At 66.7% G+C, this 110564-nt stretch carries 117 protein-coding genes, 2 tRNA genes, 1 other RNA gene and 2 pseudogenes (1 of these 122 running past the window's edge); 59 read left to right on the plus strand and 63 right to left on the minus strand.

Annotation, left to right across the window (positions count from 1 at the left end; all coding sequences use genetic code 11):
* From F9288_RS00005 to F9288_RS00015, 3 genes are all read left to right on the plus strand, one after another.
* Complete coding sequence (locus tag F9288_RS00005) at window positions 1-873, plus strand: UDP-2,3-diacylglucosamine diphosphatase (RefSeq protein ID WP_174834738.1); 873 nt, start codon at window positions 1-3, stop codon at window positions 871-873.
* A 1-nt stretch (window position 874) separates the two neighbouring features.
* Window positions 875-1891, plus strand: a complete 1017-nt coding sequence (locus F9288_RS00010) for a glycosyltransferase family 1 protein (protein ID WP_174834739.1) — start codon at window positions 875-877, stop codon at window positions 1889-1891.
* 94 nt (window positions 1892-1985) lie between these two features.
* Window positions 1986-2660, plus strand: coding sequence for a DUF1013 domain-containing protein (locus F9288_RS00015; RefSeq protein ID WP_174834740.1), 675 nt, complete (start codon window positions 1986-1988; stop codon window positions 2658-2660).
* Window positions 2661-2690: 30 nt separating this feature from the next.
* Here F9288_RS00015 and F9288_RS00020 read toward each other — a convergent pair whose 3' ends face one another.
* Window positions 2691-3692, minus strand: a complete 1002-nt coding sequence (locus tag F9288_RS00020; RefSeq protein WP_174834741.1) for an NAD(P)H-quinone oxidoreductase — start codon at window positions 3690-3692, stop codon at window positions 2691-2693.
* 71 nt (window positions 3693-3763) lie between these two features.
* On the opposite strand from F9288_RS00020, the gene F9288_RS00025 reads away from it, so the two are divergent.
* From F9288_RS00025 to queA, 10 genes are all read left to right on the plus strand, one after another.
* A complete protein-coding gene (locus F9288_RS00025; protein ID WP_174834742.1) occupies window positions 3764-3961 on the plus strand; it encodes a DUF1192 domain-containing protein in 198 nt (65 codons plus the stop codon).
* Between the two features lie 127 nt (window positions 3962-4088).
* A complete protein-coding gene (gene clpA, locus F9288_RS00030) occupies window positions 4089-6407 on the plus strand; it encodes an ATP-dependent Clp protease ATP-binding subunit ClpA (RefSeq protein WP_174834743.1) in 2319 nt (772 codons plus the stop codon).
* 127 nt (window positions 6408-6534) lie between these two features.
* On the plus strand, window positions 6535-7518 hold the full coding sequence (locus F9288_RS00035) for a GGDEF domain-containing protein (RefSeq protein ID WP_174834744.1): 984 nt from the start codon (window positions 6535-6537) through the stop codon (window positions 7516-7518).
* A gap of 100 nt (window positions 7519-7618) precedes the next feature.
* The gene (locus F9288_RS00040; RefSeq protein ID WP_174834745.1) at window positions 7619-9298 is read left to right on the plus strand and encodes a diguanylate cyclase; all 1680 of its coding nucleotides are present in this window, start codon (window positions 7619-7621) and stop codon (window positions 9296-9298) included.
* A gap of 39 nt (window positions 9299-9337) precedes the next feature.
* Window positions 9338-9535 carry a hypothetical protein gene (locus F9288_RS00045; RefSeq protein WP_174834746.1) on the plus strand — a complete coding sequence of 66 codons (198 nt, stop codon included), beginning with the start codon at window positions 9338-9340 and terminating at the stop codon, window positions 9533-9535.
* 51 nt (window positions 9536-9586) lie between these two features.
* A complete protein-coding gene (locus F9288_RS00050) occupies window positions 9587-9838 on the plus strand; it encodes an exodeoxyribonuclease VII small subunit (protein ID WP_174834747.1) in 252 nt (83 codons plus the stop codon).
* On the plus strand, window positions 9835-10731 hold the full coding sequence (locus tag F9288_RS00055; protein WP_174834748.1) for a polyprenyl synthetase family protein: 897 nt from the start codon (window positions 9835-9837) through the stop codon (window positions 10729-10731). Before F9288_RS00050 ends, F9288_RS00055 begins: the two co-directional genes overlap by 4 nt.
* Window positions 10732-10734: 3 nt before the next feature.
* Window positions 10735-11241 (plus strand): pantetheine-phosphate adenylyltransferase, encoded by a 507-nt coding sequence (coaD, locus tag F9288_RS00060; protein ID WP_174834749.1) that lies wholly within the window; start codon window positions 10735-10737, stop codon window positions 11239-11241.
* Window positions 11242-11328: 87 nt separating this feature from the next.
* Window positions 11329-12048, plus strand: coding sequence for a peptidylprolyl isomerase (locus F9288_RS00065; RefSeq protein WP_174834750.1), 720 nt, complete (start codon window positions 11329-11331; stop codon window positions 12046-12048).
* A gap of 25 nt (window positions 12049-12073) precedes the next feature.
* Window positions 12074-13099, plus strand: coding sequence for a tRNA preQ1(34) S-adenosylmethionine ribosyltransferase-isomerase QueA (gene queA, locus F9288_RS00070; protein ID WP_174834751.1), 1026 nt, complete (start codon window positions 12074-12076; stop codon window positions 13097-13099).
* A gap of 47 nt (window positions 13100-13146) precedes the next feature.
* On the opposite strand, the gene F9288_RS00075 is transcribed toward queA, so the two are convergent.
* Complete coding sequence (locus tag F9288_RS00075; protein ID WP_174834752.1) at window positions 13147-13362, minus strand: DUF2945 domain-containing protein; 216 nt, start codon at window positions 13360-13362, stop codon at window positions 13147-13149.
* Between the two features lie 272 nt (window positions 13363-13634).
* Here F9288_RS00075 and F9288_RS00080 point away from each other — a divergent pair, with 272 nt between their 5' ends.
* Window positions 13635-14132 (plus strand): DUF488 domain-containing protein, encoded by a 498-nt coding sequence (locus F9288_RS00080; protein ID WP_254620999.1) that lies wholly within the window; start codon window positions 13635-13637, stop codon window positions 14130-14132.
* 81 nt (window positions 14133-14213) lie between these two features.
* Here the strand turns inward: F9288_RS00080 and F9288_RS00085 are convergent.
* Window positions 14214-14303: transfer RNA gene (locus tag F9288_RS00085), tRNA-Ser, on the minus strand.
* Window positions 14304-14479: 176 nt separating this feature from the next.
* Between F9288_RS00085 and F9288_RS00090 the strand changes: the two genes are divergently transcribed.
* On the plus strand, window positions 14480-15241 hold the full coding sequence (locus F9288_RS00090) for a DUF1134 domain-containing protein (protein ID WP_174834753.1): 762 nt from the start codon (window positions 14480-14482) through the stop codon (window positions 15239-15241).
* Window positions 15242-15269: 28 nt separating this feature from the next.
* Here F9288_RS00090 and F9288_RS00095 read toward each other — a convergent pair whose 3' ends face one another.
* Entirely contained in the window at window positions 15270-16052 is a 783-nt protein-coding gene (locus tag F9288_RS00095) for a crotonase/enoyl-CoA hydratase family protein (RefSeq protein ID WP_174834754.1), read from the minus strand.
* Between the two features lie 102 nt (window positions 16053-16154).
* Between F9288_RS00095 and F9288_RS00100 the strand changes: the two genes are divergently transcribed.
* Entirely contained in the window at window positions 16155-16607 is a 453-nt protein-coding gene (locus F9288_RS00100) for a PaaI family thioesterase (protein WP_254621000.1), read from the plus strand.
* Window positions 16604-16987, plus strand: a complete 384-nt coding sequence (locus F9288_RS00105; protein WP_174834755.1) for a PaaI family thioesterase — start codon at window positions 16604-16606, stop codon at window positions 16985-16987. Before F9288_RS00100 ends, F9288_RS00105 begins: the two co-directional genes overlap by 4 nt.
* A gap of 43 nt (window positions 16988-17030) precedes the next feature.
* Here the strand turns inward: F9288_RS00105 and F9288_RS00110 are convergent, their stop codons facing one another.
* The 4 genes from F9288_RS00110 to F9288_RS00125 form a co-directional block, all read right to left on the minus strand.
* Complete coding sequence (locus F9288_RS00110; protein WP_254621001.1) at window positions 17031-17678, minus strand: hypothetical protein; 648 nt, start codon at window positions 17676-17678, stop codon at window positions 17031-17033.
* Window positions 17679-17796: 118 nt separating this feature from the next.
* The gene (locus F9288_RS00115; RefSeq protein WP_254621002.1) at window positions 17797-18384 is read right to left on the minus strand and encodes a CHAP domain-containing protein; all 588 of its coding nucleotides are present in this window, start codon (window positions 18382-18384) and stop codon (window positions 17797-17799) included.
* Window positions 18385-18525: 141 nt separating this feature from the next.
* Window positions 18526-20019, minus strand: coding sequence for an MFS transporter (locus F9288_RS00120; RefSeq protein ID WP_368076185.1), 1494 nt, complete (start codon window positions 20017-20019; stop codon window positions 18526-18528).
* Window positions 20016-20843: an SDR family NAD(P)-dependent oxidoreductase gene (locus tag F9288_RS00125; RefSeq protein WP_174834756.1), complete on the minus strand. Its 828-nt coding sequence runs from the start codon at window positions 20841-20843 to the stop codon at window positions 20016-20018. Before F9288_RS00125 ends, F9288_RS00120 begins: the two co-directional genes overlap by 4 nt.
* A gap of 145 nt (window positions 20844-20988) precedes the next feature.
* Here F9288_RS00125 and F9288_RS00130 point away from each other — a divergent pair, with 145 nt between their 5' ends.
* Together F9288_RS00130 and F9288_RS00135 are read left to right on the plus strand one after the other, a co-directional pair.
* Entirely contained in the window at window positions 20989-21777 is a 789-nt protein-coding gene (locus tag F9288_RS00130; protein WP_174834757.1) for an SDR family oxidoreductase, read from the plus strand.
* Window positions 21778-21902: 125 nt separating this feature from the next.
* On the plus strand, window positions 21903-22298 hold the full coding sequence (locus tag F9288_RS00135) for a DUF3597 domain-containing protein (RefSeq protein WP_174834758.1): 396 nt from the start codon (window positions 21903-21905) through the stop codon (window positions 22296-22298).
* 216 nt (window positions 22299-22514) lie between these two features.
* Here the strand turns inward: F9288_RS00135 and ruvB are convergent, their stop codons facing one another.
* From ruvB to ruvA, 3 genes are all read right to left on the minus strand, one after another.
* Window positions 22515-23537 (minus strand): Holliday junction branch migration DNA helicase RuvB, encoded by a 1023-nt coding sequence (gene ruvB / locus F9288_RS00140; RefSeq protein ID WP_174834759.1) that lies wholly within the window; start codon window positions 23535-23537, stop codon window positions 22515-22517.
* A 195-nt stretch (window positions 23538-23732) separates the two neighbouring features.
* Window positions 23733-24155 (minus strand): MAPEG family protein, encoded by a 423-nt coding sequence (locus F9288_RS00145; RefSeq protein WP_174834760.1) that lies wholly within the window; start codon window positions 24153-24155, stop codon window positions 23733-23735.
* 10 nt (window positions 24156-24165) lie between these two features.
* Window positions 24166-24768, minus strand: coding sequence for a Holliday junction branch migration protein RuvA (ruvA, locus tag F9288_RS00150; RefSeq protein ID WP_174834761.1), 603 nt, complete (start codon window positions 24766-24768; stop codon window positions 24166-24168).
* A 172-nt stretch (window positions 24769-24940) separates the two neighbouring features.
* Here ruvA and F9288_RS00155 point away from each other — a divergent pair, with 172 nt between their 5' ends.
* Window positions 24941-25747: a hypothetical protein gene (locus F9288_RS00155; RefSeq protein WP_174834762.1), complete on the plus strand. Its 807-nt coding sequence runs from the start codon at window positions 24941-24943 to the stop codon at window positions 25745-25747.
* A gap of 31 nt (window positions 25748-25778) precedes the next feature.
* Here F9288_RS00155 and ruvC read toward each other — a convergent pair whose 3' ends face one another.
* Both ruvC and F9288_RS00165 read right to left on the minus strand, forming a co-directional pair.
* A complete protein-coding gene (gene ruvC, locus F9288_RS00160) occupies window positions 25779-26273 on the minus strand; it encodes a crossover junction endodeoxyribonuclease RuvC (RefSeq protein ID WP_174834763.1) in 495 nt (164 codons plus the stop codon).
* Between the two features lie 25 nt (window positions 26274-26298).
* Window positions 26299-27042, minus strand: coding sequence for a YebC/PmpR family DNA-binding transcriptional regulator (locus tag F9288_RS00165; RefSeq protein ID WP_174834764.1), 744 nt, complete (start codon window positions 27040-27042; stop codon window positions 26299-26301).
* Window positions 27043-27143: 101 nt separating this feature from the next.
* Here F9288_RS00165 and pdxH point away from each other — a divergent pair, with 101 nt between their 5' ends.
* Genes pdxH through F9288_RS00180 form a run of 3 tightly spaced genes read left to right on the plus strand, consistent with a single transcriptional unit; the run spans window position 27144 to window position 29483 of the window.
* A complete protein-coding gene (gene pdxH / locus F9288_RS00170; RefSeq protein WP_254621003.1) occupies window positions 27144-27725 on the plus strand; it encodes a pyridoxamine 5'-phosphate oxidase in 582 nt (193 codons plus the stop codon).
* Window positions 27722-28669 (plus strand): cation diffusion facilitator family transporter, encoded by a 948-nt coding sequence (locus F9288_RS00175; protein ID WP_174834766.1) that lies wholly within the window; start codon window positions 27722-27724, stop codon window positions 28667-28669. The genes pdxH and F9288_RS00175 overlap by 4 nt, the downstream gene beginning before the upstream one ends.
* Window positions 28670-28685: 16 nt before the next feature.
* On the plus strand, window positions 28686-29483 hold the full coding sequence (locus F9288_RS00180) for a PhzF family phenazine biosynthesis protein (protein ID WP_174834767.1): 798 nt from the start codon (window positions 28686-28688) through the stop codon (window positions 29481-29483).
* Window positions 29484-29517: 34 nt separating this feature from the next.
* Here F9288_RS00180 and F9288_RS00185 read toward each other — a convergent pair whose 3' ends face one another.
* Window positions 29518-29892, minus strand: a complete 375-nt coding sequence (locus F9288_RS00185) for a hypothetical protein (protein WP_174834768.1) — start codon at window positions 29890-29892, stop codon at window positions 29518-29520.
* Complete coding sequence (locus F9288_RS00190) at window positions 29889-30557, minus strand: EI24 domain-containing protein (protein ID WP_174834769.1); 669 nt, start codon at window positions 30555-30557, stop codon at window positions 29889-29891. Before F9288_RS00190 ends, F9288_RS00185 begins: the two co-directional genes overlap by 4 nt.
* 92 nt (window positions 30558-30649) lie before the next feature.
* Here F9288_RS00190 and F9288_RS00195 point away from each other — a divergent pair, with 92 nt between their 5' ends.
* The 3 genes from F9288_RS00195 (at window position 30650) to F9288_RS00205 (ending at window position 34606) form a co-directional block, all read left to right on the plus strand.
* Window positions 30650-31633, plus strand: coding sequence for an adenosine kinase (locus F9288_RS00195; protein WP_174834770.1), 984 nt, complete (start codon window positions 30650-30652; stop codon window positions 31631-31633).
* A 233-nt stretch (window positions 31634-31866) separates the two neighbouring features.
* Window positions 31867-34314, plus strand: coding sequence for an ATP-dependent helicase HrpB (hrpB, locus tag F9288_RS00200; protein ID WP_174834771.1), 2448 nt, complete (start codon window positions 31867-31869; stop codon window positions 34312-34314).
* Between the two features lie 10 nt (window positions 34315-34324).
* On the plus strand, window positions 34325-34606 hold the full coding sequence (locus tag F9288_RS00205; protein ID WP_174834772.1) for an ETC complex I subunit: 282 nt from the start codon (window positions 34325-34327) through the stop codon (window positions 34604-34606).
* Here F9288_RS00205 and F9288_RS00210 read toward each other — a convergent pair.
* The 4 genes from F9288_RS00210 to F9288_RS00225 are packed head-to-tail and all read right to left on the minus strand — an operon-like array spanning window position 34585 to window position 37269.
* Complete coding sequence (locus tag F9288_RS00210; RefSeq protein WP_174834773.1) at window positions 34585-35124, minus strand: NUDIX hydrolase; 540 nt, start codon at window positions 35122-35124, stop codon at window positions 34585-34587. The two genes, F9288_RS00205 and F9288_RS00210, sit on opposite strands and share 22 nt — an antisense overlap.
* Window positions 35121-35792, minus strand: a complete 672-nt coding sequence (locus tag F9288_RS00215; RefSeq protein WP_174834774.1) for a TPM domain-containing protein — start codon at window positions 35790-35792, stop codon at window positions 35121-35123. The genes F9288_RS00210 and F9288_RS00215 overlap by 4 nt, the downstream gene beginning before the upstream one ends.
* On the minus strand, window positions 35792-36685 hold the full coding sequence (locus tag F9288_RS00220) for a YgcG family protein (RefSeq protein ID WP_217482622.1): 894 nt from the start codon (window positions 36683-36685) through the stop codon (window positions 35792-35794). The genes F9288_RS00215 and F9288_RS00220 overlap by 1 nt, the downstream gene beginning before the upstream one ends.
* Window positions 36686-36693: 8 nt before the next feature.
* On the minus strand, window positions 36694-37269 hold the full coding sequence (locus F9288_RS00225; RefSeq protein ID WP_254621004.1) for a LemA family protein: 576 nt from the start codon (window positions 37267-37269) through the stop codon (window positions 36694-36696).
* A 108-nt stretch (window positions 37270-37377) separates the two neighbouring features.
* Here F9288_RS00225 and mscL point away from each other — a divergent pair, with 108 nt between their 5' ends.
* Window positions 37378-37809 (plus strand): large conductance mechanosensitive channel protein MscL, encoded by a 432-nt coding sequence (gene mscL, locus F9288_RS00230; RefSeq protein WP_174834776.1) that lies wholly within the window; start codon window positions 37378-37380, stop codon window positions 37807-37809.
* A gap of 46 nt (window positions 37810-37855) precedes the next feature.
* Here mscL and F9288_RS00235 read toward each other — a convergent pair whose 3' ends face one another.
* Window positions 37856-38287 (minus strand): Rrf2 family transcriptional regulator, encoded by a 432-nt coding sequence (locus F9288_RS00235; RefSeq protein WP_174834777.1) that lies wholly within the window; start codon window positions 38285-38287, stop codon window positions 37856-37858.
* 42 nt (window positions 38288-38329) lie between these two features.
* Here F9288_RS00235 and ssrA point away from each other — a divergent pair.
* Window positions 38330-38678: a transfer-messenger RNA gene (gene ssrA / locus F9288_RS00240) on the plus strand.
* An 83-nt stretch (window positions 38679-38761) separates the two neighbouring features.
* On the opposite strand, the gene F9288_RS00245 is transcribed toward ssrA, so the two are convergent.
* The gene (locus F9288_RS00245) at window positions 38762-39412 is read right to left on the minus strand and encodes a Crp/Fnr family transcriptional regulator (RefSeq protein ID WP_174834778.1); all 651 of its coding nucleotides are present in this window, start codon (window positions 39410-39412) and stop codon (window positions 38762-38764) included.
* A gap of 74 nt (window positions 39413-39486) precedes the next feature.
* Here F9288_RS00245 and F9288_RS00250 point away from each other — a divergent pair, with 74 nt between their 5' ends.
* Window positions 39487-40320: a TauD/TfdA family dioxygenase gene (locus tag F9288_RS00250; RefSeq protein WP_174834779.1), complete on the plus strand. Its 834-nt coding sequence runs from the start codon at window positions 39487-39489 to the stop codon at window positions 40318-40320.
* Between the two features lie 42 nt (window positions 40321-40362).
* Here F9288_RS00250 and F9288_RS00255 read toward each other — a convergent pair whose 3' ends face one another.
* From F9288_RS00255 to ald, 4 genes are read right to left on the minus strand one after another with little or no spacing between them, the layout of a single operon-like run.
* Entirely contained in the window at window positions 40363-41586 is a 1224-nt protein-coding gene (locus tag F9288_RS00255; protein ID WP_174834780.1) for a threonine synthase, read from the minus strand.
* A 4-nt stretch (window positions 41587-41590) separates the two neighbouring features.
* Window positions 41591-42130, minus strand: a complete 540-nt coding sequence (gene grpE / locus F9288_RS00260; RefSeq protein WP_174838730.1) for a nucleotide exchange factor GrpE — start codon at window positions 42128-42130, stop codon at window positions 41591-41593.
* A 22-nt stretch (window positions 42131-42152) separates the two neighbouring features.
* On the minus strand, window positions 42153-43196 hold the full coding sequence (hrcA, locus tag F9288_RS00265; RefSeq protein WP_174834781.1) for a heat-inducible transcriptional repressor HrcA: 1044 nt from the start codon (window positions 43194-43196) through the stop codon (window positions 42153-42155).
* A 45-nt stretch (window positions 43197-43241) separates the two neighbouring features.
* The gene (gene ald, locus F9288_RS00270; RefSeq protein ID WP_174834782.1) at window positions 43242-44324 is read right to left on the minus strand and encodes an alanine dehydrogenase; all 1083 of its coding nucleotides are present in this window, start codon (window positions 44322-44324) and stop codon (window positions 43242-43244) included.
* A 126-nt stretch (window positions 44325-44450) separates the two neighbouring features.
* On the opposite strand from ald, the gene ppc reads away from it, so the two are divergent.
* Together ppc and F9288_RS00280 are read left to right on the plus strand one after the other, a co-directional pair.
* Window positions 44451-47120: a phosphoenolpyruvate carboxylase gene (ppc, locus tag F9288_RS00275; protein WP_174834783.1), complete on the plus strand. Its 2670-nt coding sequence runs from the start codon at window positions 44451-44453 to the stop codon at window positions 47118-47120.
* A gap of 83 nt (window positions 47121-47203) precedes the next feature.
* On the plus strand, window positions 47204-47509 hold the full coding sequence (locus F9288_RS00280) for a hypothetical protein (RefSeq protein ID WP_174834784.1): 306 nt from the start codon (window positions 47204-47206) through the stop codon (window positions 47507-47509).
* Between the two features lie 21 nt (window positions 47510-47530).
* Here F9288_RS00280 and F9288_RS00285 read toward each other — a convergent pair whose 3' ends face one another.
* Genes F9288_RS00285 through F9288_RS00295 form a run of 3 tightly spaced genes read right to left on the minus strand, consistent with a single transcriptional unit; the run spans window position 47531 to window position 50546 of the window.
* The gene (locus F9288_RS00285) at window positions 47531-47932 is read right to left on the minus strand and encodes a thioesterase family protein (protein ID WP_174834785.1); all 402 of its coding nucleotides are present in this window, start codon (window positions 47930-47932) and stop codon (window positions 47531-47533) included.
* Window positions 47929-48489 (minus strand): DedA family protein, encoded by a 561-nt coding sequence (locus tag F9288_RS00290; protein ID WP_174834786.1) that lies wholly within the window; start codon window positions 48487-48489, stop codon window positions 47929-47931. Before F9288_RS00290 ends, F9288_RS00285 begins: the two co-directional genes overlap by 4 nt.
* A complete protein-coding gene (locus F9288_RS00295) occupies window positions 48486-50546 on the minus strand; it encodes a S9 family peptidase (RefSeq protein ID WP_174834787.1) in 2061 nt (686 codons plus the stop codon). The genes F9288_RS00290 and F9288_RS00295 overlap by 4 nt, the downstream gene beginning before the upstream one ends.
* A gap of 418 nt (window positions 50547-50964) precedes the next feature.
* Here F9288_RS00295 and F9288_RS00300 point away from each other — a divergent pair, with 418 nt between their 5' ends.
* The 16 genes from F9288_RS00300 to F9288_RS00375 all read left to right on the plus strand — a co-directional run bounded on the left by F9288_RS00300 (window position 50965) and on the right by F9288_RS00375 (window position 63720).
* Window positions 50965-51885 carry a DUF808 domain-containing protein gene (locus F9288_RS00300; protein WP_174834788.1) on the plus strand — a complete coding sequence of 307 codons (921 nt, stop codon included), beginning with the start codon at window positions 50965-50967 and terminating at the stop codon, window positions 51883-51885.
* A 19-nt stretch (window positions 51886-51904) separates the two neighbouring features.
* Entirely contained in the window at window positions 51905-53704 is a 1800-nt protein-coding gene (locus tag F9288_RS00305) for an aminopeptidase P family protein (protein ID WP_174834789.1), read from the plus strand.
* A gap of 263 nt (window positions 53705-53967) precedes the next feature.
* Window positions 53968-54042, plus strand: a tRNA-Thr gene (locus F9288_RS00310).
* Window positions 54043-54747: 705 nt separating this feature from the next.
* A complete protein-coding gene (locus tag F9288_RS00315) occupies window positions 54748-55416 on the plus strand; it encodes a DNA methyltransferase (RefSeq protein ID WP_174834790.1) in 669 nt (222 codons plus the stop codon).
* Window positions 55417-55669: 253 nt separating this feature from the next.
* Window positions 55670-56071: a hypothetical protein gene (locus tag F9288_RS00320; RefSeq protein WP_174834791.1), complete on the plus strand. Its 402-nt coding sequence runs from the start codon at window positions 55670-55672 to the stop codon at window positions 56069-56071.
* A 412-nt stretch (window positions 56072-56483) separates the two neighbouring features.
* A complete protein-coding gene (locus F9288_RS00325) occupies window positions 56484-56810 on the plus strand; it encodes a DUF736 family protein (RefSeq protein ID WP_174834792.1) in 327 nt (108 codons plus the stop codon).
* A 139-nt stretch (window positions 56811-56949) separates the two neighbouring features.
* Window positions 56950-57207: a DUF6499 domain-containing protein gene (locus F9288_RS00330; protein WP_174834793.1), complete on the plus strand. Its 258-nt coding sequence runs from the start codon at window positions 56950-56952 to the stop codon at window positions 57205-57207.
* A gap of 142 nt (window positions 57208-57349) precedes the next feature.
* Entirely contained in the window at window positions 57350-57781 is a 432-nt protein-coding gene (locus F9288_RS00335; RefSeq protein WP_174834794.1) for a DUF2285 domain-containing protein, read from the plus strand.
* 157 nt (window positions 57782-57938) lie between these two features.
* Window positions 57939-58193: an AlpA family transcriptional regulator gene (locus tag F9288_RS00340; RefSeq protein WP_174834795.1), complete on the plus strand. Its 255-nt coding sequence runs from the start codon at window positions 57939-57941 to the stop codon at window positions 58191-58193.
* Window positions 58190-58831 carry a hypothetical protein gene (locus tag F9288_RS00345; protein WP_217482560.1) on the plus strand — a complete coding sequence of 214 codons (642 nt, stop codon included), beginning with the start codon at window positions 58190-58192 and terminating at the stop codon, window positions 58829-58831. The genes F9288_RS00340 and F9288_RS00345 overlap by 4 nt, the downstream gene beginning before the upstream one ends.
* A gap of 2 nt (window positions 58832-58833) precedes the next feature.
* On the plus strand, window positions 58834-60132 hold the full coding sequence (locus F9288_RS00350) for a DNA cytosine methyltransferase (protein WP_174834797.1): 1299 nt from the start codon (window positions 58834-58836) through the stop codon (window positions 60130-60132).
* Window positions 60133-60143: 11 nt separating this feature from the next.
* Window positions 60144-60635: a S26 family signal peptidase gene (locus tag F9288_RS00355; RefSeq protein ID WP_254621005.1), complete on the plus strand. Its 492-nt coding sequence runs from the start codon at window positions 60144-60146 to the stop codon at window positions 60633-60635.
* Window positions 60632-61327 (plus strand): lytic transglycosylase domain-containing protein, encoded by a 696-nt coding sequence (locus tag F9288_RS00360; RefSeq protein WP_174834798.1) that lies wholly within the window; start codon window positions 60632-60634, stop codon window positions 61325-61327. Before F9288_RS00355 ends, F9288_RS00360 begins: the two co-directional genes overlap by 4 nt.
* A 386-nt stretch (window positions 61328-61713) precedes the next feature.
* The gene (locus F9288_RS00365) at window positions 61714-62100 is read left to right on the plus strand and encodes a hypothetical protein (protein ID WP_174834799.1); all 387 of its coding nucleotides are present in this window, start codon (window positions 61714-61716) and stop codon (window positions 62098-62100) included.
* A gap of 62 nt (window positions 62101-62162) precedes the next feature.
* Entirely contained in the window at window positions 62163-62576 is a 414-nt protein-coding gene (locus F9288_RS00370) for an ImmA/IrrE family metallo-endopeptidase (RefSeq protein ID WP_217482561.1), read from the plus strand.
* Between the two features lie 28 nt (window positions 62577-62604).
* Window positions 62605-63720 carry a hypothetical protein gene (locus tag F9288_RS00375; protein WP_174834801.1) on the plus strand — a complete coding sequence of 372 codons (1116 nt, stop codon included), beginning with the start codon at window positions 62605-62607 and terminating at the stop codon, window positions 63718-63720.
* Here F9288_RS00375 and F9288_RS00380 read toward each other — a convergent pair.
* Window positions 63717-64502 (minus strand): sce7726 family protein, encoded by a 786-nt coding sequence (locus F9288_RS00380; protein WP_174834802.1) that lies wholly within the window; start codon window positions 64500-64502, stop codon window positions 63717-63719. The two genes, F9288_RS00375 and F9288_RS00380, sit on opposite strands and share 4 nt — an antisense overlap.
* Window positions 64503-64949: 447 nt before the next feature.
* Between F9288_RS00380 and F9288_RS00385 the strand changes: the two genes are divergently transcribed.
* Window positions 64950-65528, plus strand: coding sequence for a tyrosine-type recombinase/integrase (locus tag F9288_RS00385; RefSeq protein WP_174838733.1), 579 nt, complete (start codon window positions 64950-64952; stop codon window positions 65526-65528).
* A gap of 250 nt (window positions 65529-65778) precedes the next feature.
* Here the strand turns inward: F9288_RS00385 and F9288_RS00390 are convergent, their stop codons facing one another.
* The 6 genes from F9288_RS00390 to traD all read right to left on the minus strand — a co-directional run bounded on the left by F9288_RS00390 (window position 65779) and on the right by traD (window position 71823).
* Entirely contained in the window at window positions 65779-67446 is a 1668-nt protein-coding gene (locus F9288_RS00390) for a hypothetical protein (protein ID WP_174834803.1), read from the minus strand.
* Window positions 67447-67450: 4 nt separating this feature from the next.
* The gene (locus tag F9288_RS00395; protein WP_174834804.1) at window positions 67451-69061 is read right to left on the minus strand and encodes a hypothetical protein; all 1611 of its coding nucleotides are present in this window, start codon (window positions 69059-69061) and stop codon (window positions 67451-67453) included.
* 37 nt (window positions 69062-69098) lie between these two features.
* The gene (locus F9288_RS00400; protein ID WP_174834805.1) at window positions 69099-70070 is read right to left on the minus strand and encodes a reverse transcriptase family protein; all 972 of its coding nucleotides are present in this window, start codon (window positions 70068-70070) and stop codon (window positions 69099-69101) included.
* Window positions 70027-70356: a helix-turn-helix domain-containing protein gene (locus tag F9288_RS00405; protein ID WP_174834806.1), complete on the minus strand. Its 330-nt coding sequence runs from the start codon at window positions 70354-70356 to the stop codon at window positions 70027-70029. Before F9288_RS00405 ends, F9288_RS00400 begins: the two co-directional genes overlap by 44 nt.
* Before the next feature lie 872 nt (window positions 70357-71228).
* A complete protein-coding gene (locus tag F9288_RS00410) occupies window positions 71229-71480 on the minus strand; it encodes a conjugal transfer protein TraD (RefSeq protein WP_174834807.1) in 252 nt (83 codons plus the stop codon).
* 37 nt (window positions 71481-71517) lie between these two features.
* Window positions 71518-71823: a conjugal transfer protein TraD gene (gene traD, locus F9288_RS00415; RefSeq protein WP_174834808.1), complete on the minus strand. Its 306-nt coding sequence runs from the start codon at window positions 71821-71823 to the stop codon at window positions 71518-71520.
* Window positions 71824-71976: 153 nt separating this feature from the next.
* On the opposite strand from traD, the gene traA reads away from it, so the two are divergent.
* On the plus strand, window positions 71977-74559 hold the full coding sequence (gene traA, locus F9288_RS00420) for a Ti-type conjugative transfer relaxase TraA (RefSeq protein WP_174834809.1): 2583 nt from the start codon (window positions 71977-71979) through the stop codon (window positions 74557-74559).
* On the plus strand, window positions 74559-76298 hold the full coding sequence (locus tag F9288_RS00425) for a type IV secretion system DNA-binding domain-containing protein (RefSeq protein ID WP_174838734.1): 1740 nt from the start codon (window positions 74559-74561) through the stop codon (window positions 76296-76298). Before traA ends, F9288_RS00425 begins: the two co-directional genes overlap by 1 nt.
* On the opposite strand, the gene F9288_RS00430 is transcribed toward F9288_RS00425, so the two are convergent.
* Window positions 76257-76655, minus strand: a complete 399-nt coding sequence (locus F9288_RS00430; RefSeq protein ID WP_174834810.1) for a hypothetical protein — start codon at window positions 76653-76655, stop codon at window positions 76257-76259. The genes F9288_RS00425 and F9288_RS00430 overlap by 42 nt on opposite strands.
* Window positions 76656-76664: 9 nt before the next feature.
* On the opposite strand from F9288_RS00430, the pseudogene F9288_RS21970 reads away from it, so the two are divergent.
* A pseudogene (locus tag F9288_RS21970) lies at window positions 76665-77461 on the plus strand (IS5 family transposase); the annotation flags it as partial.
* Window positions 77462-78436: 975 nt separating this feature from the next.
* On the opposite strand, the gene F9288_RS00445 reads toward F9288_RS21970, so the two are convergent.
* Both F9288_RS00445 and F9288_RS00450 read right to left on the minus strand, forming a co-directional pair.
* A complete protein-coding gene (locus tag F9288_RS00445) occupies window positions 78437-78745 on the minus strand; it encodes a hypothetical protein (RefSeq protein ID WP_174834813.1) in 309 nt (102 codons plus the stop codon).
* A gap of 129 nt (window positions 78746-78874) precedes the next feature.
* Window positions 78875-79774, minus strand: coding sequence for a LysR family transcriptional regulator (locus tag F9288_RS00450; protein ID WP_174834814.1), 900 nt, complete (start codon window positions 79772-79774; stop codon window positions 78875-78877).
* A gap of 88 nt (window positions 79775-79862) precedes the next feature.
* Here F9288_RS00450 and F9288_RS00455 point away from each other — a divergent pair, with 88 nt between their 5' ends.
* The 6 genes from F9288_RS00455 to F9288_RS00480 all read left to right on the plus strand — a co-directional run bounded on the left by F9288_RS00455 (window position 79863) and on the right by F9288_RS00480 (window position 88439).
* Window positions 79863-80207: a carboxymuconolactone decarboxylase family protein gene (locus tag F9288_RS00455; protein WP_174834815.1), complete on the plus strand. Its 345-nt coding sequence runs from the start codon at window positions 79863-79865 to the stop codon at window positions 80205-80207.
* 26 nt (window positions 80208-80233) lie between these two features.
* Window positions 80234-81238 (plus strand): aldo/keto reductase, encoded by a 1005-nt coding sequence (locus tag F9288_RS00460; RefSeq protein ID WP_174834816.1) that lies wholly within the window; start codon window positions 80234-80236, stop codon window positions 81236-81238.
* Between the two features lie 450 nt (window positions 81239-81688).
* On the plus strand, window positions 81689-82321 hold the full coding sequence (locus tag F9288_RS00465) for an RNA polymerase sigma factor (RefSeq protein WP_174834817.1): 633 nt from the start codon (window positions 81689-81691) through the stop codon (window positions 82319-82321).
* Window positions 82321-83337, plus strand: a complete 1017-nt coding sequence (locus F9288_RS00470) for a FecR family protein (protein WP_174834818.1) — start codon at window positions 82321-82323, stop codon at window positions 83335-83337. Before F9288_RS00465 ends, F9288_RS00470 begins: the two co-directional genes overlap by 1 nt.
* Before the next feature lie 78 nt (window positions 83338-83415).
* Window positions 83416-86358 (plus strand): TonB-dependent receptor, encoded by a 2943-nt coding sequence (locus tag F9288_RS00475; protein WP_174834819.1) that lies wholly within the window; start codon window positions 83416-83418, stop codon window positions 86356-86358.
* Window positions 86352-88439 (plus strand): Atxe2 family lasso peptide isopeptidase, encoded by a 2088-nt coding sequence (locus tag F9288_RS00480; protein WP_174834820.1) that lies wholly within the window; start codon window positions 86352-86354, stop codon window positions 88437-88439. The genes F9288_RS00475 and F9288_RS00480 overlap by 7 nt, the downstream gene beginning before the upstream one ends.
* Here the strand turns inward: F9288_RS00480 and F9288_RS00485 are convergent.
* The 9 genes from F9288_RS00485 to F9288_RS00525 form a co-directional block, all read right to left on the minus strand.
* The gene (locus F9288_RS00485) at window positions 88416-90152 is read right to left on the minus strand and encodes an asparagine synthetase B family protein (RefSeq protein WP_174834821.1); all 1737 of its coding nucleotides are present in this window, start codon (window positions 90150-90152) and stop codon (window positions 88416-88418) included. The two genes, F9288_RS00480 and F9288_RS00485, sit on opposite strands and share 24 nt — an antisense overlap.
* On the minus strand, window positions 90149-90799 hold the full coding sequence (locus F9288_RS00490) for a lasso peptide biosynthesis B2 protein (RefSeq protein WP_174834822.1): 651 nt from the start codon (window positions 90797-90799) through the stop codon (window positions 90149-90151). Before F9288_RS00490 ends, F9288_RS00485 begins: the two co-directional genes overlap by 4 nt.
* A gap of 50 nt (window positions 90800-90849) precedes the next feature.
* Complete coding sequence (locus F9288_RS00495; protein ID WP_174834823.1) at window positions 90850-90987, minus strand: benenodin family lasso peptide; 138 nt, start codon at window positions 90985-90987, stop codon at window positions 90850-90852.
* A 187-nt stretch (window positions 90988-91174) separates the two neighbouring features.
* Window positions 91175-91600 (minus strand): type II toxin-antitoxin system VapC family toxin, encoded by a 426-nt coding sequence (locus F9288_RS00500; protein WP_174834824.1) that lies wholly within the window; start codon window positions 91598-91600, stop codon window positions 91175-91177.
* Window positions 91597-91869, minus strand: coding sequence for a type II toxin-antitoxin system Phd/YefM family antitoxin (locus tag F9288_RS00505; protein WP_368076187.1), 273 nt, complete (start codon window positions 91867-91869; stop codon window positions 91597-91599). The genes F9288_RS00500 and F9288_RS00505 overlap by 4 nt, the downstream gene beginning before the upstream one ends.
* 35 nt (window positions 91870-91904) lie before the next feature.
* Window positions 91905-92513: a GntR family transcriptional regulator gene (locus tag F9288_RS00510; protein WP_174834826.1), complete on the minus strand. Its 609-nt coding sequence runs from the start codon at window positions 92511-92513 to the stop codon at window positions 91905-91907.
* A complete protein-coding gene (locus F9288_RS00515; protein WP_174834827.1) occupies window positions 92510-93433 on the minus strand; it encodes a phytanoyl-CoA dioxygenase family protein in 924 nt (307 codons plus the stop codon). The genes F9288_RS00510 and F9288_RS00515 overlap by 4 nt, the downstream gene beginning before the upstream one ends.
* Before the next feature lies 1 nt (window position 93434).
* The gene (locus tag F9288_RS00520; protein ID WP_174834828.1) at window positions 93435-94055 is read right to left on the minus strand and encodes an acyl-homoserine-lactone synthase; all 621 of its coding nucleotides are present in this window, start codon (window positions 94053-94055) and stop codon (window positions 93435-93437) included.
* Window positions 94056-94231: 176 nt separating this feature from the next.
* The gene (locus F9288_RS00525) at window positions 94232-95008 is read right to left on the minus strand and encodes a LuxR family transcriptional regulator (RefSeq protein WP_174834829.1); all 777 of its coding nucleotides are present in this window, start codon (window positions 95006-95008) and stop codon (window positions 94232-94234) included.
* 375 nt (window positions 95009-95383) lie between these two features.
* Here F9288_RS00525 and F9288_RS00530 point away from each other — a divergent pair, with 375 nt between their 5' ends.
* Window positions 95384-96337: a LysR family transcriptional regulator gene (locus F9288_RS00530; RefSeq protein WP_174834830.1), complete on the plus strand. Its 954-nt coding sequence runs from the start codon at window positions 95384-95386 to the stop codon at window positions 96335-96337.
* A 5-nt stretch (window positions 96338-96342) separates the two neighbouring features.
* Here the strand turns inward: F9288_RS00530 and F9288_RS00535 are convergent, their stop codons facing one another.
* The 13 genes from F9288_RS00535 to F9288_RS00595 form a co-directional block, all read right to left on the minus strand.
* A complete protein-coding gene (locus F9288_RS00535) occupies window positions 96343-96678 on the minus strand; it encodes a type II toxin-antitoxin system RelE/ParE family toxin (RefSeq protein ID WP_174834831.1) in 336 nt (111 codons plus the stop codon).
* On the minus strand, window positions 96678-96953 hold the full coding sequence (locus tag F9288_RS00540) for a type II toxin-antitoxin system Phd/YefM family antitoxin (protein ID WP_174834832.1): 276 nt from the start codon (window positions 96951-96953) through the stop codon (window positions 96678-96680). The genes F9288_RS00535 and F9288_RS00540 overlap by 1 nt, the downstream gene beginning before the upstream one ends.
* Window positions 96954-97048: 95 nt before the next feature.
* On the minus strand, window positions 97049-98242 hold the full coding sequence (locus tag F9288_RS00545) for a TrbI/VirB10 family protein (RefSeq protein ID WP_174834833.1): 1194 nt from the start codon (window positions 98240-98242) through the stop codon (window positions 97049-97051).
* Window positions 98239-99078, minus strand: a complete 840-nt coding sequence (trbG, locus tag F9288_RS00550; protein WP_174834834.1) for a P-type conjugative transfer protein TrbG — start codon at window positions 99076-99078, stop codon at window positions 98239-98241. Before trbG ends, F9288_RS00545 begins: the two co-directional genes overlap by 4 nt.
* Before the next feature lie 2 nt (window positions 99079-99080).
* Window positions 99081-99770 carry a conjugal transfer protein TrbF gene (gene trbF, locus F9288_RS00555; protein ID WP_174834835.1) on the minus strand — a complete coding sequence of 230 codons (690 nt, stop codon included), beginning with the start codon at window positions 99768-99770 and terminating at the stop codon, window positions 99081-99083.
* Window positions 99767-101167 (minus strand): P-type conjugative transfer protein TrbL, encoded by a 1401-nt coding sequence (trbL, locus tag F9288_RS00560; RefSeq protein WP_174834836.1) that lies wholly within the window; start codon window positions 101165-101167, stop codon window positions 99767-99769. Before trbL ends, trbF begins: the two co-directional genes overlap by 4 nt.
* Window positions 101168-101170: 3 nt before the next feature.
* Window positions 101171-101512 carry a putative entry exclusion protein TrbK-alt gene (gene trbK-alt, locus F9288_RS00565; RefSeq protein WP_302675310.1) on the minus strand — a complete coding sequence of 114 codons (342 nt, stop codon included), beginning with the start codon at window positions 101510-101512 and terminating at the stop codon, window positions 101171-101173.
* Window positions 101505-102251: a P-type conjugative transfer protein TrbJ gene (gene trbJ, locus F9288_RS00570; RefSeq protein WP_174834838.1), complete on the minus strand. Its 747-nt coding sequence runs from the start codon at window positions 102249-102251 to the stop codon at window positions 101505-101507. The genes trbK-alt and trbJ overlap by 8 nt, the downstream gene beginning before the upstream one ends.
* Window positions 102248-104824, minus strand: coding sequence for a conjugal transfer protein TrbE (gene trbE / locus F9288_RS00575; RefSeq protein ID WP_174834839.1), 2577 nt, complete (start codon window positions 104822-104824; stop codon window positions 102248-102250). Before trbE ends, trbJ begins: the two co-directional genes overlap by 4 nt.
* 4 nt (window positions 104825-104828) lie before the next feature.
* Complete coding sequence (locus F9288_RS00580; RefSeq protein WP_254621007.1) at window positions 104829-105107, minus strand: VirB3 family type IV secretion system protein; 279 nt, start codon at window positions 105105-105107, stop codon at window positions 104829-104831.
* Window positions 105107-105451 (minus strand): TrbC/VirB2 family protein, encoded by a 345-nt coding sequence (locus tag F9288_RS00585; RefSeq protein WP_254621008.1) that lies wholly within the window; start codon window positions 105449-105451, stop codon window positions 105107-105109. The genes F9288_RS00580 and F9288_RS00585 overlap by 1 nt, the downstream gene beginning before the upstream one ends.
* On the minus strand, window positions 105448-106383 hold the full coding sequence (trbB, locus tag F9288_RS00590) for a P-type conjugative transfer ATPase TrbB (protein ID WP_174838739.1): 936 nt from the start codon (window positions 106381-106383) through the stop codon (window positions 105448-105450). Before trbB ends, F9288_RS00585 begins: the two co-directional genes overlap by 4 nt.
* Before the next feature lie 526 nt (window positions 106384-106909).
* Window positions 106910-107164, minus strand: a complete 255-nt coding sequence (locus tag F9288_RS00595; RefSeq protein ID WP_174834840.1) for a hypothetical protein — start codon at window positions 107162-107164, stop codon at window positions 106910-106912.
* A 42-nt stretch (window positions 107165-107206) separates the two neighbouring features.
* Between F9288_RS00595 and F9288_RS00600 the strand changes: the two genes are divergently transcribed.
* Window positions 107207-108378, plus strand: a protein-coding gene (locus F9288_RS00600) for an IS3 family transposase (RefSeq protein ID WP_174834841.1) whose coding sequence is annotated in 2 segments (ribosomal slippage) — window positions 107207-107474 and window positions 107474-108378 — 1173 coding nt in all. Because the reading frame shifts where the segments join, the coding sequence is not laid out codon by codon here.
* Between the two features lie 54 nt (window positions 108379-108432).
* Here the strand turns inward: F9288_RS00600 and F9288_RS00605 are convergent.
* From F9288_RS00605 to F9288_RS00615, 3 genes and pseudogenes are all read right to left on the minus strand, one after another.
* On the minus strand, window positions 108433-108948 hold the full coding sequence (locus tag F9288_RS00605; RefSeq protein ID WP_174834842.1) for a nuclear transport factor 2 family protein: 516 nt from the start codon (window positions 108946-108948) through the stop codon (window positions 108433-108435).
* Between the two features lie 15 nt (window positions 108949-108963).
* Window positions 108964-109725, minus strand: coding sequence for an SDR family NAD(P)-dependent oxidoreductase (locus F9288_RS00610; protein ID WP_174838741.1), 762 nt, complete (start codon window positions 109723-109725; stop codon window positions 108964-108966).
* A 9-nt stretch (window positions 109726-109734) separates the two neighbouring features.
* Window positions 109735-110564: pseudogene (locus F9288_RS00615) on the minus strand (acetyl-CoA C-acyltransferase) (it continues 329 nt past the right edge of the window).

Genomic DNA, 110564 nt, shown 5'->3' on the forward strand with positions numbered 1-110564 from the left:
ATGCCGACGACCGTTCTGCCGATCGCCGCGATTGCCGGGGATATCGCCGATTTCGCCAACAGCCGACCGCATCATCCCGAGCGCATGGTGACCGAACGGCGGCGCTATCGCACGATCTGGATCAGCGACGTCCACCTCGGCACGCGCGGCTGCAATGCCGATATGCTGATCGACTTCCTCGATCACGTCGACAGCGAGACGATGTACCTCGTCGGCGACATGATCGACGGCTGGCGGCTCAAGAAGAGATTCTACTGGCCGGCGGCGCACAACGACGTGGTGTGGCGGCTGCTCAAGCGCGCGCGGCGCGGCACGCGGATGATCTACATCCCCGGCAACCACGACGAGGTGTTCCGCCAGTTCTCCGGCCTCGATTTCGGCGGCATCGCGATCCGCCGCAAGGCGATCCACGAGACGGCGGACGGCAAGCGCCTGCTCGTCCTGCACGGCGACGAGTTCGATGCGATCACGCTGGCGCACCGCTGGCTCGCCCATGCCGGGGACATGGCCTATACCGTGCTGATGGCGCTGAACCGCTGGGTCAACGCCGTGCGCCGCCGTTGCGACCTGCCTTACTGGTCGCTGTCGAAACATGCCAAGGCGAAGGTGAAGAACGCCGTCGCCTTCATCTCGCATTTCGAGGAGGTGGTGGCGCACGCCGCCGGATCGCGCGGGGTGGACGGCGTGGTGTGCGGCCATATCCACACCGCCGAGATCCGGGAGATCGCAGGCGTCCTTTATTATAACGACGGCGACTGGGTGGAGGGCTGCACCGCCCTTGTCGAACATGTCGACGGGCGGATGGAGGTGCTGCACTGGGCCGACGAGATGGCGGCGCGGTCCCGCGACACAATCGTGCCGCTGGCCGCCTGACATGCGCATCGCGATCGTCACCGACGCCTGGGCGCCGCAGGTCAACGGCGTGGTCCGCTCGCTGGAGGCGGTGATCGGCGAGCTTCGCGCGATGGGCCATCAGGTGCTGGTGATCGCGCCGGATACGTTCCGATCGGTGCCCTGCCCGACCTATCCCGAAATCCGCCTCGCCCTCGCCGGGGTGCGCGCGGTGGGGGAGAGGATCGCGGCCTTCGCGGCGGAGGCGGTGCATATCGCCACCGAAGGGCCATTGGGCGTCGCGGCGCGGCGCTGGTGCGTGGCGCGCGGCCGCCCCTTCACCACCGCCTACCACACCCAATTCCCCGATTATATCGCGGCGCGGATCGGGATGAACCCGGAATGGGTGTGGCGCTATATCCGCTGGTTCCACGCACCCGCGCAGGGCATCCTCGCCTCCACCCCGACGATCGAGGCGACGCTGGCGGCGCATGGCCTGCCACATGCGCGGCGCTGGGGCCGGGGCGTGGCGGCGGAGTTCCGCCCGCACGGCGTGCTCGATGCGGCGATCGCCGTGCTGCCGCGCCCGATCATGCTCTATGTCGGGCGGGTGGCGGTGGAGAAGAACGTCGCCGCCTTCCTCTCCGTCGATCATCCCGGCAGCAAGCTGGTGGTCGGCGACGGCCCGGCGCGTGCCGCGCTGGAAGCGCGCTTCCCCGAGGCGCATTTCCTCGGGCCACGCTTCGGCGAGGTGCTGGCAGCGGCCTATCGCACGGCGGACGTGCTGGTGTTCCCGAGCCGCACCGACACGTTCGGGCTGGTGATGATCGAGGCGTTGGCGTGCGGCACCCCGGTCGCCGCCTTCCCGGTCACCGGCCCGCTCGACGTGCTGACGCCGGAGGGCGGGGCGATGGACGAGAAGCTCTCCGCCGCGATCGATCGCGCGCTGGCGCTCGACCCACGCCGCTGCGCCGAGCTGGGCGCGCGCCACACCTGGCGGGCGAGCGCGGAGCAGTTCCTCGCCGCGCTCGCGCCTGTTCCGGCGAGTCTTGCCGCTTGACGCTTGCCCTATCGGGCGGGGCGCACTAAGTCGTCCGGCGTGACACGGCCGCTCCGGTAAGGGGCGGCCCTATTTGTTTCCGACGGAGTTTCCCGTGGCCCAGCCGCTCATGCCCCATGCGACCGCCTCCTGGCTGGTCGACAATACCGCGCTCAGCTTCGAGCAGATCGCCGATTTCTGCGGCCTCCACATCCTCGAGGTGCAGGCGATCGCCGACGACACCGCCGGCAGCAAGCTGACCGGCCGCGATCCCGTCCGCGCGCACGAACTGACGATGGAGCAGATCGAGAAGGGGCAGGCCGACCCCGACTATCGCCTCCAGATGACCAAGGGGCCGGAGCAGGTCCGCCGCACCAAGGGGCCGCGCTACACGCCGGTCTCCAAGCGGCAGGACAAACCCGATGGCATCGCCTGGATCATCCGCAACCACCCGGAAATCTCGGACGGCACGATCTCGAACCTGATTGGCACGACGCGCACCACGATCGCCGCGATCCGCGACCGCACGCACTGGAACATCGCCAATATCGTGCCGAAGGACCCGGTGACGCTGGGCCTCACCACGCAGCGCGAGCTTGACGCGGCGGTGGCGAAGGCGGCCAAGGCGTCGGGAGTCGAGCAGGCGCCGACCGATCACCGGCTGGAGGGCGACCGCGAGGCGCTGATCGAGCAGCTCCGCGCCGAGCGTGAACAGGCGGCGCGCGATGCCGAGACGGCCGGCGACGATGGCGCCGGCGAGCATCGCTTCGAGGACCCGTTCCGCCGCTGACCCGACCCGCCGGGGCCGGTTGCCCCGGCGTCACCCCATCGTCAGCACGATCTTGCCGACATGATCGCCCGCCTCCATCCGGCGATGCGCCTCGGCCGCCTCGGCGAGCGGATAGGTGCGGTCGATCACCGGACGCAGCCGACCGGCCTCGACATAGGGCCATACCGTCCGCTTCAATTCCTCCGCCACCAACGTCTTGAAGCCGGTGTCGCGCGGACGCAGCGTCGATCCGGTCAGCGTCAGCCGGCGGCGCATGATGTCGAAGATCGGGATCGTCGCGCTCGCCCCGCCCTGCACCGCGATCGAGACGTGCCGGCCGTCCTCCGCCAGGCATTTGAGGTTGCGCGGCACGTAATCGCCGCCGACCATGTCCAGCACCGCCGCGACACCCTTGCCGCCGGTGATCTCCTTCACCCGCTCCACGAAATCCTCGGTGCGGTAATTGATCGCATGGTCCGCGCCGAGCTTCCTCGCCGCCGCGACCTTCTCGTCCGAGCCGGCGGTGACGATGATCTCCAGCCCGAAGATATTGGCGAGCGCGATCGCCATCGTCCCGATCCCGCTGGTGCCGCCATGGACCAGCACCGTATCGCCCTCCACGGCGAACGCACGCTCGAACAGGTTGGTCCAGACGGTGAACAGCGTTTCGGGGATCGCCGCCGCCTCGATCATCGTCAGGACCTCGGGCACCGGCAGGCACAGGCCGGCGGGCACGACGGCATATTCGGCATAGGCCCCGCCCGCGACCAGCGCGCAGACCCGCGCGCCCTCCAGCGCCGGATCGAGCCCCGCGCCGACCGCCGCGACCGTGCCCGACAATTCCAGCCCGAGGATCGAGGGCGCGCCGGGCGGCGGCGGATAAGCGCCGAGCCGCTGCACCACGTCCGGCCGGTTGACCCCGGCGGCGGCGACGCGGATCAGCACCTCGCCCGCGCCGGGCCGCGGCACCGGCCGCTCGACCGGCCCCAGCACTTCCGGTCCGCCGGGCGACTCGGGATCGATCGCCAGCATTGTCGTCGGAATCTCGGCCATCCGTCTTGCGCCCCACCCAGATTATGCAGCCGCTTATTGACTTCGCACCTGCGGCGGTCAACGCTCTCGACATGGATCTGGACGATATCCTCGGCCCCCGGCCCGACGATCCGCTGACCGCGCTGCTGCGCGAGGATCTCGATCGTCTTTCCGTGGCGGAGCTGGAGGCGCGGATCACCGCGCTGGAGGGCGAGGTCGCGCGCTGCCGCCGCAAGATCGAAGGCGCCGTTAACCACCGCGCAAGCGCCGACGCGCTATTCAAGCGATGAGTGCTGGCGCATCGGGTCGGCACGTTGCTCCCGATGCGGAGGCCCCGGCGCTTGATGCGAGGCCCTTCCCTCCCGACATAGTGGAAAAGGGGCCGCGCATGTGTCGTGGCCCGTCAGGAGTATCGTAATGCCATCCTTTGCCAGCGCTCTGGAAACCACGCTGCACAAGGCGCTCGAGGCCGCATCCTCCCGCCGCCACGAATATGCGACGCTCGAGCACCTGCTGCTCGCGCTGATCGACGACGAACATGCCAGCCAGGTGATGGCGGCCTGCGGCGTCGATCTCGGCGAACTCAAGACCACCGTCGCGCACTATCTCGATACCGAGCTGGGCGCGCTGAAGGTCGAGGCCGCGACCGACCCCTCGCCCACCAGCGGCTTCCAGCGCGTCGTCCAGCGCGCGATCCTGCACGTACAGTCCTCTGGCCGCGACGAGGTGACCGGCGCGAACGTGCTCGTCGCCCTGTTCTCCGAGCGCGAGAGCTACGCGGTCTATTTCCTCCAGCAGCAAGACATGAGCCGGCTGGATGCGGTGAGCTACATCAGCCACGGCGTCGGCAAGGGCAACGCCGCCGGCGACGCGCCGCCCCCCAAGGGGGTCGAGGAGGAGAAGAAGGAGAAGCCCGAGGCGAAGCAGAAGGGCGAAAGCGCGCTCAAGCAGTTCACTGTCGACCTCAACGAGAAGGCGAAGGCCGGCAAGGTCGATCCGCTGATCGGGCGCGGGCCGGAGGTGGACCGCACCGTGCAGATCCTCTGCCGTCGCTCGAAGAACAACCCGCTCTACGTGGGCGATCCCGGCGTCGGCAAGACCGCCATCGCCGAGGGGCTGGCGCGCAAGATCGTCGAGGGCGACGTGCCCGACGTGCTGAAGCCCGCCGTGATCTACTCGCTCGACATGGGCGCGCTGCTCGCCGGCACCCGCTATCGCGGCGATTTCGAGGAGCGGCTCAAGCAGGTCGTCAACGAGCTGGAGAAGCTGCCCCACGCGGTGCTGTTCATCGACGAGATCCATACCGTGATCGGCGCGGGCGCGACCAGCGGCGGGGCGATGGACGCCTCGAACCTGCTCAAGCCCGCACTCTCCGGCGGGACGATCCGCTGCATCGGCTCCACGACGTACAAGGAGTTTCGCAACCATTTCGAGAAGGATCGCGCATTGCTGCGCCGGTTCCAGAAAATCGACGTCAACGAGCCGACGATCGAGGACACGATCAAGATCCTCGCCGGCCTGCGCTCCGCCTTCGAGAGCCATCACAGCGTGAAATACACGCCCGATGCGATCAAGTCGGCGGTCGAGCTGTCGGCGCGCTACATCAACGATCGCAAGCTGCCCGACAAGGCGATCGACGTGATCGACGAGGTCGGCGCGATGCAGATGCTGGTGGCGCCGTCGAAGCGCAAGAAGACGATCACGCCGAAGGAGATCGAGGCGGTGATCGCCACTATGGCGCGCATCCCGCCGAAGACGGTCAGCAGCGACGACAAGAAGGTGCTCGAGACGCTGGAGACGGACCTGAAGCGCGTCGTGTTCGGCCAGAACAAGGCGATCGAGAACCTGTCGTCGGCGATCAAGCTCAGCCGCGCGGGGCTGCGTGATCCGGAAAAGCCGATCGGCTGCTATCTGTTCACCGGCCCCACCGGCGTCGGCAAGACGGAGGTGGCGAAGCAGCTCGCCTCGATCATGGGCATCCCGCTCCAGCGGTTCGACATGTCCGAATATATGGAGCGCCATTCGGTCAGCCGGCTGATCGGCGCGCCTCCGGGCTATGTCGGCTACGATCAGGGCGGCCTGCTCACCGACGCGGTGGACCAGAATCCGCACAGCGTACTGCTGCTCGACGAGATCGAGAAAGCCCACCCTGACCTCTACAACATCCTGTTGCAGGTGATGGACAACGGCAAGCTCACCGACCACCACGGCAAGACGGTCGATTTCCGCAACGTCATCCTCATCATGACGACCAACGCGGGCGCGTCCGACATGGCGCGCGAGACGGTCGGCTTCGGCAACCTCACCCGCGAGGGCGAGGACGAGCAGGCGGTGCAGCGCATGTTCACGCCGGAGTTCCGCAACCGGCTCGATGCGATCGTGCCGTTCAGCTACCTGCCGCCGGAAGTGGTCGCGCGGGTGGTGGACAAGTTCATCCTCCAGCTCGAGCTCCAGCTCGCCGACCGCGACGTGCATATCAAGCTGACCGACGATGCGCGCCAGTGGCTGACCGACAAGGGCTATGACAAGCTCTATGGCGCGCGGCCGATGAGCCGGCTGATCCAGGAGAAGATCAAGCAGCCGCTCGCGGAGGAACTGCTGTTCGGCAAGCTCGTCCACGGCGGCGAGGTGACGGTGAAGCTGAAGGACGGCGCGCTGGCCTTCGAGATCGTCGCCGCCGCGCCGAAGAAGCCGCGCAAGAAAGGCGGCGGCCGCGTGGAGAAGGTCAAGGCCTGAGCCGGGACAGGGGCGGCGCGGACGACGAACCGCGCCGCCCCCCGTTTTCCTTCGCTACCCGGCAGATGCCACGGTTTCGGAGGAATGCTTTACCCGTCCTTTAACCATCCTGCGCTAGGCAGATGGCATGAAGGCGACCAAAGACCTTTGCGAACGAACGCTCGCGTTTCTTGAGCAGCAGCGGCTGCCGGCGACCCCGCGCAACTATGCGCTCGGATTCTTCCATTGCTGGGGAACGCTGCCCGCGCTCAGCCAGGCGATCGCCGCGATTATCGACGGCGGCGTGCGGGTGACGCAGCAGGAGGCGGATTCGCTCTACGCCGGCTTCCTCGGCGGAGTCATGGGCGAATCCCCTGTCGCGCCGGAGGAACCGGCGGCCCCCGGCACGGACGTGCTGCGCCACCAGGCGCTGCGCCTCGTCGATCTTGCCGCCTCCGCGCAGGCGGTCACCGGCGAGTTCAGCCGCGAACTGGCGTTCCGGCTGGAGGATTTCAGCGAGGACGATCTGGCGCCGCTGCGCGAGTTGCTGATCGCCACGCTCGCCCGCTCGCAGCGTTCGGAACGCGAGCTTGCCGCGACCACCGCGCAGCTCGAACAGATGCGCAGCAAGCTGGAGATCGCGCAGGGCGATGCGGAGCGCGATGCGCTCACCGGGCTGCCCAACCGTCGCGGAATCGAGGCGCATCTCACCCGCGCCTGCGCCGACAGCGAACCGCGCGTGATCGCGATGTGCGACATCGACCGTTTCAAATCCTATAACGATCGCTACGGCCACGCCGTCGGCGATCGCGTGCTGCGCACCGTCGCCGCAAGCCTGAAATCCTCGCTCGACGACGAATTCGTCGGGCGCTGGGGCGGCGAGGAGTTCCTGCTCGTGCTGCGCGGCGATCTCGCCACGGCACAGCGGATGGTGGAGGAAGCGCGCCGCGCGCTCGGCGATCGCCATTTCCGCCTGCGCGAAACCGACGAGCCGATGGGGCGAATCACCTTCTCCGCCGGCATCACCATGCTGCCCGCCGACGAGGCCGCGATCGCCGCCGCGATGGAGCGCGCCGATGCCTTGCTCTACCAGGCGAAGGAACAGGGCCGGGATCGCGTGATCGCCGGCTGAGCACGGTCTATCCCGCTGTAATCGCAAAAAATGCTGTTATCGCAATAATCCTTTCCCCGCATTTACGATCTGTTCGCATGCTCGCCGCTAGAGCGCTCTCATGCCGGGTCGCACCGCTTTGAAATGGATATACGCGGCGCTCGCCGCGCTCGCCGCGCTGCTGGCGACCGTGCCGGCGGAGGCTGCGGGCGCCGGGCTGGTCGGCACGCCGATCGCGACATGCGTGTCGCCGGTACGTCCCGGCGACACGGCGACGGCGATGCTCCGCGCCGACGCGCGCTATGATTGCGTGCGCGATCAGGAATCGTTCGGCGCCGGGGATTATTGGGTCCGCTCCGCCCCGCTCTCGACCCGCGCGGCGACCGTCCGCACCGCGAGCGTGTGGCAGGACGACGCGACGCTCTACATCGCCTATGCCGACGGCGTGGTGCTGCGCCAGCGCATGGACGGGCATGACGCGACCCATGCGATCCGGCTCGGCGCGATCTTCGAACGGACATTGCCGCAGCGCGCCGCGCCGGTGACGCGATTGCTGTGGCATGTGCGCGGCTCGATGAACCTGCGCGGCATCGTCATCGCCCCGCGCCTCGCGACCGAAGCGCAGAGCGCGGCGTCGGACCTGCTGCTCGGCGCGCTCTACAGCGCGTTCGGCGGGCTGAGCCTGTCGCTGCTCGTCTATAATTTCGCCTTGTGGGGCGCGCTGCGCCATCGCTTCCAGCTTGCCTATTGCGTGCTGGTGGCGGGGATGATGCTCTATGCCTTCTCCTCGTCAGGCGCGATGGCATGGGTGTTTTCGGGGCTGGAGAACAACGAACGGCTGCGCATCAACTATGTGATGGTGTCCGTCTCGACGATCAGCGTGCTGGCGTTCGCGCGCAGCTTCTTCGAGCCGGCGGTGTTCCGGGGCTGGGTCGCATGGGCGACCGATCTCGCGATGGCGGCGCTGGGCATCGCCGCGACCGCCTTCGCGGTGCTGGCGCCGTGGCATTTCCACCTGCTCGACCGCATCCACGCGATCAGCTTCGTCATCGCGATCGCGGTGGTGCCGGTGATCCTGTGGTCGGCGTGGCGGGAGCGCAGCAACTATCTGTGGCTGTTCGTCGTCTCCTGGGCCGCGCCGATAGTGCTGGCCGGCATGAGGGTGGCGGAGAACTTCCATGTCATCGCCTGGAGCTTCCTGCTCGACAATTCCACCCTGCTGTCGATGACGGCGGAGGCGCTGCTCTCCAGCCTCGCCATCGCCTATCGCTTCCGCCTGATTGCGATCGAGCGCGACGACGCGCGCGCGAGGGCGAGCGCGGCCTGGCAACTCGCCGACGCCGATCCGCTGACCGGGCTGCTCAACCGGCGCGGCTTCCTTCGCGCGGCGGTGGGGCGGGCGCAGCCGCACCTGCTGGTGCTGGCCGATATCGACCATTTCAAGTTGGTCAACGACGCGCTCGGCCATGACGGCGGCGACGAGGTGCTGCGCATCATCGCCCGCGCGCTGCGCGCCGCCGCGCCGCCCGACGCGCTGGTCGCCCGGCTCGGCGGCGAGGAATTCGCGGTGCTGGTGCCGGAACGGCGCGGCGATGTCGCCGCCGAGGTGCTCGCCCGCGTGCGGCGCGAGCGGATGCCGTTCGACCTCACCGTCACCGTCTCGCTCGGCACCTGCGCCGGGCCGATCGCCAGCGAGCAGGACTGGAAGGCGCTCTACCGCAACGCCGATCAGGCGCTCTACGCCGCCAAGGCCGCCGGGCGCGACCGCGTGCGCCACGCCGCCGGCCCGCTCGCCGCGTGACGCTTTCGCGCCGCCGCTGAATAAGGTAAAGCGCTGCGCATGGAACGTCGCCGCCGCGCCTTTTTGCTGATCGCCGCCGCGCTGATCGTCGTTGCGATCGGGGAGCGCCGCCCGCTGATCTCCCTCGACGCGCCGTCGGCCGATTCGATGGTCGACGCCCGGCCGGTCGCGCGGGCCACCGTCAATCTCGGCGTGTTCGGCCTGTCGCTGCTGGTGCGGCTGAACGACGCGCGCTGAGCATCGCCTGCGTCCTTGACCCCCGGCCAACCCCTGCCGCATAGCCAATCCATGGCCTCGACCCCCGATGAAGATGCGATCGCCGCGATGACGTTCGAGGCGGCGCTGCGCGAGCTGGAAGCGATCGTCCACAAGCTCGAATCCGGCGAGACGCCGCTCGCCGAGGCGATCGACCTCTACGAGCGCGGCAATGCGCTGCGCGCGCGCTGCGCCGAACGGCTGGACGCGGCGCAGGCGCGGATCGAGGCGATCCGGCTCGATGCGGAAGGTCGCGCGACCACCACGCCGTTCAGCGCGGGATGAAGCCATCCCCCGCGCTTCAGGCGGCGCTGGCCGAAACCGCGCGCGCGATCGATGCACGCTTCGACGCGCTGCTGGCGATTCCGGACGATCCCCGCGCCGACCTGTATCGCGCGATGCGTCACGCCGCGATCGGCGGCGGCAAGCGGCTGCGCCCGCTGCTCGTCCTCGCCACCGCGCAGATCTTCGGCTGCGACCACGACAGCGTGACGCGGGTCGGCACCGCGATTGAGGCGATCCACGTCTATTCGCTGATCCACGACGACCTGCCGGCGATGGACGACGACGACATGCGGCGCGGCAAGCCGACCGTGCACAAGGCGTTCGACGAGGCGACCGCGATCCTCGCCGGCGACAGCCTGCAGACGCTGGCATTCGAGATATTGTCCGATCCCGCGACCCACCCCGATCCGTTCGTCCGCGCCGAGCTGGTACTGGAAGTGGCGCGCGCCTCCGGGCCGGCTGGAATGGCCGGCGGGCAGGCGATGGACCTGGAGGCGGAGCGCGCGCAGTTCGATCTCGCCACCGTCAGCCGGTTGCAGGCGCTCAAGACCGGTGCGCTGATCGCCGTCGCGGTGGAGGCCGGCGCGATCCTGGGCCGCGTGCAGCCGGAGGGGCGCACCGGCCTGCGCGGCTATGCCCGCGACATCGGCCTCGCCTTCCAGATCGTCGACGACCTGATCGACGTGGAGGGCGACGAGGCGGCGGCGGGCAAGAAGCTGCGCAAGGATGCCGAGGCGGGCAAGGAGACGTTCGTCTCGCTGCTCGGCGTCGAGCAGGCGCGCGAGCGCTGCCGGCTGCTGGTCGATCAGTCGATCGCGCATCTGCGCCACTACGGGCGCGAGGCCGATCTGCTGCGCGATATCGCTCATTACGTGCTGGAAAGGGATCGTTGAGCCATGACCACCCGCATCGGCGTCTATCCCGGCACGTTCGATCCGATCACGCTCGGGCATATGGATATCATCCGGCGCGGCGCGAAGCTGGTCGATCGGCTGGTGATCGGGGTGACGACCAACCCCTCCAAGTCGCCGATGTTCTCGCTGCCCGAGCGGATGGCGATCGTCGAGCGCGAGGTCGCGACGATCGACGCCGACATCCGCGTCGTCAGCTTCGATTCGCTGCTGATGGACTTCGCCGAGCGCGAGGGCGCCGGGGTCATCGTGCGCGGGCTGCGCGCGGTGGCCGATTTCGAATATGAATATCAGATGGCCGGCATGAACCAGCAGCTCAACGACCGGATCGAGACGGTCTTCCTGATGGCCGACGTCGCGCTTCAGCCGATCGCCTCGCGACTCGTGAAGGAGATCGCGATCTTCGGCGGGGAGATCGGCAAGTTCGTCACTCCCAATGTGCGGGAGGAAGTGGTCGCGCGCGTCCAGGTGCTAGGCCGGCGCGGCGCGTGAAGGTTCAGATTGGCGCAAGCGGCGCTATGCTTTAGGGCGCAACGCCTGCGCGGCGGCGCGCGGCAGCGAGTTTGGAAAGTCGGATTGATGCGTTTCATCGGTGTAGTGGCGATCATTGGCGCGCTGGTGGCGACCCCGGCGCTCGCCAAGAAGGAAAAGAAGGACACGGTCGTCCAGACCGAGGCGCCGGCCGTGCGCGCCGCGCCGCCGGCGCTGGACGACAAGACCAACCAATGGCTGCTCGACCTGTCGGACGGCGGGCGGGTGACGATCCTGCTCCGCCCGGACGCCGCGCCGCTGATGGTCAACCGCATCAAGACGCTGACCCGCCAGCATTTCTACGACGGCCTCACCTTCCATCGCGTGATCGACGGCTTCATGGCGCAGGGCGGCGATCCGAAGGGCGACGGCACCGGCGGCTCGACGCTGCCGGACATCAAGGCCGAGTTCAATTACCTGCCCCACGTCCGCGGCGCGGTGGCGGCGGCGCGCGCGCAATCCGATGACAGCGCGAACAGCCAGTTCTACATCGTCTTCCAGCCCAGGCTGTCGCTCGATCACAAATATACGGTGTTCGGCCGGGTGATCGACGGGATGCAATATGTCGACGGGATCGAGCGCGGCGAGCCGCCCGCCAATCCGACGCGCATCATCCACGCCTATATCGCCAGCGACAACCCGCCGGCTTATCAGGCCGCGCCGCCGCCGGCGGTGAATGCCGGCGCGGTGCTCGGGCCGGTCACATTGCCGGGCGCGGGCAAGCCCGCGGCCCCGGCCAAGGCGCCGCCCAAACCCAAGAAGCCCTGACGCGCCCACCGGGGCCAGCGCGCCGATGGACGTCGACCTGTTCGATTTCACGCTGCCGCCGGAGCGGATCGCGCTGCGGCCGGCCAGCCCACGCGAATCCGCGCGGCTGCTCGTAGTGGAGGGCGACGGGATGCGCGATCGCACGGTCGCCGATCTGCCGCGCGAACTGCGCGCCGGCGACCTGCTCGTCTTCAACGACACGCGCGTCATCCCCGCGCAGCTTGAGGGGACGCGCGGCGGGGCGAGGATCGGCGCGACGCTCCACAAGCGCGAAGGCCCCCGCCGCTGGCGCGCCTTCGTGCGCAACGCGAAGCGGGTGCGCGACGGCGACACGATCGATTTCGGCGCGGGCGTCCGCGCGGTCGCGAGCGATCGCGGCGCGGACGGCAGCATCGCGCTGGACTTCGCGGGCGACGAACCGGTCGAGCTGCTGCTGGAGCGTGCCGGGCGGATGCCGTTGCCGCCCTATATCGCCGGCAAGCGCCCCGCCGACGCACGCGACGCGGACGATTACCAGACGATGTTCGCGCGCGAGGCCGGCGCCGTCGCCGCCCCCACCGCCGCGTTGCATTTCACGCCTGCGCTGGTCGCCGCGCTCGATGCCGCCGGGATCGGGCACACCATGCTGACGCTACACGTCGGCGCCGGCACCTTCCTGCCGGTGAAGGCGGACGACACCGACGATCATGTGATGCACGCCGAATGGGGCCGGATCGACCAGCCGACCGCCGACCGCCTCAACGCCACCCGCGCGGCGGGCGGCCGGGTCATCGCGGTCGGCACCACCTCGCTGCGGCTGATCGAGAGCGCGGCCGGCGTGGACGGCGTGATCCGCCCGTTCGAGGGCGACACCGCGATCTTCATCACCCCCGGCTATCGCTTCCGGGGGATCGACGGCCTCGTCACCAACTTCCATCTGCCGCGCTCGACGCTGTTCATGCTCGTGTCGGCGCTGATGGGGCTGGATCGGATGCAGGCCGCCTACGCCCATGCGATCGCGGCGGGCTATCGTTTCTATTCCTATGGGGACGCCTCGTTGCTGCTGCCATGAGGCTTTGGCGGCTGGCCGAGGCGAGCGCCGGGTGCGGGAACGGAGTCTCAGTCCGCGATCCGCCTCAATGCTGATCCCTTGTGCATAGCGATATGATCGGTCCTGTCGCTCTTGATCTCATATTGCGGATCGTCAGCGCTGGCGTGATGCGTATAGCCTTTGTAGTCCACGTCCTGCGTGTGGACCTTGATGATCCTGCCGCTGACATGACCGGCCTCTGAATTCCAGGCGACGTGATCGCCGACTTCAAAGCGTTGGCTCATCCCGCGCTCCCATGATCATTGCGGATTCCTCAATATCAACTCGCCGACGCCTGCGCGATATTGAGTTGACCGCGTCGTTTTGCGATTATCCGCGCTCGGACCGATCATCATGACCGCCAGGGCGCCACCGGCAAAGCCACCCCGCACCGCGCGGCCGCTCGACGGAACGCACAGGGAGAGCGGCGATACGCCCTGGAATCGACACCAATCCCGGCATCGCGGGCGAGCCGGATGAGCCGGTACATTCGACATGCGCATTCTGCTCCAACCAGTTGAAGTCATCCCCGGTCACGGTGCAGCGGCTGACCTTAGGAAAGCCGCAACCGTGGCTGCTCGGCCGGCTGGCGGAAATCGACGGCGGAAATGTCGAGCCGTTTTGCTGCGCGGACGTTCGCATGACCAGTTCACCCATCCCGGTCGGGCATATCCAGCTCAAGCGCGCATATGAACCGGCCGAACCGGGCGACGGCGTGCGAATCCTCGTCGACCGGCTGTGGCCGCGCGGGGTGAGCAAGGCCAAGGCCGCGCTCGACGACTGGATGAAGGACATCGCCCCCAGCACCGAGTTGCGGCAATGGTTCGGCCACGATCCCGCGCGCTGGGCGGAATTTCAACGCCGCTATCGCGCCGAGCTTCGCGGAAGAACCGAAGCCCTCGATCGAATCCGCGCTCTCGCCAGGGACGGCATGGTCACGCTCGTCTATAGCGCACACGACGAGCGGCATAACGATGCCGTCGTCCTGAGAAATGTGCTGTACGACGAAGCCTGAGCGAGGATCGCGCATTCGGCGGGCTGACGATTGCCGCTCAACGATAGCTTCGATGCAGTCACCTGCATTGCATGGAGATAATGGCGGAGACGGAGGGATTCGAACCCTCGATACGGTTTCCCGTATGACGCTTTAGCAAAGCGTTGGTTTCAGCCACTCACCCACGTCTCCGGCTGCGGCGCGAGGGCGGGCTATAGCGGCGGGAATCGCGGCGATCAACCGATGCGTTGCGGATTCGCCTCGGCGCGAAATCGACTCGGGTCGTCGTCAGGTTCATTGCCGCGAAAGCGGCTTGGTGGTTACGCTTCCTCGCGGGGATCATTCCGTTTCCCGGGGGAAGGTTGAAGATGCGCAAGGTGATGCTGGCCCTCGGGCTGACGGCGATGGCGATAGCCAGCACGGCGACAGCGCAAGTGCGGACGATCGACCCCAACAAGGCGATCGACAATGATATATCGCCCGCATCCAGCCATGCGCCCGCCGCGCAGCAGACGCAGACCTATCCCGACGAGCCGGTGCCGGCCGAGGCCCCTCCCCCGCCCGCGCAGTCCGCGCCGCTGGCGCTGCCGCCCGCGAACGGCGCCGCGACGCCGGACAACCGCGCGCAGGCGACCAGCAACGCCGCCGACACCTTTCACCGCGACGACCTGATCAGCGCCGGCGAAGGCGTGTTCGGCAAGGGCGCCGAGGGCCTCGCCTCGATCATCGAGAAGATCCTGAAGGATCAGGGCGAGCCGAACGCCTATATCGCCGGGCGCGAGGCGTCTGGCGCGGTGGTCGTCGGCCTGCGCTACGGCTCGGGCATCATGACGCATAAGGTGGAGGGGCAGATGCCGGTCTATTGGACCGGCCCGTCGCTCGGCTTCGATCTCGGCGGCGACGCCAACAAGGTGTTCGTGCTGGTGTACAACCTCTACGACACCGAGGAGCTTTACCGCCGCTTCCCCGCAGCCGAGGGGCGGCTGTATTTCGTCGGCGGGTTCGCCGCGACCTATCTGCGGCGCGGCAATATCGTGCTGATCCCGGTGCGGCTGGGGGTCGGCTGGCGCGCCGGGGTGAACGTCGGCTACATGAAGTTCAGCCACAAGTCGAAGTGGCTGCCGTTCTGATCTAACGGCAGCCGGCCGTCCGCAGCGACTAGTCCCTGAACACCGGCCCGCGCTTTTCCATGTTCGCGCGCACCGCCTCGACCTGATTGGGCGAGCGCAGCAGCCGAATCTGTTCCGCGCTTTCGGCGCGCAGCACCGTTGCCGCATCGCCATCCGCCGCGAGATTGTAGAGCCGCTTGGACGCGCGCACCGCATCGGGATTGCGCCCCGCGATCTCGCGCGCCAGCGCCATCGCCGCCGCATGGGGATCGTCGGCCAGCCGCGTCGCGAAGCCATAGGCCAGCGCATCCGCGCCGGAGAACTCGCGCGCGGTATAGGTCAGCTCGCGCAGCACGTCGTCGCGGGCCAGCGTGCGCCACAGCGCGACCCCGGCCATATCCGGCACCAGCCCCCAAAATGTCTCGCGGATCGACATGCGCGTCGCGGGGTGGACGATGCGGATGTCCGCGCCGGACATCACCTGGAAGCCGCCACCCATCGCCACGCCATGCACCGCGGCGATCACCGGCATCGGCAGCTCGCGCCAGCCCCAGGCGACATGCTGCGCGGCGTTGGCGAGACCGTGGCTACGCGCGGCGAGGTCGGTGCCCGATCCGCCGTCCGCCATCGAGGCCATGTCCAGCCCCGCGCAGAACGCCCTGCCCTCGCCGGACAGCACGGCGACGCGCACGCCCTTCATCTCCGCCAGTCGCGCGATCGCGTCGTTGATGCCGGCGAACATCGCGGGATCGAGCGCGTTCATCTTCTCCGCGCGGGCCAGCCGGATATCGGCGATCCCATCCGCCACGTTGATCGTCACCCGCTGTTCCATCGCTCTCTCTCCTGTGCTTCGCGGCAAAGCGCTACCCTGCGCCGCGCGCCGCATCAACGTCCGGGCGTTGCGCCGCGCGTGCGAGCGTGTAGGACGAGGCGCATGAACTTCGACCCCGCAAAGATGGCGCTCGAGATGATCGAGAACCGTGAGTTCAACGGTCACGCCGGGCGGCTCGGCGTCCGCTTCCACGCGATGGGCGAGAACTGGCTGGAACTCGCGCTGCCCTATTCGGAGGAGCTGATCGGCAACGAGGAGAGCGGCGTGATCGCCTCCGGCCCGATCATCGCGATGATGGACGTGGCGACCAGCATCGCCGTGTGGCAGCGCATCGGCGGCTTCGCGCCCCACGCGACGCTCGACCTGCGCATCGACTATCTGCGGCCGGCACGGCCGGGCCGCACCGTGATCGGCCGCGCGGAATGCCTGCGCGTCGCGCGCTCGATCTCCTTCACGCGCGGCATCGCGCACGACGGCGATATCGACGATCCGATCGCGCATGTCGCGGCAACCTTCATGGTGCCGAGCGGCACTTATCCGAGGATCGGCAAATGAAGCTCCCGCCCTATGCCGCCCTGCTCGAAGCGACGCTGGAACGCGCCGGGGACGGGACGCCCGTGATGGTGATGCCGTTCCACCAGGGCGTGCTCGGCCGCCCCGGCTTCCTGCAAGGCGGCGCGATCTCCGGCCTGCTGGAAGTGGCGGCGATCGCCTCGCTGCATCACGCGCTGGAGGGCGAAGGCGGCGGGCGGATCAAGCCGATCAATGTCACGGTAGATTTCATGCGCGGCGGCCGCGACCGCGAGACGCGCGCGACCGGGCGGATCACACGGCTCGGCAACCGCGTCGCCAATGTCGTCGCCTTCGCGTGGCAAGACGACCGCGACCGCCCGATCGCGGCAGCGCGGATGAACTATCTGATCGAGCGGGATTGAGGGCGGCCGGCCAGGCGCCTGACCGGGGCCGCCTGCTCGGCCCTTACCGCTGGGCGTTATACTTGAGCTGATCCTCGGTGAGCTGGAAGCCCACCAGCGCCTCGAAGCTGGCCGAGAGCACCGCCTGCCGGATATCCGGCGCGCTGAGCGGATCGATGGCCGCATCCTCCTGCCCCGCCTTGCGCTTGCGGTTGAGCTTGGCGCGCACCTCCGGCGAGAGCGTGGCGGCGGCGCGGGTGATGCTCGTCGACGCCTGCCCGCTGGTGGACGCGAGCGTCTGGCCCGCGTCGAAATGCAGCCCGACCCGCCCGACGCGCTTGGCGACCACGGCATTGCCGGCGCGGACGATGGTGATGAAATAAGGCAAGGTCACGTCGCGCGGGCCGTCCGCGCGCGTCCGCCGCGCACGCACGTCGAAGGTGACGTTGGTCAGCACCTGCTCGCCGCTGTCGTCGCATGTCGAACGGACGTTGGTGATATCCGCCACCACGTCGATCGCGCTGGAATCGCGGCTCGTCGCCGGATCGAACAGGGTGATGTCCCCCGTCCCCGCCGGAACGCCCACCACCGGGCAGGCCGAGCGGACGGCGGTGATGCCGACGCCGGAGGTGAGATCGATGTCTCCGGTCTTGGCGCAACCCCCCAGCGCGGCGAGAAGGACGATCGGGGCGGCTGCTTGGCGAAAGGTCACTGGCACTACCTTGGCTCGAACACGAAATGGGGCCGCGCTTGCGATCGAAGGCGGCCCCGTTGCGTCTGCACCATAATCGTTCCGCGCGCGCTGGCAATGCCGCGCGCGCGCCGGAAAATCACTGTTCGAGCGAAAGCCCGCCCGTCACCGGCGCCTTGGCGGCGGCGGCGATCGCCATATTCGCCAGCGCGGTCGTGCTGCGCGTGTCGGTGACGATCGCGGGCTGCGCGGCGGCGGGCGCCCCGGCGGCATCGGCGTCGGCGTAGATGAAGCCGCTGGTCGGATAGCTGGAGGTGCCGAGATCGCCCTGCGGCGCGTACCACACCTTCACCTCGCTCCAGTCGTTGTTGGGGGACACGTCGACGGCGCGCACATCGGTCTCGACGCGGCCGGGGCGCGACCAGTTGGCGTGGGTCAGCCGCACCTCGCGGTCGCTGACGACGCGCGACACCATCGCGACATGGCCGACGCGCATCCGGTGCGTCGCCTTGAACGCCAGCACCGCGCCGACACGCGGCGCGTTGCCGCGCTCGTAGCGACCGGCGGCCTGGCCCCACCAGGTGTTGGCGTTGCCGTGGATGTCGATGCCGGAAATCTCGCGGGCATAGGGCGCGCACTGCCAGAACTGCGCAGCCGCCGGGCCGGTGGCCATCAGGCCGCACGTTACCACCAGCGCGAATCGCGCCGCCAAAACCTTCAAATTCACTTGCGACCCCCCGGTCAACAGGACGTTCGTTGGACCTGTCGCTACGGGCAGAGGTTAAAGAAACCAAGCACCGCGGGAACCTTTTCCGATGAGTCGTTTCGACGTGCCGATGACTCGATCCGGACGCGCTTCATCCGCCGGTCATGCGAAGGGTTCGCGCGGTTCCGAATCGAGCACGCCGGCCGCCGCGAGCTGCGCCAGCCGCGCCTCATGCTCCCCGCGCCCGAACGGGAAGCGCGCGTAGAAGAAGGCGCCGACACCATAGAATAGCAGATAGCAGCAGGAATAGATGACGGTCAGCCGGTCGAGCGTCGCCTCCGGCACCTGCCCCGGCACCGCTTTCGCGGGGAAGCTCGCGGCGGCGAGGATCAGCCCGCAGACGAAGATGCCGATGCCGCTGGTGCATTTCTGGACGAAGAAGCCGCCGGCGAAGAACAGCCCCTCGGAACGTCGCCCGGTGCGCGATTCCGATTCCTCCACCACGTCCGCCAGCATCGACGCGCCAAGCACATAGGCGGTGACGCTGCACGCCGTGGAGACCCCGGCGAAAAGGAACACCAGCGGCAGCAGCCACGGATCGCCGACCGCCGGGAACATGCCGAAATGACGCAGCCAGAAAGGCGTGGTGCCGATCACCGCCGCCAGCACCGAGGCGGTCGCGCCGACCTTCGGCTTGCTGCCGTGCCGCCCGACGATCGGCGCGACGACGAACGCGACCAGCACGCCCGCGAACAGCGCGATGCTGTACCAGACGAACGTCATCCCCTTGAAACCCCAGACGAAGCTGGCGATGTAATTGGAGATCGCGTAGATGATCCCCTGCCCCGTATAGGCGCACACCCCCGCCAGCATCAGCACGGCGAAGGCGCGGTTCTTCAGCGTCTCGGCGATGTCGCGCATGTTCTGCGCCAGCGACTGTTTCGCGATCTCCGGCCTGGGCAGGCGCGGGATCTCGCGATGCGTGCCGATCGCCGAGACGAAGATCGCCGTCCCCATGAACAGCGCCCCGGCCAGCGCGAAGCCGCGATAGCCCGCCGGGTTGAGCAGCCCGTTGGAATAGCCGGGCGCGGGCGCGAGGAACCAGACGTAGGCGGAGATCAGCATCAGCAGCCCGCCGGCCCAGCCGAACAGGTAGCGATAGGACATGATCCGCGTGCGCTCGTCATAATCGGCGCTCAGCTCGGCGGCCATCGCCTGGCTCGGCACCTCATAGGCGCTGACCGCGCTGCGCACGATCACCGCGACCGCGAACAGCCACAGCAGGATCACCGGCTCCGGCCGGCCGATCGGCGGATTCCACAGCGCGATCCAGCCGAGCATGATCGGCAGCGCAGCGCCGTACAGCCACGGATGCCGCCGCCCCCAGCGGCTGCGCGTGCGATCGGACAGCGAGCCGACCGTGGGATCGACGAAGGCGTCGACGATCAGCGCGATCATCACGACGAAGCCGACCGTCGCCGCCGGCACGCCGACCACCTGATTGTAGAACAGCAGCAGGAAGGTGCCGAAGCCGGCGTCCTTCACGCCATAGGCGGCGGCGCCGAAACCGTAGCATCCCATCACGCCCCTGGAGAGGCGGCGAGCCGGCGGAGTGGTCACCGGCGTCGCCGCTTCCGGCGTGACGGGAGCGTTCACGCCATCGACTCCAATGCCTCGAACATGCCCGGCATCGTCGGATCCCAGCTCTGCCGCGTGCCGATCGTCAGGCCGCCGTCGACCAGGATGTGCGTGCCGGTGACGAAGGCCGCGTCGTCGCTCGCGAGATAGGCCACCGCCGCCGCGATATCCTCCGGCCGGCCGGCGCGCTTCACCGGCTGGGCGTGCGCGGCGATGCCGCCGATCATCTGGTTCGCCGCCGCGCGCTTGTCCGCCGGCAGATCGAGCGCGCTGACGAAGATGTTGGTGGTGATGAAGCCCGGCACGACCGCATTCACCCGGATCGAATCCTTCGCCAGCTCGGCGGCGGCGACCTTGGTGAGATGGAGTACGCCGGCCTTCGCGGTCGAATAGGCGATCGGGGCGTAGCCGCTGCCGAGCGCGGAGACGCTCGACGTGTTGACGATCGCGCCGCCGCCACGCTTCGCCATCAGCGGCGCCGCATAGCGGATGCCGAGCGCGACCGAGCGCAGCAGCAGCGTCTGCGTGCGGTCCCAATCGTCGGGCGCGATCTCGTCGATATGCTCGCGCGCGCCGCCCGCGCCGGCATTGTTGAACAGCACGTCGAGGCCGCCCGCCGCGTCCGCCGCCTCGACCAGCGCGCGGATATCCTCCGCCTTCGTCACGTCGCAGCGCTGGAAGCGGATGCGGCCGTTGGAGGTTTCCGCCACCTCGCGCCCGCCCGCCTCGTCCACGTCGCCGATCCATACATCGGCGCCCTCCTCCGCCAACCGGATCGCGGTCGCGCGACCGATCCCGGAGGCGCCGCCGGTCACGACGGCGCGCTTGTTGGTGAAGCGCATATCTCTCTCCTGTGCGTGTTTTCGGCAGCATAGTATGGGGTTGAACCACGTCAATCGAGCATCGTTCGAATTTTCGGTTTGCCGCACTTGCCCGTCGCGCGGCCGTCCGTTAGCGCGCGGTGAAAGCATTTCGAGGGAGAGTCGAATGAGCCTGAACAATCTTTTCAGCCTGGAGGGGCGCATCGCGCTGGTCACCGGCGGGTCGCGCGGGATCGGCAAGATCATCGCCAGGGCGTTCATCGAGCAGGGCGCGAAGGTCTATATCTCCTCGCGCAAGGCGGCGGCCTGCGAAGAGACCGCCGCCGAGCTTGGCCCGAACTGCATCCCGCTGCCGCAGGACGTCTCCACCGTCGCCGGCTGCAAGGCGCTCGCCGAGGCGCTGGCGGCGCGCGAGGAGCGGCTCGACATCCTCGTCAACAATGCCGGCGCGGCCTGGGGCACCCCGTTCGAGGATTTCCCCGAGAGCGGCTGGGACAAGGTGATGGACCTCAACGTCAAGTCGCCCTTCTTCCTGACGCAGGCGCTGCACAACATGCTGAAGCGCGAGGCCAGCCATGACCGCCCCTCCAAGGTGATCAACATCACCTCGATCGACGGCCTGCGGCTCAATCCGTGGGAGACGTACAGCTATCATGCGTCCAAGTCGGCGCTGATCTATCTCACCAAGCGGATGGCGGCGCGGCTGGTGAACGACGGGATCATCGTCACCAGCCTCGCCCCCGGCGCCTTCGCCAGCGAGATGAACCGCGCCGCGCGCGACCACGGCGACGAGGTGGCGAAAGGCATCCCGATGCGGCGCGTCGGCAATTTCGACGACATGGCCGGCGCGGCGATCTTCCTCGCCAGCCGCGCGTCGGATTATGTGGTGGGCGACACGTTGGTGGTGGACGGCGGGCTGGTCAACGCGGCCCTGGGCACCAGCATCGATCCGTGAGCTTCAACGCGGGGGGCGCCCCGCCGGCTCGCGCTCCCCTCGCCCCGGCGCAACCATGTTGCCCGCCCCCGATCGCGTGATATTCCTTGCGGCTCCCCTGAACGACTCAAGTGATGGAGGATTGCGTGGGTATCTTTTCGACGATCATGAACAAGATTTTCCACCATGACGCGCCGGCGCCCGAAGCGAGCGCGCCGGCCGACACCGGTGGAGCGACGGCGGACGCAGCCGTCGCGGCAGCGCCCCCGCCGCCAAGCGAGCCGGTCGATGTCGAGGCGGTGCTCACGCAACTCGCCGCCGGCAAGGGCGGCGGCGGCAACTGGCAGGTATCGATCGTCGACCTGCTCAAGCTGCTCGACATGGATTCGAGCCTAGACGCCCGCAAGGAACTGGCGAACGAGCTGGACGTCCATGCCGGCGCGGACGGCTCCGCCGAGGAGAATATCGCGCTCCACAAGGCGGTGATGCAGAAGCTCGCTGAAAACGGCGGCAAGGTGCCGGACAGCCTGCTTCATCACTGAGCGGCCCGCACCGGCCGGAAACCACCAGCGCCACCCCGCATCGGGGTGGCGTTTTGGTTTGAGGGCGAGAGCCTAGGGCGGATCGACATTCAGGAGATGGCGCGGCGAAAATGGTGGTTTCGCGTGACCCGGCGCGCAGCGGACTAAAGGTCCGTGAGCACCGGAAGCACGCGAAAGCGCCATTTGCAGCCCGCCAGAACTGAATGTCGATCCGCCCTAGTCGAACAGCCCGTCCTGACCGCCCACCGGCGGGTTGAGGCCGAGGTGCTTCCAGCCGCCGGGGTTGAGGATGCGCCCCCGCGCGGTGCGGGCGACGAGGCCGAGCTGGATCAGATACGGCTCGATCACCTCCTCGATCGTGTCGCGCGGCTCGGAGAGGCCGGCGGCAAGCGTCTCCACCCCCACCGGCCCGCCGCGATAGATGTCGGCGATCATCATGAGGTAACGCCGGTCCATCGCGTCGAGGCCGAGCTTGTCGACCTCCAGCCGGTTGAGCGCTCGGTCGGCGGCCAGCGCATCCACCTCGGCGACCCCGGCGACATTGGCGAAGTCGCGCACGCGGCGCAGCAGCCGGCCGGCGATGCGCGGGGTGCCCCGCGCGCGGCGCGCGATCTCCGCCGCGCCGTCGCGCGCGATGTGCAGGTCGAGCAGCCGCGCGGCGCGCGACACGACATGCTCAAGCTCGTCCACCGTATAGAATTGCAGCCGCACCGGGATGCCGAAGCGATCGCGCAGCGGCGTGGTGAGCAGCCCCTGCCGCGTCGTGGCGCCGACGAGGGTGAAGCGCGGCAGGTCGATGCGCACCGACCGCGCCGACGGCCCCTCGCCGATCATCAGGTCGAGCGCGCGATCCTCCATCGCCGGATAGAGCACTTCCTCCACCGCCGGCTGAAGGCGATGAATCTCGTCGATGAACAGCACGTCGCCATCCTCGAGATTGGTGAGCAGCGCCGCGAGATCGCCCGACTTGGCGATCACCGGACCGGAGGTGGCGCGGAAGCCCACGCCCATCTCGCGCGCGACGATCTGCGCCAGCGTCGTCTTGCCGAGGCCGGGCGGGCCGAACAGCAGGACGTGATCGAGCGCGTCGCCGCGTGCCCGCGCCGCCTGGATGAACACACGCAGATTCTCGCGCGCCGCCTTCTGCCCGACGAACTCGTCGAGCGTCCTGGGGCGCAGCGCCGCATCGACATCCTCCGGCCGGCGGGCGGGGGTCAGCAGGCGATCGGCATCGGTCATCGCCGGGACATAAACGGAACGCACGGGCGGGGGGAAGCGAAAATCGGACGGCTGAGGAAAGCGGAAGCGACCGGCGACGCTCGCGTCACGCGGATGCCGGAGGAACGCGCCGTGGATGACGCCCGCGCATGCCATCGGGACGCGGCGGCCGCCGCAACGCCTCGAAACGAACAACCGCCAGCGGCGGGCGCGGCCTCACCGGATCGCGAGGTTCGCGAAGAATACCGCCCACATCGCCATCAGCACGACATTGCCGAGCGCGAAGGGGACGAGGCGATGGGCCACATTGTTCCACGTCATATGGATCAGCGTGTGGACATAGCGCAGGCCGACATAGGCCCAGGCGAGCCACAGCAGCAGCGGCGTCACCCCGCCCGAAACGAACGCCATCAGGCACAGGACATAGAAAAGGATCGGCAGTTCCAGCAGGTTCATCATCGCCCTGTTGGGGATGGCGACACGGCTGCCGACCCGAGCGGATTCGCCGAACCGGAAATCGTCCGGCGTCACTTCCTTCTTCCGCACCGCGGCGAAGCGCCGCAGCGGTATCTGGCCCAGCACGATGAAGGTGAGCAACGCCAGCGCGCCCATCGGCCAGAATATCGCGGTGCCGGTCATCGCGCGCGCCTCACCTCGCCGCCTTGCGCAGCGCGAGCCGCACCAGCGCGTCGAGCGTCGCGCTGCCGCCCAGTTCCTCCTCCGCCGCCGCCACCGCCCCGCTCGCCTCCGCCGGGCGGAAGCCGAGGTTGAGCAGCGCCGACACGGCGTCCGCGCCCGCGCCGCCCGCCACCGGCGCCGCCGCGCCCGACCCGCCGGGGCCGAGCGCGATGCCGCCCGCCTTGTCCTTCAGCTCGCGCACGATGCGCTCGGCGAGCTTGGGGCCGACGCCGTTGGCGCGCGCGACCATCGCCTTGTCCTGCGCGGCGATCGCGCGCGACAGATCGGCCGGCTCCAGCGCGGAGAGGATCGCCAGCGCCACCCGCGCGCCGACGCCCTGCACGCCGGTCAGCAGGCGGAACCAGTCGCGCTCGTCGGCGCGGGCGAAGCCGACGAGGCGGATGAATTCCTCCCCCACCAGCATCTCGGTGAACAGCACGCACGCCTCGCCCACCGGCCCGATCGCGGCGAGCGTGCGGGAGGAGGCGCCGACGAGATAGCCGACGCCGCCGACGTCGATCACGGCATGATCCACGCCGGTCGATTCCAGCCGGCCCTTGAGGTGCGCGATCATCGGGCGGCGCGGAACGGAAGGTATCGCATGGACGGTACGTAACCGGAACGGCGGGGCGGCGGAAGCGGCTTTGCGCACAGGCGGGATGAAGCGCGGCAAACGGGTTCGTCAGCGGCGGTTAACAGTGATATCGATAGGAGGCTTTCCGCAAGCATCGATAAGGTCCACCCATATGATGACCGTGAACTGGCGTGCGTTGACGTTGCGGGCGACGGCGGGCGCCGTCGCCGTGGCGGTTCCTCTTGTCGCCGTATCCGCCCAGGATTATCCGCCCCCGCCGCCGCCGCCGCCGGGGAACTATCCGCCTCCGCCGCCAGCCTCGGGCTACCCGTCGCAGCCCTATGGCGGCCAATACGACCAGTACAACCAGTCCGCTCCGGCCTATCCCGATACGCCGCCGCCGTCGGACGCTTATGCCAACACGCCGCCGCCAGGCTATGACGGCACGCAACCGCCGCCCCCGCCACCGGGCTATCAGGCGGACCCGGCCTATACGCAGCAGCAGGACCAGGACCGCCGCTACGAAGCCTATGCCGAGGATTGGGCGCAGCGTTATTGCGTGCGCTCCGGCAACAACGCCGGCACCGGCGCGGTGATCGGCGGCCTGCTCGGCGCGCTGCTCGGATCGAGCGTCGCCGGGCGGCACGATCGCGGCGCCGGCCTCGCGGTCGGGGGCGTGATGGGCGCGGTCGGCGGCGCGGCGGTGGGCAGCGCGAGCAGCGGCGCGACCAGCCCCGGCTGCCCGCCGGGCTATGTCGTGCGCGGCGGCGCGCCGGCGTTCTATTACGAGGGCTATGGCGAACCCTATTATTATGCGGCGCCCGCCTGGTATCGGCCGTGGGTGTTCATCGACAACCGCTGGACCTATCGCCCCTATCCGTATCGCAACTGGTATTACCGGCATTACGGCTACGGCCGGCCGGGCTATGGCCGTCCCGGTTACGGCTGGCGCGGCGGATACCGGCACCGCCGCTATTGAGCGACGCCGCGCCCGAGGTCGCCCGGCGGCCTCAGGCGCGGACGATCCCCGCGCGCCGGCTGGCGAGATGGTGCGCGTGGGTGATCGCCACCGCCAGCGCGTCGGCCGCGTCGGGGCCGGCGATCTTCGTGCCGGGCAGCAGCCGCGCGACCATCGCGTGGACCTGCGCCTTCTCGGCATTGCCGACGCCGACCACCGCCTTCTTGACCAGCCGCGCGGCATATTCGCCCGGCTCGATCCCCGCGCGCGCCACGCCGAGCAGGATCACCCCGCGCGCCTGACCGAGCTTCAGCGTCGACTGCGGATTGACGTTGACGAACACCTCCTCGACCGCCGCGGCGGCGGGCTGATAATCCGCGATGATCGCCGCCAGCATCGTATCGAGATGCGCCAGCCGCCGCGCGAGCGGCTCGGCGGTGTCGGTGACGAGCCGGCCGTTGGCGATATGCGACAGCCGGTTCCCCTCCGCCCGGATCACCCCCCAGCCGGTCGTGCCGAGGCCGGGATCGAGGCCGAGGATGATCATCGCGCCGCGCCGCAGGCCAATGCGATCAGCCCAGCTTTTCCATCACTTCGTCGGAAACCTCGTAATTGCCCCATACCTGCTGCACGTCGTCGTCGTCGTCGAGCGTGTCGATCAGCTTGAACAGGGTCGCGGCGTCGCTTTCGTCGACCTGCACCACCGTTTGCGGTCGCCACGCGAGCTTCGCGCCCTCATATTCGCCCAGCACCGGCTCCAGCGCGCGGGCGACTTCGTGGAGATCGGCCTGCGCCGTCCATATCTCGTGTCCGTCCTCGCTCGACTGCACGTCCTCCGCTCCGGCTTCCAGCGCCGCCTCGAACACCTTCTCGGCGTTGCCCGCGCTCGCCGGATAGGTGATGAGGCCCATGCGGTCGAAGCCGTGGCTCACCGAGCCGGACGCGCCGAGATTGCCGCCATTCTTGCTCACCGCCGTGCGCACGTTGGTCGCGGTGCGGTTGCGGTTGTCAGTCAGCGCCTCGATGATGAGGCTGACGCCGCCGGGGCCGAAGCCCTCGTAGCGCACTTCCTCGTAATTCTCCGCGTCGCCCCGGCTCGCCTTGTCGATCGCGCGTTGGATATTGTCCTTCGGCATCGACGCCGCCTTGGCCGCGTTGACGGCGGCGCGCAGGCGCGGGTTCATGTCGGGATCGGGCGTGCCCATCTTCGCCGCGACGGTGATCTCGCGGCTGAGCTTGGAGAAGGCCGCCGAGCGCTTCTTATCCTGCGCGCCCTTGCGGTGCATGATGTTCTTGAACTTGGAATGGCCTGCCATGGGAACTCCGGAATCTGTGGCGCGTCCTGTAGGCGCGTGGGCGGGCCTGCTCAAGAGACGCGCGATGGCGTCGCGCGCGCGACGCCGCTATGGACGGGCGCATGAGCACCGATCCCTTCGCCCTGTTCGACATCTGGTATGCCGAGGCGCGCGCCAGCGAGCCGAACGATTCCAACGCGATGGCGCTGGCGACGGCGGATGCCGAGGGGCGCCCGTCGGTGCGCATGGTGCTGCTGAAGGGGCATGGTCGCGACGGGTTCGTCTTCTACACCAACCGTGAAGGGCGCAAGGCGGCCGACCTCGCGGCGAACCCGCATGCCGCGCTGCTGTTCCACTGGAAATCGCTGCGCCGCCAGATCCGCATCGAGGGGCCGGTGACGCTGGCGGGCGACGCGGAGAGCGACGCCTATTTCGCGACACGCAGCCGCGATTCGCAGCTCGGCGCCTGGGCGTCGGACCAATCGCGCCCGCTCGACCGGCGCGAGACGTTCGAGGCGCGGTTCGAGGAGGTGAAGGCGCGCTTCGAAGGCCGCGAGGTGCCGCGCCCGCCGCATTGGGGCGGCTATCGCGTCACGCCCGAGCGGATCGAGTTCTGGCAGGATCGCGCCCATCGCCTGCACGAACGCCGCCTGTTCCTGCCCGATGGCGCACGCGGGTGGCGCGAAGGGTTGCTCTACCCATGACGGGCGAGGAGCGCCGCCGCGTCATTCCGCTCGCGATGCGCGCCGCGCTTGCCAGCGTGGCGATGGCCACGTCGCTGCTGGCGCTCAAGGGGTTCGGCGCGTGGCATACCGGATCGGTGGCGATGCTCGGCTCGCTCGCCGACACCGCGCTCGACCTGCTCGCGAGCATCGTCACTCTCTACGGCGTCAGGCTGGCGGCGGAGCCGGCCGATCACGACCACCGCTTCGGCCACGGCAAGGCGGAGGCGCTGGCGGCCTTGTTCCAGGTCGCGCTGATCGCCGCCTCGGCGGTCGGCATCGCATGGCGCGCCGTGGCCGCGTTCGGCGATCCCGAGCCGACCCGCGACGCGGGGCTGGGCATCGTCGTCTCGGCGATCGCGATCGGCGCGACGCTCGTCCTGCTCTGGTATCAGCGCACGATCATCCGCCGCACCGGATCGATCGCGATCCTCGCCGACAACCTCCACTACCAGTCCGACGCGCTGCTCAACGGATCGGTGATCGTCGCGCTGGTGCTGGATCAGTTCGTCGGCTGGCACTGGGCGGACCCGGTGTTCGGCATCGCCATCGCGCTGTGGCTGGCGTGGGGCGCGTTCCAGGCGTCGAGCCAGGCGATCGACCAGCTCATGGACAAGGAATGGCCGGAGGACCAGCGCGCCGCCTATATCGAGGTCGCCGCGCGCCAGCCGGGGATCAGGGGCATCCACGATTTCCGCACGCGCCGCTCCGGCAGCCACGATTTCGCGCAATTCCACATGGAGGTGGACGGCGACCTGAGCGTCACCGAGGCGCATGAGATCGTCGTCAACGTCGAGCATCGCCTGCGCGACGCCTTCCCCAAGGTGGAGGTGCTGATCCACCTCGATCCCGAAGGCTATGAGGATACCGACAATCCGCTGATCGAGGCGGACGTGACGCCGCACTGGTTCGGCAAGCGGATATGATGCGGGAGCAACGCCGATGAGACTGGGTTTCGCGCAGATCGACGCCTTCGCGAGCGCGCCGTTCACCGGCAATCCGGCGGCGGTGATGCCACTCTCCGGGTGGCTGGACGACGCATTGCTCCAGAAGATCGCGGCGGAGAACAACCTTTCCGAAACCGCCTTCTTCATCCCCGACAAGAGCGGCGCGGCGGATTTCGAGCTGCGCTGGTTCACCCCCGTGGCCGAAGTGGAGATGTGCGGCCATGCCACGCTGGCGAGCGGGCATTTCGTGCTGTCGAGCGACGACGCGCGCCAGCGGGTGCGCTTCCGCACGCGCATGGCCGGCGTGCTGGAGGTGGCGCGCGACGGCGCGGGCTATGCGATGGAGCTGCCGGCATGGGCGCCCGCGCCGAAGCCATTGCCGGATGCCGTCGCCGCGCTCGGGCTGTCGGGGGCGGTGGAGACGCTGTGGCATTCCAGCCGCTACAGCCTGATCGTGGTGGAGAACGCCGATATCGTCCGCGCGCTCGATCCGGATTTCCGCGCGCTGGCGAAGCTGGGGGACTGGCTGACGATCGTCTCCGCGCCGGGAGACGACAGCGACATCATCAGCCGCTGCTTCGCGCCGGCGCACGGGATCGACGAAGACCCGGTGACCGGCTCCGCCCATGCGGTGCTGACGCCTTATTGGGCGAAGCGGCTGGGGCGTGACAGGTTCAGCGCGTTCCAGGCGAGCGCGCGCGGCGGGCGGCTGTCATGCCGCCTCGATGGTGATCGCGCGGTGCTGGGCGGCGATTGCGTGACGGTGATCGAGGGGACGTTCCTGCTGGGGTGAGACACCGCCCTCCCCGCTCACCCGAACGGAGGATTCAGCGATTCCCCTCGCGGCGCGTCAGCGCGGCGACGCAGCTCGCGCGGTCGATCGAGCTGCCGTCCGGCTCGCGCGCGTCGATATAGGTGACGCGCGGCTCCTCGCCCCCGCGCGGATAGAGATAGGCGTCGAGCACGCAGATGCGGCTCTGGAATTGGAGCTTGCGCGCCGTCCCCTCGCGCACGTCGGCGTCGGGCTGGCCGAACAGCTTGACCAGCGCGGCGGCGTCCCGCCCGATCACCCGCTCCAGCCCGATCGCATTGTACGGCACCGCGACGGTGGCGGCGGACGTGGCCGGCGGCGGGGTCGTGCCGGTCGAGGCGCAGCCCGCCAGCAGTACCGCCGTCGCCACGATCCCAAGCCCCGATCTCATGCCCGTCCCCGATGAAAGAAATGCGTCGCCATCGCCGCGCCGAGCACCGGCGCGAGGATGTTGAGCAGCGGAACCACGAACAGCCCGGTCGCGGCAAGCCCGAGCAGGAAGCGCCGCGCGCCGTTCGTCCGGCGCCACGCGCGCATCGCCGCATCGTCCATGTGCCGCGCCGCGACCATGTCCGCGAGATCGCGCCCGAGCAGCCAGCCGTTGACGATGAAGAACAGCGCCGCCGTGCCGACGCCGGTGACGAGCAGCACGCCATAGGCCGGCAGCAGCAGCAGGTTGACGATCAGGAAGCGCGCCGCCGAGCGCAGCCCCATCAGCGCCGCGCGGTGCATCGCCACCGGCCGTGCGCTCGCCAGCGCCGCCGGATAATGCCGCGCCTCCACCGCCGCGACCACCTCGTCGGCGAACAGCCCGACCACCGCGATCGCCACCGCGCGGAACAGGAACCAGAAGCCCAAGCCCAGCGCCACGACAGTCGCGGCGCCGGCCAGCGCGTCATGCCATGCCGATCGCGCCGCCCACGCCTCCACGCCCCACCACACGCCGACGCCGAGCAGCACGAACAGCGCGAGCGTGAGGAGCAGGCTCTTGCCCAGCACGCGCTGGATGCGCGGATCGCCCAACTGGGCCAGCGACAGGGCGAAAGCGCCGAACATCGCGGGTGAGATGCGCGGTCACGGCCGGTTGCGCAAGGCGGACGGCATGACTAGGGCGCTCGCCAGCTTCAATCCGTTGGGGATTTCCTTTCTTGACCAAGCCCAGTTACGCGGTAGTCGCGATCGGCAACGCCATCGTCGACATCATCGCCCCCGCCACCGACGATTTCATCACCGGCAACGGCATGACCAAGGGCGCGATGCAGCTCGTCTTCTCGCCGGAGGAGGCCGACGCGCTCTATGCCAGGATGGGGCCGGGGCAGGAGGTTTCCGGCGGCTCGGCGGCGAACACGATCGCCGGCATCGCCTCGCTCGGCGGCAAGTGCGGTTTCATCGGGCAGGTCGCCGACGACCAGCTCGGGCAGGTCTTCGCGCATGACATCCGCTCGGCCGGCATCCGCTTCGACACCGTCGCGCGCGCCGGCCAGCCGACCACCGGCCGCTGCCTGATCTTCGTGACGCCCGACGGGCAGCGCACGATGAACACCTTCCTCGGCGCGTCGCATTACCTGCCCGCCGCGGCGCTGGACCGCGACCTGATCGCCGACGCGCACTATCTCTATCTCGAAGGCTATCTGTGGGACCCGGAAGAGCCGCGCGCCGCGATGCGCGCCGCGATCGACGTCGCCCGCACGGCCGGGCGCAAGGTGGCCTTCACGCTTTCGGCGGAATTCGTCATCGAGCGCCATCGCGGCGCGTTCCGCGAATTGATCGACCACGGCCTGATCGACGTGCTGTTCGCCAACGAGGCGGAGATCATGTGCCTCACCGAGACCGGCGACGTGGAGGCGGCGATCGCGGCGGTGCGGGCGAAGGTGCCGCTGCTCGTCGTCACGCTGAGCGAGAAGGGCGCGATGGCGATCACGGGCGGCGAGCGCGTCCGCGTCGGCGCCGCCCCGGTGGACAAGGTGATCGACACGACCGGCGCGGGCGACCTGTTCGCGGCCGGCTTCCTCCACGCGCAGGCCGAAGGACGCGGGCTGGAGGATTCGCTGCGGCTGGGCGCGGCCTGCGCGGCGGAGGTCATCAGCCATTACGGCGCGCGGCCGCTGGTGGACCTGAAGACGCTGGCTTGACTGACCCGTCACCCCGGCCTTGTGCCGGGGTCCGCCGGGCGGCAAAGGCTGGGCAAGAGGCTCTTGCGGCGAACTGGTGGCACAGTGGCCCCCGGCACAAGGCCGGGGTGACGGTGGGAGGTGCGCGCCTTCCTCTCCCCCCGTTCGAGCTGAGCTTGTCGAAGGGCTGCCCTTCCTCCGAAGAAAGCGCAGGGCTTCGACAAGCTCAGCTCGAACGGGGTAAAGGGCCGATCGTGACGCCTGCCCTCCCCATCCACGCCGTCCTCCCCGACCTGCTCGCCACCCTGCGCGAGCGATCGGCGGCGGTGCTGGTCGCGCCGCCCGGCGCGGGCAAGACCACGGCGGTCGCCCCCGCGCTGATCGCGGAAGGCTGGTGCGGCGGCGAGGTGTTGCTGCTCTCCCCCCGCCGCCTCGCCGCGCGCGCGGCGGCGGAGCGGATGGCGGCGCTGGCCGGCGAGCCGGTCGGCCGGACCTTCGGCTATGCCACGCGCCTCGACACGAAGCGTTCCGCCCAGACGCGCGTGACGGTGGTGACGGAGGGTATCTTCGTCGCGCGCATCCAGAACGATCCCGAGCTTGCGGGCGTCTCCGCCGTGCTGTTCGACGAGGTGCACGAGCGCAGCCTCGACGGCGATTTCGGCCTCGCGCTGGCGATCGACGCGCAAGGGGGGCTGCGGCCGGACCTGCGGCTGGTCGCCATGTCCGCGACGCTCGACGGCGCGCGCTTCGCCCGGCTGCTCGGCGACGCGCCGGTGATCGAGAGCGAGGGGCGGAGCTGGCCGCTGGAGCTGCGCTATCTCGGGCGCGGCGGCGAGACGCGGATCGAGGAGGCGATGGCCGGCGCGATCCGGCAGGCGCTGCGCGAGACGGCGGACGGCGTACTCGCCTTCCTCCCCGGCGTGGCCGAGATCGAGCGCACTGCCGAGCGGCTGGAAGGCGTACCCGGCGTCACGCTCCACAAGCTCCACGGCAGCCTCGACCCCGCCGCGCAGCGCGCCGCGATCCGCGCCGAGCCGGACGGCGCGCGCAAGCTGGTGCTGGCCACCTCGATCGCGGAGACCAGCCTGACGCTCGACGGCATCGGCGTGGTGGTCGATTCCGGCCTCGCGCGCCGCCCGCGCTACGATCGCGCGGCGGGGATGACGCGGCTCGTCACCGAGCGCGCGAGCCAGGCGGCGGTGACGCAGCGCGCCGGCCGCGCCGCGCGGCAACGGCCCGGCGTCGCCTATCGCTTGTGGGAGGAGGCGGCCACCGCCGGCCTGCCGCGCTTCGACCCGCCGGAGATACTGGAGGCGGACCTGTCGGCGCTGGTGCTGGCGTCGGCGCTCTGGGGCGTCGCCGATCCGCGCGACCTCACGTGGCTCGATCCACCGCCCGACGCCGCCGTGACGGAGGCGCGCGCGCGGCTCGCCGTGCTGGAGGCGATCGACGCGGACGGCCGCCCGACCGCGCACGGCCGCGCCATCGCCGCCTTGCCGATGCCGCCGCGCCTCGCGCACATGCTGGTCCGTGCCGGCGAGATGGGGCTGGCGGCGACGGCGGCGGAGATCGCGGTGCTGCTCGGCGAGCGCGGGCTGGGCGGCAATGACGCCGATCTGGAGCTGCGGCTGCGGCGCTGGCGCGGCGACCGCTCGCGCAAGGCGGAGGCGGCGCGGAGCCTCGCGGCGCGCTGGGCGAAGCTGGCTGGCGGCGGCGGACGAGCGGGCGGCGCGGAAGCCGTAGCGACCTGCATCGCCCTCGCCTTCCCCGATCGCGTGGCGCGGCGGCGCGATGCCTCAGGCGAGCGCTGGGCGTCGGCCGGCGGACGCGGCTTCCGGCTCGACCCCGCCTCGCCGCTCGCGCGCAACGAATGGCTCGCCGTGGCGGAGACGCAGGGCATGGCGGCCGGCGCGCGCATCCTCTCGGCGGCGGCGATCGAGCCGGACGCGGTCGAGGCGCTGTTCGCCGACCGGATCGAGACGCGCCACACCGCCGAGTTCGACGCGGCGACCGGCGCGGTGCGGCCGCTGCGCGAGCGCCGGCTCGGCGCGGTGCGGCTGTCGAGCGGGCCGGACTCCCATGCCTCGCCCGAGGCGATCAGCGCGGCGCTGGTCGAGGGGGTGCGTCGGCACGGCCTCGACCTGTTGCCATGGAGCGACGGCGCACGCGCCTTCCGGGTCCGCGCGGGCTATGCCGGCGTGCCGCTGGACGATGCTGCGCTGCTCGACCGGCTCGACGAATGGCTGCCGGCGGCGGTGGAGGGAAAGCGCCGGTTCGACGCGATCGCGCCCGGCGCGCTGACCGACGCGATCCGGGGCCTCCTCTCGTGGGACGACCTCCAGCGCATCGAGCGGATCGCCCCCGCGCATTTCACCAGCCCCGCCGGCAGCAACCATGCCATCGACTATGGCGCGGAGGGCGGGCCGCGCGTCGAGCTGCGCGTGCAGGCGCTGTTCGGACTTTCGGAGCATCCGGTCGTGGGTGGGGAGCGCGTGCCGCTCGTCCTGTCGCTCACCTCGCCCGCCGGGCGGCCGATCCAGACGACGCGCGACCTGCCCGGCTTCTGGGCCGGAAGCTGGGCGGCGGTGGCGAAGGAGATGCGCGGCCGCTATCCAAAGCATCCGTGGCCGGATGATCCCGCCGGCGCCAACGCCACGCTGCGCACGAAAAATGCCGATGCAAGGCGCGGACAATCGGGCTAAGGAAGCGCCCATGCCTAATGCTCGCATCTACCAGCGCCCGAAGAACGCCATGCAATCGGGCAAGTATCGCACCGACCGCTGGGTGCTCGAGTTCGAACCGGCCGAGGCCAAGCGCCCCGATCCGCTCACCGGCTGGGCCGGCAGCGGCGACACGCGCGATCAGGTGCGGCTCGGCTTCCCGACCAGCGAGGCGGCGATCGCCTATGCCGAGCGCGAGGGGCTGGCCTTCACCGTGATTCCCGCGCCGGAGCGCAAGCTGAAGCTGCAGGCCTACGCGGACAATTTCCGCTGATCTGATCCGCCGATCAGCGTATCGGCGAGGAGCAGCAGCATCTTCACGTCAATCGCGACGCCCTCGGCGCGCTTGCGCGCGACGAACGCCGCCACCTCGCCGCGCGGGACGACATGGACGATGATATTCTCGTCTCCGTCCCCGCCGCCCGCGCCGACCTTCACCAGATCGTGCGCGCGGACCAAAGTGAAGCCCTCGCTCACCATGCCGGGCGAGGAATGGAAGAAGCCGAGCGGCTCGACGCGGCCGGCGCGATAGCCGGTCTCCTCCTCCAGCTCGCGGATCGCGGCGGGGGCGATATCCTCGCCCTCCTGCTCGTCGCCGACCAGCCCGGCGGGCAGCTCAAGGCAATTGCGGCCGAGCGGCACGCGATATTGCTCGACGAGGATCACCTCGTCCGCCCGCGTGATCGCCAGGATCACCGCCGCGCCGATCCCCCGGCAGCGCGCGGCATATTCCCACTTCCCCTGCTTCACCACGCGGATGAAGCGGCCCTCCCATACGGTTTCGGCGGTCATAGGATGATGAGTCGATCCGGCAGTTCGTTGGTGTCGCCGGGCGTGCGCGGGAAATGCTCCCCGAGCACCAGCCCGATCTGGCCGACGGCGGCGACCATGCCGTCGGCCGGGTGATCCTCGCGGAGCGGGCCGACCAGCGCCGCCATCGCAGCGCCCCAGGTCTCGTCGGGCACGCGATCGTGGATCGCGGCGTCGGCGATGATCTCCGCGCGATGCTCGTCGAGGCTGAGGTAGAGCAGCACGCCGGTGCCCGCCGCCGTGCGCTTCTCGGCCGCGGCGCGGAAGATGGCGAGCGCGCGGGCGCGGACGCGGCGCGCCTTGGTCGCCCCCGGCGTCAGCGCGAGTCGCAGCGGCCGCCATGCGAGGACGAGGCGGCAGATCAGGAAGGTGACGGCGAGCAGGAACAGCGCGATGGTCAGCGCCGCGCGGGTCGAGACGGCCGGCGCCCACGGATCGACCAGCAGGTGCAGCCGCTCGACCGTTTCCCGCGGAAAGGCGGCGAGCAGCGCCAGCACCAGCAGCATCGCCAGCAACGTCCAGTGCAGCGCGACATCGTGATAGGCATCGGACGCGCGCGCGACGACCGTCACGATCTCCCCGTCGGTACCCGCCTCGGCGGCCGTCACCGCCGCCGTGACGCGATCGCGATCCTCCGCCGTCATCCGCATCACCAACCCCCCGAAGCGCCGCCGCCGCCGCTCGATCCGCCACCGCCGCCGCCAAAGCCGCCACCACCCCAGCCGCCGCCTCCACCGCCGGAATCGCCGCCGCCCCAGCCGCCACCACCGCCGCCGCGCGTCGCCTGCCGCCCGATCTCGCTGGCGATCGACCAGAGGACGATCGGCAGCGCGCCCGAGCCGTCCCCGCCATAACGCTGCCCGCGCCCGCCGCGCCGGGCGAAGGACAGGAGGACGAACAGCATCACCATGCCCCAGAAGATCAGGCCGATCGGCACGCCGCCACCACCCGAACGCTGCGCGCGGTGAGTCTGGTCGAACTGCTTCACCGCCGCGTCGAGCCGCGCCTGCGCTTCCTCCGGCGAGGCGCGGAGCTGCGCGATGATCGCATCGGTGCCGGCCGTGATGCCACCCGGCATGTCGCCCGCCTTGAAGCGCGGGACGACATCATTGTTGATGATGACGCTGGACAGCGCATCGGTGAGGAACGGCTCCAGCCCGTAGCCCACCTCGATCCGCAGCTTGCGATCGTTGGGGGCGATGACGAACAGCGCGCCATTGTTGACGTCCTTCAGCCCCACGCCCCAGCTACGGAACAGCTTGTTGCTGTAATCCTCGATTGGATAGCCTTGCAGGTCCTTGACCGTCACGACCACCAGTTGCCGCTTGGTATCGCGCTGCAACGCCTCCAGCTTCTGCGTGAGATCGGCCTGCACCTGCGGCGGCAGGATGCCGGCGTCGTCCACCACGAAGCCGGTGAATTTGGGAAAGGTCTGCGCCCCGGCCGGCATCGCGATCAGCGCCGCCGCCAGCGCCATCAGCGCGAGCAGCAGCGTGGTGAAAACCCCGGCCCGCGCCGGGGATGCGGTCGGGCCGGGGCGCATCATCCGGCTCAGTTGAAATTCACCTTCGGCGCGGTGTCCGCCCCCGGCGTGGTCGCGGCGAACGGCACCATCGGCTTCGCGCCGTAGAAGATCTTCGCGCCGATCGCGTCGGGGAAGGTGCGGATCGTGGTGTTATATTGCTGCACCGCCGTATTGTAATCGTTGCGGGCGATGGTGATGCGGTTCTCGGTGCCTTCGAGCTGGCTCATCAGCGTGGTGTAATTGCCCTGGCTCTTCAGCTCGGGATACGCCTCCTGCAAGCGCTGGAGCGACATGGTGAGGCCGGCCTGCGCCGTCTGGTAGCGCTGCATCGCGGCTGGATCGGTGAGCTGGTCGCCCGACACCTTCACCTGATTGGCGGAGGCGCGCGCCTGCGTCACCTCGACGAGGATGTCCTTCTCCTGCGCGCCGGCGGCCTTCACCGTGGCGACAAGGTTCGGGATCAGGTCGGCGCGGCGCTGATACTGGTTCTGCACGTCGGCCCAGCGCGCCTTGGCGTTCTCCTCCGCGGTGGGAATCGTGTTGATCCCGCAGCCGGCGAGCGTAAGCGCGAGGCCGGTCAGGGCAATCGGACGAAGCGTCATCGGCGATGATCCTCCTGTTTCTGTCATAGCCATATAAGGCACTTGTCGCGCTTGGCGAAGGGGCAATCGTGTGGTTAACCTTGCGCGACCCAACAGGAGTGCGGGCCCATGTTCAAGGAATTCAAGGCGTTCATCGCGCGCGGCAACGTGATCGATCTTGCCGTGGCGGTCATCATCGGCGCGGCGTTCGGCAAGATCATCACCTCGCTGACCGAGGATGTGCTGATGCCGGTGATCGGCAAGATATTCGGCGGTCTCGATTTCTCGAGCTATTTCATCGTGCTGGGAGAGGTGCCGGCGAAGCTGCAAGGCTCGACCGACTATGCCGCGCTCAAGAAGGCGGGCGTGCCGCTGCTCGGCTATGGCGAGTTCATCACGCAGGCGGTGAACTTCCTGATCGTCGCCTTCATAATCTTCCTGATCGTGCGCGGGGTGAACCGCGTGATGCCGAAGAAGGAGGAGGCGCCCGCCGCCGATCCGGCCGATGTGGTGCTGCTGCGCGAGATCCGCGACGAGCTGCGCGCGCGGCGCGGGGCCTGACGCGACCGTCCCGCCGCTCCCGGTTCCGGCCGGGGCGGCGGCGGATTCAGGCCGCGACCAGATCCTCCGCCGTGGCGTCGGCGAGGCTGGTGCCGTCGAGGATGCGCGCCGTCTCGTCGCGCACGCGCATCATCGCGTGGCGAATCGCGCAATCCGCCTCGCTCTTGCAATCCTTGCACGGGCGATAGGCGGTGCGGCTGACGCACGTCACCAGCGCCAGCGGCCCCTCGATCACGCGGATGATGTCGCCCAGCGAGATCAGGTGGCTGGCGCGCGACAGGCAATAGCCGCCCATCTTGCCGCGATGGCTGAGCAGCAGCCCGGCGTCGCGCAGGTCGGCAAGGATCAGCTCGAGGAATTTTCGCGGCACGTTCGCCTCGGCCGCGATGCGGTTCATCGGGATCGGGGGGCTGGCGGCGGGGGCCTCCGCCAGGAAAAGCATCGCGCGGAGCGCGTAACGGGAACGCTGCGTCAACATGATACTCTATTCTATGCACCCGCATTATGGCGAGCGAAAGGCGGGCTTTCCGTTTTCGTGATCCTTCCCTATATCGGTCGTGCTCGCGGGGCTTGCCCCACGGCTATGGCGATAAACGCCGGCGATTAATAGGCGCAGCGGACCCGGGGGCAGTACCCGGCGGCTCCACCACCAACCGTCCTTCCGGGCGGATGATGACGGGGCCGAACCAGGATCGACGTGTGTTGAAAAGCGCTGGCTTTTGCCCGGAATGGGACCACCGTGACGGCCCGTACACAAGTGCCAACGACAACGAGGCGCTCGCGATTGCCGCGTAATCAGTGACCTAACGGTCTAGATTACAAGGACAAAAGCGCGGTTGGACCGCACCGGGCAACAGAAGCGGATTCCAGCGGCACGGGGAGCGCCGGGCAACAGAAGCTCCCCACCCTGGACGCGGGCGGGAAACCGTACCCTCCCCGCCCCTCCGCCACGTCACTCCACCAACATCCGCAACGCGCCCGCATCGAGGATCGCGATTCGCCCATAACCCCGCGCGATCGCCCCGCGCCGCTCCAGGGCGGCGAGGTGCGCGTTGACCGACTTGCGCGACAGGCCGCACATCTCGGCGAGGTCCGCCTGGCCCAGCGCCGCGCCGCCCTCGCCGCCGAACGCCAGCAGCCGCGCCGCGATCCGTCCGCGCGGGCCGAGCGCGAGCATCTGCGCCGCCAGATGCACCATCGCGTCGAGCTGGCCGTAAACCAGCTCGCTGACCGCGCGCCACAGCAGCGGCTGCTCCGCCGCGATCCGCTCCAGCGCGCTGTCCGCGACCAGCATCACCGTGGCGCGGCCGGCCGCGCGCGCGGTGACGATGCGCGGCCCGCCGCCGCCGCGCCGCGACTGGCCGAACGCGGCGCCCGCCGGCGCGAGGTTGACCAGCACGTCGCGTTCCGCCCCCACCGACGCCTCGATCCGGAGCGCCCCGTCGAGCACCAGCACGACGCCCGTCTCCTCGTCGCCCTCGCCATAGACCCATTGCCCGGCGCCCAGCCGCACCACCCGCCCGGCGCGCAGCAACGCCGCGCGCAACGGCGGCGGAAGATGCGCGAACCACGCGCCGCGCAGCGCGAGCGTCTCAATTTCCATGCGACCAATGTAACGAAGGTGACATTCCGATGCCAGCGCCGGCGATAGATTGCCCGCAACAAGGAGAGGACGAGATGAGCAACGTGCACTTCGCCCCGCTGGCCGATCATGTCGGCGTCGAGGCGCTCAATATCGACCTGAATGCGATCGACGACACCGCGTTCGGCGCGCTGCGGCAGGCGGTGGCCGATCACGGCGTGCTGTTCGTCCGCGATCAGCAGCTCACGCCGGAACAGCATATCGCCTTCGCGCGGCGCTGGGGCGGGATCGACGTGAACAATTATTTCCCGGCCAACGGCGGCTATCCCGAAATCGCCGAGGTGCGGAAATCGGAGACGCAGACCACCAATATCGGCGGCGGCTGGCACACCGACCACAGCTATGACCAGGTGCCGGCGATGGGCTCGATCCTGCTCGCGCGCGAAACGCCGCCGAGCGGGGGCGACACGCTGTTCGCCGGCATGGGCGCGGCGTTCGATTCGCTGTCGGACGGGCTGAAGGACACGCTGCGCGGGCTGCGCGCGGTGCATTCGGCGGATCACATCTACAGCACGGGCGGCATCTATGCGCAGACCGATCAGGCAGCCGACCTGAAGGGCCATGACATCCGCACCCGCGCCGTCCACCCCGTCGCGCTGCGCCATCCGGTGACCGGGCGCGAGCTACTCTACGTCAACCCCGCCTTCACGCTGCATTTCGAAGGCTGGACGCGCGAGGAGAGCCTGCCGCTGCTGCAATATCTCTATGAAGTGGGGATGCGGCCAGAATTCCAGTGCCGCGTGCAATGGGCGCCGGGATCGCTGGCGATCTGGGACAATCGCTCGACATGGCATTTCGCGATGAACGACTATCACGGCCACCGCCGGCTGATGCACCGCATCACCATCTCGGGAGAGCCGCTGGAATGACGCGCTATCCAGCCCCCGCCCACGCCGGGAGGGGCTGGATCGTCAGAGCAGGTCGAAATCAATCGGCGCGTGGCGATCGAGCGCGCGCGGCGCTTCCGGCATCGGATATTTGAGGCCGGTGGCGCAGTTGAACAGCACCACTTCCTCATCCTCGTCCACCTCCCCGTCGCGCAGCGCCTGGCGATAGGCGGCGAGCGTCGCGCCGCCCTCGGGGCAGAGCAGCAGGCCGTCGTGGCGCGCGCAATCCTCCACCGCCTTCAGGATCGCGGGATCGCCGACCGCGAGCGCCTTGCCGCCGCTCTCGCGCACCGCGCGCAGGATCAGGAAATCGCCCACCGCGCGCGGCACGCGGATGCCGGCGGCGACGGTATGCGCGTCCTCCCAGCGCTCGGCATGTTCCTCGCCCGCCTCGAACGCGCGGACGATCGGCGCGCAGCCGGCCGCCTGCACCGCATACATGCGCGGCCGCTCGGGGCCGATCCAGCCGAGCTTCTCCAGCTCGTCGAACGCCTTCCACATGCCGATCAACCCGGTGCCGCCGCCAGTGGGGTAGAAGATCGCCCTGGGCAGCCGCCAGCCGCATTGCGCGGCCAACTCCAGCCCCATCGTCTTCTTGCCCTCGATCCGGTACGGCTCCTTGAGCGTCGAGAAATCGAACCAGCGCCCTTCCGCCGCGCCCTTGCCGACGATCGCGCCGCAATCGTCGATCAGGCCGTTGACGCGCCACACGCGCGCGCCCTGCATCGCGATCTCGCGGACATTCACTTCCGGCGTGTCCTCCGGGCAGAAGACGATCGTCTCGATCCCGACGCGCGTGGCATAGGCGGCGAGCGCCGCGCCGGCATTGCCGTTGGTCGGCATCGCGATGCGGGTGACGCCCAGCTCCTTCGCCATCGCCACGGCCATCACCAGCCCGCGCGCCTTGAAGCTGCCGGTGGGGAGGCGCCCCTCGTCCTTGACCAGCACCTTCGCGCCGCCCGCCGCCGGGATCGGGACGAGCGGCGTCTCGACCTCGCCGAGGCTGACGACATTCTCCGTCCGTCGCACCGGCAGCAGCTCGCGCCAGCGCCACAGATCGGTCTCGCGCGCCGCGAGCACGTCGCGCGGCAGCGCCGCCTTCACCGCGTCCAGATCGTAGCGGACGAGCAATGGACGCCCCGCGCGGGACAGGCCGTGGAGCTGATCCGCCTCATAACGCTCGCCGGTCAGCGAGCATTCGAGGTGCGTGACGAAGGTCGGCCGATCAACCGTCAGATTCGCATTCATCCGCTCAGCCGGCGGCCTTGGCGACGCCGACCAGCGCCGGGCGCAGCAGCCGGTCGCGGATCATCCAGCCGGACTGCATCTCCTGCACGATCGTCCCCGGCTCGGCATCGGCGGAGGGAACCTCCATCATCGCCTGATGCCGGTTGGGATCGAGCTTCTCGCCCAGCGCGGCGATGCGGGTGATGCCGTGGCGCTGGAACACATTGGCGAGCTCGCGCATGGTCGCGTCGAGGCCGGCGACGACGCCCTTCATCTTCTCGTCCTCGCGCAGGTCCGCCGGGATGGCGGCGAGGCCGCGCTCCAGATTGTCGCTGACGGACAGCACGTCGCGCGCGAAGCTGGTCGCGGCATAGGCGCGCGCGTCGGCGGCGTCCTTCTCGGCGCGGCGGCGCACGTTCTGCACCTCCGCCTGGGCATAGAGCACCTGCTGCTTCGCCTCGGCGAGCGCGGCCTCCAGCTCGCCGGCGCGGTCATGCTCGGCGACCTCGGGCGCCGCCTCGGCGGTTTCGTCGCGCAGGTTCTCGGTCGTGTTCTCGTCGGTCATCATCTTCCTGTCTGTTGGCGGCTCACCCGATCAGGCGGGCGAGCGTCGCGGCTGTGAAATCCACCATGGGCACGACGCGCGCGTAGTTCAACCGCGTCGGGCCGATCACCCCCACCACGCCGACGACGCGCCCGTCCTGCCCGCGAAAGGGCTTGGCGATCACCGACGAGCCGGAAAGCGCGAACAATTTCGTCTCCGCGCCGATGAAGATGCGCGTCGCGTCCCCGGCGCGCGCCGAATCGAGCAGCGCGGCGATCTCCTGCTTGCCCTCCAGATCGTCGAGCAGGTCGCGCACCCGCTCCAGATCGGCGGCGGCGGCATCGTCGAGCAGCCGCCCCTGCCCGCGCACGATGAGCACCGGGCGGCGGCCGCCATCCTCGCTCCACACCGCGATGCCGCGCTGGATCAGCGCCTGCGCGGTGGCGTCGATCGCGGCGCGGCCGGCGGTGACCTCGCGGTCGATCCGCGCCCGCGCCTGCGACAGCGTCAGGCCGGAGAGCGTGGCGGACATGTAGTTCCCCGCCTCCACCAGCGCGGCGGCGGTGACGCCGGGGGGCAGGTCTATCACGCGATTCTCGACCGCGCCGTCCTCGCTGACCAGCACCGCGAGCGCCTGCGTCTGCGACAGGGGCACGAAGCCGATCGAGCGCAGCACCTGCTCATGCTTGGGCACCATCACCAGCCCCGCGCAAGCGGACAGGCCGGAGAGCGCGGCGGTGGTGGCGGCCAGCGCCTCCTCCACCGGCCCGCCACCGGCGGCGCGCGATTCGATCGCGGCGCGCTCCTCGCGGCTCGGTTCGGACACCTGCATCATGCCATCGACGAACAGCCTGAGGCCAAGCTCGGTCGGCATCCGCCCGGCGGAGGTGTGCGGCGCGGCAAGCAGCCCCATCATCTCCAGTTGGGCGAGCACGCTGCGGATCGACGCCGGCGACAGGCTCAGCCCCGCCTGCGCCAGCGTGCGCGACCCCACGGGCACACCGCTTTCGAGATAGCTATCCACCACGCGGCGGAAGATATCCCGCGCGCGGTCGCTAAGCTCGTTGACTGGGGTGCCGTCGTTCATCGCGGAGGGATGTAGGGTGGCGCGCGCGCCGGCTCAACGGCCGGCTCAAAACCCGAGCGCCGCCGCCACCACCTTGTTGACGATCTTCCCCCGATCGACGTTCAGCCCTTCCTTCAGGCCCGGATCGTCGTCCAGCGCGGCCAGCCCCTTCTCCGCCAGCGCCAGCCCGTAAGGCAAGGTGGCGTTGTTGAGCGCATGGCTGGAAGTGAGCGGCACCGCGCCGGGCATGTTGGCGACGCAATAATGGATCACGCCGTCCACCTCATAAGTGGGATCGGCATGGGTGGTCGGATGCGACGTCTCGAAACAGCCGCCCTGGTCGATCGCGACATCGACCAGCACCGCGCGCGGCTTCATCAGCTTGAGCATCCCGCGCGTCACCAGCTTGGGCGCGGCGGCACCGGGCACCAGCACCGCGCCGATCACCACGTCGGCGGTGGCGAGCGCCTCCTCGATCGCGGCGATGGTGGAGAAATGCGTGTTCACCCGCCCGTGGAACATGTCGTCGAGCTGGCGCAGCCGCCGCAGCGAGCGGTCGAAGATGCTGACGTTCGCGCCCAGCCCGGTCGCCATCCGCGCGGCATTGGTGCCGACCACCCCGCCGCCGAGGATCACGACATTGGCCGGCGGCACCCCCGGCACGCCGCCGAGCAGCAGGCCGCGTCCGCCCGACACGGCGCGCAGCGCGCTCGCACCGGCCTCGATCGAGAGCCGCCCGGCCACCTCGCTCATCGGCGCGAGCAGCGGCAGGCCGCCCGACGTGTCCGTCACCGTCTCATAGGCGATCGCGCTGACGCCGGAGGCCATCAGCCCGCGCGCCTGATCGGGATCGGGCGCGAGGTGGAGATAGGTGAACAATATCTGCCCCTCGCGAAGCTGCGCCCACTCCTGCGGCTGCGGCTCCTTCACCTTCACGATCATGCCGGCGCGGGCGAATATTTCGGCGGCGGTATCGACGATCCGCGCGCCGGATCGGGCATAGACCTCGTCGTCCGCGCCGATCCCCGCGCCCGCGCCGCTCTCCACGATCACCTCATGCCCGTGGGCGCGATATTCGCGCACCGCGCCCGGCGTCAGCCCGACGCGGAACTCGTTGTTCTTTATCTCTCGCGGGACGCCGACCAGCATCTTGCCATCTCCTGCACGTTGCGCGCGATATAAGCGCAACAATTCCATTTGAAGACACGCGAAAGAGCAATTTTCGCGCGGTTTCGCGATTGACCCGCAAAATATTGCGTTGCAGCATCCGAATCCATGGCCGACCTCCCCTCGATCACCAACAACCCGGACGTGCGCTATCTCGGCCGCGTGCTGGGCGACGTCATCCGCGCGCTGGGGGGCGAGCGGCTGTTCGCCGCGACGGAGGCGATCCGCTCCGCCTCGGTCGAGCGGCACCGGCGCGGCGGGCCGCCGGTCGATCACCATCTGGAGGCGTTGACGCTCGACGAGACGCTCGATTTCGTGCGCGGCTTCATGCTGTTCTCGATGCTCGCCAATCTCGCCGAGGACCGGCAGGGCGTCGCCGCCGAGGAGGGCGCCGACGTCGCCGCCGCGCTGGCGCGGCTGGCGCGCGAGGGCGTGGACAAGGCGGCGGTCGCCGCGCTGCTCGATCACGCGCTCGTCGCCCCGGTGCTCACCGCGCACCCGACGGAGGTGCGGCGCAAGTCGATGATCGACCACCGCAACCGCATCGCCGCGCTGATGGCGTTGCGCGATCGCGGCATCGAGACGACGCGCGACGGCGACCGCGTGGACGAGGCGATCGTGCGGCAGGTCGCGTTGCTGTGGGAGACGCGCGTGCTGCGCCGCGAGCGGCTCTACGTCGCGGACGAGGTGGAGACGGCGCTCAGCTATCTGCGCGACGTGTTCCTGCCGGTGCTGCCTGCGCTCTACCAGCGCTGGGACCGGGCGATGGGGACGCGCGTGCCGTCCTTCCTGCGCCCCGGAAGCTGGATCGGCGGCGATCGCGACGGCAATCCCTTCGTCACGGCGGAATCGCTGCGCGCCGCGCTGGCCCGCGCGGGCGAGACGGTGCTGGTCCATTATCTCGACCAGTTGCACGCGCTGGGCGCGGAGCTGTCGATCTCCAGCGAGCTGGCGCCGATCGACGCGGCGGTGGCGGAACTGGCGGAGAAAAGCGGCGACATGGCCGAAAGCCGCAGCGACGAGCCGTATCGCCGCGCGATCTCCGGCATCTACGCCCGGCTCGCCGCGACGCATCTCGCGCTGACCGGCAAGCCCGCGCCCCGGCCGGGCACGTTGACCGGCGAGCCTTATCCCGATCCGGCCGCGTTCCGCGCCGACCTGCTCGCGCTAGCCGGTCCGCTCGCCGCGATGGGGGCCGGCCTGCTCGCCTCGGGCGGCGCGATCGGGCGGCTGATCCGCGCGGTCGAGGTGTTCGGCTTCCACCTCGCGACGCTCGACATGCGGCAGAACAGCGCGGTGCACGAGCGCGTCGTGGCGGAGCTATTGAAGGTCGCGGGCGTGTGCGACGATTATGCCGCGCTCGACGAGGACCAGCGCGTGATGCTGCTGCGCCACGAGCTGTCCAGCCCGCGCCCGCTGATGTCGCGCTACACCGATTATTCGGACGAGACGCGCGCCGAGCTGGCGATCGTCGCCGCGGCGGCGGAGGCGCATCGCCGCTACGGCCCCGGCTGCATCCGGCAATATATCGTCTCGATGGCGAAATCGGTGTCGGACCTGCTGGAGGTCAACCTGCTGCTCAAGGAGGCCGGCCTCTATCGTCCCGGCGCGGAGCCGGGCGCCGCGATCATGGCGGTGCCGCTGTTCGAGACGATCGAGGATCTGGAGGCCGCGCCGGCGATCATGGCCGAATGGTTCGCCCTGCCGGAAATCGCCGCGATCCTCGCCACGCGCGGGCATCAGGAAGTGATGATCGGCTATTCCGACTCGAACAAGGACGGCGGCTACCTCACCTCGACCTGGCAATTGTCGAAGGCGTCAACCGCGCTGAAGCCGGTGTTCGAGGCCGCCGGCGTCGGGATGCAGCTTTTCCACGGGCGCGGCGGCGCGGTGGGGCGCGGCGGCGGATCGAGCTTCGCGGCGATCCTCGCCCAGCCGGCGGGCACAGTGCAGGGCCGCATCCGCATCACCGAGCAGGGCGAGGTGATCGCGGGCAAATACGGCACGCGCGAAAGCGCCGCGACCAACCTGGAGGCGATGGCATCCGCAACCCTGCTCGCCAGCCTCGAGCCGCCGCAACTCACCAGCGCCGAGGACGAGACCTTCGCCCGCGCGATGGATGCGCTGTCCGACACCGCCTTCCATGCCTATCGCGATCTCGTCTATGGCACGGAGGGCTTCACCACCTTCTTCCGCCAGATGACGCCGATCGCCGAAATCTCCGGCCTCAAGATCGGCAGCCGTCCCGCGAGCCGCACGAAGAGCCACCGGATCGAGGATCTGCGCGCGATCCCCTGGGTATTCTCCTGGGCGCAGGCGCGGGTGATGCTGCCGGGCTGGTACGGCGTGGGCAGCGCGATCGCCGCGTTCGGGGACAAGGCGCTGCTCGCCGGGATGGCGGAGGGCTGGCCGCTGTTCGCCGCGACGCTGGCCAACATGGAGATGGTGCTGGCGAAATCGGACATGGGCATCGCCGAACGCTACGCCGGGCTGGTCGAGGATGCCGCGCTGCGCAAGCAGGTGTTCGGCCGGATTCGCGATGGCTGGAAGCGCACCCATGACGGGCTGCTCGCCATCACCGGTCAGTCGCGGCTGCTTGAGAAGCATCCGGCGCTCGAATCCTCGATCCGCTTGCGGCTGCCCTATATCGAGCCGCTCAACCTGCTCCAGATCGAACTGATGAAGCGCCACCGCGCGGGCGAGCGTGACGAGCGGATCAGCGAGGGTATCCTCTTGTCGATCAACGCCATCGCCACCGCGCTGCGCAATTCGGGTTGAGCCGTGCCTGCCCGCGTTTCGCAACCGTCACGCTTGATCTACGTCATGCCCGCGTTACGATCCGCTCAGAAAGGATGCCGAATATGCGCAAACTGATGCTGGCACTGGGCGCCATGTCGCTCGCCGTTCCCGTCTCCTTCGCCATGCCGGTCAGCTCCGGCTCGGCGCAGGCCAAGACCTACAAGCACAAATATCGCGGCGTGAAGCGCTGCCGCCGGTCGAGCGGCACGACGGGTCTGGTCGCGGGCGGCGTCGGCGGCGCGCTGGTCGGCAGCTCGGTGCTGGGTCATGGCGCGCTCGGCACGGTCGCCGGGGCGGCGGGCGGCGCGCTCGCCGGCCGCGCGATCGACCGCACCATCACCGCCAAGAAGCGTTGCCACTATAGCTGAGCACGCGGGCGTCCCCTCTCGTTATGCGGAGGGGACGCCGAACAGCGCCGTCATCTCGGGCCTGACGCGCAGCAGGCGGCCGCTCGCGCGGTCGACCAGGGCCCAGGTGGTGACGCCTTCCACCATCACCCGCCCGTCCCGCCCGATAAAGCGGAAATGGCGATCGAAGCGCGCGCCGCGCGGCGCGTCCGGCACCCATGTCTCGCCGGTCACTTCCTCCCCTTCGGCGACATTGCCGCGATAATCGATCTCGTGCCGCGTCACGACCCAGATGCAGGCATCGCGCATCGCCGCCGGCGCGACGGCTTCCCAATGCGCCACCGCGAGATCCTGCGCCCAGCGCACCCATATCGCGTTGTTGACGTGGCCAAGCTCATCGATGTCCGCCGGCGCGGCGACGAAGGGGCGTGAGAAACGCCTCATGCCTTGCGCCAGTAGCGGACGCCGAAGAACAGCGCCGTCGCGACGATCACACCCGCAAGGATCGCCAGCAACGTGTGCGTATCCGGTTGCAGCCGCCCCATGAATTGCTCGACCCCGCGCCCGAACAGATAACCGAGGCTTGAAAAAACGATCCCCCACAGGATCGCCGAGACGAGATTCACCGCCACGAACAGCCGCGCCGCCACATTCGTCGTGCCGATCGCGATCGGGCTGACGGTGCGGAAGCCGTAGATGAAGCGGAAGGCGAAGATGAAGCCGACCGGATGGCGCTCGAAAAAACCGATCGCCTTTTCGAACGCCGGCTTCTCGCGGGCGCGCCGCACGATGCGGTGATCGTGGAAGCGCCGCCCGACGAAGAACCACAACTGGTCCGCCGCGAACGATCCCAGCGCCGCCGCCGCCATCGCGCCCGCCAGCGGAAACAGCCCGCGATGCGCGAGCAGGCCGCCGGCGACCACCACCGTCTCGCCCTCCAGCCCCGCGCCGAGGAACAGCGCGGCGAGGCCGTATCGGGCGACGAGCGTCTCGATCGTCACCGCTCGACGCCCAATTGCCAGAGGACGAAGGCATGTTCCTCCGCCGCTTCATAGAGGCTGTCGAACCGGCCCGACTTGCCGCCATGCCCCGCGCCCATGTTGGTCTTGAGCAGCAGCACGTTATCGTCGGTCTTGGTCGCGCGCAGCTTCGCGCCCCATTTCGCCGGCTCCCAATAGGTCACGCGCGGATCGTTGAGGCCGCCGGAGATGAATAGCGGCGGATAGGCCTGCGGCTTCACGTTATCGTAGGGCGAATAGCCGCGGATCAGCTCGAACGCCGCCTTGTCGGTGATCGGATTGCCCCATTCGGGCCATTCACCGGGGGTGAGCGGCAGCGTCTCGTCCAGCATCGTGTTGAGCACATCGACGAACGGCACGTCGGCGATCACCGCGCCCCACAGTTCCGGATCGGAATTGACCACCGCGCCCATCAACTCGCCGCCCGCCGAGCGCCCGGCGATCGCGATCTTCCCCGCGCTGGTCCAGCCCTGGGCGATCAGCCCCTTCGCCACGTCGACGAAATCGTTGAAGGTGTTGGCGCGCTTCTCCAGCTTGCCGTCGAAATACCATTGCTGGCCGAGATCGTCGCCGCCCCGGATATGCGCGATGGCATAAGCGAAGCCGCGATCGAGCAGCGAGAGCCGCCCGGTCGAGAAGCCCGGCGGAATCGCATGGCCATAGGCGCCATAGCCGTAGAGATAGAGCGGCCGCGATCCGTCCTTCGGGAAATCCGCCGGATAGACGATCGACACCGGCACCATCGTCCCGTCGCGCGCGACGATCTTCAGCCGCTCGGTGCGGTATCCGCCCGCGTCATAGCCGGATGGGATCTCCTGCACCTTCAGCACGGTCAGCGCGCCGGTCGCGGTGTCGTAATCATAGACCGTGCCGGGCGTGACCATCGATTCATAGCCGAGCCGCAGCACCCGCTGGTCATATTCGGGATTGTCGCCCAGGCCGGCGGTATAGCTCGGCTCCGGAAAGGCGATGCGCCTGCCCTCGCGCGGCGCATCGTAGCGATGGATGGCGATCTGATCGAGGCCGTCCTCGCGCCCCTCCACCACGAAGAAGTCGCGATAGCATTCCACGCCGGTCATGTAGAAATTCGGCGAGGGCGCGATCAGTTCGGTCCATTCGCCCGGCGCGGCGATCGGCGCGGTGGCGAGCCGCCACATCGGATCGGTGTCGTTGGTGTGGATGAACAGGGTGTCGCCGTGCGTATCCACATCATATTCGCGCCCCGACAGGCGCGGGGCGACCATGATCGGCGTCGCGAAGGGATCGTTCGCGGGCAACAGCCGCACCTCGCTCGTCACATGGTCGCCGGTGGCGATCATGATCCACTTGCGATCACTGGTTTCGGAGACGGCGACGCGATAGCCCTCGTCATCCTCGTGATAGAGTTCGACATCCCCGGCCGGATCGGTGCCGAGCCGGTGGAAGCGCGCGTTATCGGTGCGCCATTCCTTGTTGGCGAGGCCGTAGAGGAAGCCCGAATCGTCCGCCGTCCACACGATGTCGGAGAGCATGCCGGGGATCACCTCCGGCAGGTGCTCGCCGGTGGTCAGGTCCTTCACCCGGATCTCGAACCGCTCCGCGCCGGAATCGTCGATCGCATAAGCGAGCTTCGTCCCGTCGTTCGACACCGCGAACGCGCCGAGCCGGAAATATTCATGCCCTTCGGCCAGCGCCGGCTCGTCGAGCAGCAATTCGTCCGGCCCGCCGGCGACGGGCTTGCGCCACCATTTGCGATACTGGCCGCCCATGTCGAACGCCGTCCAGTAGAGCCAGTCGCCGTCCTTCTGCGGGACGGTCGCCTCGTCCTCCTTGATCCGGCCGCGCATCTCCGCGTTGATCCGGTCGGTCAGCGGCTTGAGCGGCGCCATCACCGTCTCGAAATAGGCGTTCTCCTCCTCCAGATAGGCGAGCACCTCCTTGTCGGTGACGTCGGGATAGTTGGGATCCTTCAGCCACGCCCACGGATCGTCGATGGTGATGCCGTGGCGGGTATAGCTGTGCGGGCGCGTCGCGGCGCGGGGCGGTGCGGGAAAGGTCATCCGCCCTCCATAACCGCCGATCCGGGCTTGTCGATGCGGCCGCGCACGGCGATTGCGGCTTTTGCATCCGTAAATACTTAGTTTGCAGTTGCACAATGCTATGTTGCGGCGCACAAGGGTCGGGCCTTTCAGGCATCCTCTCCTAAAAACTTTCAAGGCCGGTCTCACGACCGGCCTTTCTTTTTGCCGCGAAACCGCGCAAGGGAGCCGCGCTGAAGCGCGCCGAATCATAAGAAGATTTGGAGTGGAGCCGCCGGCAGGACCGGCACCGGCGGAGCAACAGTGCGGGGGATCGAGCGCCATCGCCGCACGGCCGCTCTCCCCCGTTTCGGCGGCAGCGCCATCCACTATCCCGCTTGCGCTAGCCCGTGAACCCGCGCGATGGTCGGCAACTTCTTCGGATTGCAAAGGATTACCGATGGCCGCCGGCCTTGTTGCGCTGCTTGACGACATCGCCGCGCTTGCCAAGCTCGCCGCCGCCAGCCTCGACGACGTGGCCGGCGCCGCCGGCCGCGCGAGCGCCAAGGCGGCGGGCGTGGTGATCGACGACACCGCCGTCACGCCGCGCTACGTCGTTGGCCTGTCACCGGCGCGCGAGCTGCCGATCATCGGCAAGATCGCGCTCGGCTCGCTGCGCAACAAGCTGGTGTTCCTGCTGCCGGCGGCGCTGATCCTCTCCGCCTTCGCGCCGTGGGCGATCACCCCGATCCTGATGGCGGGCGGCGCGTTCCTTTGCTTCGAGGGGGCGGAGAAGATCGTCGAGGCGCTGGGCGGCGCGAAGCATGACGACGCGGCGGTCGCCGCCGCCGACGCGAAGCAGCTGGAGGACCGTCAAGTGGCCGGCGCGATCCGCACCGACCTGATCCTGTCGGCGGAGATCATGGCGATCGCATTGGCCTCGCTCGCCGGGCGGCCGATCGTGACGCAGGCGATCGCGCTCGCGGTCGTCGCGGTGGCGATCACCGCCGGCGTCTATGGCGCGGTCGCGGTGATCGTGAAGATGGACGATATCGGCCTCGCGCTCGCCCGCCGCCCCGGCGCGATGACGCAACGGATCGGACGCGGGCTGGTCACGGCGATGCCGGTGGTGCTGAGCCTGCTCTCCCACATCGGCGTGGCGGCGATGCTGTGGGTCGGCGGGCAGATCATCGTCCACGGGCTGGAGCATTTCCACCTGACGCCCCTCCCCGGCTGGGTGCATCACGCCGGCGAGGCGGCGCGCGGCATGGCCGGCGGCGTGGGCGGGTGGCTCGTCACCGCCTTCCTCTCCGCGATCGCCGGGCTTATCGTGGGCGGCATGATCGCCGGTGTGCTCCATCTCGTCCGGCGGCGTCACTGATCCAGAACCGGAAGAAACCATGTCCAGCCATTCCGCCCGCCTCGCCGCCCTCCGCGAACAGCTCGCCCGCCAGCGCCTCGACGGCTTCGTCGTGCCGCTGACCGACGAGCATATGAGCGAATATGTCGGCGCCTATGCGCAGCGGCTCGCGTGGCTCACCGGCTTCCAGGGATCGGCCGGAACGGCGGTGGTGCTGCCGCAGGAAGCCGCGATCTTCACCGATGGCCGCTATACGCTGCAAGTGCGCGAGCAGGTCGACGGGGGCGACTGGCAATTCGTCGGCGTGCCGGAGACGAGCGTGGCGCAATGGCTGGAGCATCACGCGGCGGACGGCGCGCGGATCGGCTTCGATCCGTGGCTGCACACCCGCGCATGGGTGGACGAAGCCTCCGCCGCGCTGGCGAAGGTCGGCGCGACATTGGTGGCGGTCGACACCAACCCGATCGACGCGATCTGGCCCGACCGCCCCGCCCCCTCCGACGCGACGCTCTCCGTCCACGGCGATGCGGTCGCCGGCCGTTCCTCCGCCGACAAGCGTGCGGCGGTCGCCGACTGGCTCGCGGAGCAGAAGGCCGATGCGGTGGTGCTCGCCGCGCTCGATTCGATCGCGTGGCTGCTCAACGTGCGCGGCGCCGATGTCGCGCGCACGCCGGTCGCGCTGGCCTATGCGATCGTCAATGCCGACGGCACCGCCGACCTGTACGTATCGCCTGGGAAGATGACCGACGCAGTGCGCCAACATCTCGGCAATGCGGTGCGCGTGCATGATCGCGCGGCTTTCGCGCCCGCGCTGGGCGGCTTCGCGGGCAAGCGGGTGGCGGTCGATCCCTCGCTGTCGGTCGCGGCAATCCCGCTGGCGATCGAGGCGGGCGGCGGCACGATCCTGGCGCTGCGCGATCCGGTGGTGATTCCCAAGGCGTGCAAGAACCCGGCGGAGATCGCGGGCCATCACGCCGCCAGCCTGCGCGACGGCGCGGCGCTCACCCGCTTCCTGCGCTGGATCGCGATCGAAGGGCCGAAGGGCGGGCAGACCGAGCTTTCCGCCGCCGCTAGGCTCCAGGAGTTTCGCGAGGCGACCGGCGCGCTCAAGGACCTGTCGTTCGACACCATCTCCGCCACCGGCCCGCACGGCGCGATCCCGCATTATCACGTCACCGGGGAATCGAACGCGCCGATCGAGCCGGGCCAGCTCTACCTGATCGATTCGGGCGGCCAATATGCCGACGGCACCACCGATCTCACCCGCGTCGTGCCGATCGGCGCCCCGACGGCGGAGATGCGCGACCGCTTCACCCGCGTGCTGAAGGGCCATATCGCGCTCGCCACTGCCGTCTTCCCACACGGCACCACCGGCCAGCAGCTCGACGCGCTCGCCCGGCTGCCGCTGTGGCGGGCCGGCCTCGATTTCGCCCACGGCACCGGCCACGGCGTCGGCAGCTATCTCTCGGTCCATGAAGGCCCCGCGCGGATCGCCAAGCCCGGCTATGCCGGCGGCGGGCCGCAGGAGCCGCTGCGCGCGGGCATGATCCTCTCGAACGAGCCGGGCTATTACAAGGCCGGCGATTACGGCATCCGCATCGAGAACCTGCTGCTGATCGTCGAGCGCGAGATCCTCGGCGGCGAAACCCCGATGCTGGCGTTCGAGACGCTCACGCTGGCCCCGATCGACCGCGACCTGATCGAGCCGGCGCTGCTCGACGCGGCGGAACGCGTGTGGCTCGACGCCTATCACGCGCGGGTGGAGACGGCGCTGGGCGCGGTGCTGGAGGGCGAGGATCGCGGCTGGCTGATCGAGCGCTGCCGTCCGATCGGGCGGTGACGGGCGGGGTCAGCGCGCCGGCGAATCCCCGGTCGCGTCCGGGGCATCGGGCCCGCACATCGGCGAATCCTCCACCCCCCACTCGCCGGCCGGCCGCCCCCGCGACTGCTCCTTCCGTTTCCTGAGATTGGCGCGCAATTGCCCGGCAAGCCTCGCGGCCCGTTCTTCTCTGTCGTTCACCATCCAATATGCTATTGCGCGCCCGCAACGCCTTGACAATGCCGCCGCCCTCGTCTCTAGGGCGCGCCTGTCCTTCGGGTCATGCTGCCGTAGCTCAGTGGTAGAGCGCATCCTTGGTAAGGCTGAGGTCGTGAGTTCAATCCTCACCGGCAGCACCATTTTTCTCCTCAGATATCAGTGACAAACCACCCCTCCGGGGGACGCGAAGTTGGGTACGAGGCCCTTCGCTACCACCTTCGTCTCCAATTCGTATCCACTGAAAAGAGAGCAACCAGCTGTTATCGACTACGCTCGGTAGCGAACAGTTTATCGTCCGCAACCATCGAAGCCGCCCGGATCTTATTTCAAACGGGGCTTCTCGATGACGTGTCGCGCGCGCCCCCAAAGGGAGCCCGCTGACCAGTTAGGTGTCGTCGCTAATCGCCTCCCTGCTTTCCTTCATCGCATCCACCCACAGAAGGAGTATCGCACCCGGGAAGGCGTTATGGCGTGCGGGCGATTTGCGAGCTTTTTGAGCGCCTCGGGCCGGTTCTAGACGAGACCGATCATCCAGACCTCGCCATTGCAACCGACATCCGCGACCGCTGCACGCCGCCGCACCGGCCGGCCTTTCGCAAGAGTGCGATTTCCTGTGCGCCGCCGAGGCGGCGCGGGGCTGCTAGGGGCTTTGCCCCCGCGACGCGCAAGGGAAGCTTCGCCGTCCGGGACGGTGTCCCCAACCTTCCGCGCCTTCGGCTTGTGCAAGCCGGGAGATACCCCTCCGCCCCGGCCGCCCTTGCCGCTTTGCTACCCCAGTCTCGGCGACGGCCAGAAGGTCACCGCGGCAGATCGCTACGCTGATCTTCAGGCCAGGGATTATGGAAATGACCAGAAATGCAAAGGCGCCCCGCAATGTGATCTTCAACGCGGATTGCATCGACGTGATGCGCAGTTTCGACCGGGGATCGGTGGACATGATCGTAACCGACCCGCCTTATATCACCCGCTACCGCAGCCGTGACGGTCGGACCGTCGCCAATGACGACAACGCCCGGTGGCTTCGCCCAGCGTTCAACCAGATGCATCGCGTTTTGAAGGACGGCGGCTTTTGCGTCAGCTTCTACGGCTGGAACAAGATCGACCTGTTTTTCGAAGCGTGGAAGGAAGCGGGATTCCGCATCGTCGGACATATCGTGTTCCACAAGGGCTATGCGTCGTCGGAGCGGTTTCTGCGCTACGAGCACGAACAAGCCTATCTGCTGGCGAAGGGCGAGCCGGTATTACCGGCGCATCCGGTTCCCGACGTGCTGGACTTCCCCTATACCGGCAACCGGCTGCACCCGACCCAGAAGCCAGTCGAGGCGCTGATGCCGCTGATCGAGGCTTTCACGCGCCCAAACGACCTCGTGCTGGACCCGTTTTGCGGTTCGGGTTCCACGCTGGACGCGGCACAGCGGCTCGGGCGCGATTGGGCAGGCATCGAGCTGGACAACGGCCATTATCGCACCGCGCGGCGGCGGCTGGCCCGTCCGATCGGCCCAATCGCGGCCTGATCCCTCACCCTTTCTCTTCATCGGCGCCCGTCCGTATGGACGGGCGCCGCCCCATAACCGAACCGGCGAGACGCAGCCGCCGACCAGGGCGGGCGGCCCGCTTGCGCGGACCGCGCAAAATCGCGCTAGCCGGGCCGCGGCCCGGCTCGCAATACTGTTCGGGATTCCGCTTGCGCGGTGAAAATGGTATAAAACCAATGCGTCATGGCGGATGGCGGGAAAGGCGCACCTCGACCCATCGAAGGAGGCCGAGATGGCCATCGCGCTGCTGTTCCCGATCCTCGCACTCTTCGTCTGGTTCCTGTTCACCGCCGCCGCGTGGGCGTTGCCGCTCTCGCTCGGTCTGTCTGCTGCATTCGCCGCCGACCATGCCGGAGCATCGGGCGCGACCACGTTCCTGATAGGTTTCGGCATGTTTGTGGCGACGGTCGCGACAGGCCGCGCACTCCTGGCGCTGCTACCCGAGCGCGGGCTGGCGCGGCTGGGATTCGTACTGCTGTTCGCGCTTCCCGCCGCTGTTGCGACCGCCTCGGTTAGCGTCAGCTTGAGCCGGATCATGGGCGTCGATGAGTGGGCCGTCATCGCGGTGGCGGTGATCGGCGCCATTCTGGGAGGATTCGCCGGTGCGCGCGTGCTGGATCAACCCGCTACCTGATCGCCGCGCCCATCATCAGATGGGAGAAACGCTCGCACGTCCGATCCTATCGCACGAGGTGGCAGGCTCCGCCCGAAGATGGGCGGTCCAATCCCCAATATACGCCTTAGCCGGCCCACCGGTCGTTTCCTGGGCAGAACATCGCCACACTCCCTCCCATGCAGCCGACCCGTCACCCTCACGGCCTCTCACGATGGCGTGATGACCGAACACCGCCGCTCATGGGCGCAACGGCGGCCGTTCCCCTTTTTTCCCCTGGAGCAAGCTCCATTCCGCGCGGAACAAAAAAGGGTCCGGCCGCCGTCCACCGCTGCGCTCGGGGCCTTCGGCTGCGCCCGCGTCGAGATCCGGTCTCCGATCAGCCATCGAGACCGCAAAGGCGCGGGCTCGAAACATCTGAAGGAGATATGACATGACCACCATCGGCACTTTCACCCAGACCGACGAAGACGAATTTGTCGGCGAACTGCAATGCTTCACCTTCCACCGCGAAAATCTCCGCATCGTTTCCGCGACCGATCGCACCAGCGACAAATCGCCCACCCATCTGATGATGTACGGCGACAGCGAGGTGGCGCAGGGCTGGCTCAACCATACACAGGATGATCGGCCCTATATCGGTTTCCGGATTGACGACCCCGGCTTCGTCGCTCCGATCTATCCGGGCCTGTACGCGCGCGGCGATGGCCACAGTTTCGACCTCAACTGGACGCGGCCGAAGAAGCGCCGGGAAGACTGAACCCACGTCCCCCGCCCGGCAATGTCGGGCGGGGATCATAACACGAGCGTTATCGCCGCATTAGCCGTTGCCGCGTTGGCGTGGGCCGCTGTTTCGCTATTCGTGTCGGCCGGAAGCATTCTTCAACCGGGAGTGGACCATGCCAGGCTACCATCGTCTCACCCTGCCCGCGCCCTATCGCGCGCTGCTCGACCTCGACGCCGCCGGGTTCGCCTGGGAATGGCTACGGCGCAATCCGGGGTTCCGCGCGCTCTGGCAACGATCCGGCGTGCTCGAGCAGCGCGCATCGGCGCACGCGCTCGCCGCCGCGCGGCGGGGCCGCCTCACCATAGTCGGCCGCCATCCGCTCGGCATCGCGACCAGCCCATGGGGGTTATCCTTTCGCCGCACACCCTGACACACCCGCCATCGCCAGCCCGCCGCTCGGCTGGATGCCGGAGCTTCGAGTTACAACGATCTCGCTGGTCCGGCCCCTGCCATGGGCTCGGGCCCTCCCCAGCCTCCGCTTCACGCCGGAACGCTGGGGCACGGCGCTCGGGATGAAAGCACCGGGCGGTACGCACCTCCTCATTCGCCGCCACGACAGCCCGGAGATCGCGTTGTGGCTCCCCGAACGCCTCGCGCCCCGGCCCGGCGAACCGTTCGGCCTCTATCTCCATCCCGACGTTCATGTCGCCGATCGCCTGCGCGCCGCGGCGGCGCTGCGCCGCGCACTCGCTATCGGATCGCCGCTCCGGCACGTCGCCTGTCACGATGCCCACCGGCAGGCGGCGATGCTGTGCGTCCACGACCTCACGGCCGAAGGCCAGCCGCTGCGCGACATCGCCGAACGGCTTCTCGCGACATGGCCCGACGACTGGCGATCAAGTTCGGAGCGATCCGACCTCCGCCGACTGGTCGAGGCGGGTGCGGCGATGGTCGCGGGCGCCTATCGCACCCTGCTGATGCCGCGCCGCCCCGCCGTCCGCTGAACCGCCAAGACGATAATCTGACGGCATCGCCATGCCCCTTGTGGCCGGAATCCGCATCGCTCCGGTGCGGCCACCCACGGAGTCCTTTCCTTGCCGATGATGGCCGCGGTCGCGCCGCCGTCCCCCACCAGCGGCGCGGCCACCGCCCATCGGAAGGATGCTCATGCCCGATATCATCAAGGACACGCGCTATCTGCGCACCAAGGAGGCCGCATACTATGTCGGCCTCTCCTCCCGCACGCTCGAAAAACACCGCATCTACGGCACCGGCCCAGCTTACCGGAAGGTCGGCGGCCGCGTCATCTACACGATCGAGGATTTGCGCGCCTGGGCCGATCGCGGCGCCTGTGCGTCCACCTCCGATCCCAATAACGGCGCGGTCTCGCCGCCGATCCGGCGCAGCCAGCTGTGATGCTCGCCTACGCATCACGGACCGGCACACGTCGTAACCTTGCCGCCCTGCGCGCCGCCGGCTGGCGGTTGATGATCTCGGCGCGCGGCGCTTTGCGGACCGAGGGCTTCCGATACGCGCTCGACAACGGCGCCTGGACCGCGTTCCAGCGTGGCGAGCCGTTCGATACCGCCGCGTTCGAGCGCGCGGTCGCCCGGCTGGGGCCGGATGCCGACTGGATCGTCGTGCCGGACATCGTCATGGGCGGGCTCGCCTCGCTTCGCTTCTCGCGGCGATGGTTGCATCGGCTGCGGCAACGCAGGGCGCTGCGCGAGACGACGTTCCTGATCGCCGTCCAGAACGACATGGAGCCGCGCCACGTTCGCCGCCTGGTCGGTCCCCGTACCGGGATTTTCGTCGGCGGTAACACACCCTGGAAACTGACGACAATGGCGATGTGGGCGCGGCTGGCGCACGATCACGGCGCAATCTGTCATGTCGGCCGGGTCAACAGCGCGCGCCGCATCCGTCTGTGCGCCGCCGCGGGCGCCGACAGCTTCGATGGTTCGGGCGTCTCGCGCTTCGCGTCCGCCCTCCCGCCGCTCGATCTCGCCCGGCGCCAGCCGGATATCGAAGCCTGGCTCGCGGCAGGTCGCTAGAGATGCGCGCGCTCGACCTGTTCAGCGCGGCGGCGGGTGGCTGGACGCTCGGCCTGCATCGCGCCGGCTTCATCACCGTCGCCGCGTGCGAAATCATCGAATGGCGGCGCATCCTCTACGCGGAGAACAACCCGCATGTCCTCCTCTACGACGATATCCGCGCCCTCACGGCAACTCGACTTCTTTCGGATCTTGGGGTGCTCCCCGATATCATCGTCGGGTCGCCGCCGTGTCAGGACATCTCGGTCGCGAACACCAAGGGGCGCGGCATCGACGGCGAGCGGTCGGGGCTCTACCTCGAAGCCGTCCGCCTGGTCGGAGATTGCCGCCCTCGCTGGTTCGCTTTTGAGAACAGCGCTCACTTGCGAACTCGCGGCGCTGACCGGCTGCTCGATGCGCTGGCAGCGATCGGCTACGCCTGCGAACCATGCGTGGTGGCTGCTGGAGACATTGGCGCCAATCACGTCCGCAAACGCTCATGGCTCATCGGCTACGACCCCGGACAACTTGCCGACACCGGGATCCAGCGATGCGGCACACGGCCCCGAGATGATCAAGGTTCGCGGCGCGAAACGGGCGGGTATGAATCTGCGAACGATACGGCATCCGGCAGCACAGACGCGGATGCTGGCGACGCCTCGCAAGTCGGACGGCGAACGCGGCGGGCGCGGCGACGTGCTCAGCCAGTTGCAGGGTCATGCCAGCCGTCACGCGGGCATGTTGCCGACGCCGGTGAAACCGAACGGCGGCAGGAGATTGACGGCGACGGAAATCGAGACCGGCAAACGCGCGAACGGATCGAAGGCGCAGATCGACACACCGAACCTGCTCAGATGTGCAGCGGCGATGCTGCCGACGCCAACGAAGCGCGATCGGCGGATGGACGACTGGAGTCCGGCCTACGATCGCCGCAAATCGCCATCGATGGATGCGGTGATGAACGGCGCGATGAAATCGCTGACGCCGACCGGCAATCTGACGGCGCCGTCGATGCAGAAATGGGCCGGTGCGCGGGCGCTGGCGGCGATGCTGCGGACCCATGGGCTGTGTGGAACGGCGGCCTTGCCGGTCACTTACGGGTGGATGATGGGCTTTCCGCCTGGGTGGCTGGCACGCGCGTTGCGATCGGCAATGGCAAGCGGCCGTCTGCGGCGAGCCTGATCGTCGAAGCGTTCGGAGACGCGGTGCTCCCGCAAATCCCCGAAGCAATTGGCCGCGCCATCCTGCGCACGGAACGCGCGCTCGACGCCGTGCTTGGCCTGCATCGCTCCCGTGACCTGATCGGCGGAGGCGACCAATGAACACGCGCCGATTGCCGCTGCTCGCCGCCGCCACGGGCGTCGCGGCGATTATCGCATCCGTGCCCGTGAAGCCGGTGGCGTTGGTCTGGAACGCATCGGCCAGCGTGCCGGTCGGGCTCTATAGGATCGCGCCGGCGGGTGCGGTATCGCGCGGCATGGTCGCGGCGGTGCGCCCGCTCCCCGACATTGCCCGGTTGATGACAGCGCGGGGTTATCTCGGATCCCACGCGCTGCTGTTGAAGCCGGTCGCTGCGATTGCCGGGCAGACCGTGTGCCGCGCCGGATTCGTCATCACGATCGACGGCTGGCCTGTCGCCACCGCGTTGCGCACGGACCGGATTGGACGGTCGCTTCCGGTCTGGACCGGTTGCCGCGTCCTCCCGGCCGGCACGGTGTTCCTGCTGGCGCGGAGCGTGCCCGCATCGTTCGACGGGCGCTATTTCGGACCGGTCGCTAACACCCGGATCGCGGGCCGCGCGATTCCGGTCTGGACACGACCATGAGCGCCGGGCTGCGTCGCGCGATTGTCATGTTCGCCGTCGGCGCGTTTGGTCCGTCCGCGCCTGCCGCTGCGCGGGCGCCGAGCCCGACAAGCGCCTGTCTCGCGCACGTCCCGGAAGCCTCGGCGCGGTCGGGCCTGCCCGCAGACTTCATTGTGCGCGTGATGATAGTCGAAAGCGGCGGCAACCCCCGCGCGCTTTCCGCAAAGGGCGCGATGGGCTGCATGCAGATTATGCCCGCCACCTGGGCGATCCTGTCGGCCCGCTACGCGCTCGGCGGCGATCCGTGGGACGCGCGCGCCAACATGATCGCCGGCAGCCTCTACCTTGCCGAACTGATTGCCCGATATGCTATTCCCGGTGCGCTCGCGGCCTATAATGCCGGAGAAGGCCGTTGGCAGCGCTATCGCGACAACGGCACGCCGCTTCCCGCCGAGACCGTCGCCTATATCGCACGGATCGAGAGCGGGGCGCGCGACGTGCCGGCCGCTGCGCCTGAAGCGCGGTGGCAGGAAGCGGCATTGTTCATGCCGCGCGGAGATGCCCAGACTCCATCCGGCAAACAGCCCGCGCCGTCGCAGTCGGCGGCGACCTCCGATCAGCGTCCAGAAGGTGTCGCTGGAGCAGCTACGCCCAAGATCTTTCCGCTATCAACGTCTCGTGCCACCCAGACCGTCCCGGAGCGGGAGCCGTGAGGATCGGCTATGCAGACCCGCGTTACTCGGCGGCGCGTCTTGGGCAGCGTGGATAAATTCCGCAGGTGCGGAATGACTGCGATGGGTGGTTCCCGACTGGCCCCTCTCGGCCGGAATCTGGGACTTAGGCGCCATTCCTCGCGGGTGTGACGAACGTCAGCATGCGGCAGGAATGGACGTTCAGGCGTTTGCTGCGGTCTGGTGTCGATGCCGCAAGTTGGGCCGGTTGATGGGTGCGGGTCGCATGATCGACACTGCCTGCGGCTTTCGGCGTCATTCCAGGCGACAAGAAAATGCGTGCGGTTGTACATCGACAATCGGACTTCGCAGAATTATCAGAAGATATGCGGTGGGTCAGACGAGCGATACTGATTGCGAACATAGCGATGTTCGGCCTTCTGCTGCTGTTGTTGGACGCGCAAGGCGCAGCGCTGATCCGCCCCGGCGACTGGGAGTATAAGGATCTTATAGCGATCCTGCTGACCGTCGTGTCACTGATTGTGACGTTCATTGGCTTCATTGTCGCTGTCGCGGCGATCTGGGGATTTCAGACCCTTCGCGGTATTGCTGAACAATTGGCGATCGAGACGTCGAAAAGCGGAAGCGACAACTACCTCAGTTCGGAAAAATTCAAAGAACAAGTCGACGCCGCCATTGCTGCCGGCATGGAAGCGCGCGCGCGCGATGCAGTTCAGGATGTGCTGGGCGCGTCCATTGTAAGATCCGACGTCGCCCCGGAACATCAGATGCGAGACGAAGAATGGCGCGACTAAGCATTCCTCAGTTGCCCCCGTATGCTGCGGAAGCAATTACGCGCCATCAGGTCGAGGCGCCCGTGAAACTGGGAGCGATTGCCAACGATCTGGGGGTCAAAGTCGTCATCAGCGATCTCCCGCTGGCCGTATCTGGAATGTTAGTTCTGGATAAAGACGACCGCAAGAGCTGGACGATCAAGGTAAATCGGCATGAGCATCGTAACAGGCAACGATTCACAATCGCTCATGAAATAGCTCACTACGTATTGCACCGCGATGCCATCGGCAATGAGTTGGTGGATGATACATTTTACCGCAGCGGCTTGTCAGAGCAGCGCGAATGGGAAGCAAATGCCCTCGCTGCCGAAATATTGATGCCTTGGCACCTCATTACTCAAATTATGCGCAGTGGCGAGAGAGACGTTGAAAAATTAGCAGAAGCGCTTCAAGTCTCGCCGGCAGCGATGAACATTCGCTTGGGGGTTTTAACCTAACTGCGCGAGACCTTGGAGAGGGCGCCAATTGCTGACACCCAAATATTTCCCCAGCCTGACCATTCGCCTGAGCGAGGCGGAGGCTCTGCGCCGATTGGCCGAACCCATCAAGGACTCGCTTTTCCCGATCATTCGAGTCCAGGCTTGGCCCCACCCGAAAAAGGGCGAAGGCGGACCCGTAGAAAGATCGACCGATCATGTTGTGGGCGCGTACGGCGCTCGCCCAATCGGCATCGACCTCGCCCCGCCACTCCCTCCTTCTGACAAGCCCTATAAAACCAAAGACCGTGCCGACTGGGCGGAACTGGGGCGCTCAGAAGTCGCAGCCCTCCACAACCCGGCAAACGGCTACCAAGCGTGGTGTACCTTTATCGGTAGTGATGAGAGACGCATCCCCGTCGTGCAATGGACTGATGATGCGCAAATGCTTAAAAGCCAGGTCCAGCAGCTTGCCGCTCTGAACCGCGGGCTGATTTTTCGGTTCCGACGGTCGCAAGGGTGGAACCTTGCGCAGGCTGCCGCTCTTGCGGACCTCTCCCTCGGCCAGAATCATATCCTGATGGTTTATGATTATGAGCAGATCGGGCTGCGCGATGACCTGACCTCGATCGGCGTAACCACTCAAAGCGCAATCCTTACCTCAAATATTCGAATATCCGGAGGGTCGCGAACTCATGTATTCAAAGCGTCGAGCTTCCCGAGCGAGTTTACCTCCACCGGTGAGGAATATGCATGCCTCACGATCCGCGAGCGGCAGCTTTACGAGATGCTGAAAGCCAGCCCTCCGATTGTCGCCGCGGGAATCGAACTGAATTATGGCGATCACGCTGCCATATACGCTTCAGAGCGTTTGCCTGCATTTCGCGGCGTCCCGCGCGTCGACTATCCGACTCCGGGTGAATGGATTTACCATCGACGACGCGAAGGCTTCCACGACGCGGCCAGTCGCGTGCGTGCCGACGCAAAGTGGGACGACGGAAATCTCTGCTGGGGAGCGCAGCGTATTCGTGAGGCTGCCAACGGACAAATGGAAGGGTTGGGCGCGCCGGGGAAATGGACGACCATTAGGATGAACATCCACATGCATGTGCAAGCGCAATTCGGGGACGCAGCGCTGTCAACGGATGAGCCTTGGATGGATTAACCGGTGAGCAGGGCCACCAACTCGGCGGGGACGGGGCCAAAGCTTCGTCCGACGTGGCTGTAGACTTCGTTATCCTGGCACCCTGGCTGCTTCTCGCCGCAGATTTGCAACACGTTTTCCGTCTCTGTCGCCCTGTCGACTTGGTTCCAGCGCCTGAGGATCGCGAGGTCATCAGCTCGTATTCTGCGGCGCCTCGTAGCACGAAGCAAGGCTCGGCTCTTCGGGCCATATCGCTCAGAGAGGAATGCAATGACGGCCTGTTTCTTGATCAGTTCGGGCAGTTCGATTGCCTGCGCGATCGCATCTTGCCGGTTGAGCCGGCCACTCAATGCGAAGCGAGCCTGTAGCTCGGCAACTGGAAGAAGCGACAGCATCGCATCGACCTCACAAGAAGGCGAACGCTCTGGCTCCCTGACGACGCGGATCGGGTTCGGGCCGTCGAACCTCACCATCTCATATATTCCGACGTGGGGGGGCACCCGCGAAATGATCGTATTGATGTGTTTCGTTGCCGCTACGATGGTAACGAAGTCCGCATGACGGTCATAGACTTCGAGTTGGCGACCCAACCGAACGAGGTTGTCGCGCTCGGTTTTGATCTCGAAGCAGTGGAGGTCGGTAGGGCCGCACATTACGACATCGGCCCGCACGCTGTACTTGTCTAGAATAAGTTCGGCCGTTGCCGTCACCTTGGTAGTGAGCAAGCCTCGTGAGCGAAGAAAATCCAATAGGGCGGCTTTTGCCTTTGCCTCTGGTCGATCATCCGCGCGGGGTTTGGTCACAGATATTTTCCTGGGGATGGTCCGCATTGGGCAGCGTGAAAGCGGCGCCGAATAGACCGTAACCGAACGGCAGACAAGCGCGAAGGGTTTTATCCGCCGTCCAGCTAAGCGACACTCTACGTCCGGCTTACTATATGGAAACGCTTCGGAAAATTCGTACTCGCCCGTCTTGATGGGCATGACTGCGGCACTGTCAGCGACGTCACGCCAATCTAAAGGATAGCCGCTCATGGGGGCTATCAGGGCGCAAGAGCTTGCCTGAAATTTCCGGCTGTGGAGATCCACTACGGTAGCGCCCCCGCCTAGTTTAAATGACCGCTATTGTCAGGGTCGGACGTCCGCATGTCAGGAGCGAATGTCGTCACGTCGGCGGGGGCCTCGGCGCATTCCTGTTCATCAGCTCGAAAGCGTTCTTCAGACGGCCAATCTGGCCATCGGAGAATGATCATGGAGATGCCTAAAACTGAACCCACCACCACCAAGCGCCCGGTCTGGAATGCGGGAAGAACTGTCGGCGCAAAGCGCGCTCTGAAACCGAAGAAAATATGGGAGATCCGATTTTACCTCAACCAGCGCCGCCGCTTGCGAGATCGGGCGCTGTTTGACTTGGCGATCGATAGCAAACTCCGCGGCTGCGACCTGGTGCAAATGAAGATCGGCGACCTTGTCAGCGGCGGGCAGATCCGAACGCGTGCCATCGTGATGCAGCAGAAAACAGGTCGGCCGGTTCAGTTCGAACTCCTTCCAGACGCCCGGGCCAGCCTGCGGGCGTGGCTTGATCGGCGGGGCGGCACGGTTGACGACTATGTCTTTCCGAGCCGTGTTGATCACAATGGCCATCTCAGCACCCGCCAGTATGCCCGGCTCGTTGACGAATGGGTGACAGGGGTCGGTCTGATGCGAAGCGAGTATGGCACGCACTCACTTCGCCGGACGAAGGCGTCGATCATCTACAGGGCGACCGGCAACCTTCGCGCCGTCCAGATCCTTCTCGGTCATAGCAAGATCGAGAACACGGTGCGCTAGCTCGGGATCGACGTGGAAGACGCGCTCGCCCTTGCTGAAAATACCGAAATCTGACCTACCGGCTCCTCGCCTTGGGGCGAGGGGCCAACTTCGCGATGCTTGGGACAAAGCCGTCGTTTGCCGGTTCGACGAGGAACGTCGGCTCCCGTTGCAAACCGACATTCGAATGCTTTCGCATCGATGCTCCTGAACGAGAAACTCAGGCCACTAGCTGCTTGGCAAACTTCGGGCGGCCGCGGTGGTGCGCAGCCTATACCGGAGTCCCTATAACCGGCGGATCGATCGGCTCGCACGCATCAGGATCGATCCCGTAATATTGTCGGAACTGGCGCTTGGCGAGCGCGATGAGGGCGGCATTGTCGCTCTTCCCGGTGAGCCATTTGAAGTCGTAGCGGAAAGGCCCCGGCCGCAGGGTCCATTGGAGCGCCAGATCGTACACGAGCATGCCAGTGAAGAAGGTCTGCACGAGCATCTTGATGTTTTGATCGCTGCGACCGGGCATCGCGCGCGGAAAGATCTGCTCCGTATCGACTCGGTCTTGAAAGAGGGACAGATGATCGACAAGGAGAGCGCCCTCCTCTGGCGTCGCCTTCCCGCCGGCCAGCCACATGCCGGGCCAGCAGAAGAATTCGGGTCGCTTCAGCTTGTCGCGACAGAAGGCGATATAGTGCGCGACCATGACGCGCACTGGCGTGTTCACGGCCTTGAAGCCAAATGTGCGATGCTCCTCCATCAGCGCATCGACCGGACCACCATCTCCCAGAAGACCGACGACCGCCTCAAGGGCTGTACGCGGATGGTCATAGCCGCAACGGTCGGTCAGTCGACCCGCGATATAATCATATTCGAGGGCGGAATAGGTCTGCACGCCTTTTGCAAGTTCCGGCGCCTCCGCCGCAGCCAGACACAGAAGCGTGAAACGGGCCCCGGCATCCACATCGCTGATGAGGTCGTCGAAATGCTCGATATCCAGCGGAAAACCGCGCGTGGGGTTGATCGCCAGATCGCAGATCAGAAGGAAGAGACCGACTAGCGGGTCGTCGCAGCGCTCTGGCCATTGCGTGGCCGTCAGCTTGAGGAACAGCTCGAAGGCATCCCCGTAGAGTGGCGCGAAACAGCCGTCGTCGCGATAGATCTGAAGCAGTTCGGGGCCGCCGGCCGACGCCAGAAACTGGATCTGACAGAAGCGGGCTTGGCCCTCAAAGATGTGGCGCAGGCCGATCTCCGCGTAGGGCGGCCGCGGACCATAAGGGAAGCCTTCGCTGCGCTCGGCATGCAGCCGGCGGGTTTCCGCATCCCAGCTCTCGGGATCGGGAAACTGGCCGTCAGCGAAGTCACATGAGCCGTTGATGGCGCTGACGGTGTCGCCATAGGCCTTCAGATAGCTGTGCCCCACACCGAGGAAGAAGGGCAAGCGCTCATGCTCCAGCACCGACTTGGGAAAGAAGGCGAGTTGCTTGTAGTAATTGATATCGAGTGCGTTGTTGACGGCGACATTGCCGGCAACGAGCCCTGGATCGAGGGTCGGCGTGCCGTCGATCAGAGAGCGATCTGTCCATGCCTTGACCGGCTTCACGGCGCCGACCTCGCGCGCAAAATCCGCGAGGAAGCCCATGCTGCCATAGACCTGTGCGGGATAGGCCAGACTCAGGATCAGGCCTGCTGTCGATCCAACGTGCTGCCACCAGTGGATCGTTTCATGCAGATAGGTGGAATAGGCCTGATACAGTTCGGCCGTGTCATAGCCGTCCGTTTCCTGCCGGGTGATGGCATCGACCAGTTCGTGCGTGCGGGGGCTCAGGCGCAGCACGAAATGCTCCGTCGTGTACGTGCCGAACGCGTTGATGGTCGCCTCGAACACAGTCTGATCGCTGCCGGGATTGAGCAGGGCCGGGTCAAGATCGGAAAACCGAAGCATCGGGCTAATCCTTGCTCGTAAAGATGGCGGTGGGATATTCGCGGAAGATCCACTCGTCGCCGCCGCCTTCCTCGCTCAAGAACTGGACTGTGTTCTCCACCATGTCCGGATTTCCATGACCGGTCGGCAGGGGAAACTGGCGCACGAGGAAGGTGGCGGGAATGCGAATAGCGCCGTCATGCTCCCATTGATGGATGCGCTCCATGTACGCACGGGTACGGTTGTCGGCCACACCGGAGCGCGCGCCCTCGGGATAGGCGACATAGACCAGCCCGAACTCCCCGCGAGGGACCTGCGTCACCGCCTTCGCGAACAGGCCCAGCGGCGCCCGGCTCCGCTTGGTGATCGCGGCCTCGGCGTCGACCCGCCAGGCGAGACCCACCGGCGAGCGGACCCGGTCTACGGCTGCGGCGGGCGGTCCGTCGATCTGACAGATGATGCCATCCCAGCTCGGCATCTCCAGGTTCCAACCGAAAACCTCCTTCAGCATGATCGGGCTGTACGCCTTCGTCACCTCGTCGAGTTCGACGCGACGTGGCAGCGGTCGAAACGCAACGCTGCCCCAAGGGTAGGCGAGCAGCCGCTCGGGATGCGCGGCAAGCCGCTGCCGGAGGCACGTCGCGGCGACATCCGCGATATCGACCGCGCTGGCTTCCACCGAGAACGCAACCTCGTACGTGCCGAACTGGCCGCGGGTCATCGCACCAGCCCTGAGCAGACGAAACAGGTCACGCATCCGCGCTTCCTCACCGATCTCATAGACCGTGAGCGCCGCGCTGCGCTTGCACTCGACGACCATGTTGAAGGCGTCGGTGCAACGCAGATCAGGCGATTTGACGCTCGTTGGCTCGACGAAGACCATGGCTCGGCCCTTCGCCGAGCAAGCAGCAGCGACGAGAAGCTCGAACATGATCGCATCGGTCTCGGCGCCGGAATAGAGGGCGTCGATCCTCTCTTCGGCGCCACCAACCGCCCGCAGCGCCTCGATCCGCCGCCCGAGCTGCGCGAGCTGGGTTACGGCCAGCGCGCCGCCGAAATGGTCGTAGCGCGGATCGTTGGCGAGATAGTCCTTCGCCAATATCATGGTCTGACGAAGCCGGTGTCCCTTCGGCCGTTCGCTTTCCAGTCGCACGCCCTTCACGATCGAGACGGGCTGATCGTCGGCCACCGATGAAAGGCGAAAAAGGTCGGCAGGTTCCTGTTCGAACCAGCCGCTTGGCGCGTGGCGTTCGATGAGCTCGATCGCCTCGGGCAGATGGTCCTCGACATAGGCGGTCGCAGCCGGTGCCTCGTCCACGATCGATGCCCGACTGAGCCTCGGGAAAGGGTCGCCGACCGGCTCTCTCTCCTCGGCAAGATCGTCCGGATCGATCCCGGCGGCCTCGAACGTGGCCGCGACCGCGGCATCGAGATCGACACGGGCCCGTTGCGCGCGCTCGATCGCCGCTTCCATTGCCGTTTTGGCAACTTCGGTCCGCTCGACGAAATATCGGCGGCGCAATTCCATCACCTTAGGCCATTCCACATCGAAGGCCTGCTGGCGGCGATCCAAGTCTTCCACGAGCACTCTGAGATGCTCGGGCATGTCATCGGGGAGTGGGGGAAAGGCCGGCATCAGGACGCGCCTACGGCTGGGAGAGCGCCGTCAATCGCTAGGCTGCCTTGTCGACAGCGGCCGCTATAAGCGCACCTGCGGCGATCCGACGCTTGAGATCCCGCCATTGGCAGTGATGGAACTCGGCGCGCGAACGGCACCGGGAATCGATCTGCGCCGCCTCATAGAGGCGGGAGACCAGCTTGGGATAAAGCCGCAGCTTCTCGGCGTCGTCCGAGCACGCGGCAATCTCGCGCGCCGCATGGCTGATCTTCTGCCAGCGGGAGAAGGGAAGCGCGATGCCGTCCGGCCCGACCACCACGCCCGTCACGATCTTCACGGTGTCGCCCGTGAACGACCGATCCTTGTGCGCACGCAGGCCCGCCTTGAAGATCGCCGATCGCGCTTCATGGAGGACCGCGCGCGATGCGCCGGGGCCGGACATCGTGATGTCGTCGACATAGCAGGTCATGACTAGGCCATGCTGGGCAGCGAGCCCCGCAAGCCCGTCGAACAGCGACTTGTAGGCGTAGTAGGAAATGATCGGGCTGATCGAGCTGCCGGTCGCCAGAACGCCGCGGTAGCAGATCAGGTTAGCGAGCAGGCCAGCCACGTCCGGTGCGCAAGACAGCACATCGCGAAAGAAGTGCATGACCTTGTGCTGCGGGACCGACTGATAAAATTTCGCGATGTCGATCTTCAGCAGCTTGCCATCGCCGACATGGGCGCGCGCATTGGACAGGTACGAACGGCCCTTCACGGCTGAATGAAGATAAACCGGCACCTCGATCCGGGCCAGATACCGATGCAATTGCCGGTGGAGGCTCTGCAGCGCGGCACCCGGCTCCTGGATCTCACGGCCGGTGTCCTTGTGGTTGTAGACGCGGTAGCCGCCGTACGCGGCCAGACTGTCGAGCTTGTTCAGCTCCCAACCCAGCCGCTTTGCCAACGCGTGCGGCGACCGGATGCCATACAGGTGGCAGCGGTCAATCGGTATGCGCGGTTGCTTTGCCTGCTTCCCCTGGCTCACCGTCTTCCCCTTCCGCTACCCATTCCAGCATCTTCAAAACCTTGTCGGCAACAAAGACACGCGCCTTGTCGAAGGTCGTGCCCGCTCCCTGTTCCGCAAACAGCATGAGGGACGACAAAGGAACCTCGAACCGTTCGGCATATTTCTTGAGAACCTCTAGGCTGGGCTCTTTCTTGTTGCGCTCGATCTCATTCAAATAAGACCGAGAGATATTGATCTGTTCGGCAAGATCGGACTGCGACAGCCTATGATACTGCCTGATTGTCTTCAACGCTCTGTCATACATAAGTGCCTCCGCAACCTCCGTTGGGAGAGTTAAGGGGGGATTACGTCAACATGTCCCAGATCTTCGCGCCCACACGTACCGCCTTCAGGATGAAATCCAGGGCGGCCGCCGCGGCCTTCCAAGTCGTCGGCTTCAGAAGAGCATCCCGAATTGGATGCCCCCGTCGGCTAGTCTTCGCACGCTTCTTCTCAGCACTCGGTGAGGGAATAGTTCCCATAGGTAGTTCTCCTACACGCTCGCCCCAGGATTAGGACCAGCTCCACCAGCAGGAGTACAACGAGAGAAGAAGCATCCCCCCGAAACCCTTCGCGTCCGGTCCACACGGACGCGCCTTATCGGTGCCGTCGGCGGTCCCCTCGCGGGGGGCCCTCAAGCTCCTGACAAGTGTGAGGATCAGCCGAAGCAGACCCCGCAGGTGATTACTCACCCAGAGTTCAGTGGGATGTTGCCTATGTCCCGAATGCTTGACGCTCATATGCGGAAGACGTCGCCGAGTGTCAACACATATTCGCTGGTAGCGAACAATTTTCTTCTAAGGGCGTCAATTTTGCTGCCTCGATGAAGGCGAGTGTTCCCCTGAAAGTAAAGCGGCGATCTCAAAAATGGCCGGATCGTGAACCGAAGAGCGGCTTGCCATTCTTCACAGCCAAGGCGATCTCCTTGGCGCACATAGGTCCGTTATCAGAAGCGTCGTCATATCGACCAATGAACGTAAATCAGGGCCCGCTGCCGCCCATCAAGTCCATGAGACATATGGCGGATCTTGGCACAAGCTGCCGTCGGCGGCGCTTCTGCTGAACGGCGTAGTTTGGTCGCGTGCCGACGAACGGGAATGATGCGGAAACGACGGCGGGGACCAGGCATCGGAACGGTCAGACCTTAGTGAGCGTCGCTGAAAATCCGACCGCCTCTGTATCCTCCGCTTCGGTCGCCAACGCGTGCGCGCCACACTGTCGGAACACCTCGCATAGCGGCGCGCCACCTTCGTCCCGCATACGCGCCGCCAGATCGAGAAATGCGCCGTACAGCATTGTGCGATCATCGTCGGCAAGTCGGGCGAGCCCGGCTTTCTGCACGAGCCAGCCCAGCTCGATCAGGCTGCGCGTTCGTTCGCGCCGCGTCACCGCCCGGTTCCGCGTTTCCGTCCGCGCCCGTGCCGCATCAAGCCGGTTCCGCGCCTGGCGCAGCTGTCGTGTCGCCCTCGCCGCCGCCGCGAGCGCGGCGCGAGGATTTCCGGCGCGTGTCGCGAAAAAATTGCGCGCCCTTTCGACCCCATGCGGCGATCGTCGCTATGTCCTGCTCGGCGACCGCCGCCAGCAGCGCGCCGGCCAGTACATCGGCGTCGAGCGCGTCGGCCCCGGTCGCCTCGACCAGCTCGCCGAATTGCTGAACCTTGCGTTGCTGCAACAGCCGTGCGCGCTCATTGAGCGCCTTCAGCTCGGCGTCGAAATCCCTGACCTTGCGCATGTCGACATCTCCTTGTCTGTCGTCGATGCCGGCGATCTGGCCCGTCCGTTGCCCGGTTCAACGGGCGCATACCCGCCATCGTAGCAGCGGGTAGAAGTGCGCGCTTATACGTCGTACCGACGTCGCGCTGTGTGGCGTAAATGGATTGCCGTCATGGCGATCTACCACTTCTCGACAAAGATCATCTCGCGCGGCGCAGGCCGGAGCGCCGTCGCAGCGGCAGCCTATCGCTCGGCCTCGCGAATCCCTGACGAACGGCTCGGGCGTGATCATGACTTCACCAACAAGTCGGGCGTCGTCCATTCCGAGATCCTGCTCCCCGAGGGCGCCCCCGAGCGGATGCTCGACCGCGAAACGCTATGGAACGAGGTCGAGGCGGCCGAAAAGCGCAAGGACGCGCAGCTCGCCCGCGAGGTGGAGTTCGCCATTCCCAGAGAAATGACACAGGAACAGGGCATCGCGCTTGCCCGCGAGTTTGTCTCCCGCGAGTTCGTCGAACGCGGCATGGTCGCCGATCTCAATGTGCATTGGGATATCGGCGCGAACGGCGAAGCCAAGCCGCACGCGCATGTCATGCTTAGCCTGCGCGCGGTCGGCCCCGAAGGGTTCGGCGCCAAGGAGCGTGAATGGAATGCGACGGCGCTGCTGCAGCACTGGCGCGCGGCATGGGCCGGGCATGTCAACGCGCGCTGCGCCGAACTCGGCATCGAGGCGCGCATCGACCATCGCTCCTATGAGGCGCAGGGCATCGAGCTTGAACCGCAACACAAGATCGGCGCGGCCGGCGCACGCCGCGAGGCGAACGGCGAGGATGCGGAACGCGCAGGGGATCATCGTGCCATTGCGCGCGAGAACGGGAACCTGATCATCACCGATCCGCGCATCGGCCTGGACGCGCTGACCCACAGCCAGGCGACCTTTACGGTGCGTGATCTCGCGATGTTCGCGCATCGTCATTCGGATGGTCAGGACCAGTTCGATCGCGTGCTGGCCAGCATGCGTCATCACCAATCCGTTCTCGCGCTCGGCCGCGACGGGCACGGCGCCGAACGCTTCACCACGGCCAACATGATGCGCGCCGAAGAAGCGCTTGTGCGTGATGCGGAGCGGCTCGCCGCATCGCGCCGTCATGCCGTCGCGCGCGGCGATAACGAACATGCCGTCGGCAATGCGGGGGCACGTGGGTTGCGGCTCAGCACGGACCAGCGCGCCGCCCTCGATCATGTGCTGCGCACACCCGGCCTCGCGCTGGTGGTCGGTTACGCCGGCGCGGGCAAATCCGCGATGCTTGGGCTGGCGCGCGAGGCGTGGGAGGCGGCCGGCTATACCGTGCGCGGCGCGGCGCTGTCGGGAATCGCGGCGGAAAATCTCCAGGGTGGTTCCGGCATCGTGTCGCGTACCATCGCCAGCCTCGAGCATGCGTGGGCGAAGGACCATGACCGGCTTGGCTCCCGCGACGTACTGGTGATCGACGAGGCCGGCATGGTCGGCACCCGCCAGCTTCAGCGTGTGTTGGCCGAGGCCGCCGGAGCCGGCACCAAGGTGGTGATGGTAGGCGACGTCCAGCAATTGCAGGCGATCGAGGCCGGCGCCGCGTTTCGCCTGCTCGCCGAACGGCACGGCGCCGCCGAAATCGGCGAGGTGCGCCGGCAGTCGGCGGAATGGATGCGCGAGGCGACACGGGCCTTCGCTTGCCAGCGGACCGGCGAGGCGCTGGCCACCTATGCCGATCACGGCATGATCCATACCGCTACCACACGCGATGCGGCGCGCGCGGCGCTGATCGATCGCTGGGATGCCGAGCGGCGCGACGCGCCGACAGCCTCGCGGATCATTCTCACCCATACCAACCGGGAGGTTCAGATGCTCAATCGTGCCGCGCGCGAACGGCTCCACGACCAGGGCGAACTCGGCGTCGATATCGCGATCCATACCGAGCGTGGCGTGCGCGACTTCGCCGAGCATGACCGCATCATGTTTTTGAGGAACGAGCGCGACCTCGGGGTAAAGAATGGCACGCTCGGCACCGTCGAGAAAGCGGCCTCCGACAGATTGGCCGTGAGGCTCGATGACGGCCGCCGGATCGGCGTCGAGCTCAGCAATTACGCGCATGTCGATCATGGCTATGCCGCCACCGTTCACAAGGCGCAGGGCATGACCGTCGATCAAACGCATGTGCTGGCGACACCGGGGCTCGATGCGCACTCCGCCTATGTCGCGCTCAGCCGCCATCGCCACGCCACCGCGCTGCACTATGGCCGTGATGACTTCGCCGATGAGGCGACGCTGCGCCGCACGCTGGCGCGCGAGCGGCCCAAGGACATGGCGCTCGACTATGATCGGCGGATTGCGTCGTCGGCGCGGCAGCAAGGTGCGACCGGCTCGCGTACGCAGAGCGACAGTGGAACGACCGCGCCGCATATGCAGCCGCGCGGGTTTGCCGCACTGGTTTCGCGAGTGCTCGGCCGGTCGGGCGACGAGCGCACGCCCGCGCCGGATGCTGGCCGGGATGCTGGCGACGATCGTGGCCCGGCATCAGGCGCGCAGGGAACGAACGCTGCCGGCAACCGCAGTGCCGATCCGGCGAACAGCGAGCAGGCGAAGGCGCTGCGCGCGATGATGGCGGCGCGGCACAATGCGCCGCGCCACACGCCGGAATCGATGCGCGAAGCGCTGGCCATGGCGAAGAAGGCACCTGCCGCGTCGCGCGAGCAGGATTATGGAGCGGAGCGGTGATGGCGCCCGGCGGTGGACGCGGCTCCGAGCCAATCGTCCAGCAGATCGCATTTCTCTCGGCGCTCGCGGCGATCGGCCTGTGCTGGCCGCTGGTCCGGATGCAGGTTCCGGCCGACAGCCGATTTGGGTTCGTCGATCTCGCATGGGAGCATTGGGCGCATCGACACGCGCTTGAACCCTGGCTCGAACAGCGTTGGGCGTGGCTCGCGCTCCACGGCTATCACCTGTGGTTTGCGCTGGCGATGCTGCCCGGCAATGTCGCGGTCGCCATCGTCCAAAGCGTGGATCGGCGCACGTTCTGGCCCCTCCTCTACGCGCCGCTCGGGTGGCTGGGTGGCATCGTGCTGGGCTACTGGCTCTACACCAGCTTCCGGACCGACAGTTGGCCGCTCGCGGTGATGATGCCGGCGGCGTTCGCATTCCTGGGCGGTGCCGTCGCCGCACGGCTCGCCGCCATGCCCCGCAAGGTTACGCATCTCCGGGGCACGCGCATGGGCGGGTTCACCGGCAGGCGTGGCGGACGGCTGCGCGCGCGGCTCACCGGCGGGGTGGCGCTCGCGGGCGTGCCGCTTTCCCGCGAAGACGAAACCATGCATGTCGCCGCGATCGGGGCAACCGGCTCGGGCAAGTCGACCGCGCTGCGCGCCCTGATGGGCGACGCGCTTCGTCGTGGCGATCGTCATATCGTCGCCGATCCCGAGGGTGCGTCGATGGACGTCTTCCTCGCGCCCGGAGACGTGATCCTCAATCCGTTCCACACGCGCTGCGCGCGATGGGATCTGCTCGCCGAGATCGAGCGCCCCGGGGATCACGCCTTCCTCGCCCAGTCGCTGCTGCCGCATCTCGGCATCGGCGAGCATGACCAGTGGATCACCTATGCCCAGCAGCTACTCGCGGCGGCGCTGGAGAATTTTGGGCGGATGGGGCTCGGCACGACCAGCGACCTGATCAATATGCTCGCCTCCGGCTCGATCGCCGAACTGAAACTATTGTGCCAGGGGACGGCCGCCGCGCGGTATTTTGAGCCGGGCGGCGAAAGGATGCTCGCCAGCATCCTCGGTACGCTGGCTCCGGCGGTCGGGAATCTCCGGTTCATCGCCAGTCTCGAGGGCGAGCCGTTCTCGATCCGGCGATGGGTGCGATCGGGGTCGGGCTCACTCTGGATGCCCTATACCGGCAATCAGGTCGCGGCACTGCGTGGGCTAATCTCCTGCTGGATCAATATCGCCATTACCGAAACATTGTCGCTCGCCCCTGATCGTCATCGGCGCATCTGGTTTCATGTCGACGAGCTGGACTCGCTCGGCCGGATCGAGGGATTGAAGGACGCCCAGGCCCGGCTCAGAAAGTTCGGCGGCTGCGTCGCAATCGGGTTCCAGTCGTTCGCTCAGGTCAAGGCGGTTTACGGCGAAGCCGCCAACACCATCATCGAGAATTGCGGGAACCTGTTGCTGCTCCGCTGCGGCGCCAGCGACGGCGGCGGCACCGCCCGTCTCGCCGCCGAACTGATCGGGGAGCACGAAATCGAACGCGACGAGGTCAGCCGATCGCGCACGCAGGGGCGCTTCACGTCGCGTTCCATGTCGACGCAGCCGCGGCGGGCGGTCGAGGATACGGTGCTCGCCAGTGAGATCATGCAGCTTGCCAACAACCAAGGCTATGCGAAACGCGCGACCAGCCCTCGCTGGGTCAGGGTCTCATTCCCGCTGGTGAAGAACCCCCATCACGCCAATCTTTGAATTCCAAGGCCGGCGCAGTGCTGTTGAAGACCCCTTTATCTGTGGAGTTGAGGAACAGCATTGATGGGCCGGGCAAACCGTCGTTCCCTGGGGCCGCCGGCAAACGACGGCTTGTGGCAGGCGCGGATGCTCGAACATTCTGCCCGGGAATGAGCAAACCTGGGCCGTCAAGCGACAGGCAGGTTCCGGGCAGGCGATAGCGGTAAGCTGCCCTTCGTAAAGGTAGGCGCTGTCGATCAAAATCTGGCCACTGATCGCCTGGACCTGGGCCGTTACGCGACGGGCAGGTTTGAGACCGACGATCGCGGTGAGTTGCCCTTCGTTAAGGTATACGGCCTCTACCTTCAGCGTTTTCATGAAGCTCTCATCGATGATCGCGTATGGGACGCCTCGACCTTCTCGAAGAACCGCGAGCGGCTCCTGGACGGCGAGGTCGCGGTGCGCTTCTTGTCGTCGATCCTGGCGTTGTCGCGGGTGAAGCGCCTGCTGTCGAGCGACCACTTTTCAGTCGACGGCACACTCATCGACGCATGCTGCAGCATGAAGAGTTTCCGCCCCAGGGATGACGCCCGCCCGGCGACGGCCCCGGCGGTCGTAATGCCGAGGTCGATTTCCGCGGCCACAAGCGCAGCAACGATACGCACGCGTCGACCAACGACCCGGATGCGCGCCTGCACCGCAAGAGCGCCGGCACGGGCGCGCGATTGTGTTACATGGCGCATGTGCTGATGGAGAACCGCCACGGGCTGGTGCTCGATACCGAGACCACGCGGGCGGCGGGTTTTGCCGAGCGGCTGACCACGTTGGCGATGGTCGATGACATCGCCCGGCCCGAGGGCCGGCGCGTCACGCTGGCTGCGGACCGCGCCTATGACACGCGTGCCTTCGTCGCCTACCTGCGCGATCGCTGCGTCACGCCACATGTCGCGCAAAACACCAGCGGCCGACGTTCCGTGATCGATGGCCGAACGACGCGGCACGCTGGCTATGCTGCCAGCCAGCGCATCCGCAAACGGATCGAGGAGGTGTTCGGCTGGGCCAAGTCCGCGGCCGGACAGGGCAAGACGCGCTTCCGCGGGCTGGCGCGGGTCCGCTTCGCCTTCGCCCTGACCGTTGCCGCCTACAACCTCGTCCGCCTGCCAAAACTATTGGCGGCGGGATAATGGTTATGGCCGCTTCACGCATCGGCAGGGAGCGGATCGGCCAATCGACCGCATGGGCCGACCTGCGCGAGGAAGCCACCTTCATCGAGAAGTCATCGCCTTTTTCAGCGGCCTGCTAGAGCGGGCGCCGTTCGCTAATCATCTGGTGAAGCGATTACGGACATAGCCTTTGTTTAAACAGATTTCCTTTATACAGCCCAGTAAGAACGCATCGTCACCGACCCGATACCAGTCGTTCCCTCGCCCTTGATAACCAAGTCCATACTCGTGTCTCTTCGCCGTAAGGCGATACTGCTCGCGAGCGCATCCCGGTGGAAGATGGCTATGGGTATAATCGTTTCCGGGACATTCGCGCGACCAGACATAGGCCGGTGCCGCTACCCTCAGACCGGGATGGGTATCACGGGAATTCACCCCCCCCCATCTGCGCCAGAAGGGCAACCGCGATTATCGCCAATCCGGAATATATGCCAAATTTTAGCCGGGTTAGCCCTACGCCGCCTCTGGTTGAATTATTCATCGTCCGTCCTGTCGCTCGCGTCGGATGCGATCTAGCAGCGCGGGGTTTCGGTCGCGTTAAGCGGTCGTCCAGTTACGACCATCTCGAAATGGGGAAGTATGAAGCGGGGTGGATCGAGCCTTAGCGCGAGGCGTGGCACCTGCTCGAAATGCAACGCCGATTTAGCAGGCCGCTGAAAAGGCCTTGTCTATCGGGGTTCTGGCTGATTCATCGTTGATGGGACGATGAGGGCGAGTGGATGCGAGGCAGTGACGCGGGATCGGGAGCTTTGTGCTCCTACGTCGATCTGGAGCGCCGGGTGCCGGCGGATCATCCGGACACCTTGATTTACCGCTTTCGGGCGCGACGGTCTCGGGCAAGCGGCGGGATCGTGCGGGTCCAGCGATGATTTTCGATTGAGCGGCTCGGTTTTCGGAGCGGTGACGGGTTCGGGGCACGGTGCCGCACCGTCCGGTTCAGGTCATCGCCACCTTCTGTTCCCAATAGAGGAAGCGTTCGAAGTTGAAGGCGATGTTGGCGAGGCCGATTTTTGCCTGCCGGGCCAATTTGATTGCAGCGGGCTCTCTCTCGCTTCTAACGCACCGCGGGCCGCGATTGCTTGCTGGCTTTCGTCTGAACCTGACGAGCAAGCCACCAATGTCAGCGGCAGAACCAAAAGCACGAAAGGTCGCATGGGTAAGAGGCTCTGCGCAACCGGCTGGTTTTTCAAGCCCCTCGCCGAAGTCGAACCGCTTTCCCCCAGTCCACGGCATGTCCGGACTCATGACCCGCGCCATCCGGCTGAAAGCAGCCCGACGGGTTTCGGGAAACGGCATCGGCCGTCCGAACGACTGGAATGGGGCGCCTAGCCGAACGGCAGCTAGTCGACCCTCAAGAACCGAGCCGACGGTCCATCATATTCCGGGGCGGTAACGTAGCGCCTCAACCACGGCAGCGAAGCCCAACGAATGTTGCCTGCGGCTCGGATAATAAAGGTGGTAGCCGGGGAACGGCGGGCACCATTCCGCGAGCACGCGTGTCAGGCGTCCCTCTGAGATCAATGGGAGCACCTGATCTTCGGTTATGTACGCGATACCGATCCCGTCCATCGCTGCCTGCAGGGCAAGCGTGGTGTCATTCACGGTTAACTGGCCGTCGACCCGGACGTTGAGCGCGCGGCCGTCCCTTTCGAACTCCCACGCGTAGAGTCCGCCATAGGTGGGAAACCGCAGGTTGATGCAATTATGGTCGCGCAGATCGTGCGGTGTCGTCGGTGGCGATCGGCGTTCGAGATAAGCGGGTGACGCCGCAGCCGCCATGCGCATCTCCGGACCGATCGGAATGGCGATCATGTCTTGTGCCACCGTCTCGCCGAGGCGCACGCCGGCGTCAAACCGCTCGGCAACGATGTCGACGAACCCGGCGTCTGCGCTCAGCTCGACCTTCAGTTCGGGATGGATCGCGAGCAGCGGCAGAAGCGCTGGCTCCAATATGGTCTTGGCCGCATGCGCGCTTGTGGTGATGCGAATGTTGCCGGACGGTCTGTTTCTTAACTCTCCCAGGCGCGCCAGCTCAGCCTCGACGCCGTCGAACAATTGAGACACCGTCAAGAGCAGGCGCTCGCCCGCTTCGGTCGGCACCACGCTTCGGGTGGTGCGGTTGAGCAAACGGATACCGATCCGCTCCTCCAGGCCGCGCAACGCATGGCTTACCGCCGAGGTCGAGACGCGGAGCTGCGCCGCTGCGCGCGTGAAGCTGCGCTCGGTCGCGACGGCCCGGAACGCAAGCAGATCGTTGAGGTCATGTCGCGCCATTGTTGAATCGCATTCAATACCGTTTCCCGATTGTGCAGCCTAATCGTGCCGGTCGCGCAATCCTAGATGGTGCCGACAAGGAGCAGACATGCCTGACCCAACCAAACCGATGCGCGCACCATGGGGTGACGTCGCGTCCAAACTCACCGAGATTACCGACACCGTCTTGTTCGACGATATCTGGCAGCGTCCGGGCCTGTCACCGCGGGATCGCAGCATGATCACGGTCGCCAGCCTGATCTCGCTCTACCGCGTCAACGAACTACCGTTCCACCTCGGCAAAGCGCTTGAGAACGGAGTTACCCGCGACGAGATCGTCGAGATGATAACCCACCTCGCTTTCTATGCCGGCTGGCCGACGGCCGGCACCGCGGTCGGCATCGTGCGACAGATGTTCGCGCAAGCCGACGCCGCGGCAACGCCGTCCGCCTGACTTTCGCAAATCGATGGAGATATCACATGCACAATCGCGAACTCGGCCGTAGCGGCCTTCACGTCTCAGCCCTCGGCCTCGGCTGCATGGGCATCAGCTTCGGCTATACCAACAAGCTGGACAAGGCAGCCGGCGTCGCGCTGATCCGGGCGGCCGTTGAGCGCGGCGTGACCTTCTTCGACACCGCAGAGGTCTACGGACCGTTCGAGAACGAGGAGGTAGTCGGGGAGGCGCTCCGGCCTGTCCGCGACCAGGTGGTGATCGCCACCAAGTTCGGGTTCGATATCGACTTCGCAACGAGCGAGAATCGTGGCGTCAGCAGTCGGCCCGAACGCATTCGGCAGGCGGTCGAGGGGTCGCTGAAGCGGCTCGGCGTCGAAACGATCGACCTGCTCTATCAGCACCGTGTCGATCCGAATGTGCCGATCGAGGACGTCGCCGGGACTGTCAAAGACTTGATCGCCGAGGGCAAGGTTACGCACTTCGGCATGTCGGAGCCCGGCGTCCAGACGTTGCGCCGTGCGCACGACGTACAGCCGGTGACGGCGATCCAGAACGAATATTCGCTGTGGTGGCGGGAGCCCGAAACCAACGGCATCATGGCTGCGTGCGACGAGCTGGGCATCGGCTTCGTGCCGTACTCGCCGCTCGGCAAGGGCTTCCTGACCGGCGCCTTAACCAAGGTCGACAACGGCGACTTCCGTGCGACCTCGCCTCGCTTCTCGCCTGAGGCAATGGCGAAGAACCAAGCCTTTGTCGAACTGCTGAAGGATGTGGCTGACGACAAAGGTGCTACGCCCGCGCAGATCGCGCTCGCCTGGCTGCTCGCCCAACGCCCCTACGTTGTGCCGATTCCGGGAACAACGAAGCTACATCGGCTGGACGAAAATCTAGGTGCGGCGGAAATCGTGCTGAGCGAAGCTGACCTCGGGAAAATCACTAACGCCGCATCCGGGATTCAGGCAGAAGGCGACCGCTACGCGCCGGCACAAATGGCGATGGTCGGGCGGGAGGCGCCAACGGTCCCGTGATCAAAGACTGGTTTTGCGTTCGCATAACCGCTCCTGCGCAGGCGCGTCAGGAGCGGCTAGCGCCACCGACCCGGAACTTCGACTGGCGCTTGTTCCGGCAAGCGGACTGAAATCTAATCACTAATATCCGCCGCCGCGCCTGATCCGACAGAGCTAATAAGCTTGCCTTATCGCGCGAATGACGCGACTGTATCCCCGCTCTCGAAAAATCCGGGAGTGGGGCGTGGAAACCCCTCGCAATGCAACTCGGTCGGATTCACGGCCGGGTGGCATGCGCGTATGTCCAGCCGGCAACGGTAAAGGCGCATGCGCTCTGTGCATTGCCAGGGTTTCCAACATCCGGCTTTGGCCGTCGCCCCGAGAGGACATAGGCGCGACGCATGGACCAAAGCCACACGAACGAACGACGGACCTCGAACGGACACCGACATAGTCGGGCCGTCCGCGTTCGTGGCGACCACCATCGTTCACATCGCCATGCAGCGCATGATCGAAGCCGATGCGCGCGTCCTCTCCACCATGCGGGAGACAGCCATGCTGGAACGGTCCATTGATATCGGCGGGGACGCCGAGCAACCGAGCGATCCGAAAGCGGAAATCACAGCACTTTATCAGGCTGAACTCCCCCGGATTACCCGATATCTTCGTCGCAAGCTCGGCCATCCCGAAGAGGCCGCAGACGTGGCCCACGACGCCTTCTTCCGCCTTGTCCGCATTAGACCAGACCGCAAGATCGAGACGCCGCAGGCCTATCTGCGCCTGATCGTGGCCAATCTACTCAAGGATCGCGCAGCGAAGGTCGCGACCCGTATACAGGGATCCATCGACCCGCTTGACGAAGAATCCCTACCAGCCAGCATGATCGACCCTCACCGGGAACTGGTCGGACGTCAGGAACTGGATCATGTCCACCACGCGCTGAGGAAACTCAAACCGGTGACACGACAGGTATTTTTGCTTAGTCGTGTAGAAGGGTTGACCTATCGCGAAATCCAGGAACGGCTTTCGCTATCTGAGGGGGTGGTCAAGGCTCATATGCGCAAGGCGCTCCATCTTATCAGCCGTGTCAGGAGCACGCTTTGATGCTGGACTGGCTGCCATGGCTTGGCCGCTGGCTCATTGGCCGGCGTATCGGGTATTTTCTGACCGAGATGATCGATGACGCCGATAACCATCGCGCCGATCGTTATCGTGCCGAGCGCGAACGCTGGCTTGCGGGCGGTGTTCGACGACGCCGTATGTATAATGAAGCCCTACGCAGACTCCAAGCTCATGGCTGGGGTTCCGGGCTTGAGCAGCCGCTGGCCGATGAAACCGCCGGTTCGTGGCATTGGAGCGGGATAGTTGGTGCGCTCGCAGCCGCCTGCATTCTTCTCGGCCTGATCGGATGGCACGTGACGCGGAACCCGCTTGTACCCGATCAATATTCCTCGCGGCAGGTCACCGGACAGGAATTCAGCACACTCCCTGACCAGCGACGATCGATAAAACTCGCTGATGGTTCGGCGATTACGCTGGAGGCCGACACGGATCTCGTCGCGGCACTCGTCCCTGATCTGCGCAGGATCGATTTGAAAAAGGGAGCGGCAAGCTTCAGGGTCGCGCACGATACGCGACGGCCTTTTGTCGTTTGGGCCGCCGGAGGCGTGACGACCGCCACCGGCACGGTTTTCAGCGTCCGGTTGCAACCGGATCAGACAATTCGCGTGGATCTCACTGAGGGATCCGTCACGGTCGCGTCCCCGGCGATGAACGGCAAGGGGACGAATCCGGCGCGCAAGCTGACGGCCGGCCAGCATGTGGTCTATCCTGCGGCCAGCACGCCGGCCTCCGAAGATCGGCGGGCAACAGCGAAGGACAATAATATCCACTTCGAGTATGAGCATCTCGACGCGGTCGTCGCCAGGCTGAACCCGCACAGTCCGGTCGCCATCACGCTGGCGGACCCATCGCTAGGCGCATTGCGCGTCTATGGAGATTGCGATCTTCATGATGTCGTCGGGTTCGTGCGCATGCTCGCCTCGAGCCTGAACCTCGACGCGATCGATCGTCGCGGCAGCATCGTGCTCCGGACGAAAGGCGCTGCGTCCGAAAAATAGTTCGTCCGGTTCTCGTCCATTCCCGTCTTTCCCGGATGAAGGCCCGCACCACGCGGGCCGACAATCGGGGAGGACGAGATGGTAAGAGTGGGTGCGCACGTGCGGCGCGCAGCGTTGGTGGGCGCGGCAATCAGCGCTTTCTGTCTATCGGGCGTCGCTGCAGCCCAGAGTATCGCGGCGAATGACTACCATATCGCCGCGCAGGATCTCGGGCAGGCGCTGAGTGCGCTGGCGCGACAGGCCGGGCTGCAACTCGTCGCCGACGGCGATCTCATCCAGGGCAAGCGATCCACCGCCGTAACCGGACATCTCAGTCTCGAGGAAGCGCTGGAGCAGGTACTCGATCGCACGGGTCTCACCGCTACCATATCCGACAACACGATTGTCATCCGGGGGCGATCAGAGCCGCCGCGGGATGAGCGGACGCACGCGGCGGAATCATCGTCCGATGTTGTCGTGACCGGTTCCCGCATTCGCGGGCGGGCACCGGCGGGCGCGGCGGTGACGGCGATCGACCGTACCGCAATCGAGCAGACTGGCTATGCCACCACCCAGCAGCTCCTCCAGGCCTTGCCGCAGAATTTCGGGGGCGGCCCGAACGAGACCACCGCAGCGACGGCACGCGGCAATGCCGACTTCAACTCGGCCTATGGATCCGGCATCAACCTGCGCGGACTCGGCGCGTCCTCGACCCTGGTGCTGCTCAATGGCGAGCGCCCCCCGATGGCGGGCCTCGCCGGCGTATTTACCGATCTTTCGCTGATCCCATTGAGCGCGATCGGCCGGATCGAAGTACTGCCCGACGGTGCCTCGGCGTTGTACGGCTCGGACGCCGTTGCCGGCGTGGTCAACATCGTTCCGCGCAGCGATGTAGAAGGGCTCGAGACCAGCGGACGGATTGGGCTCGCCGATGGCTTCACCGAGCGGCAGGCAAGCGCGCTCGCCGGTCACCGTTGGTCGACCGGCAATTTCCTGATCGGCTATGAATTCTATCAGCGCGGCGCGCTCGCCGCCGCCGATCGCCCCTATGTCAGCGAGGATTTGCGCCGTTACGGGCTCGGCGATTTCCGCTCGGGCGCCGCGGTGCCCGGCACGATCGTCGGCGGCGGCCAGTTCTTCGGGATTCCCGCCGGGCAGGACGGCCGCGCGCTCGCGGTTTCCGCCCTGCTTCCCGGTCAGCGCAATGTGCAGGACCGCTATCTCGACGCCGACGCGCTGCCAATGCAGCGGCGCCATGCCGTGCTGGCCACCGCGCGGCAGACGATCGGCAATGTCGAACTTTATGGACAAGCGTTGTTCGGCGATCGCCAATTCGATGTCGCCAAACCGGCATTGTACAATTCCAAGACGGTCGTCGTGCCGGTCACCAATCCCTTCTATGTCGATCCGATCGGAACGCACCAGCCGGTGCAGGTGCAGTACAGCTTCCTCAACGACCTCGGCCCCGAACGCATGCGCGGCGAAGCGCGGGCTATCGGCCTGTCGGGGGGCGGCAAGCTCAGCATCGGCCGCTGGCAGATCGATGCGCACGGCACCTTTGGCACCGAGCGCGACAGCACGACCAGCTACAATCTCGTCAACAGCGCCCGGATGACAGCGGCGCTTGCCGACACCAATCCCGCAACCGCGCTCAACGTTTTCGGTAACGGGAGCGCCAACAATCCCGCGACGCTTGCGACAATCCGCGGCAGCATCCGGGCGGGTGGGCATTATCGCCTGTGGGGCGGCCAGCTTCGGGCCGAAGGGCCGTTGCTGGCGCTGCCGGCGGGCGATCTCCGCCTCGCGACCGGCGTCGAGCATCGCGACGAACTGTATGTGTTCGACAAGGGCGTGCTCGACACCGCAACGCTGACGCCTACGGTGCTGTCGACCAACTGGACCGGCCGACGAAACGTCACCGCAGGCTATGTCGAACTCGCCGCCCCCCTGTCGGGTGCGGCCGATGAAGGACTGGGGGTTGGTCGGCTCGACCTTTCGATCGCGGCGCGCGGTGAGCATTACAGCGACTTTGGCAACACCTTCAATCCGAAGGTCGGGCTATCGTGGGAGCCGTTCCGGCGCGTCGTGCTGCGCGGCAGCTGGGGAACCTCGTTCCGCGCCCCCAATTTTCAGGATCTGCGCCAAGATCCCAATGCGATCCTCTATTTCGCCTATCCGGTGCCCGATCCGACGGCACCGGGCGGCGTCACCAGGGCGCTGATCATCCGCGGCAACGATCCCAACCTCGGCCCCGAGAAGGCGACAAGCTGGACGCTTGGATTCGACGTCAACATGACCGACACACCGGGGCCATTCGCCCGGCTCACCTGGTTCGGGATCGACTATCGCGATCGCATCGCCAGCCCCGCCTCGGCGCTGCTCACCTTCTTCACCGACCGGGCGATCTACGCGCCGATCATCACCGACAAACCCGACCCGGCGGTGGTCGCCGGCTATTTCGCCAGCCCCTATTTCCAGTTACTGTCGGCCGTCACCGCCGGCCAGGTCACTGCGATCGTTGACGCCCGCACCCAGAATCTCGCGCGCCAGACCCAGCGCGGGATCGATTTCGATCTTGGGTATCGTTTCGACGTCAACGGCCACCACGGCGAGATCGGCATGAGCGGGAGCTGGTTGCTGTCGTTTCGCCAGCAACTGACCGCCACGGCGCCAACGATCAATCTCGTCGGCACGATCGGCAATCCCCCCGATCTGCGCCTACGTGGCCGCATGAGCTATGGCGGTGCGCCGCTCGGGGCGGCGCTGTTCGTCAATTATATCGACGGCTATCGCAACAACACGGTAACGCCGTCGCAGCCGGTCGCCTCCTGGACGACGGTCGATTTCCAGCTGTCCTGGCGGTCGCGCCGCACCGATGGTCCGCTATCCGGCCTTTCCATTGGCCTGAATGCGACCAACCTGTTCAATCAGGCACCGCCGCCAGTCCGCTACGCGGTGGGCACGAACACGATCGGCTACGATGTCGAAAATGCGAATCCCTTGGGCCAGATCTTCTCGATCGAGGTCACCAAGCGGTGGTAAGGCCCCTCCTGTTCGCCACTACGCTGCTCGCCGCAGCGCCTGCCGCTGCCGAGACCTGCCGCGACCGGCTCACGCCGTCGGTCGCGCGCCTGCCACCAGGAAATCGCGCGCTGACCCCGCAGGATCTGATCGGGCTGCGCGACTTCGGGCCGCCCTATGACATTCCGGGCGGCGACCGCAGCTTTGCGGTATCGCCCGATCGGCGCCGGGTCGCGCTGATCCTGCGCCGCGCCGACCCGGCAACCAACAGCTATTGCATCGGTCTCGTGGTCGTGACCGCCGAAACGGGCGCGGCCGGCATCCTCGATAGCGGCGGTGACCCGATCTTTGCGGCCTTCGATCTGCACGGTCTCGCCGACCAACGCACCGGCGCGATCGATCCGCCGGCACCAGTCTGGTCACCCGACGGAAGGAGGATCGCCTTTCTGCGTCGCGATCAGGGCCGTACCCGGCTGTGGCTGGTCGACGCCGACGGCAAGGCTCCTGCCCGTTCCCTCACCAACGAGACGAGCGACGTGCGCCGCTTCGCATGGACATCCAACGGTACCCGGCTGATCTATTCTGTTCGGCGCGGAATCGGGGACGCACAGGCCGACATCGACGTCGAGAGTCGCTCAGGCTTTATCTACGACCACCGCTTCTGGCCGATGGCAGATGCTAGGCCGCTGCCTCCGGCCTCGGTTCCATTCGATTATCGCGTCGTCGATCTCGACGGCTCAGCTCACCCGACGAGCGATGCCGACCGCGCGCTGTTGGCACCCGCCGCAGCAATCGGGATTCCCGCAAATGCGACACTCCGGGCGCGACGGGAAGGCGCGAGCGCGTGGGTCGCGCCGCGTTATGCCGGTCGATACACCAGTCCCGGTGCCCTCACCGCAAGGGTCAACGACCGGCTTTACCCATGCGACGCGCCGGCCTGTGCCGAGCGGGTGGTCGGTATCTGGTGGACCGATACCGGCGACCTTCTGTTCCTGCGCGACTGGGTCGGTGAGAAAGCGGGTCACCTCGAGTTTTTCCGCTGGCGGCCGGGGAGCGCGCCAGTATCGCTTTATGAAACCGCCGACGACCTAACCGGCTGTCAGCGGGGCGTCGCCGGGTTGCTGTGCGCGAGGGAAGCAGCGCAGCGCCCTCGCGAACTCGTGAGCGTCCTGCCCAAAGCGCGCCGTATTGTGCCGATCTACGATCCGAACCCTGAATTCGCCGCGTTTCGGCTCGGGGCCGTCACCCGGCTTCCTGCGCGCGCGAGCGATGGCGCCATGAGTTTTGCCGATCTCGTGCTCCCACCCGACCACCGCCCCGGCGAGCATCACCCGCTCGTCATTATCCAGTACAACAGCCGCGGATTCCTACGCGGCGGCACCGGCGACGAATATCCGATCTTCCTCTTTGCCCAGCGCGGATTTGCGGTGCTGAGCTACCAGCGACCGCAGTCGTTCGCCTTCGGGTCGGACACGCGGGACTTCCAGGCCTTCCAGCGACTCAACGTCAAGGACTGGGCCGATCGTCGACGCGCCTTCACCGCGCTCGATTCAGCAATCGATGCCGCCATCGCGCGCGGCGTGATCGACCCCACGCGGATCGGCATCACCGGTCTCAGCGATGGCGCCTCGACCGTGCAATGGGCGCTGCTCAACAGCGATCGTTTCCGCACAGCCGTGATCAGCAGTTGCTGCGAGGATCCCGGCTCCGTGACCTACGGCGCCGGGCTCGCCTTCCAGGACGACATCCGAAAGTTCGGCTACCCCCTCCCCGGCCCCGCTGCGGATGTTTTCTGGCGGCCTTTCTCGCTCGCGCGCAATGCAGGACGCGTGCACACGCCGCTGCTGATTCAGGCGGCTGATCGCGAATTCCGCGCCGCGCTGGAAACGGTAGGCAGCCTGCGAGACGCCGGGAACCCCGTCGAGATGTTCGTGTTCCCCGACGAATATCATCTCAAATGGCAACCGGCGCATCGCCTCGCGATATATGATCGCGTAGTCGACTGGTTCGACTTCTGGCTCCGCGGCGAAGTCGATCCCGATCCCGCCAAAGCGGCGCATTACGCGCGATGGCGCGCACTAGCCGCTCGCCCAGCATCCTAGCCATGCCTCGATCGCAAGCAGGCGCAGCAGTCGGTTGGCTGACCGTTCGGCGATCGGCCGTTCACCGAGAAGCGCGGCGTCGATCGCGGGCAAGTCCAGCAGGCCCGCGCGCGCAAGATGCCCCTCGCGCAGCCGCGTGTGCGCTTCCCCGCGGCGCTCGAGCAGCACCTCGTTGGCGAAGCCGTCAAAACCACCCTTGGTGCGGCGCTCGAGGATCGCGCGCGGCAGCATATCGGCAAAGGCGTGCCGCGCGACTGCCCGATTGCGGCCGCCGGCGCACCATAGCCAGCTCGGCACGCTTAGGCAGAATTCGATGACGGGCTGTGCATAGAAAGGCGTGATCAGCGGCGCGACCTCGGAGCGATCATAATATTCGAAATGATCCTGCATTTGGATCAGCGCGCGAACATAGGCCCTGACGCCGCGACGGGTGCCGCGCGGCGCCGCCCACCACGGATGCGGTGGGATCGCCGGCAGCTCGCGGCACACATCGGGCGCAAGGAACAGGCAATCGTGCGGCCAGGGCTGCGGTCGCCGATGAAGGAGCTTGCGCGCGGCCAGCGCGAGCGCCCGCGAGCGCGGCACCGCACACATTTCGGCGAGATCACCGATCGTTCCGAGGAATCCCGCGACCCCGTCAACGGCGAGACGATCGAGCGCGGGGGTCACCGTGTTGAAATACCACATCACCGTATCGCCGGTACCGCCGCTGAAGAAGGCCTGCGTGGCATGAGTTCGTCCGAGCGCAGCGATCTGCAGGTCACTGGCCTGGCCGAAGATCCGCGCCGTCGGCCGCGGCAGGCGAGCTGACGCCGACCGCCCGAGGTCAATGAAGGCGGTGTCGAGCGTCAGGCGATGCAGCGGTATATTACAGGTATCGGCGACCAGTTGGGCGTAGGGGGTCTCGTCGAGATCGGCCTGGCGCCCGCGCACGGTGACCCCTGCCACCTCGCCGCCGGCCCTCGCAAGGCATGCGGTGATGATTGACGAATCGAGCCCCCCGGACAATTCGCTGAGGGATTTGGGATAAACCCGCGCCCAGGCCCCCACGGTATTGGTCACTATCCGGCGCAAGCCGTCGGCGGCATCATCGATACGCGCATTCGCGGTCCATCCCTCGACGTAGCGATAGGGCGACCAGAGGCTGTCGACACGCACATCGATGCCGTCAGTGTGCAAGGTGCTGCCGGGAAGCAACTCGCGGATCGGGTCGAGCGCGGTACGCGGGGTTCGCAGGCTGACGAAAATCAACTGGGCGAGGATCTCATCCCAGTCGATCGTCGGCGCGATCAGGCCGGTCGCCGTAAGCAATGCCGCGTCGCTCGCCAGCATAAGCCCCCAGGCGGTGGCGGCATAATAACACGCGACGCCGCCGGAGGGATCGCGCAAGACCGTCACGCCGTCGTCGCCGGGCAGCAGCGCGAGATAGCTGCCCCAATGCCGGTCGAGCAGCGCCTTGCCACCGGTTGCGCGCCATTGGCGAAAACTGTCCGGATCGCCCGCCGATATCCGCGTCGATGAAGGGTCAAACAGATCACCGACAATTACGCCGTCGCCGTCAAAGAGCAGCCACGGCGTGTCGTCCGGGACAAACAGCAGTATTGTATCGGACCCTAGACGCTCGCTCATACCAGGGGGGAGTAGCGCTTGCCGGGCGGCGACGGCGCTGTCGGGATTACGCGGCACGAGGGCAAGAAAGCTGTTGAGCTTCATATCACGAGGATCGGGGTGAACAGCGAGACGCGATCGACATGGTCGTTCAGGACATGATCGCCGGCCTGGATCCAGCAATGCGCCCCGAACGGCATTGCAATCACACCGAGGACAATTGTGCCGTCGCTTCCAGCGCGGTGCAATCGGTCGACCAGCGCCAGCGAGCGCACCAGACAATCATCGCCCGGACCGAGCGCCGCACCGGCCGCGAGCAGCCCCGCCGTGATGGCGCGGGGGTCGCGATATGGCCGCAGCGCTACCCGCTGCATCGCCACATGGGTGAGCGCACCGAACAGGCGTCGCCGCGCAAGGCGGCGACGAGCACGATGGAGAGCCTGACGAAACAATATGGATTCCAGCAGCGCGGCGGCCGAACCAGGCCGTCGCGGCGATACCCCCGAACGGGCGGCGACCATCCCGCAGGGCATGGGCATTGCGTTGCCCTCGACCGGCTCAAGCAGACCGGCGCGCTCGAGCATCGCCACTGCCTCGCAGGGTTCGGCCGGATGATTTCCCGACACCCATGGCACGAACGGCGCGTTCAGGTGTTCAGGCAAGCGCGTATAGCGGTCCGCACGCACGTCGAGGAAGATCGCCTTGTTCGAGGCGATACAGAACGTCACGTCAGGTGCGAGTTTCCAGCCCATGGTTCGATACGCGAAAGGCGCCAGCAGCGCAGCCGCCGGCGCCCATTGCGTCAGTCGGCGTCCGACATGCCGGTCGGAATACCGACACCGAACTGATCGAGGGCGAGGGGTTCGCCGCCACGGGTCTCGACGCTCGCAGCGCCGAGATCGATCAGTTCCTCATTTCCTTGATGATCAACGCGGTTCATGACTACCTCCTTGGTTGTACCGCGAGAGATCGCGGCGCAATTAAGGCTACGTACGAAGCGCGATATACAAAGCTTATAGTGTAGTTATTTTCGGCTTATTTTCGGACAGACACGAGCAACCAGATTTTTCCCGACAAACAAGCAGTGTCACTGCGAACCGGTAAGGACTTTTCTTCCGGAAAACGGGCTAGGCCAGACTTGTTTGCACGCCCAGCGAAGGACCGGCCTCGGCGAGACGTCTGTCGAGCGTCACCAGCGTCACGCCGTGTCTCGATGCGATGGCGAGATGCAATGCATCGCCCGCGCGCAGGTTCAGCCCATGATTGTCGGCGAAATGCGCGGCCGTCCGAAAATCGTCGCCACGTACTTCGAGGATTTCGAAGCTTTCGCTCGCGAGGCGCGTGTAGGCGGCCAGAACGCGGGCGCGCTCCTCGGGCGTGATCTGGCCGCTCCGCAATTTGATCGACAGCGCCGAGGAGATTTCGGTGACGACCCAATCACTGATGACCAGCGACCCCGCTTCCTGCGCTTCGAGCCAGTCCTGTACGCGGGGTGTCGCCGCCTCAGGGGTAAGTGCCGCGATAATGAGCGATGTGTCGAGATAGAGCGTCAATAGCGATCGCCGTCACGCATCTCGCGCACCACCTCTGCCGCCGACGTGCGCTGCGGCTTGATCCCGGACGTCAGCGCGCGCAGTTCCGCGGCGATGACCGGCCGGGCGGCACGGTGCGCGCTGCTCAACCGCGCAACAGGCTTGCCGCGCCGGAGAATTTCGATCGACTCGCCGTCCTCGACCCGGTCGATCAGTTCGCTCAAATGCGCCTTGGCGTCCGCGAGATTGATCGAGTCCAATGCCACGCTCCTGACCATGTATCTGGTCATATAGGCGTAAAAGGTCAATTTCGCAACGCGGATGCCTATCCGCGCGCTTCCGGTCGATACATCGCATGGACAATCCGTCCGGCATGGGTCTGCCTGCGCAGGTGATAGAGTTCGATCTGGTTCCGCAAAGCCGGTGCGTTCCCGCCCGCCACTATTTTGATCAGAACGCGCAATTCCCTCTCGTCGGCAATACCGAGCCTGACCTCGGCGATTCTGGCGGTACGAAGCCGATCGCTGACCGCCTCGATCGCGATACCATGTTCCGGGTTGTGCGAAGATGCGCCGATTGCCTGAAACAGCCGCTCCGCTCGTTCGACCATATTGCCCTCGCGAGGATCGTCGATTGTATATTTCGCGCTCCCGAAATTCATCTGCGCGATCACCAGCAAGTCCCGGTTCCAGGCGTATAGGTCATGAAGCTCCGGTTCGGTAATGGCCGGCACCGCAAAGCCGTCATGCACGCCCACCGCAAGAAGGCGTTCGCCATTGAGGCGGTAGAGCGCATCGCGTACCGGGGTGACGCTGGCGCCGAGCGCGTCGGCGAGCGATGCGAGATCGATGCGATGACCGGGTGGCCATTCGCCTGACAGGAGGCGCGCCCTGACGCCCGCATAGACCCGGTCGAACAGCGGCGCGGGATTCATGGTCCGGCCTCATTTGGCTTCGTGCCGGCGGCCTGGTCTGCAACAAACGCGGCGACCAGTTCTGTCTGGTCAGGCCGCAGCGCATCGACCGCGCCAATCCTCGCGGGAAGGGTGTCCCCGAGCAATAACGATGGGCACAGGCCATCGACGTTCCCGAGATTGGGGCGGTGCTGCTGGTAGCCGACCAGCCGCGCCAGCGACGGCGAAAATGTGCGCGCGATAGCGGGCGGATAGGCCAGCCACTGATTTTCGTAAGGTTTGAGCCAGCCCAGACAATAACTGACAATGATTCCCCGGCGGGGCACATCAGTTTCATTCCCGCCGGCACCATGCAGGGTTGAGCCGAGGAAGACGATCGCCGCGCCCGGATCGCATTCCACCGCGAGCGACTCGCCCGGATCGGCATCGTCGAGTGCCGCGGCCCCATGACTGCGCGGGTACATCCGGGTTGCGCCATTATCATGCGTGAACGGCACGAGCGGCCACATTACGTTGAGGAGATATTCGACCTCGCCCTTCACGCCCTGCCACATATCCTGATCGCGATGCGGAAGCTGTGACAGGGCGTCGGGATGAATTTCGATCGCCTGGGTCAGGTTGAGTTGGATCGTATCGCACCAGGGTTTGAGCGCCGCCTCCGCCAGCCCGAGGATCAGCGGGTGCTCGACCAGCGCTGCGGCATGCTTCGACCGGGCGAGCAAACGGCCAAAGCGTTTGGTACGCTCGCCGTAGAAACCGCCGGTCGAGAACAGCGTCTGCTCGAACCGGGGCTGGAGGTCGGCTTCGAGCGCGGCCAATAGCGGCCCGGGCAAGGCGTCCTCGATCAGGCACCAGCCCTCTTCGCGCAGCTGACACCAGTTCGGGGCAAAGCGCTGATCCTGCGCGACCGGGCCCGCGCTGCATGTTGGATGGTGCACCATGTCACGCCGCCTCCAGTGGAGGCAGGTGGTATACCGGGGTTCTGCTTGCCGGCCCGTAGATACCCGCGTCGCGCAGTCCGGAAATGGTGTCCTCATCGATATCGATCACAAGCGCCGACAGGGAACGGCCCGCGTGAATATGCGGCAGCCCCAGTGGTCGGCATCGCCAGCCGAACCGCATGATCTGTCTAAGCCAGGGGAGTTCGGCAACACCGGTATAGCGTCTGATGCCATGATCGAGCGCATGGTCCGCAAGCGCGCTCACCAGCCGGTTGCGCGCCGCGAGCCGTTCCGCGGCATTCTGGTGCCGGTCGAGGCAGAAGCGGGTGATCTCCCATACCCCTGCCCCGCGCGGAATGTCGTCCTGGCAAAGCTCGGGAAATAACGTGTCCAGAATATGCGGCCGCGTCGTCGGCAGCAGGCGCGCGGATGCACGATGGCGACCTTGCGCATCGAGCAGGATGAGATAGCGGGCATGCACGTCGTCGAACTGATCGAGTTCGAAACGGCCATCGAGCATCGGGACATCCCAGCCCAGGAGGTCGACAAACACCTCCTTGCGCGCCACGAACATCGCACGCAGCGCGTGCCCTTCATCCAGGTTTCTCCGGTCTCCCGACATCTTGAATCGCCCCGCTATTATCGATGACGAAACAGGATTTGCTCGAGAAGGGTCGGTCGATCCTATCCTGTAAACACGGGATAGGCTCGACCAGGAAAGACACTACATTTGATCGATTCGCCGTCTCTTCCGCCCGACATGGGTTAATCTGATACCCAGATTCTCTGCCCGTTTTTTCAGGAACAACTTCGCGATCGCGGCGAACAACAGCCGGGCAAAAGCTCGCCATAGGTGATCGATCCCGTGAACAACCCGTGGACGACCAGCGGCGAGCTCTTGCTAAACCCGCAGCGCGAGCGTGCGTTCTTGAGGTGCGCGTTGACCGTTGCCGGGCTGATCGCGAGATGACGCGCGATCTCCTTCTCCTGCTTGCCCTGCCCCAGACACACAATGATTTCGCGCTCCCGCTCGGTCAGCCGTGCGGGGCGGCGGCGAGGTGATGAGCGTCGGACGACAAGATTCCTTGCCGCCTCGAACGCGAAAGCGCCGAGCGATTGTGCGAGCGGAATCTGGTCGCGGGGAAAGCGAAGACCCGGTTCCATCGCAAAAGAGCAGGATCCGCTGCGTTCGCCCGGCACATGATAAGGAACCGTATAGCCATCGCCGATGCCCGCGGCCACCGCCAACGCCCGAATCCTGTGGTCGTCGGGCGTCAGATCGACGAGGTGTTCGAGTTCCCACCAGCCAAAACCGGAATTGCGCATCTGGCTTGCCCGGTGAACCGGATCACGCACGCCCAGCCCCTGCGCGTCGAACCATGTCGCCCAATGGATGGGATAGTTGTGCACCCGCAGCAATTCGGAACAACCCGGGTGCCAGTGCGCATGGTGAGCAATCGCGAAATAGTGGAAGCCCGCTCCCTTGCATATCGCGGCGACCGCCTGCGCAATCGCTTCCAGGCTTTCGAAGAGTTCGATGACCTCATGAAACCGTCGGACGATATCGATAAGCATTGACTGCTCCCCGATTGCGGCCAGCACACGTGTATCTGTCTCACGTCTTTTCCGGCCGCTCCTGACAATGTCGACAGATTTTCGCGGATGCACACGTTCTGTCGGCGGCTTACGCACCCGGTCGCGCAAAAGCACGGCCAAAACAAATTTCTATAAAGATCTTTGTCGCTCAGCGCGAGTCTGATCACCGCGCCTCATGATTTTGCGGGATCGTTTCGCGAGCCGTACGCGAATGTCGGGAATATGACGCGTCCTCCTCCCGCATCTACGGGAAAGCCATCGCTCTATTTTTATGTTTCGTTTGGACGTTGCTCTTTTGCGATAACGCTGCGCAAAAATCGAACGGTTCGATACTCGCGGCCGGACACGAAGATCATGAACCGGGACGTCTTTTCACCTGTCGCAGCGACCGCGCATAAAACTGTCGGTGCACACCCCGCGCATCCCGAGTTCCATCAGCTCGCCGTATTCCTGCGCGTCGTCGAAAGCGGCACCTTCACCGGCGCCGCGCGGCGGCTCGGCTGCAGCCAGCCCGCGATCAGCCAGACCATCAGGCGGCTCGAGGATATCTATGGCGGCGATCTGTTTACGCGCCGGCCGGGCGCGCCGCTCAGGCTGACGCCGATCGCACGCGCGATCCTGCCGAGCGTCCGCCGTGTCATAGATACGGTCGACCGTCAGATGGTTGATGCAATGAGCGCGGCGCGAAGCCGCAGCGGTACCTTGTCCGTCGGGTTCTGTCCGGGCTTTTTCGACGGCCGCTTCCTTATCGGGCTGGCCGCCTTCGCGGCCGAGGCGCCGGCGGTGCAACTGCGGCTTGCCGAGGCGTCCCCTCAAGCGCTTCCCACTGCGCTCGACCGGTGCCGGATCGACATATTGGTAGCTCCATTGTCCGGCACACTCGACGACACGCGCCACGAAAACGCGTTCCTGTGGAACGAACGGCTGGTCGCCGCGATACCGGAGAAAAGCCCGCTAGCCGGTCCAATCGAAATCCACGGCTCGGCGCTGCGGCCGCTCAGGTTGTTCTGGCCGTGGTATATCGGTGAGGCGCTACGTGACAGTGTGTTGGGCGCCCAGATCAACGAGTCACGCAGCCCTCCGCTTCACGAGGTGACGCCGACAACGATTCTCGATCTCGTGGCGAGAGACCGGGGAGCGGGCATCATACCGGCGTCCGCCGCGACCCCCCGTCCCGGCGTCTGTTTCCGGCCGCTCAGCGGGGAGCACGCCCGTATCGCGATCCATGCGTGTTGGTTGCGCGATGACGCCAACCCGCTCCGGCACCGATTGCTGCGACATCTCCGCGCGACATCGCACGACGCGTGAAAGGATTAGCGGGTCAATAAACGATGCTCGAGCAATGCCTGCATATCCCGGCGCCCATCGGCGATCACGAGAATGAACACCGTCTCGCCCGCGACCCGATAGATCAGCCGGTAAGGCGTCAGCAGAATTTGGCGGAATTCGCGAATCCCAAGCGCATCGAGTTCCCTGGGAACCGCGCCCCGCAACGGAAAGCGCTCCAGCGTCTGGACCTTGTCGAGAAACGAATCCAGCAGCGCTTCGGCGTCGTCGGGTGAACGATGCTCGGCGAGCCAGGCGTGGATGGTTTCCAGATCACGTTCCGCGCCCTCGGTCAGTTCGACCTCGAACCGCCGGTCCGCCATCAGCGCGCGGCGCCCTTCGATCGCAAGCCGTCGACAATCGCGCGCGCTGGCCTGGTTTTCCCTGCGGCGATGTCCTGGTTCCCGAGCGCGAGCAGCTTGAGGAGCGCAAGCGTTTCCTGCGTCTGCTCGAAGCTTGCCACGTCCTGGATTACCGCCTTCGCTTCACCGTTTTGCGTGATCACCACGGGTTCGCGCCTTTCCCTCAGCTCGAGGAGTACCTCCGCAGCATGGGCCTTCAAATAGCTGATCGGTTTGATCTGGGCAGAATATCGCATCGCCGCACCTGTCTATATTCAGACCGAATATAGTCCAGTGCGTCGATTGGGCAAGTGCCGGCCATTTGCGCGTGCCCGGATACGACAGTGGGAAATCAGCCACCGTTCCACGCCTCGAGGACAAGATCGCGGCTAACAAGCACGCGCACCCGCGCGCCTGGCCGCACGGTGATCGTCGGCTGCACATCGAGCTGCCGGCCGACGATCCTGTCGCCGACGCTCTCGACCGATCGCGCTGCGCTCTCGCGGATCGCGAATGCGATATCATTGTTGCCACCACCTCCCGCCGTCGCGGCATTGGCGCCGACGCCAAACAGGGTGGACAGCAATCCCGCGGTGAGCAGCTTGCCGGTATGACTGTTGACCCGATCGGCGAACCCCGACTGCCCGGCGGCATCGGTGCCGATCATCCGGTCGAGGTCGATCGAGCGGCCATCGGGGAAGATCATCCGCGTCCAGACCACCAGCGCGCGGGTCTGCCCGTAGGTAACGCGCGCATCATAGCTGCCGATCAGCCGCGTTCCCTGCGGCACGAGCCGCGTGGCGCCGGTCACGCTATCGAACACATCCTCGGTCACTTGCGCCACGACCTGGCCGGGAAGATCGGAGGACAGGCCGGTGATCAGCGCCGCGGCGATCGTCGAGCCCGCCAATACCACATAGCGTCCGGCAGATAAGGCGATCCGGCCGCTGTTGACGGTCGGCTCGCGCGCACCGCCGGCAACGAACGCGGCCTTGCGATCCTGCGCGTCGGCATTCGCGATCGGCGCTGCGGCGGGCGTAGCAGGCTGCGCGGTCGATGCAGACGGCGAGTCCGCGCTGACGACGGTCGTCCGAGTACCTTCGCTGGTTCCGGCAAACAGCTTGCTCGCGCGCGCGCTGTCGTTTTGCTGGCGCCCGCGCTGCCGGTCGGCGGCAGCCTGGTTGTCGAGCGGCGTAGATGGGACGACCGTGCCGGCGGTGGTCGACGTGACGGATGTTCGGCGCGTAACCGGCGGTGCGCCGATCCCCGCCGAGGCGATGCGGGCCAGATCACCATAATCCTTCGGCGCGCCGGCCAGCGCAGCGGTTTGGCGGCGGTCGATCGATACCGTCTGCCGCGCGGCGACGGTGCGATGCCCCTGGCTCAGGCTGTAGCCGAGCGCCGCCGCCACGCTGATCGCAGCCACGCCCGCCAGCGTGGCCAGCGCCCGCCGTGACAGCCTGCGCGGAACCGGCGGGGCCGCGCGCGTGGGGATCGGCGCCGGCCGGGGCGGCGAGCCCGTCCCGAGATCGTCGCGCCCGCTCACGCGTTCTGCTTCCGACCGCGCGTCCGCTCGATCCGGACGATCTGTTGTTTCTTCGTGCCGAGCCGGAGTTCGGCGATCGAGAATAACCGGTCGACCACCATGTAGCGGCCCGACACGCGATAGTTGACCAGCTCGGCCGTGTTGCGCTCGCCAATCAGGAACAGCGGCGGCAGCTCGCTCTGCCCGATGCTGTCAGGGAACAGCAGGTAAGTTTTCGCGCCGTCATCGAACACCTGCATCGGCTTCCACGGCGGACTGGCGCCGGTGAGCCGATAAGCGAAGTCGAGCTTTGCCGGATCGATCCCGGTCTGAACCTGCGCGGCGGCGACCTGTGCCGCCGCCTGCGCGCGGCTGCGCACCGCGATCAGTCCGTCCTGCGGATAGGACCAGCCGACGCTCGCCATATAGGTCGCGGGCGTCGAACGCAGTTCGACATGATAGGTGCGCGTGGTCGTATTGATAACAAGGTTGGTGCGCAGGCCAGGATCGGTCGGCTTGACAAGAATATGCGTGCGACGGCTGGTGCCAGTCCCGCTCGACGCCTCGCCGATCACCCACCGCACCGTGTCGCCGGCCGCGACCGCGCCGGTGTCGGACAGCATCTCGCCTTCCTGCAACATGATATCGGTGACCTGCCCGACCGCGGCATAGATCTGATAGAGTCCGCCCGGCGCATAGACGAACAGCTGTGTCGCCCCCTGCCAGCCGGCGGGGCGCGGGGCGATCCGCGCGGCATCGGTCGCGGTCGCCACCGGATGCGCCGATGCGGGCGACGATTGTGCAAGCGCCGGCGTGGGGGTGAGCAGCAGGGGTGTTGCGAGCAGCAAGGAGCGCATGATCAATCTCCGAGATCCTGTGACCAGTTGATGGCATGGACATAGAGCCCGAGCGGATTGCGGCTGAACGTCGCCGCATCATCGGGCGTGCGGATGACGATGGTCAGGATCGCCGACCAATGGGTGGTGGCGGCAAGCTGGCCATGGTCGTAATGGCGTTCATCCCACGCAATGCGAAAGCTGTCGGCCGAGGCGCGCACGACGTTCTTCACATCAACCGACACCTGCCTGTCAGCGAGATCGGCGAACGGATCGCTGCTCCGCGCATAGTCGTTGAGCGCGGCGGCACCCTGTTCGGTGGTGAAGTAGTAGGCGGTGGCGAGATTCTGGCGCAGCACGATCGGATCGGCCGGCCGCGACCGGACATTTTCGATGAACCGCGCGAGTTGCGATGCGATCAGCGCGTCGGTCGGATGATAATCGGCGGTCGCGGGCGCCACGGCGCGCGCCGCGCCCAGCCGGTCGACCTCGACCACCCAGGGCACGATATGCGCGCCGAACCGCAGCCGCAGGTTGTCGACCACCGACAGCGACAGCAGCGCGGTCGCGCCGAACGCCATCAGCCGCCAGCTATATGCCTGCGCGCGCGCCGAGCCGATGCGCTCGTCCCACGCCTGCCCAGCGCGCTGATAGGGGGTTTCGGGAACGGGCTCGCGGCCGAAGCGCGATGAGGAACGGCGGAACGGATTCATGAACGGTCCTCCAGCGAGATATGGGCGGCACCCCCATGGTGGTCGGCTGAACGCAGCGCATGCGCGGCCATGGTCGCGCCCTGGAACATGGCCTGCCGGCGACGCAGCCGCTTCGCCCATTCCGGTGTCGGCGATGGGGCGGACGCCGCAGCGTGCATGGGAGCCAGCGGCAAGGACGCATTGCTGACGCCAGTCTGTTCCGCAGCTCCCGCACCAGCTTCCATGGTGTCGCTTCCCGCCGACGCCGGTTCCACGCCACCGTCGCCCACACCGTTTGCAACCGCACCGCCTTCGGGCGCTCCGAGCGGCGGGGAAACCGTCGGAGCGCCCCCTCCGCCTCCATTCCAACGATGCGGCACACCGCTGGAACCCTGGGAGGCTCCGCCCGAAGGCGCCGAGGGAGCGGGCGGCGCGGGCGGAGGTCCGCCAGATCGGGCACCATAGGCGCCAGAACCCGCGGACCGGGAGAGAGTGGAGGCCGCCGCCGACGTGGCCCGGCCGGCCAGTCCGGCAGCGCCGGCAACGCCCGCGCCGACGGCGGTCCCGATCCCGGCCACCGTCATGCCGGTCGCGAATGCGGCACCTGCACCAAGCTGCGGACCGCCCGAGACCAGCCCCGACGCGATGCCGGGCCCGAACATCGCGAGACCGAGCAGTGTCAATGCGGCAAGCGCGATGGCGCCGACCTGTTCGAGCGTCGGTGGCATGTCGCCGAAATCCACCACGAACTCGCGAAAGATGGTCGAGCCGATGCCGATGATGACAGCGAGCACCAGCACCTTGACCCCGGTCGCCATCACATTGCCGAGCACCCGCTCGGCAAGGAACGCGGTGCGGCCGAACAAGCCGAACGGCACCAGCACGAACCCGGCCAGTGTCACGAGCTTGAACTCGATTAGCGTCACGAACAGCTGGATCGCGATGATGAAGAAGGCGAGCAGGACGATCACCAATGCCAGCAGCAAAATCGCGATCTGCGCTGCGTTGGTGAACAGACCGACCGGCCCGGCGAGCGCCGACGCCTGATCGAACAGCGGTCGCGCCGCGTCGATGCCGATGGTGGCGATCCTGCCGGGATGCAGGAGGTCGTCGGCGCTGCCCGATCCGGCCGCCTTCAGACCCAGCCCCGAGAAGCTCAGATAGATGACCTTCGCCAGGCCGTTCCAATTGGCAATCAGGAAGGCGAAGAAGCCGACCTGAAGCGTTTTCCTGACCAGCCGCGCGACAATGTCCTCGCCCTCGCCCCACGTCCAGAACAGGATCGCCAGCGTCACGTCGATGACGATGAGCGAGCTGGCGAGGAACCCGACGTCACCATGGATCAGCCCGAAGCCCGAATCGATGTAACGCGCGAACAGGTCGAGGAACCTGTCGATGACGCCGGTGCCCTCGCCCATGGCTCAATGCTCCCCGGTGTCGCTGGCGATCGCCGGCGGGATGTAGATCCGACTCTCGCCCATGAAGCGACGGCGGTTGACCTCCCACGCCTCGCGGCACGCCGCGTCATCTGTCCCTGCAGCAAGCGCTCGGCAGCGCTGCAGTTCGGCCATCAGCGGATCGGTCGATGCGTGTGCGGGCGGGTTCTCCTCGCCCATCAACACTGCAAAGCGCGATGCAGGCGGCGCGGACTCGTGGAGTGCGACCAGCACAACCATGCCCGTTCCCGCGACGGCGGCACCGATCGCCAGCGTCCGTTTGCCCGGCAAGACGAACCGGCGGCGTGGCGGTGGCTGCTCAGTCACGGAACAGCGACACGCTTTGCGCGACGTAAGGCGAGCCCGCCCGCGAGAACCGCCGCGCCTGCTCGCGGCCCTGCGCTTCGTCGGCGGCCGCGCGCGCCGCTGCGATGCTCGCCGAGCGCGCCTGGGCGGCGAGCATCGTGGTCAGATCGGCAAGCTGGCGGGTTTCGAGCGCGATCAGCTGGTTGCCCGCCTGCGCCGCCTGAAGCGCGCCGGTCGAGCTCTGACTCGCGTCGACGAGCGTGCCGACATGGGCGCGCGTGTCGTCGAGATTACCGGCGACCGTGGCGGAAGTCCGTAACGTATCCTGATACGCGGCGAGCGCGTCGTGCCAGCGGGCCTGCGCGTTGGCGACGAGATCGGCCGAGCTGGTGCCCGACAGCGATCCGGCCGGGTAACGCTGGTTGAACACCCGGTCGATGTCCGAGACGTTATAGGCGACCTGCTGCGCCTGCTGAATGAGTTGCCGCGTGCGGTCGATATCCCGCTGGATCGGCGCGAGGATGCTGGTCGGCAGGCTGGCGAGGTTGCGCGCCTGGTTGATCAGCGATTGCGCCTGATTCTGGATTTGCGTGATCTGATTGTTGATCTGGCTAAGCGCGCGCGCGGCAGTCAGCACGTTCTGCGCGTAATTGCTCGGGTCATAGACAATGCCGCCAAACTGCGCGTCGGCCGGGGCGGCGAGCACAAGCGCCATCGCGGCGGCGCCGGACAGCAGCGGACGGAAGGAGCGAATCTTCATGACAGAAACTCCTCAGTTTCGGGGGTGGAAGCGGACACGGTCCCGGCCGCGATCAGCTCGGCGGCCCAGCCGAGGCCGCGATAATGGAGCCATACCTCGGGGAAGCGGTCGGTGCCGTAGCGCTCGACCAGCGCAGCAATCGCGTTGAGGTCGGTGCGCGACGATGCGGCGGCAAAGGCCAGCGCGACCGGGCCGATGCCGAGATCGAACAGGCGATTGCCGAGCGACGACTGGCAATAATAATCGCGCTTGGGCGTGGCGCTCGCGATGATCTGGATCTGGCGATCGTTGAGCCCGAACCGGCGATAGATCGCCATGATCTGCGGTTCGAGCGCGCGCTCATTGGCGAGGAAAATGCGCGTCGGGCAACTCTCGATGATCGCGGATGCAATCGCCGAGCCTTCGATATCGGCGAGGCTCTGCGTGGCGAAGATCACGCTGGCGTTCTTCTTGCGCAGCGTCTTCAGCCATTCCTTCAATTGGCGGACGAACAGCGGATCGTCGAGCGCGAGCCACCCTTCGTCGATCACGATCAGGGTCGGCCGCCCGTCGAGGCTGCCTTCGATGCGATGGAACAGATAAGCGAGCACCGCGGGACCGGCGGGCGTGCCGACCAACCCCTCGGTCTCGAACGTCTGGAACGCGCCTTCGCCGAAATGCTCGATATCGCCATCGAGCAGCCGCCCGTAGGGTCCGTCGAGCGTATAGGACGCCAGCGCGCGCTTGAGGCCGGACACCTGGATCAGCGCCGTGAGGCCGGTCAGCGTGCGCTGTTCAACTGGCGCATCGGCGAGGCTGCCCAGTGCGGTCCAGAGATGCTCCTTCACCTCCGGGGGACAAGCAAAACCTTCACGCACGAGGATCGCGGCCAGCCAATCGGACGCCCATGCCCGTTCATCCGGTGCGTCGATCCGCGCCAGCGGCTGGAGCGACACCGGCACAGCGTTGTCGCTTAAGCTCCCACCAAGATCGTGCCACTCGCCCCCGACACCGTGGGTCGCCGCGCGCATCGAGCCGCCGTGGTCGAACGCGAATATCTGGGCTTGCCCGTAGCGGCGGAACTGGAGCGCCATGAAGGCGAGCAGCACACTCTTGCCCGATCCGGTCGGGCCGATGATCAACCCGTGGCCGACATCGCCGACATGGATCGCGAAGCGAAACGGGGTCGCCCCTTGCGTCCGCGCGTGGAACAGCGGCGGGGCATCGAAATGGGTATCGCGATCCTGCCCGGCCCATATTGCCGAGACCGGCATGATGTGCGCGAGGTTGAGGGTCGAGATCGGCGGCTGGCGGACATTGGCGTAAGGGTTGCCGGGCAGCGAGCCAAGCCACGCTTCCACCGCGTTCAGCGTTTCTGCGATGCACGCAAAATCCCGGCCGCGCACGATCTTCTCGATCGCCTGCAGGCGAAGATCGGCATCGCGTGGGGTATCGCCAAGCACGGTAATGGTAGTGGTGACATAGGCGTAGCCAGCGATATCGGCGCCGAGATCCTGCAACGCCGCATCGGCTTCTGCCGACTTGTTGGCGGCATCGCTGTCGACCAGCACGCTCACCTCATTGGTCAGCACTTCCTTGACGATCGCGGCGACGCTCTTGCGCTTGGCGAACCACAGCCGCCGGATGCGGGTCAGCATCCGCTGCGCCGACACCTTGTCGAGCGTGATCGCGCGCGTGGTCCAGCGATAAGCGAAGCCCAGCCGGTTCAGCTCGTCGAGCATCCCCGGCACGGTCGCGGCGGGAAAGCCGGTGATGGAAAGGCACCGCAGATGCTTCGCGCCCAGTTGCGGCGCGAGCCCGCCCAGCAGCACTTCGTCGGCAAGCAGCGCGTCGAGGTGCATCGGCGTCTCTGGCACCGCGATGCGCTGTTCGTGCGTGGAGACGGTGGAATGGAGGTAGGTCAGCGTCTCGCTGTCCGAGAGCCACGCGGCCTCGGGCATCACGCCCTCTACCTGATCGAGCACCCGGCCGGTCTCGCGCTCGAAATCGTCGAGATGGTCGGCTGCGGTCGCTATCGCCTGCGCGCGCCCTCGGCCGCCATTCCAACGATGCTTCGCATCGCCGGAACCTTGGGCGGCTCCGCCCTCGTAGAGCAGCGATGATGCCTTCGAGGTGTCGTCGGCCGGCGGCAGCCATTGCAAGGTGAGATAGAAGCTGCTGGTGAAGTTGGGCTGGTTGATATCGCCCCGTCCGCCGCCATTCCAACGATGCTGCGCATCGCCGGAACCTTGGGCGGCTTCGCCTTCGAACAGGTCGCGACGCTCCTCGTCGATCAACGCCGATACCGGGTCGGCGAACCCGTCCGACACTGGATAGCCGGGCGCGGCCCTGCGCTGCGCCTCGACGTAGATCGCCCAGCCAGTGCCGAGCCGCTTCAACGCCGAATTGAGCCGGGCCGAGGTCGCGATCAACTCGGCCTGCATCGCGCTGTCGAGGTCGGGACCGCGAAAGCGTGCGATGCGAAGGAAGCTGCCGTCCTTGTTGAGGATGATGCCGGGCGCGATCAGCGCCGCCCATGGCAGGAAATCGGCGAGCCGCGATGCGTGACGGGCATGTTCGCGCAGGAACAGCATAAAATCAGCTTTCGAAATGAGTGGGGAGCGCGATGTGGCGGCGGGCGACGGGGAGGATTTGCGGGTCGCGGCGCGCGGCGAACACGGCGAGGCCGTGGCCGACCACCGCCATGACGATACCCGCGATCCACAGGCGGAGCCCGATCCCGACCGCCGCGGCGAGCGTGCCGTTGACGATCGCCAGCGCGCGTGGCGCGCCCGCCAGCAGGATCGGCTCGGCGAGCGCCCGGTGAACCGGCGCCGCGAACCCCGGCAAATCGCCCCCCATCATGGGGTCCTGCATCAGACCAGCGCCCCGCCGCCGAAGCTGAAGAAGGAGAGGAAGAACGACGAGGCGGCGAAGGCGACCGACAAGCCGAACACGATCTGGATCAGCCGCCGGAAGCCGCCGGAGGTATCGCCGAACGCCAGCGTGAGCCCGGTGATCACGATAATGATCACGCCGATCACCTTGGCGACCGGCCCCTGCACCGAGTCCACAATCGACTGGAGCGGCGTCTCCCATGGCATGCCGGTGCCGCTCGCCCAGGCCGGTGACGCCATGAGCAGTCCGGCGGCCGTGACCGCGCTGATACCGATTTTGTCGAACATGTTGCCGGCGCGCAGCCGGCGCTTGAATGCCGTCATGGCAGGTCTCCAGGAAGTGGGTGAAAGGGGATCGGGAGCAGCCGGTAGTTGCCTTGCGCGTCGAGCCCGTCGACGCGGACCAGCTCGGACAGCTGGCGGTCGGTGCCGCGCCCCGACAGGACCGCGATCAGGTTAATGGTCTCCGCGATCAGCGGGCGCGGGACATGAGCGATGGCTTCGAGGATCAACTGTTCGAGCCGGTGCAGTGCCGCGGTGGCAGTACCCGCATGGATGGTGCCGATTCCGCCGGGGTGGCCGGTGCCCCATGCCTTCAAAAGATCGAGCGCCTCGGGGCCGCGCACCTCACCGACCGGAATGCGGTCGGGGCGCAGGCGCAGGCTCGAACGCACGAGGTCGGTCATGGTGACGCCTGGTGCGGTGCGAAGTGCTACGACGTTGGCGGCGTCGCAGCGCAGCTCCCGCGTATCCTCGATCAGAACGATCCGGTCGCTACCGGCGGACGCGACCGCGAGCAGCGCGTTGGTGAGCGTGGTCTTGCCGGTGGAGGTGCCGCCGGCGACGAGGATGTTGGCGCGGTCCCGCACTGCCCGCGCCAGATACGCGGCGGTGGTCGCGGTCATCGTGCCCGCAGTGACATAGTCGCCGAGGGTCAGCGGGAGGCTCGCCGGTCGGCGGATCGAGAACACGGGAGCCATCACCACTGGCGGGAGCAGACCCTCGAACCGTTCGCCGCTGCCCGGCAGTTCGGCCGAGACGCGAGGAGAACCGCGATGGACCTCGGCGCCGACATGGTGCGCGACCAGCCGGATGATCCGCTCGACCTGCGTCGGCGACAGCCGTTCGCCAGTCTCCACCATGCCGGTGTCGAGGCGATCGACCCACAGCCGGCCGTCCGCGTTGAGCATGATCTCGGCCACGCCCGCATCGTCGAGCCATCCCACGATCGCAGGGCCGAGCGCGCTCCTCAGCATTGATGTGCTGCGTGCGTGGACGATCGCCGAGAGCTGGGGCACTTGCCTGTCTCCGTTGGTTCAGCGCCGCGCAGCGCGGCATCGGAGACAGGTAAAGAATGCGAATTTTGGCGGATTACAACAGTATTCGGATGGCGTCGTAGGGGCGGTTATGGAAGGATATATTCGGGTGAAACCCCCGCTGTCGGGAATAGTCTCCCATGCGCTCTGCGGACCGAGAATCGCTTGCAACCCGGGCAATCAATGGGTCGTGTACTACGGGATAATGTAGAAATCGGCGATTCACGGGCTCGTCCACACATGGATCACGTCACCGCCAATTTTACGACGGGTAAATGAAGGCGCTGACCTGCTCGTCGCTTGCCCCAAACCATCGGTTTCAAAAGCGGTAAATCAAGGTGTCCAGTTGGCGGACCTCGGGTCCGGTCCAACAGCGCGCGTGACCACGCGCTTTTTGTATCGACCTTCCTCCGCCGCATCACTGGCGCACTGCTGAATTCACCAATGATACGACGGAAGCGGTGTCTTATCGTGCATCGGCGCCGAAGCGATATTTGAGCGAGAAGCCAAACATCCGCGGGGCGGAATACATATTCGACACCGTCCCGACCGAGGAATTTTGGGTCAGATCGTTAGTCCCGATACGATAGAGCTTGTTTGTCACGTTGGTCATGAAGAACCCGATGTCGAGCGGGTAGCCGAGAAAATTGTTCCAGCCTGCGGTGAGATTCAGATAACCGTAAGGCTTCTCGATTGGTCTGCCATGGAAAAACTGGTCCAATTCTGAAGAGAGTCCGTTTGAGCATGAGAATTGGAGAAAGGCATGGGACGTCAGCGATATACGCCGGAACAGATCATCGCGAAGCTGCGTGAGGTGGATGTAATTGTCGGGCGGGGCGGGACTGCTGTTGAAGCTTGCCGCCAGATCGGGATTGCGGAACAGACGCTGTATCGATGGCGCAAGGAATATGGCGGGCTGAAGGTTGATCAGGCGCGCCGGATGAAGGATCTTGAGCGCGAGAACGCGCGACTGAAGAAGCTGGTGGCGGACCTCGCGCTCGACAAGGCGATCCTTCAAGAGGCATCGAAACTGACTTTTTGAGCCCCTCCCGTCGCCGTGAGGCGATCGAGCAGGTCCGTCGCGCGTTGCCGGTATCGGAGCGACGGACCTGCCGTGTTCTGGGCCAGCATCGTTCGACACAGCGCCACCCGCCGAAGGACGATGCCGACGAGCAGCGCCTGACGGCCGACATCGTCGCGCTGGCCAGGGACTATGGCCGATATGGCTATCGCCGCATCCATGCCTTGCTGGGCCATGCCGGCTGGCAGGTCAGTCTGTCGGTAGTCGAGCGCATCTGGCGGCGGGAGGGTCTCAAAGTGCCGAAGCGGCAACCGAAACGGCGTCGGCTCTGGCTGGGCGACGGATCGTGCATTCGGCTGCGCCCGCAGCATCGCGGGCATGTCTGGTCCTACGACTTCGTTGAGGATCAGACGTACAACGGGCGCAAATACCGGATGCTCAACATCATCGACGAGTTCAGTCGCGAGTGCCTGGCGATGGTTCCGCTACGGCGGTTCCGCTCGCACGACGTGATCGACGTGCTGGCCGACCTGTTCATCGAGCATGGGCCGCCCGAGCATATCAGATCCGATAACGGCCCCGAGTTCGTCGCCAACGCGGTACGCGAATGGCTCGGCCGGCTCGGCGTCACCACCCTTTATATCGAACCGGGAAGCCCGTGGGAGAACGGCTATATCGAAAGCTTCAACGCACGCCTGCGCGACGAGCTGCTCAACGGTGAGATCTTCTACAGCCTCGAGGAGGTACGGATCGTCACTGGCTGGTGGCGTGCACATTACAACCGGGCAAGGCCCCACAGCAGCCTCGGTTATCGACCACCGGCGCCGGAGACGATCGAGATGCCAGCCTGGCCGCTCGGCTCCGCTGCGCTCCGCCCCCCGCCCAGGCTGGCATCGGAGGTCCGCATCAACTAACTGTGCAACCGGACCAGTCATCGCGGGCAGTCCATCTACGCAGCCGGCGCTACTTCAACCGGGCTCGAGACGTGATCGCGGGTAATCGGATTGCGCTTTTGACCCTGGCCACCGCATCGGCGTTTCGGACTCAAGCGCCGCTCCGAACTCCAGCCAGGGTGCGATGGCAATCGTGCGCATGTCGCGCTTGCTGATCAACCACCGACCGTCTCGCTTCACATATTCATCGACATATCGAACCGCGCCGTAGATCGCCTGCCCGCCCAGCACCAATTCGAGGTGCGCGCCGACCAGACCGCGCGCGCGATCAGCATCGTCGAACGTGATCTGCACGTAATGAGGGGTATGAATCGTGAGACCCATGTGGCTGCGCGCACCGCGAATGAACTCGACGATGCCATCGCGGCCCTCGCCGGATATTTGGCCGGAGGAAGCGAAGATCGCGTCCGGCGTGAAGCTTTCGCCAATGGTCTTCAGATCGTCGCCATCGGACGCGAGAAAATAGCGTACAACTAGGTCGTTGATCGCTGCTCTGTCCTCCAGCCGTGCCACACGTTGTTCGAGGTCCATTTGCGTTCCCTTCAATCAGCGAGGTGCCATGCGAATTGCCCCGTCGAGACGGATCACCTCGCCATTCAACATAGGGTTGGCGATGATGCTCTCGACGAGCAACGCATATTCTTCGGGCCGGCCCAGACGGCTCGGATGGGGCACCTGCTGACAGAGTGAATCCTGCGCCGCCTGCGGCAGCCCCATCAGCATCGGGGTGAGAAAGATACCCGGTGCGATCGTAACCATCCGGATGCGGTGCTGGGCGAGATCGCGGGCGATGGGCAGCGTCATGCTCACCACGCCACCCTTGGACGCCGCATAGGCCGCCTGTCCGATCTGCCCGTCATAAGGGGCAACCGACGCGGTATTGATGATCACGCCGCGTTCCTCGCCGATCGGCTGGGCAGCCGAAAGCCGCGCCGCGAATTGCGCGACCACGTTGAATGTGCCCACCAGGTTGATCGACACCGCGCGCCGAAAGGCGTCGAGCGAATGTGGTTGCCCGTCCTTGCCGACGGTTTTGATCGCGGGTGCGACGCCTGCGCAATTGATGAGGATGCGTGCCGCCCCGTTGGCACGTTCGGCGCTGTCGAGCGCGCGGGCGACACTTGCTTCGTCCGTCACGTCCGCTTCGGCGAAAGTCGCGCCGATGGCAGTTGCGGCGGCCTCGCCCGCTGCGATATTGAGATCGATGATCGTGACACGCGCGCCGTTGGCCGCCAGAAGCGCGGCGGTCGCGCCGCCCAGCCCCGAAGCCCCGCCGGTAACGATCGCGCTGACTCGATCGACATTCATCATCTGCTCCTAAAGCGCTTCCACGATCGTGGCGTTCGCAATGCCGCCGCCCTCGCACATCGTCTGCAGGCCCCAGCGCTTGCCGCGCGCGTGCAGCGCATGAACAAGTGTCGCCATCAGCTTGCTGCCGGTGGCGCCGAGTGGGTGACCAAGCGCGATCGCGCCACCATTGACGTTCATCCTGGCCGGGTCCGCGCCAGTAGCGGCAAGCTACGCCATGGGAATCGCGGAAGGCTTCATTGACCTCGAACAGATCGATATCATCGAGCTTCAGGCCGGCCCTTTGCAGCACCTTGCGCGTCGCCGGGATCGGCTCCTCGAGCATTACGACCGGATCGCCTGCCGTAACCGCCAGCGCATGGATGCGCGCGATCGGCGTAAGGATGAAACGCTTGAGCGTCCTTTCGTGGACGACCAGCGCGGCAGACGCGCCATCGGTCATCTGGCTGGCGTTGGCGGCGGTGATCGTTCCACCGACCTCGATCGGCTTGACCGCCGCTATGCCCTCGGCCGACGCGTCACGGCGTACGCCCTCGTCTTGATCGAAGGTGCCGCCATCGGCGAGCGTTACGGGGGCGAGTTCTTCCGTGAATGCCCCAGCATCGATGGCGCGCGCGGCCTTGCGATGGCTGTCCAGCGCGAAGGCATCCATCGCCTCGCGGGAGAAACCATATTTGTCGGCGATCATCTGGGCGCCGGTGAACTGGCTGAACTCCGCGACGTCGTAGCGGCGTCTGATGGTGTCGCTTAGCGGGCCAGTCGACACACCGGCGTCGGCGGCGAGCCGCACCGGTGATCCCATGGCGACACGCGTCATATGCTCGACACCGCCCGCGATC

The organism is Sphingomonas sp. CL5.1, assembly GCF_013344685.1.
Classification (GTDB): Bacteria; Pseudomonadota; Alphaproteobacteria; order Sphingomonadales; family Sphingomonadaceae; genus Sphingomonas.

Excerpts from the sequence above, each read along its gene's own strand:
- F9288_RS00470 (WP_174834818.1), top strand. The coding sequence starts at position 82,321 with ATGCTGGACTGGCTGCCATGGCTTGGCCGCTGGCTCATTGGCCGGCGT.
- F9288_RS00125 (WP_174834756.1), bottom strand. The coding sequence starts at position 20,843 with ATGCGCTTCACCAACAAGCGCGCCGTCGTGACCGGCGGCGCCTCCGGG.
- F9288_RS00300 (WP_174834788.1), top strand. The coding sequence starts at position 50,965 with ATGGCCGCCGGCCTTGTTGCGCTGCTTGACGACATCGCCGCGCTTGCC.
- F9288_RS00405 (WP_174834806.1), bottom strand. The coding sequence starts at position 70,356 with ATGTATGACAGAGCGTTGAAGACAATCAGGCAGTATCATAGGCTGTCG.
- trbE (WP_174834839.1), bottom strand. The coding sequence starts at position 104,824 with ATGCTGTTCCTGCGCGAACATGCCCGTCACGCATCGCGGCTCGCCGAT.
- F9288_RS00155 (WP_174834762.1), top strand. The coding sequence starts at position 24,941 with ATGATGACCGTGAACTGGCGTGCGTTGACGTTGCGGGCGACGGCGGGC.
- ppc (WP_174834783.1), top strand. The coding sequence starts at position 44,451 with ATGGCCGACCTCCCCTCGATCACCAACAACCCGGACGTGCGCTATCTC.
- F9288_RS00210 (WP_174834773.1), bottom strand. The coding sequence starts at position 35,124 with ATGACCGCCGAAACCGTATGGGAGGGCCGCTTCATCCGCGTGGTGAAG.
- F9288_RS00425 (WP_174838734.1), top strand. The coding sequence starts at position 74,559 with ATGGCGCCCGGCGGTGGACGCGGCTCCGAGCCAATCGTCCAGCAGATC.
- F9288_RS00510 (WP_174834826.1), bottom strand. The coding sequence starts at position 92,513 with ATGAATCCCGCGCCGCTGTTCGACCGGGTCTATGCGGGCGTCAGGGCG.
- F9288_RS00205 (WP_174834772.1), top strand. The coding sequence starts at position 34,325 with ATGCCTAATGCTCGCATCTACCAGCGCCCGAAGAACGCCATGCAATCG.
- F9288_RS00250 (WP_174834779.1), top strand. The coding sequence starts at position 39,487 with ATGAGCAACGTGCACTTCGCCCCGCTGGCCGATCATGTCGGCGTCGAG.
- F9288_RS00180 (WP_174834767.1), top strand. The coding sequence starts at position 28,686 with ATGAGACTGGGTTTCGCGCAGATCGACGCCTTCGCGAGCGCGCCGTTC.
- F9288_RS00530 (WP_174834830.1), top strand. The coding sequence starts at position 95,384 with ATGAACCGGGACGTCTTTTCACCTGTCGCAGCGACCGCGCATAAAACT.
- F9288_RS00515 (WP_174834827.1), bottom strand. The coding sequence starts at position 93,433 with ATGGTGCACCATCCAACATGCAGCGCGGGCCCGGTCGCGCAGGATCAG.
- F9288_RS00505 (WP_368076187.1), bottom strand. The coding sequence starts at position 91,869 with ATGACCAGATACATGGTCAGGAGCGTGGCATTGGACTCGATCAATCTC.
- F9288_RS00580 (WP_254621007.1), bottom strand. The coding sequence starts at position 105,107 with ATGCAGGACCCCATGATGGGGGGCGATTTGCCGGGGTTCGCGGCGCCG.
- F9288_RS00025 (WP_174834742.1), top strand. The coding sequence starts at position 3,764 with ATGGATCTGGACGATATCCTCGGCCCCCGGCCCGACGATCCGCTGACC.
- F9288_RS00330 (WP_174834793.1), top strand. The coding sequence starts at position 56,950 with ATGCCAGGCTACCATCGTCTCACCCTGCCCGCGCCCTATCGCGCGCTG.
- F9288_RS00295 (WP_174834787.1), bottom strand. The coding sequence starts at position 50,546 with ATGACCTTTCCCGCACCGCCCCGCGCCGCGACGCGCCCGCACAGCTAT.
- clpA (WP_174834743.1), top strand. The coding sequence starts at position 4,089 with ATGCCATCCTTTGCCAGCGCTCTGGAAACCACGCTGCACAAGGCGCTC.
- F9288_RS00535 (WP_174834831.1), bottom strand. The coding sequence starts at position 96,678 with ATGGCGGACCGGCGGTTCGAGGTCGAACTGACCGAGGGCGCGGAACGT.
- F9288_RS00225 (WP_254621004.1), bottom strand. The coding sequence starts at position 37,269 with ATGACGCTTCGTCCGATTGCCCTGACCGGCCTCGCGCTTACGCTCGCC.
- F9288_RS00285 (WP_174834785.1), bottom strand. The coding sequence starts at position 47,932 with ATGAGGCGTTTCTCACGCCCCTTCGTCGCCGCGCCGGCGGACATCGAT.
- F9288_RS00340 (WP_174834795.1), top strand. The coding sequence starts at position 57,939 with ATGCTCATGCCCGATATCATCAAGGACACGCGCTATCTGCGCACCAAG.
- traD (WP_174834808.1), bottom strand. The coding sequence starts at position 71,823 with ATGCGCAAGGTCAGGGATTTCGACGCCGAGCTGAAGGCGCTCAATGAG.
- mscL (WP_174834776.1), top strand. The coding sequence starts at position 37,378 with ATGTTCAAGGAATTCAAGGCGTTCATCGCGCGCGGCAACGTGATCGAT.
- F9288_RS00385 (WP_174838733.1), top strand. The coding sequence starts at position 64,950 with ATGGAGATGCCTAAAACTGAACCCACCACCACCAAGCGCCCGGTCTGG.
- F9288_RS00105 (WP_174834755.1), top strand. The coding sequence starts at position 16,604 with ATGAAGCTCCCGCCCTATGCCGCCCTGCTCGAAGCGACGCTGGAACGC.
- coaD (WP_174834749.1), top strand. The coding sequence starts at position 10,735 with ATGACCACCCGCATCGGCGTCTATCCCGGCACGTTCGATCCGATCACG.
- F9288_RS00585 (WP_254621008.1), bottom strand. The coding sequence starts at position 105,451 with ATGACGGCATTCAAGCGCCGGCTGCGCGCCGGCAACATGTTCGACAAA.
- F9288_RS00540 (WP_174834832.1), bottom strand. The coding sequence starts at position 96,953 with ATGCGATATTCTGCCCAGATCAAACCGATCAGCTATTTGAAGGCCCAT.
- F9288_RS00455 (WP_174834815.1), top strand. The coding sequence starts at position 79,863 with ATGCCTGACCCAACCAAACCGATGCGCGCACCATGGGGTGACGTCGCG.
- F9288_RS00020 (WP_174834741.1), bottom strand. The coding sequence starts at position 3,692 with ATGGCCGAGATTCCGACGACAATGCTGGCGATCGATCCCGAGTCGCCC.
- F9288_RS00485 (WP_174834821.1), bottom strand. The coding sequence starts at position 90,152 with ATGAAGCTCAACAGCTTTCTTGCCCTCGTGCCGCGTAATCCCGACAGC.
- F9288_RS00175 (WP_174834766.1), top strand. The coding sequence starts at position 27,722 with ATGACGGGCGAGGAGCGCCGCCGCGTCATTCCGCTCGCGATGCGCGCC.
- hrcA (WP_174834781.1), bottom strand. The coding sequence starts at position 43,196 with ATGAACGACGGCACCCCAGTCAACGAGCTTAGCGACCGCGCGCGGGAT.
- F9288_RS00460 (WP_174834816.1), top strand. The coding sequence starts at position 80,234 with ATGCACAATCGCGAACTCGGCCGTAGCGGCCTTCACGTCTCAGCCCTC.
- F9288_RS00010 (WP_174834739.1), top strand. The coding sequence starts at position 875 with ATGCGCATCGCGATCGTCACCGACGCCTGGGCGCCGCAGGTCAACGGC.
- F9288_RS00050 (WP_174834747.1), top strand. The coding sequence starts at position 9,587 with ATGGCCTCGACCCCCGATGAAGATGCGATCGCCGCGATGACGTTCGAG.
- trbL (WP_174834836.1), bottom strand. The coding sequence starts at position 101,167 with ATGGGCGAGGGCACCGGCGTCATCGACAGGTTCCTCGACCTGTTCGCG.
- F9288_RS00280 (WP_174834784.1), top strand. The coding sequence starts at position 47,204 with ATGCGCAAACTGATGCTGGCACTGGGCGCCATGTCGCTCGCCGTTCCC.
- F9288_RS00255 (WP_174834780.1), bottom strand. The coding sequence starts at position 41,586 with ATGAATGCGAATCTGACGGTTGATCGGCCGACCTTCGTCACGCACCTC.
- F9288_RS00365 (WP_174834799.1), top strand. The coding sequence starts at position 61,714 with ATGTTCGGCCTTCTGCTGCTGTTGTTGGACGCGCAAGGCGCAGCGCTG.
- F9288_RS00525 (WP_174834829.1), bottom strand. The coding sequence starts at position 95,008 with ATGCTTATCGATATCGTCCGACGGTTTCATGAGGTCATCGAACTCTTC.
- F9288_RS00130 (WP_174834757.1), top strand. The coding sequence starts at position 20,989 with ATGAGCCTGAACAATCTTTTCAGCCTGGAGGGGCGCATCGCGCTGGTC.
- F9288_RS00325 (WP_174834792.1), top strand. The coding sequence starts at position 56,484 with ATGACCACCATCGGCACTTTCACCCAGACCGACGAAGACGAATTTGTC.
- F9288_RS00390 (WP_174834803.1), bottom strand. The coding sequence starts at position 67,446 with ATGCTTCGGTTTTCCGATCTTGACCCGGCCCTGCTCAATCCCGGCAGC.
- F9288_RS00335 (WP_174834794.1), top strand. The coding sequence starts at position 57,350 with ATGAAAGCACCGGGCGGTACGCACCTCCTCATTCGCCGCCACGACAGC.
- F9288_RS00145 (WP_174834760.1), bottom strand. The coding sequence starts at position 24,155 with ATGACCGGCACCGCGATATTCTGGCCGATGGGCGCGCTGGCGTTGCTC.
- F9288_RS00395 (WP_174834804.1), bottom strand. The coding sequence starts at position 69,061 with ATGCCGGCCTTTCCCCCACTCCCCGATGACATGCCCGAGCATCTCAGA.
- traA (WP_174834809.1), top strand. The coding sequence starts at position 71,977 with ATGGCGATCTACCACTTCTCGACAAAGATCATCTCGCGCGGCGCAGGC.
- trbF (WP_174834835.1), bottom strand. The coding sequence starts at position 99,770 with ATGAATCCGTTCCGCCGTTCCTCATCGCGCTTCGGCCGCGAGCCCGTT.
- F9288_RS00520 (WP_174834828.1), bottom strand. The coding sequence starts at position 94,055 with ATGTCGGGAGACCGGAGAAACCTGGATGAAGGGCACGCGCTGCGTGCG.
- F9288_RS00215 (WP_174834774.1), bottom strand. The coding sequence starts at position 35,792 with ATGCGGATGACGGCGGAGGATCGCGATCGCGTCACGGCGGCGGTGACG.
- F9288_RS00165 (WP_174834764.1), bottom strand. The coding sequence starts at position 27,042 with ATGGCAGGCCATTCCAAGTTCAAGAACATCATGCACCGCAAGGGCGCG.
- F9288_RS00350 (WP_174834797.1), top strand. The coding sequence starts at position 58,834 with ATGCGCGCGCTCGACCTGTTCAGCGCGGCGGCGGGTGGCTGGACGCTC.
- F9288_RS00305 (WP_174834789.1), top strand. The coding sequence starts at position 51,905 with ATGTCCAGCCATTCCGCCCGCCTCGCCGCCCTCCGCGAACAGCTCGCC.
- F9288_RS00315 (WP_174834790.1), top strand. The coding sequence starts at position 54,748 with ATGACCAGAAATGCAAAGGCGCCCCGCAATGTGATCTTCAACGCGGAT.
- F9288_RS00495 (WP_174834823.1), bottom strand. The coding sequence starts at position 90,987 with ATGAACCGCGTTGATCATCAAGGAAATGAGGAACTGATCGATCTCGGC.
- F9288_RS00090 (WP_174834753.1), top strand. The coding sequence starts at position 14,480 with ATGCGCAAGGTGATGCTGGCCCTCGGGCTGACGGCGATGGCGATAGCC.
- F9288_RS00040 (WP_174834745.1), top strand. The coding sequence starts at position 7,619 with ATGCCGGGTCGCACCGCTTTGAAATGGATATACGCGGCGCTCGCCGCG.
- F9288_RS00445 (WP_174834813.1), bottom strand. The coding sequence starts at position 78,745 with ATGAGTCCGGACATGCCGTGGACTGGGGGAAAGCGGTTCGACTTCGGC.
- F9288_RS00360 (WP_174834798.1), top strand. The coding sequence starts at position 60,632 with ATGAGCGCCGGGCTGCGTCGCGCGATTGTCATGTTCGCCGTCGGCGCG.
- F9288_RS00235 (WP_174834777.1), bottom strand. The coding sequence starts at position 38,287 with ATGTTGACGCAGCGTTCCCGTTACGCGCTCCGCGCGATGCTTTTCCTG.
- F9288_RS00245 (WP_174834778.1), bottom strand. The coding sequence starts at position 39,412 with ATGGAAATTGAGACGCTCGCGCTGCGCGGCGCGTGGTTCGCGCATCTT.
- F9288_RS00475 (WP_174834819.1), top strand. The coding sequence starts at position 83,416 with ATGGTAAGAGTGGGTGCGCACGTGCGGCGCGCAGCGTTGGTGGGCGCG.
- F9288_RS00095 (WP_174834754.1), bottom strand. The coding sequence starts at position 16,052 with ATGGAACAGCGGGTGACGATCAACGTGGCGGATGGGATCGCCGATATC.
- F9288_RS00185 (WP_174834768.1), bottom strand. The coding sequence starts at position 29,892 with ATGAGATCGGGGCTTGGGATCGTGGCGACGGCGGTACTGCTGGCGGGC.
- F9288_RS00045 (WP_174834746.1), top strand. The coding sequence starts at position 9,338 with ATGGAACGTCGCCGCCGCGCCTTTTTGCTGATCGCCGCCGCGCTGATC.
- F9288_RS00005 (WP_174834738.1), top strand. The coding sequence starts at position 1 with ATGCCGACGACCGTTCTGCCGATCGCCGCGATTGCCGGGGATATCGCC.
- F9288_RS00075 (WP_174834752.1), bottom strand. The coding sequence starts at position 13,362 with ATGAGCCAACGCTTTGAAGTCGGCGATCACGTCGCCTGGAATTCAGAG.
- F9288_RS00450 (WP_174834814.1), bottom strand. The coding sequence starts at position 79,774 with ATGGCGCGACATGACCTCAACGATCTGCTTGCGTTCCGGGCCGTCGCG.
- ruvC (WP_174834763.1), bottom strand. The coding sequence starts at position 26,273 with ATGATCATCCTCGGCCTCGATCCCGGCCTCGGCACGACCGGCTGGGGG.
- trbB (WP_174838739.1), bottom strand. The coding sequence starts at position 106,383 with ATGCTGAGGAGCGCGCTCGGCCCTGCGATCGTGGGATGGCTCGACGAT.
- grpE (WP_174838730.1), bottom strand. The coding sequence starts at position 42,130 with ATGACCGACGAGAACACGACCGAGAACCTGCGCGACGAAACCGCCGAG.
- F9288_RS00320 (WP_174834791.1), top strand. The coding sequence starts at position 55,670 with ATGGCCATCGCGCTGCTGTTCCCGATCCTCGCACTCTTCGTCTGGTTC.
- F9288_RS00605 (WP_174834842.1), bottom strand. The coding sequence starts at position 108,948 with ATGGACCTCGAACAACGTGTGGCACGGCTGGAGGACAGAGCAGCGATC.
- F9288_RS00490 (WP_174834822.1), bottom strand. The coding sequence starts at position 90,799 with ATGGGCTGGAAACTCGCACCTGACGTGACGTTCTGTATCGCCTCGAAC.
- pdxH (WP_254621003.1), top strand. The coding sequence starts at position 27,144 with ATGAGCACCGATCCCTTCGCCCTGTTCGACATCTGGTATGCCGAGGCG.
- F9288_RS00190 (WP_174834769.1), bottom strand. The coding sequence starts at position 30,557 with ATGTTCGGCGCTTTCGCCCTGTCGCTGGCCCAGTTGGGCGATCCGCGC.
- F9288_RS00610 (WP_174838741.1), bottom strand. The coding sequence starts at position 109,725 with ATGAATGTCGATCGAGTCAGCGCGATCGTTACCGGCGGGGCTTCGGGG.
- ruvA (WP_174834761.1), bottom strand. The coding sequence starts at position 24,768 with ATGATCGCGCACCTCAAGGGCCGGCTGGAATCGACCGGCGTGGATCAT.
- F9288_RS00220 (WP_217482622.1), bottom strand. The coding sequence starts at position 36,685 with ATGCGCCCCGGCCCGACCGCATCCCCGGCGCGGGCCGGGGTTTTCACC.
- trbJ (WP_174834838.1), bottom strand. The coding sequence starts at position 102,251 with ATGAAGATTCGCTCCTTCCGTCCGCTGCTGTCCGGCGCCGCCGCGATG.
- queA (WP_174834751.1), top strand. The coding sequence starts at position 12,074 with ATGGACGTCGACCTGTTCGATTTCACGCTGCCGCCGGAGCGGATCGCG.
- ruvB (WP_174834759.1), bottom strand. The coding sequence starts at position 23,537 with ATGACCGATGCCGATCGCCTGCTGACCCCCGCCCGCCGGCCGGAGGAT.
- F9288_RS00035 (WP_174834744.1), top strand. The coding sequence starts at position 6,535 with ATGAAGGCGACCAAAGACCTTTGCGAACGAACGCTCGCGTTTCTTGAG.
- F9288_RS00430 (WP_174834810.1), bottom strand. The coding sequence starts at position 76,655 with ATGAAAACGCTGAAGGTAGAGGCCGTATACCTTAACGAAGGGCAACTC.
- ald (WP_174834782.1), bottom strand. The coding sequence starts at position 44,324 with ATGCTGGTCGGCGTCCCGCGAGAGATAAAGAACAACGAGTTCCGCGTC.
- trbG (WP_174834834.1), bottom strand. The coding sequence starts at position 99,078 with ATGCGCTCCTTGCTGCTCGCAACACCCCTGCTGCTCACCCCCACGCCG.
- F9288_RS00100 (WP_254621000.1), top strand. The coding sequence starts at position 16,155 with ATGAACTTCGACCCCGCAAAGATGGCGCTCGAGATGATCGAGAACCGT.
- F9288_RS00065 (WP_174834750.1), top strand. The coding sequence starts at position 11,329 with ATGCGTTTCATCGGTGTAGTGGCGATCATTGGCGCGCTGGTGGCGACC.
- F9288_RS00055 (WP_174834748.1), top strand. The coding sequence starts at position 9,835 with ATGAAGCCATCCCCCGCGCTTCAGGCGGCGCTGGCCGAAACCGCGCGC.